The sequence below is a fragment of the Sulfurimonas sp. HSL1-2 genome (assembly GCF_039645565.1).
Lineage (GTDB): Bacteria > Campylobacterota > Campylobacteria > Campylobacterales > Sulfurimonadaceae > Thiomicrolovo > Thiomicrolovo zhangzhouensis.
The window spans coordinates 964792-1078983 of sequence record NZ_CP147914.1 but is presented as its reverse complement, the minus strand read 5'-3'; the positions used below and the strand labels follow the sequence as shown (position 1 = coordinate 1078983).

General features: G+C 56.8%; 119 protein-coding genes and 1 tRNA gene (2 of these 120 cut by a window edge). 48 read left to right on the top strand and 72 right to left on the bottom strand.

Annotated elements, in window-relative coordinates:
- The 11 genes from WCX18_RS05505 to gltB all read right to left on the bottom strand — a co-directional run.
- A protein-coding gene (locus WCX18_RS05505; RefSeq protein WP_345990426.1) for a DUF302 domain-containing protein crosses the window boundary here: on the bottom strand, window positions 1-12 show its start. It extends 1149 nt beyond the left edge of the window; the window shows 12 of its 1161 coding nt (coding positions 1-12); the start codon lies at window positions 10-12; its stop codon lies off the left edge, out of view.
- A gap of 110 nt (window positions 13-122) precedes the next feature.
- A complete protein-coding gene (locus tag WCX18_RS05500; RefSeq protein WP_345990424.1) occupies window positions 123-1364 on the bottom strand; it encodes a HAMP domain-containing sensor histidine kinase in 1242 nt (413 codons plus the stop codon).
- Window positions 1351-2004, bottom strand: a complete 654-nt coding sequence (locus WCX18_RS05495; protein ID WP_345990422.1) for a response regulator transcription factor — start codon at window positions 2002-2004, stop codon at window positions 1351-1353. The genes WCX18_RS05500 and WCX18_RS05495 overlap by 14 nt, the downstream gene beginning before the upstream one ends.
- Window positions 2005-2084: 80 nt before the next feature.
- Window positions 2085-3083, bottom strand: coding sequence for a tRNA dihydrouridine synthase DusB (gene dusB, locus WCX18_RS05490; RefSeq protein WP_345990420.1), 999 nt, complete (start codon window positions 3081-3083; stop codon window positions 2085-2087).
- A gap of 203 nt (window positions 3084-3286) precedes the next feature.
- Window positions 3287-4336, bottom strand: a complete 1050-nt coding sequence (locus WCX18_RS05485; protein ID WP_345990418.1) for a hypothetical protein — start codon at window positions 4334-4336, stop codon at window positions 3287-3289.
- Window positions 4337-4345: 9 nt separating this feature from the next.
- Window positions 4346-4702: an RNA polymerase-binding protein DksA gene (gene dksA, locus WCX18_RS05480; protein WP_345990416.1), complete on the bottom strand. Its 357-nt coding sequence runs from the start codon at window positions 4700-4702 to the stop codon at window positions 4346-4348.
- An 8-nt stretch (window positions 4703-4710) separates the two neighbouring features.
- Window positions 4711-5169 (bottom strand): 23S rRNA (pseudouridine(1915)-N(3))-methyltransferase RlmH, encoded by a 459-nt coding sequence (locus tag WCX18_RS05475; protein ID WP_345990415.1) that lies wholly within the window; start codon window positions 5167-5169, stop codon window positions 4711-4713.
- Window positions 5160-5783, bottom strand: coding sequence for a thiamine phosphate synthase (locus tag WCX18_RS05470; protein WP_345990414.1), 624 nt, complete (start codon window positions 5781-5783; stop codon window positions 5160-5162). The genes WCX18_RS05475 and WCX18_RS05470 overlap by 10 nt, the downstream gene beginning before the upstream one ends.
- On the bottom strand, window positions 5770-6633 hold the full coding sequence (gene accD / locus WCX18_RS05465; RefSeq protein ID WP_345990412.1) for an acetyl-CoA carboxylase, carboxyltransferase subunit beta: 864 nt from the start codon (window positions 6631-6633) through the stop codon (window positions 5770-5772). Before accD ends, WCX18_RS05470 begins: the two co-directional genes overlap by 14 nt.
- Window positions 6634-6754: 121 nt before the next feature.
- Window positions 6755-8137: a glutamate synthase subunit beta gene (locus WCX18_RS05460; RefSeq protein ID WP_345990410.1), complete on the bottom strand. Its 1383-nt coding sequence runs from the start codon at window positions 8135-8137 to the stop codon at window positions 6755-6757.
- Window positions 8138-8139: 2 nt separating this feature from the next.
- A complete protein-coding gene (gltB, locus tag WCX18_RS05455; RefSeq protein ID WP_345990408.1) occupies window positions 8140-12600 on the bottom strand; it encodes a glutamate synthase large subunit in 4461 nt (1486 codons plus the stop codon).
- A gap of 133 nt (window positions 12601-12733) precedes the next feature.
- Here gltB and recO point away from each other — a divergent pair, with 133 nt between their 5' ends.
- Window positions 12734-13354 (top strand): recombination protein RecO, encoded by a 621-nt coding sequence (gene recO, locus WCX18_RS05450; protein WP_345990406.1) that lies wholly within the window; start codon window positions 12734-12736, stop codon window positions 13352-13354.
- Here recO and WCX18_RS05445 read toward each other — a convergent pair.
- From WCX18_RS05445 to WCX18_RS05415, 7 genes are all read right to left on the bottom strand, one after another.
- A complete protein-coding gene (locus WCX18_RS05445) occupies window positions 13351-14016 on the bottom strand; it encodes an Hpt domain-containing protein (RefSeq protein ID WP_345990404.1) in 666 nt (221 codons plus the stop codon). The genes recO and WCX18_RS05445 overlap by 4 nt on opposite strands.
- 115 nt (window positions 14017-14131) lie before the next feature.
- A complete protein-coding gene (locus WCX18_RS05440; RefSeq protein ID WP_345990402.1) occupies window positions 14132-14536 on the bottom strand; it encodes an Rrf2 family transcriptional regulator in 405 nt (134 codons plus the stop codon).
- A complete protein-coding gene (locus tag WCX18_RS05435) occupies window positions 14536-14973 on the bottom strand; it encodes a DUF4395 family protein (protein WP_345990401.1) in 438 nt (145 codons plus the stop codon). The genes WCX18_RS05440 and WCX18_RS05435 overlap by 1 nt, the downstream gene beginning before the upstream one ends.
- A gap of 122 nt (window positions 14974-15095) precedes the next feature.
- The gene (gene trmA / locus WCX18_RS05430) at window positions 15096-16205 is read right to left on the bottom strand and encodes a tRNA (uridine(54)-C5)-methyltransferase TrmA (RefSeq protein WP_345990399.1); all 1110 of its coding nucleotides are present in this window, start codon (window positions 16203-16205) and stop codon (window positions 15096-15098) included.
- A gap of 2 nt (window positions 16206-16207) precedes the next feature.
- Entirely contained in the window at window positions 16208-16840 is a 633-nt protein-coding gene (locus WCX18_RS05425) for a hypothetical protein (RefSeq protein ID WP_345990397.1), read from the bottom strand.
- Complete coding sequence (locus WCX18_RS05420) at window positions 16837-17505, bottom strand: phosphatase PAP2 family protein (RefSeq protein WP_345990395.1); 669 nt, start codon at window positions 17503-17505, stop codon at window positions 16837-16839. The genes WCX18_RS05425 and WCX18_RS05420 overlap by 4 nt, the downstream gene beginning before the upstream one ends.
- Before the next feature lie 82 nt (window positions 17506-17587).
- Window positions 17588-18268 (bottom strand): phosphatase PAP2 family protein, encoded by a 681-nt coding sequence (locus tag WCX18_RS05415; RefSeq protein WP_345990393.1) that lies wholly within the window; start codon window positions 18266-18268, stop codon window positions 17588-17590.
- A gap of 59 nt (window positions 18269-18327) precedes the next feature.
- Between WCX18_RS05415 and WCX18_RS05410 the strand changes: the two genes are divergently transcribed.
- The 14 genes from WCX18_RS05410 to WCX18_RS05345 all read left to right on the top strand — a co-directional run bounded on the left by WCX18_RS05410 (window position 18328) and on the right by WCX18_RS05345 (window position 33359).
- On the top strand, window positions 18328-19707 hold the full coding sequence (locus tag WCX18_RS05410; RefSeq protein WP_345990391.1) for a glycosyltransferase family 39 protein: 1380 nt from the start codon (window positions 18328-18330) through the stop codon (window positions 19705-19707).
- A 54-nt stretch (window positions 19708-19761) separates the two neighbouring features.
- Complete coding sequence (locus WCX18_RS05405; RefSeq protein WP_345990389.1) at window positions 19762-20694, top strand: lysylphosphatidylglycerol synthase transmembrane domain-containing protein; 933 nt, start codon at window positions 19762-19764, stop codon at window positions 20692-20694.
- Window positions 20691-21911, top strand: coding sequence for a glycosyltransferase family 9 protein (locus WCX18_RS05400; protein WP_345990387.1), 1221 nt, complete (start codon window positions 20691-20693; stop codon window positions 21909-21911). Before WCX18_RS05405 ends, WCX18_RS05400 begins: the two co-directional genes overlap by 4 nt.
- 14 nt (window positions 21912-21925) lie before the next feature.
- On the top strand, window positions 21926-23365 hold the full coding sequence (locus WCX18_RS05395) for a glycosyltransferase family 39 protein (RefSeq protein ID WP_345990385.1): 1440 nt from the start codon (window positions 21926-21928) through the stop codon (window positions 23363-23365).
- On the top strand, window positions 23362-23979 hold the full coding sequence (locus WCX18_RS05390) for a phosphatase PAP2 family protein (RefSeq protein WP_345990382.1): 618 nt from the start codon (window positions 23362-23364) through the stop codon (window positions 23977-23979). Before WCX18_RS05395 ends, WCX18_RS05390 begins: the two co-directional genes overlap by 4 nt.
- A 14-nt stretch (window positions 23980-23993) precedes the next feature.
- Entirely contained in the window at window positions 23994-25304 is a 1311-nt protein-coding gene (gene glmU, locus WCX18_RS05385) for a bifunctional UDP-N-acetylglucosamine diphosphorylase/glucosamine-1-phosphate N-acetyltransferase GlmU (RefSeq protein ID WP_345990380.1), read from the top strand.
- The gene (coaBC, locus tag WCX18_RS05380; RefSeq protein WP_345990378.1) at window positions 25301-26569 is read left to right on the top strand and encodes a bifunctional phosphopantothenoylcysteine decarboxylase/phosphopantothenate--cysteine ligase CoaBC; all 1269 of its coding nucleotides are present in this window, start codon (window positions 25301-25303) and stop codon (window positions 26567-26569) included. The genes glmU and coaBC overlap by 4 nt, the downstream gene beginning before the upstream one ends.
- Window positions 26566-27243, top strand: a complete 678-nt coding sequence (locus tag WCX18_RS05375) for a di-trans,poly-cis-decaprenylcistransferase (protein WP_345990377.1) — start codon at window positions 26566-26568, stop codon at window positions 27241-27243. Before coaBC ends, WCX18_RS05375 begins: the two co-directional genes overlap by 4 nt.
- Entirely contained in the window at window positions 27240-28076 is an 837-nt protein-coding gene (locus WCX18_RS05370; protein ID WP_345990375.1) for a prepilin peptidase, read from the top strand. The genes WCX18_RS05375 and WCX18_RS05370 overlap by 4 nt, the downstream gene beginning before the upstream one ends.
- Complete coding sequence (locus tag WCX18_RS05365) at window positions 28069-29088, top strand: LptF/LptG family permease (protein WP_345990374.1); 1020 nt, start codon at window positions 28069-28071, stop codon at window positions 29086-29088. The genes WCX18_RS05370 and WCX18_RS05365 overlap by 8 nt, the downstream gene beginning before the upstream one ends.
- A 3-nt stretch (window positions 29089-29091) precedes the next feature.
- Window positions 29092-29817, top strand: coding sequence for a tRNA pseudouridine(38-40) synthase TruA (gene truA / locus WCX18_RS05360; protein ID WP_345990373.1), 726 nt, complete (start codon window positions 29092-29094; stop codon window positions 29815-29817).
- Between the two features lie 153 nt (window positions 29818-29970).
- Window positions 29971-31869, top strand: coding sequence for a molecular chaperone HtpG (gene htpG / locus WCX18_RS05355; protein ID WP_345990372.1), 1899 nt, complete (start codon window positions 29971-29973; stop codon window positions 31867-31869).
- Between the two features lie 182 nt (window positions 31870-32051).
- The gene (locus WCX18_RS05350) at window positions 32052-32882 is read left to right on the top strand and encodes a class I SAM-dependent methyltransferase (protein WP_345990371.1); all 831 of its coding nucleotides are present in this window, start codon (window positions 32052-32054) and stop codon (window positions 32880-32882) included.
- Window positions 32883-33128: 246 nt separating this feature from the next.
- Window positions 33129-33359 (top strand): hypothetical protein, encoded by a 231-nt coding sequence (locus tag WCX18_RS05345; protein WP_345986572.1) that lies wholly within the window; start codon window positions 33129-33131, stop codon window positions 33357-33359.
- Between the two features lie 95 nt (window positions 33360-33454).
- On the opposite strand, the gene WCX18_RS05340 is transcribed toward WCX18_RS05345, so the two are convergent.
- Window positions 33455-33841: a hypothetical protein gene (locus WCX18_RS05340; protein WP_345990370.1), complete on the bottom strand. Its 387-nt coding sequence runs from the start codon at window positions 33839-33841 to the stop codon at window positions 33455-33457.
- Window positions 33842-33882: 41 nt separating this feature from the next.
- Complete coding sequence (locus tag WCX18_RS05335; RefSeq protein WP_345990369.1) at window positions 33883-34581, bottom strand: DUF5671 domain-containing protein; 699 nt, start codon at window positions 34579-34581, stop codon at window positions 33883-33885.
- Window positions 34582-34740: 159 nt separating this feature from the next.
- Between WCX18_RS05335 and WCX18_RS05330 the strand changes: the two genes are divergently transcribed.
- Together WCX18_RS05330 and WCX18_RS05325 are read left to right on the top strand one after the other, a co-directional pair.
- A complete protein-coding gene (locus WCX18_RS05330; protein WP_345990367.1) occupies window positions 34741-35427 on the top strand; it encodes a CDGSH iron-sulfur domain-containing protein in 687 nt (228 codons plus the stop codon).
- A gap of 52 nt (window positions 35428-35479) precedes the next feature.
- Complete coding sequence (locus WCX18_RS05325) at window positions 35480-36148, top strand: hemolysin III family protein (RefSeq protein WP_345990768.1); 669 nt, start codon at window positions 35480-35482, stop codon at window positions 36146-36148.
- A gap of 17 nt (window positions 36149-36165) precedes the next feature.
- Here WCX18_RS05325 and WCX18_RS05320 read toward each other — a convergent pair whose 3' ends face one another.
- A complete protein-coding gene (locus tag WCX18_RS05320) occupies window positions 36166-36513 on the bottom strand; it encodes a TraR/DksA C4-type zinc finger protein (RefSeq protein WP_345990366.1) in 348 nt (115 codons plus the stop codon).
- Window positions 36514-36656: 143 nt separating this feature from the next.
- Window positions 36657-37112, bottom strand: a complete 456-nt coding sequence (locus WCX18_RS05315) for a MarR family transcriptional regulator (protein WP_345990364.1) — start codon at window positions 37110-37112, stop codon at window positions 36657-36659.
- A gap of 85 nt (window positions 37113-37197) precedes the next feature.
- Here WCX18_RS05315 and WCX18_RS05310 point away from each other — a divergent pair, with 85 nt between their 5' ends.
- On the top strand, window positions 37198-37500 hold the full coding sequence (locus WCX18_RS05310; RefSeq protein WP_345990362.1) for a monooxygenase: 303 nt from the start codon (window positions 37198-37200) through the stop codon (window positions 37498-37500).
- Between the two features lie 18 nt (window positions 37501-37518).
- Here WCX18_RS05310 and WCX18_RS05305 read toward each other — a convergent pair whose 3' ends face one another.
- On the bottom strand, window positions 37519-38574 hold the full coding sequence (locus tag WCX18_RS05305) for a hypothetical protein (protein WP_345990360.1): 1056 nt from the start codon (window positions 38572-38574) through the stop codon (window positions 37519-37521).
- Window positions 38575-38756: 182 nt separating this feature from the next.
- On the opposite strand from WCX18_RS05305, the gene WCX18_RS05300 reads away from it, so the two are divergent.
- Window positions 38757-39167 (top strand): DUF3617 family protein, encoded by a 411-nt coding sequence (locus WCX18_RS05300; protein WP_345990358.1) that lies wholly within the window; start codon window positions 38757-38759, stop codon window positions 39165-39167.
- A 142-nt stretch (window positions 39168-39309) separates the two neighbouring features.
- Here the strand turns inward: WCX18_RS05300 and WCX18_RS05295 are convergent, their stop codons facing one another.
- Window positions 39310-40506: an amidohydrolase family protein gene (locus tag WCX18_RS05295; protein WP_345990356.1), complete on the bottom strand. Its 1197-nt coding sequence runs from the start codon at window positions 40504-40506 to the stop codon at window positions 39310-39312.
- A 128-nt stretch (window positions 40507-40634) separates the two neighbouring features.
- On the opposite strand from WCX18_RS05295, the gene creD reads away from it, so the two are divergent.
- Window positions 40635-41981, top strand: coding sequence for a cell envelope integrity protein CreD (creD, locus tag WCX18_RS05290; protein WP_345990766.1), 1347 nt, complete (start codon window positions 40635-40637; stop codon window positions 41979-41981).
- Between the two features lie 29 nt (window positions 41982-42010).
- On the opposite strand, the gene WCX18_RS05285 is transcribed toward creD, so the two are convergent.
- Window positions 42011-42631: a hypothetical protein gene (locus WCX18_RS05285; RefSeq protein ID WP_345990354.1), complete on the bottom strand. Its 621-nt coding sequence runs from the start codon at window positions 42629-42631 to the stop codon at window positions 42011-42013.
- 185 nt (window positions 42632-42816) lie between these two features.
- Here WCX18_RS05285 and WCX18_RS05280 point away from each other — a divergent pair, with 185 nt between their 5' ends.
- From WCX18_RS05280 to WCX18_RS05270, 3 genes are all read left to right on the top strand, one after another.
- Complete coding sequence (locus WCX18_RS05280) at window positions 42817-43734, top strand: DUF3137 domain-containing protein (RefSeq protein ID WP_345990352.1); 918 nt, start codon at window positions 42817-42819, stop codon at window positions 43732-43734.
- A gap of 96 nt (window positions 43735-43830) precedes the next feature.
- Window positions 43831-44901 carry an alkene reductase gene (locus WCX18_RS05275; RefSeq protein WP_345990350.1) on the top strand — a complete coding sequence of 357 codons (1071 nt, stop codon included), beginning with the start codon at window positions 43831-43833 and terminating at the stop codon, window positions 44899-44901.
- Window positions 44902-45026: 125 nt separating this feature from the next.
- Window positions 45027-46181: a DUF2235 domain-containing protein gene (locus WCX18_RS05270; RefSeq protein WP_345990348.1), complete on the top strand. Its 1155-nt coding sequence runs from the start codon at window positions 45027-45029 to the stop codon at window positions 46179-46181.
- 7 nt (window positions 46182-46188) lie between these two features.
- Here the strand turns inward: WCX18_RS05270 and WCX18_RS05265 are convergent, their stop codons facing one another.
- On the bottom strand, window positions 46189-47136 hold the full coding sequence (locus WCX18_RS05265; RefSeq protein WP_345990346.1) for a hypothetical protein: 948 nt from the start codon (window positions 47134-47136) through the stop codon (window positions 46189-46191).
- A gap of 295 nt (window positions 47137-47431) precedes the next feature.
- On the opposite strand from WCX18_RS05265, the gene WCX18_RS05260 reads away from it, so the two are divergent.
- The 4 genes from WCX18_RS05260 (at window position 47432) to WCX18_RS05245 (ending at window position 49484) form a co-directional block, all read left to right on the top strand.
- Entirely contained in the window at window positions 47432-47566 is a 135-nt protein-coding gene (locus tag WCX18_RS05260) for a hypothetical protein (RefSeq protein WP_345990344.1), read from the top strand.
- 39 nt (window positions 47567-47605) lie between these two features.
- Window positions 47606-48256, top strand: coding sequence for a hypothetical protein (locus WCX18_RS05255; RefSeq protein ID WP_345990342.1), 651 nt, complete (start codon window positions 47606-47608; stop codon window positions 48254-48256).
- 161 nt (window positions 48257-48417) lie between these two features.
- Complete coding sequence (locus tag WCX18_RS05250; RefSeq protein WP_345990340.1) at window positions 48418-48648, top strand: DUF350 domain-containing protein; 231 nt, start codon at window positions 48418-48420, stop codon at window positions 48646-48648.
- The gene (locus WCX18_RS05245; protein ID WP_345990338.1) at window positions 48645-49484 is read left to right on the top strand and encodes a transglutaminase-like domain-containing protein; all 840 of its coding nucleotides are present in this window, start codon (window positions 48645-48647) and stop codon (window positions 49482-49484) included. Before WCX18_RS05250 ends, WCX18_RS05245 begins: the two co-directional genes overlap by 4 nt.
- 60 nt (window positions 49485-49544) lie before the next feature.
- Here WCX18_RS05245 and WCX18_RS05240 read toward each other — a convergent pair whose 3' ends face one another.
- Complete coding sequence (locus WCX18_RS05240) at window positions 49545-49886, bottom strand: zinc ribbon domain-containing protein YjdM (protein ID WP_345986555.1); 342 nt, start codon at window positions 49884-49886, stop codon at window positions 49545-49547.
- A gap of 106 nt (window positions 49887-49992) precedes the next feature.
- Between WCX18_RS05240 and WCX18_RS05235 the strand changes: the two genes are divergently transcribed.
- Both WCX18_RS05235 and WCX18_RS05230 read left to right on the top strand, forming a co-directional pair.
- A complete protein-coding gene (locus WCX18_RS05235) occupies window positions 49993-52464 on the top strand; it encodes an EAL domain-containing protein (protein ID WP_345990336.1) in 2472 nt (823 codons plus the stop codon).
- A gap of 1 nt (window position 52465) precedes the next feature.
- Entirely contained in the window at window positions 52466-53500 is a 1035-nt protein-coding gene (locus WCX18_RS05230; RefSeq protein WP_345990334.1) for a DUF2235 domain-containing protein, read from the top strand.
- Window positions 53501-53629: 129 nt separating this feature from the next.
- Here the strand turns inward: WCX18_RS05230 and acnB are convergent, their stop codons facing one another.
- Both acnB and WCX18_RS05220 read right to left on the bottom strand, forming a co-directional pair.
- Window positions 53630-56182 carry a bifunctional aconitate hydratase 2/2-methylisocitrate dehydratase gene (gene acnB / locus WCX18_RS05225; protein WP_345990332.1) on the bottom strand — a complete coding sequence of 851 codons (2553 nt, stop codon included), beginning with the start codon at window positions 56180-56182 and terminating at the stop codon, window positions 53630-53632.
- Window positions 56183-56337: 155 nt separating this feature from the next.
- Window positions 56338-58578 carry a DNA translocase FtsK 4TM domain-containing protein gene (locus WCX18_RS05220; protein WP_345990330.1) on the bottom strand — a complete coding sequence of 747 codons (2241 nt, stop codon included), beginning with the start codon at window positions 58576-58578 and terminating at the stop codon, window positions 56338-56340.
- A 118-nt stretch (window positions 58579-58696) separates the two neighbouring features.
- Between WCX18_RS05220 and WCX18_RS05215 the strand changes: the two genes are divergently transcribed.
- A tRNA-Leu gene (locus WCX18_RS05215) sits at window positions 58697-58780 on the top strand.
- A 668-nt stretch (window positions 58781-59448) separates the two neighbouring features.
- Here the strand turns inward: WCX18_RS05215 and WCX18_RS05210 are convergent.
- From WCX18_RS05210 to WCX18_RS05190, 5 genes are all read right to left on the bottom strand, one after another.
- A complete protein-coding gene (locus WCX18_RS05210) occupies window positions 59449-61365 on the bottom strand; it encodes a hypothetical protein (RefSeq protein WP_345990328.1) in 1917 nt (638 codons plus the stop codon).
- Window positions 61366-61544: 179 nt separating this feature from the next.
- Window positions 61545-62195, bottom strand: a complete 651-nt coding sequence (locus WCX18_RS05205) for a HEPN domain-containing protein (RefSeq protein ID WP_345990326.1) — start codon at window positions 62193-62195, stop codon at window positions 61545-61547.
- Between the two features lie 8 nt (window positions 62196-62203).
- A complete protein-coding gene (locus tag WCX18_RS05200) occupies window positions 62204-63394 on the bottom strand; it encodes a DUF262 domain-containing protein (protein WP_345990324.1) in 1191 nt (396 codons plus the stop codon).
- A gap of 385 nt (window positions 63395-63779) precedes the next feature.
- Window positions 63780-64466, bottom strand: a complete 687-nt coding sequence (locus WCX18_RS05195) for a hypothetical protein (protein WP_345990322.1) — start codon at window positions 64464-64466, stop codon at window positions 63780-63782.
- Complete coding sequence (locus WCX18_RS05190; protein ID WP_345990320.1) at window positions 64456-66021, bottom strand: EAL domain-containing protein; 1566 nt, start codon at window positions 66019-66021, stop codon at window positions 64456-64458. The genes WCX18_RS05195 and WCX18_RS05190 overlap by 11 nt, the downstream gene beginning before the upstream one ends.
- 264 nt (window positions 66022-66285) lie before the next feature.
- Between WCX18_RS05190 and WCX18_RS05185 the strand changes: the two genes are divergently transcribed.
- Window positions 66286-66837, top strand: coding sequence for a macro domain-containing protein (locus WCX18_RS05185; protein ID WP_345990318.1), 552 nt, complete (start codon window positions 66286-66288; stop codon window positions 66835-66837).
- Here WCX18_RS05185 and WCX18_RS05180 read toward each other — a convergent pair.
- Window positions 66834-67121, bottom strand: coding sequence for a hypothetical protein (locus tag WCX18_RS05180; protein ID WP_345990316.1), 288 nt, complete (start codon window positions 67119-67121; stop codon window positions 66834-66836). The two genes, WCX18_RS05185 and WCX18_RS05180, sit on opposite strands and share 4 nt — an antisense overlap.
- Window positions 67122-67189: 68 nt before the next feature.
- Entirely contained in the window at window positions 67190-69586 is a 2397-nt protein-coding gene (locus tag WCX18_RS05175; protein ID WP_345990314.1) for a fatty acid cis/trans isomerase, read from the bottom strand.
- Between the two features lie 69 nt (window positions 69587-69655).
- Here WCX18_RS05175 and WCX18_RS05170 point away from each other — a divergent pair, with 69 nt between their 5' ends.
- Both WCX18_RS05170 and WCX18_RS05165 read left to right on the top strand, forming a co-directional pair.
- Window positions 69656-70204 carry a DUF4136 domain-containing protein gene (locus WCX18_RS05170; protein WP_345990312.1) on the top strand — a complete coding sequence of 183 codons (549 nt, stop codon included), beginning with the start codon at window positions 69656-69658 and terminating at the stop codon, window positions 70202-70204.
- A 271-nt stretch (window positions 70205-70475) separates the two neighbouring features.
- The gene (locus WCX18_RS05165; RefSeq protein WP_345990310.1) at window positions 70476-70949 is read left to right on the top strand and encodes a CYTH domain-containing protein; all 474 of its coding nucleotides are present in this window, start codon (window positions 70476-70478) and stop codon (window positions 70947-70949) included.
- Here the strand turns inward: WCX18_RS05165 and WCX18_RS05160 are convergent.
- Both WCX18_RS05160 and WCX18_RS05155 read right to left on the bottom strand, forming a co-directional pair.
- Window positions 70933-71553, bottom strand: coding sequence for a DUF502 domain-containing protein (locus WCX18_RS05160; protein ID WP_345990308.1), 621 nt, complete (start codon window positions 71551-71553; stop codon window positions 70933-70935). The genes WCX18_RS05165 and WCX18_RS05160 overlap by 17 nt on opposite strands.
- On the bottom strand, window positions 71550-72119 hold the full coding sequence (locus WCX18_RS05155) for a YceI family protein (RefSeq protein ID WP_345990306.1): 570 nt from the start codon (window positions 72117-72119) through the stop codon (window positions 71550-71552). The genes WCX18_RS05160 and WCX18_RS05155 overlap by 4 nt, the downstream gene beginning before the upstream one ends.
- A 103-nt stretch (window positions 72120-72222) precedes the next feature.
- On the opposite strand from WCX18_RS05155, the gene WCX18_RS05150 reads away from it, so the two are divergent.
- The 3 genes from WCX18_RS05150 to WCX18_RS05140 are packed head-to-tail and all read left to right on the top strand — an operon-like array spanning window position 72223 to window position 75968.
- Window positions 72223-74184, top strand: coding sequence for a M3 family metallopeptidase (locus WCX18_RS05150; protein WP_345990304.1), 1962 nt, complete (start codon window positions 72223-72225; stop codon window positions 74182-74184).
- Entirely contained in the window at window positions 74181-75191 is a 1011-nt protein-coding gene (locus tag WCX18_RS05145) for an endonuclease/exonuclease/phosphatase family protein (protein WP_345990302.1), read from the top strand. The genes WCX18_RS05150 and WCX18_RS05145 overlap by 4 nt, the downstream gene beginning before the upstream one ends.
- Before the next feature lie 33 nt (window positions 75192-75224).
- Window positions 75225-75968 carry a CHAD domain-containing protein gene (locus WCX18_RS05140; RefSeq protein ID WP_345990300.1) on the top strand — a complete coding sequence of 248 codons (744 nt, stop codon included), beginning with the start codon at window positions 75225-75227 and terminating at the stop codon, window positions 75966-75968.
- A gap of 1 nt (window position 75969) precedes the next feature.
- Here WCX18_RS05140 and WCX18_RS05135 read toward each other — a convergent pair whose 3' ends face one another.
- The 21 genes from WCX18_RS05135 to aroQ all read right to left on the bottom strand — a co-directional run bounded on the left by WCX18_RS05135 (window position 75970) and on the right by aroQ (window position 93775).
- Window positions 75970-76212, bottom strand: a complete 243-nt coding sequence (locus tag WCX18_RS05135; protein WP_345986539.1) for a hypothetical protein — start codon at window positions 76210-76212, stop codon at window positions 75970-75972.
- Between the two features lie 56 nt (window positions 76213-76268).
- On the bottom strand, window positions 76269-77387 hold the full coding sequence (locus WCX18_RS05130) for a hypothetical protein (RefSeq protein WP_345990298.1): 1119 nt from the start codon (window positions 77385-77387) through the stop codon (window positions 76269-76271).
- The gene (locus tag WCX18_RS05125; RefSeq protein ID WP_345990296.1) at window positions 77368-78135 is read right to left on the bottom strand and encodes a tetratricopeptide repeat protein; all 768 of its coding nucleotides are present in this window, start codon (window positions 78133-78135) and stop codon (window positions 77368-77370) included. Before WCX18_RS05125 ends, WCX18_RS05130 begins: the two co-directional genes overlap by 20 nt.
- The gene (locus WCX18_RS05120; protein ID WP_345990764.1) at window positions 78128-79033 is read right to left on the bottom strand and encodes a VWA domain-containing protein; all 906 of its coding nucleotides are present in this window, start codon (window positions 79031-79033) and stop codon (window positions 78128-78130) included. The genes WCX18_RS05125 and WCX18_RS05120 overlap by 8 nt, the downstream gene beginning before the upstream one ends.
- Window positions 79033-79926 (bottom strand): VWA domain-containing protein, encoded by an 894-nt coding sequence (locus tag WCX18_RS05115; RefSeq protein WP_345990294.1) that lies wholly within the window; start codon window positions 79924-79926, stop codon window positions 79033-79035. Before WCX18_RS05115 ends, WCX18_RS05120 begins: the two co-directional genes overlap by 1 nt.
- Before the next feature lie 79 nt (window positions 79927-80005).
- Window positions 80006-80317, bottom strand: coding sequence for a hypothetical protein (locus tag WCX18_RS05110; protein ID WP_345990293.1), 312 nt, complete (start codon window positions 80315-80317; stop codon window positions 80006-80008).
- 85 nt (window positions 80318-80402) lie between these two features.
- Complete coding sequence (locus WCX18_RS05105; protein ID WP_345990291.1) at window positions 80403-80912, bottom strand: hypothetical protein; 510 nt, start codon at window positions 80910-80912, stop codon at window positions 80403-80405.
- Complete coding sequence (locus WCX18_RS05100) at window positions 80909-81670, bottom strand: hypothetical protein (protein WP_345990289.1); 762 nt, start codon at window positions 81668-81670, stop codon at window positions 80909-80911. Before WCX18_RS05100 ends, WCX18_RS05105 begins: the two co-directional genes overlap by 4 nt.
- Window positions 81667-82770: a 4Fe-4S binding protein gene (locus WCX18_RS05095; protein ID WP_345990288.1), complete on the bottom strand. Its 1104-nt coding sequence runs from the start codon at window positions 82768-82770 to the stop codon at window positions 81667-81669. The genes WCX18_RS05100 and WCX18_RS05095 overlap by 4 nt, the downstream gene beginning before the upstream one ends.
- Complete coding sequence (locus WCX18_RS05090) at window positions 82770-83387, bottom strand: molecular chaperone TorD family protein (RefSeq protein WP_345990286.1); 618 nt, start codon at window positions 83385-83387, stop codon at window positions 82770-82772. The genes WCX18_RS05095 and WCX18_RS05090 overlap by 1 nt, the downstream gene beginning before the upstream one ends.
- Window positions 83388-83464: 77 nt before the next feature.
- A complete protein-coding gene (locus WCX18_RS05085; RefSeq protein WP_345990284.1) occupies window positions 83465-86884 on the bottom strand; it encodes a molybdopterin-dependent oxidoreductase in 3420 nt (1139 codons plus the stop codon).
- A 16-nt stretch (window positions 86885-86900) separates the two neighbouring features.
- Window positions 86901-87800, bottom strand: a complete 900-nt coding sequence (nrfD, locus tag WCX18_RS05080; RefSeq protein WP_345990282.1) for an NrfD/PsrC family molybdoenzyme membrane anchor subunit — start codon at window positions 87798-87800, stop codon at window positions 86901-86903.
- Window positions 87800-88441: a 4Fe-4S dicluster domain-containing protein gene (locus WCX18_RS05075; RefSeq protein WP_345986528.1), complete on the bottom strand. Its 642-nt coding sequence runs from the start codon at window positions 88439-88441 to the stop codon at window positions 87800-87802. The genes nrfD and WCX18_RS05075 overlap by 1 nt, the downstream gene beginning before the upstream one ends.
- 326 nt (window positions 88442-88767) lie before the next feature.
- Entirely contained in the window at window positions 88768-90066 is a 1299-nt protein-coding gene (gene hisD / locus WCX18_RS05070; protein ID WP_345990280.1) for a histidinol dehydrogenase, read from the bottom strand.
- Window positions 90067-90180: 114 nt separating this feature from the next.
- On the bottom strand, window positions 90181-90597 hold the full coding sequence (locus WCX18_RS05065) for a DUF255 domain-containing protein (protein WP_345990278.1): 417 nt from the start codon (window positions 90595-90597) through the stop codon (window positions 90181-90183).
- Entirely contained in the window at window positions 90594-91109 is a 516-nt protein-coding gene (locus WCX18_RS05060; protein WP_345990276.1) for a shikimate kinase, read from the bottom strand. The genes WCX18_RS05065 and WCX18_RS05060 overlap by 4 nt, the downstream gene beginning before the upstream one ends.
- A gap of 20 nt (window positions 91110-91129) precedes the next feature.
- Window positions 91130-91444 (bottom strand): cupin domain-containing protein, encoded by a 315-nt coding sequence (locus WCX18_RS05055; protein ID WP_345990274.1) that lies wholly within the window; start codon window positions 91442-91444, stop codon window positions 91130-91132.
- Window positions 91428-91976, bottom strand: a complete 549-nt coding sequence (locus tag WCX18_RS05050) for a hypothetical protein (protein ID WP_345990273.1) — start codon at window positions 91974-91976, stop codon at window positions 91428-91430. Before WCX18_RS05050 ends, WCX18_RS05055 begins: the two co-directional genes overlap by 17 nt.
- Window positions 91976-92800 carry a MinD/ParA family protein gene (locus WCX18_RS05045; protein ID WP_345990271.1) on the bottom strand — a complete coding sequence of 275 codons (825 nt, stop codon included), beginning with the start codon at window positions 92798-92800 and terminating at the stop codon, window positions 91976-91978. The genes WCX18_RS05050 and WCX18_RS05045 overlap by 1 nt, the downstream gene beginning before the upstream one ends.
- Window positions 92800-93291, bottom strand: a complete 492-nt coding sequence (gene folK, locus WCX18_RS05040) for a 2-amino-4-hydroxy-6-hydroxymethyldihydropteridine diphosphokinase (protein ID WP_345990269.1) — start codon at window positions 93289-93291, stop codon at window positions 92800-92802. The genes WCX18_RS05045 and folK overlap by 1 nt, the downstream gene beginning before the upstream one ends.
- Window positions 93292-93295: 4 nt before the next feature.
- Entirely contained in the window at window positions 93296-93775 is a 480-nt protein-coding gene (gene aroQ / locus WCX18_RS05035) for a type II 3-dehydroquinate dehydratase (protein ID WP_345990267.1), read from the bottom strand.
- A 79-nt stretch (window positions 93776-93854) separates the two neighbouring features.
- Between aroQ and WCX18_RS05030 the strand changes: the two genes are divergently transcribed.
- From WCX18_RS05030 to WCX18_RS04980, 11 genes are all read left to right on the top strand, one after another.
- Window positions 93855-95072 (top strand): aminofutalosine deaminase family hydrolase, encoded by a 1218-nt coding sequence (locus WCX18_RS05030; protein WP_345990265.1) that lies wholly within the window; start codon window positions 93855-93857, stop codon window positions 95070-95072.
- A gap of 2 nt (window positions 95073-95074) precedes the next feature.
- Window positions 95075-95944 (top strand): signal peptide peptidase SppA, encoded by an 870-nt coding sequence (gene sppA, locus WCX18_RS05025; RefSeq protein WP_345990264.1) that lies wholly within the window; start codon window positions 95075-95077, stop codon window positions 95942-95944.
- A 62-nt stretch (window positions 95945-96006) separates the two neighbouring features.
- Window positions 96007-96423, top strand: a complete 417-nt coding sequence (locus WCX18_RS05020) for a PAS domain-containing protein (protein ID WP_345990262.1) — start codon at window positions 96007-96009, stop codon at window positions 96421-96423.
- 300 nt (window positions 96424-96723) lie between these two features.
- Window positions 96724-97251 carry a UbiX family flavin prenyltransferase gene (locus WCX18_RS05015; RefSeq protein WP_345990260.1) on the top strand — a complete coding sequence of 176 codons (528 nt, stop codon included), beginning with the start codon at window positions 96724-96726 and terminating at the stop codon, window positions 97249-97251.
- Window positions 97244-97735, top strand: a complete 492-nt coding sequence (coaD, locus tag WCX18_RS05010; protein ID WP_345986514.1) for a pantetheine-phosphate adenylyltransferase — start codon at window positions 97244-97246, stop codon at window positions 97733-97735. Before WCX18_RS05015 ends, coaD begins: the two co-directional genes overlap by 8 nt.
- Window positions 97720-98307, top strand: coding sequence for a dTMP kinase (gene tmk / locus WCX18_RS05005; protein ID WP_345990258.1), 588 nt, complete (start codon window positions 97720-97722; stop codon window positions 98305-98307). The genes coaD and tmk overlap by 16 nt, the downstream gene beginning before the upstream one ends.
- Complete coding sequence (hisS, locus tag WCX18_RS05000) at window positions 98304-99515, top strand: histidine--tRNA ligase (RefSeq protein WP_345990256.1); 1212 nt, start codon at window positions 98304-98306, stop codon at window positions 99513-99515. The genes tmk and hisS overlap by 4 nt, the downstream gene beginning before the upstream one ends.
- A gap of 16 nt (window positions 99516-99531) precedes the next feature.
- Window positions 99532-101364: a biosynthetic arginine decarboxylase gene (gene speA / locus WCX18_RS04995; protein WP_345990254.1), complete on the top strand. Its 1833-nt coding sequence runs from the start codon at window positions 99532-99534 to the stop codon at window positions 101362-101364.
- 11 nt (window positions 101365-101375) lie between these two features.
- Entirely contained in the window at window positions 101376-102074 is a 699-nt protein-coding gene (gene cysE / locus WCX18_RS04990) for a serine O-acetyltransferase (RefSeq protein WP_345990252.1), read from the top strand.
- Window positions 102071-102418 (top strand): VanZ family protein, encoded by a 348-nt coding sequence (locus WCX18_RS04985; protein WP_345990250.1) that lies wholly within the window; start codon window positions 102071-102073, stop codon window positions 102416-102418. The genes cysE and WCX18_RS04985 overlap by 4 nt, the downstream gene beginning before the upstream one ends.
- Before the next feature lie 98 nt (window positions 102419-102516).
- Window positions 102517-103683 carry a pyridoxal phosphate-dependent aminotransferase gene (locus tag WCX18_RS04980; protein ID WP_345990247.1) on the top strand — a complete coding sequence of 389 codons (1167 nt, stop codon included), beginning with the start codon at window positions 102517-102519 and terminating at the stop codon, window positions 103681-103683.
- Window positions 103684-103792: 109 nt separating this feature from the next.
- On the opposite strand, the gene lpxD (WCX18_RS04975) is transcribed toward WCX18_RS04980, so the two are convergent.
- The 8 genes from lpxD (WCX18_RS04975) to WCX18_RS04940 form a co-directional block, all read right to left on the bottom strand.
- Entirely contained in the window at window positions 103793-104743 is a 951-nt protein-coding gene (gene lpxD / locus WCX18_RS04975; RefSeq protein WP_345990245.1) for a UDP-3-O-(3-hydroxymyristoyl)glucosamine N-acyltransferase, read from the bottom strand.
- On the bottom strand, window positions 104730-105725 hold the full coding sequence (gene lpxD / locus WCX18_RS04970) for a UDP-3-O-(3-hydroxymyristoyl)glucosamine N-acyltransferase (protein ID WP_345990243.1): 996 nt from the start codon (window positions 105723-105725) through the stop codon (window positions 104730-104732). The genes lpxD (WCX18_RS04975) and lpxD (WCX18_RS04970) overlap by 14 nt, the downstream gene beginning before the upstream one ends.
- Window positions 105726-106199, bottom strand: coding sequence for an acetolactate synthase small subunit (gene ilvN, locus WCX18_RS04965; protein WP_345990240.1), 474 nt, complete (start codon window positions 106197-106199; stop codon window positions 105726-105728). It abuts the gene before it with no gap.
- Entirely contained in the window at window positions 106196-107890 is a 1695-nt protein-coding gene (locus tag WCX18_RS04960; protein ID WP_345990238.1) for an acetolactate synthase large subunit, read from the bottom strand. Before WCX18_RS04960 ends, ilvN begins: the two co-directional genes overlap by 4 nt.
- Window positions 107891-108040: 150 nt before the next feature.
- Window positions 108041-108961, bottom strand: a complete 921-nt coding sequence (locus WCX18_RS04955; RefSeq protein ID WP_345990236.1) for a phosphatase — start codon at window positions 108959-108961, stop codon at window positions 108041-108043.
- Window positions 108962-108965: 4 nt separating this feature from the next.
- Window positions 108966-110177 carry a threonine ammonia-lyase gene (ilvA, locus tag WCX18_RS04950; RefSeq protein WP_345990234.1) on the bottom strand — a complete coding sequence of 404 codons (1212 nt, stop codon included), beginning with the start codon at window positions 110175-110177 and terminating at the stop codon, window positions 108966-108968.
- A 5-nt stretch (window positions 110178-110182) separates the two neighbouring features.
- Complete coding sequence (locus WCX18_RS04945; RefSeq protein WP_345986501.1) at window positions 110183-110614, bottom strand: CoA-binding protein; 432 nt, start codon at window positions 110612-110614, stop codon at window positions 110183-110185.
- A gap of 80 nt (window positions 110615-110694) precedes the next feature.
- Window positions 110695-110982 carry a hypothetical protein gene (locus tag WCX18_RS04940; protein ID WP_345990232.1) on the bottom strand — a complete coding sequence of 96 codons (288 nt, stop codon included), beginning with the start codon at window positions 110980-110982 and terminating at the stop codon, window positions 110695-110697.
- Between the two features lie 140 nt (window positions 110983-111122).
- Between WCX18_RS04940 and WCX18_RS04935 the strand changes: the two genes are divergently transcribed.
- Complete coding sequence (locus WCX18_RS04935; RefSeq protein ID WP_345990230.1) at window positions 111123-111323, top strand: hypothetical protein; 201 nt, start codon at window positions 111123-111125, stop codon at window positions 111321-111323.
- Window positions 111324-111352: 29 nt separating this feature from the next.
- On the opposite strand, the gene WCX18_RS04930 is transcribed toward WCX18_RS04935, so the two are convergent.
- From WCX18_RS04930 to trpD, 5 genes are all read right to left on the bottom strand, one after another.
- Window positions 111353-111646 carry a hypothetical protein gene (locus WCX18_RS04930; protein WP_345990227.1) on the bottom strand — a complete coding sequence of 98 codons (294 nt, stop codon included), beginning with the start codon at window positions 111644-111646 and terminating at the stop codon, window positions 111353-111355.
- 90 nt (window positions 111647-111736) lie between these two features.
- On the bottom strand, window positions 111737-112450 hold the full coding sequence (locus WCX18_RS04925; protein ID WP_345990225.1) for a TIGR02757 family protein: 714 nt from the start codon (window positions 112448-112450) through the stop codon (window positions 111737-111739).
- Window positions 112451-112475: 25 nt separating this feature from the next.
- Window positions 112476-113198: an LPS export ABC transporter ATP-binding protein gene (gene lptB, locus WCX18_RS04920; RefSeq protein ID WP_345990223.1), complete on the bottom strand. Its 723-nt coding sequence runs from the start codon at window positions 113196-113198 to the stop codon at window positions 112476-112478.
- A complete protein-coding gene (gene tsaE, locus WCX18_RS04915; protein WP_345990221.1) occupies window positions 113191-113607 on the bottom strand; it encodes a tRNA (adenosine(37)-N6)-threonylcarbamoyltransferase complex ATPase subunit type 1 TsaE in 417 nt (138 codons plus the stop codon). The genes lptB and tsaE overlap by 8 nt, the downstream gene beginning before the upstream one ends.
- A protein-coding gene (gene trpD / locus WCX18_RS04910; RefSeq protein ID WP_345990219.1) for an anthranilate phosphoribosyltransferase crosses the window boundary here: on the bottom strand, window positions 113604-114192 show its 3' portion. It continues 398 nt past the right edge of the window; only the last 589 of its 987 coding nucleotides appear in the window; the start codon falls outside the window, past its right edge; the stop codon is at window positions 113604-113606. Before trpD ends, tsaE begins: the two co-directional genes overlap by 4 nt.

Genomic DNA, 114192 nt, shown 5'->3' with positions numbered 1-114192 from the left:
ACAGGTCAACATTACTTCTCCTTATTTCGTGCTCTCACGAATATAGGGAAAAGTTTAATACGCCGTGATGAAAAAAACATGACGGAATCGCGTTGCTTTTTTCATGATTTTTTCAGACGGGGTCACCCCCGCTCAAGCGGGCACTGCTCCTCCTGCGCATCAAAGGTGATCACGGTCGTGAAAGTGCCGTTGTGCAGACGGGTCTCGTAGCGGTAGCCGAGCTTGTCGGAGAGCCGGTCGATCATCCTCGAACCGATGTGCGAACTAAAAAGCGTCTCGTCGCTCTTGGAACCGACCTCGTTGACGATCTCGAGGCGCCGGCGCGCGGGATCGACGGTCGTACGGATCACGGAGTGGTTCTTCGTATGCATGAAGATGTTCTCGAAGACGGCCTGCATCACCTTCTGCATCGCCGCTTTGTGGATACGGAGGGTGAAATCCTGCTCGAAATTCGAGACCATGGTCAGCCCCTTCTTTTCCAGAATCGGCTGGAAGGCCTGCTGCATCGCTCTACACTGCTCCTGCATCGGGACGTCCTCCCTCGCCTCGCGCATATCCCACTCGATCTCTTTGAGAAAGATAAGTTCTTTGAGCTTGCTGCTGATCGTTGCGATATCCGCTTCGCTCTCGCCGACGAAACGCATTTTGGGGTAGGTATCATCCTCGGAAAAGAGGGACAGGCGCGCTTTTAGTACGGCGATGGGGGCTTTGATCTCGTGCGCGGCCTCTTTGAAAATATTCTGTTTCTCCCGGCAGAGCGACCGGTTCGCATGCTGCAGGTCGATGATCGCGTTTTTGAGCTCGTTCACTTCCGCCGAACCGCTGCAGACCGGGGACTCCTGCTCATCCACGGCACTCATGCGGCAGTAACGCACCAGGCAGCGCAGCGGATGGAGCAGACGCGTCAGGAAGAGCGAGAAGACCAGCACGAACAGCAGCAGGATCGCCCCGAACACGGCGGCAAGGTGCAGCGCGAGATCACGGGTCTTCTGTTCAATCCGCAGGGTATTCGAATGGACTTTCAGGTAGCGCCCGTCAGGCAGCACGGCAATAATAGACACCTCTTCTGCCGACGGCATACTGTCGCCGATGTCGAAGGTCAGATCATCGAAGAGGGCGACAAAGGGCGCGCTGTGATACGCTTCGATCAGGTGGAAATTCTGCCGTATTGATGAGGCATCATTCGCGTAGAGCCGGTGGCGCACCACATCCTCTGCAAGGACTTTCAGCGAAAGACGGAGGTTGCTTTTGAGCTCCGCATGGTAACGGTAGACGACATAACTCCCCAGCAGCGAAAAGGTGACGATGCTGCTGAGCAGGAAAAAGGAGATCACCAGCTGCTGCAGGCTCTTAGGCCTTTTCAATCACGTACCCCCGCGTTTTGACGGTCTTGATGATCCCTTCGGGCAGTTTTTTGCGGAGATTCTTCACCGTCACGTCGATCGTGTTGGAGGCGATATTCTGCGGATTGATATAGAGAGCGTCGAGCAGTTCATCCTTGGAGATGATCTGCCCCTGCTTTGAGAGCAGGTAGAAGAAGAGATCGTTCTCCTTGCGGCTGAGCATGATCTCCTCCTCCGCACACCGCACCGAGCGCCCCAGCGTGTCGCATGTGAGCCCGCTCACTTCGACGCTGGGCACTCCCTGGTTGCGGCGGGCCAGGGCGTGGATGCGCGCCAGCAGCTCCGCGTTGTCGAAGGGTTTGTCGAGGTAGTCGTCCGCGCCGAGGTTGAGGCCCGCGATCTTGTCCGCGATCGTGTCGTAGGCGCTGATGACGATCACCCCCGTCTCGCTGCTGCGTTGCTTGATCTTTTCGATCAGGGACATGCCGACGTCGACGCCGTTGATGTTGCGGTCAAGCAGGACGACACTGTACCGGTAGCGCTCTATGTAGGCTACGGCTTCGCCCAGGTCGGTAACGACGTCGATACGGAAATGGCGGGAAAGGTAACCGCCGACCAGTTCGGCCAGGACGGTATCGTCTTCGAGCATCAGAATACGCATGGCGGTTCTCCTCACGTTTGCGGTGAGTGTAGCATGCAAGTGTTAGCGGAATGTTAGGGGGAAGGACGGCAGCGCGCCGCTTATTCGTAGGCGCAGGCGATCGGGGCCGTCTCCGTCGCCTCGCCGACATAGCGGCTCTCTTTGAAGAAGCCGTCGATGAGGCTCCTGAACGCCGCGACGTCATCGATGCGGTTCACGCCGTCGCGCAGGGCGGAGGCACCGGCATACCCCTTGGAGTAGGTGTGGATATGCTTTCGAAACATCGGCACGCCGCGCGGCCCGTAGAACTCGATCATCCGGTCGTAATGCTCCATGATGATCTCGTAGCGGATCATCGGGTCGATCGTCGCGCTGCCGGTTTTGAGCTGATGGAAGATCCACGGTGCCCCGACGGCGCCGCGGCCGATCATCACGCCGTCGGCTTTCGTGTGTTCGAGCACCCACTGCGCTTTCTCATAGCTGTCGATATCCCCGTTGGCGATGACTGGGATGGAGACGGCCTGCTTGATCTCGGCAATGGCGTCGTAGTCAACCTCCGCCTTGAACTTGCCGGCACGGGTGCGGCCATGCACGGCCAGGAAGTCCGCTCCGCTCTCCTCGACCAGTTTCGCGATCTCGAGGTGGTTCTTCTCCGCGAAGCCCAGCCTGATTTTGACGGAGGTGAGCGGCTTGTTCGACGTCTGCTTTATCGTCTCGATGATGCGGCCCATCTGCGGCAGGTCCTTGAGCAGGGAGCTGCCCGACCCGTGGCTGACGACCTTGGGGACGGGGCAGCCGCAGTTGAGGTCGATGATGTCGATGTCATCCTGTGCGTTAAGGATCTCGACGGCACGGCGGACGATCTCCGTGTCGGCCCCGGCGATCTGGACCGAATAGGGATCCTCGTTGGGGCTGCGCTCGAGCATCTTGAGGGTCTTCTGCGAGCCGTAGGCCAGCGCATTGGAGCTGAGCATCTCGCTGACGGTGAGGTCCGCGCCGAACTTTTTCACGACGCTGCGAAACGGCAGGTCCGTATAGCCCGCCAGGGGCGCGAGGACATATAAAGGTTTGGAAAAATCAAGAATGTCTTTTAAAATCATGCGCGTATTTTAGCGAAAAACTGAAGAGCTGGGAGAGGAAGGTGTCAACCCTAAGCACGGTTCACCTGTGCGCGGGCTCTCCGCCGAGGAGGACTCAGCTTCAGCGTAGGTATCCGGGCTTTCGAGGAAACATCGCTACGCGAGCGGTACCCTTGCTTTGCCCGGGCACCGTGATAGATAAAAAGTAGGTCTCCTAAAGCCTCTCAGGCTTTAGGAGAGTAGTTCTGCAGCATCATGTTCGCGAAACGTTTCACGTCGTAATGCTTGTTGCACGCTTTCAGATCGGCGTAGGCTTTGAAGAGGACATACTCATTCTCAGCGGTCATGTGCAGCAGCTCTTTGGCGCGGTCAACCATTTCGAGGTCGAAGAGCGTAAAGAGGTAGCCGTCGAGCGCTTTCTCGTCATTGTCGGAGAGCAGCTCGCAGACGGCGATGCGCTGCTCGGGGAGCATATGCTCGCCCATGACGACCCCGAGGTAGAGGTAATCCAGCGAAGAGAGCCCCTCGATGCGGGTAATGAAGTCCACGACCGTCGCATTGGGGACGGAGAGGGTGTTCTCCTCCGCATTGATACGGTTGACGATGGACAGCGCCGCTTTGAAGGTCATGAAGGCGCGGTACTTCTCAAGTACATGCAGCGGCGCAAAGACGCTGAGCTGCTCGAAGGCCAGCGCATGGATCGCCGCATCGTAACGCTCCGGTTTGGAGAGGACCGATTCGGCCTCGAGTTTGCCCTCGCTGAGCTGGTTGATCTGATTCTGACGGACCAGCGGATTGTCGCTGGGCAGGTTGAAACGCTTGAGATCAGCGCTCTCGCCCTTCTCGATCGCAAGGATCGCCTGGACGATAGCGGCAAGCTTGGGATGGTCGATACCGTCAAGTTCCGCTTCGGGAAGCATACGCGTATGGTCGGTGATCTCGCCCATCAGTGCATACCGCTCCGTTTTGAACACGTGCTGGCGCGCCTCTTTCTGCAAGAAGGCATCCGCCACCGCGTCGAGCAGGTGGGCATAATCCTTCTCATACTTGCGCAGGCGCACGCTTCCGACGACGGAGTAGAAGAGCATGTGGACGAGGGTCCCGGCATACAGCAGCAGCATCGCCAGCGCCACCCAGACGGCGGCCGGGAGTGAAGGGAGCATAATGCCCATCAGCTCGATGTGGATGCTCTCTTTTGAGACGAACCCGTAGACAAACCAGCCGATCACGAAGATCAGCAGCAGTGCGGCGATACTGTAGCGTTTAATATACATGCGTCCCCCTTACTTTGCGTTGTTCTTCTCGGCAATCTCCCTGCAGTCAATGCAAAAACGCGCATGCGGCTTTACTTTGAGACGCGCAAAACTGATTGGCTCTTCGCACATTTCGCAGATACCGTAGGTGCCGGCAGTGATCTTGCTCAGCGCCAGTTCGATCTCGAGCAGTTCCGTTCCCTGCTGGGTCCCGATCGCGGTATCGACCATGTTTTCGTTACTGATGGCGGCGTAATCGCCCTCATCATTCATCTCAATCTCACTCAGACCGTTCAGTTCCGCCTCGACGCCGGAAATATTCTTCATGATCTGCGCTTTGCGGGCACGCAGGATCTCCTCGAAATATGAGAGTTCACTGTTTTGCACGGGTGTCCTTATTTGTGGTAGGGGTGGTTGTTCAGGATCGTAAATCCGCGGTAGATCTGTTCCAGCAGAACCGCCTTGGCGATCTTGTGGCTCATCGTCAGCGGCGACAGGCTGATCACCTTGTCGCAACGCCGAAGAAACGCGTCTTCGAAACCGAACGCCCCTCCGATATAAAATTGCACCGACATTTTATCACTAAGGAGCTTACTGAATTCGAAACTGTCGATTATTTTTCCATCAGGATGCAACGCAATCGAATATCCTCGGTTCAAAAAGGGTTCAAGGCTCTCCGTATAGGCCTGTTTTGCGGCCTCTTCGCCGATAGTGTGTGCTTTGGTGACGTTTTTGCCGAAAATTTCGACGTCATTGACGTTGGCAAAACGCGAGCTCATCTTTATAAGTTCTTTGTATAAAGGGTCGTAGATCGACCGCTCTTTCTTCGCAATGGAGTAGAGGGTCACTTCCATCGTAAAGCCTCCCGCACGATCGCGCTGCCCATCACCCGCATCCGCGCGTGGGCAAAGCGGTCGTCGAGCCCTACCCCGCCGATGGCTGCTACCGGGTGGACGGAGGCGGCCGCCAGCATGTCCAGGTCTTCGCCCAGGACCGCCGCGTCCGTCTTGGTCCCCGTCGCCCTGAAGGCTCCCAGCCCGATGTAATCGATCCCGAGCCCGTTGGCCGCCGCGATCTCTTCGGCGTTATGGGTAGAGAGACCGATGATACTCGCATCGCCTACTTCCTTACGCAGGGCAGCGCACGCCGCGGCCGCATCCGCCCCGAAACGGCGCAGATCGTCCTGGCCCACATGGACCCCGTCGCACAACGCATGAAGCTGCCAGCGGTCGTTGATGATCAGCACCCCGTCCCAAAGACCCCGGAGCTGTGCCAGGTTCGCTTTGACCGTCTCGGCATCGGCATCCTTGTTACGGTACTGGATCACGGCGACATCCAGGCGAAGGCAGGCGTCAACATAGGGTTCCAGGGCAAGGGTGTGGGCGTCGAGCAACGCCTGGTCGCACAGGGCATAGATGGCGTTGGAAGGGAGGGTGGAAAAAAAAGTCGCTATTTCACTGCGCGTCATGGTCAGCCGAAGCGGGCAGCATCATGCGGATCAGGTCTGCAATCGTCTCTTTAAGCTCGTTGCGGTTGACGACCATATCGATGGAGCCGTGTTCCAGCAGGAACTCCGAACGCTGGAACCCCTCCGGCAGGTCCGAACCGATCGTCTGCTTGATGACGCGCTGGCCGGCAAAACCGATGAGCGAGCCCGGTTCGGCGATGATGATGTCGCCAAGGGTCGCAAAAGACGCGCTGACCCCGCCCATCGTCGGGTCAGTGAGTACGGAGACAAAGGGGAGTTTATGTTCGCCCAGGCGCGCCAGGGCCGCGGAGGTCTTGCTCATCTGCATCAGGGAATAGGTACTCTCCTGCATACGCGCCCCGCCCGAAGCGCTGACGATGACGACGCCCTGCTTCTTTTCGATGGCGCGGTGAATGGCACGGGTGATCTTCTCCCCCTCGACGGAGCCCAGCGATCCCCCCATAAAGGCGAAATCGAAAACGCAGAGCTGCACGTTCACTCCGTTCATCTTGCACTCGCCGCTGACGACGGAGGAGCGGCGGCCCGTCTTCTTTTCCCCCTCTTCGAGGCGCTTGACGTAGCTCTTCTTGTCGACGAACTTCAGCGGGTCGATCGGGGAAAGCTCGGCATCGAACTCGACGAAGCTCCCCTCGTCGGCGAGCAGCGCAATGCGCTTGTCGACGTTGATACGCATGTGGTGCCCGCATTTGGGACAGACGTAGTTCTGGTTCTCAACCTCTTTGTAGTACATCAGGGAGTTGCATGAGGGGCATTTGACCCAGTGTGCCGGTGCCTCGCTCTTGGTAGGCTGCTGTCGGGACGTGCCGCCGAAAAGGTTGAAAAGATTCATCACGTATCCTTCGGGGTTCGGAAATAGTTTTGATTGATTGGGGGAATTGTAGCGAAAAAGTGCCCAGACTTCCCCTAAACGCTCAGGGGAAGCGGCATGAAAACGGCGCCGAAAAGCGCAATTATTTCAGCAGGCTTCTGACGATGGAACGTGCCGCTTCACGGCCGTCGTAGACGGCGTTGACGACGAGGTCTGCCCCGCGGTAGCAGTCGCCGCCGGCATAAATGCCCGCCGTGGAAGTCTGGTGGTTTTCGTCGATGACGATACCGCCCCAGGCGTTGGTCTCGATACCGTTCTCCGCCAGGAAAGAGGGAACCGACGGATCGAAACCGAGGGCGAGGATGACGACGTCGGCGTTGACCGTAAAGTCGCTGCCTTTGACCTCTTCCATGCGCTGGCGACCGCTCTCGTCTTTGGCGCCCAGGACGGTTTTCACCATCTCGACGCCGACGGCGCGGCCGTTTTCATCCACGAGGATCTGCTTCGGTGAGGCCTGGAACTGGAAGTCCACCCCCTCTTCCATCGCGTTTTTATACTCTTTCTGGCTGCCCGGCATGTTGTAGGCGTCACGGCGGTAGAGGCACTTGACGCTGCGTGCGCCCTCGCGCTTGGCCGTACGGACACAGTCCATCGCCGTATCCCCGCCCCCGATGACAACGACGTCGAGATCTTTGAACTCGAACTGTTTGTCATAGGCGCGTTTGAAGTTCTTCTTCTGGATCGCGGTGAGGTACTGCATCGCCATATAGACGTTCGGGGCCTTCTCGCCGGTGATGCGCGCGGTTTTGCCCTTCGTCGCGCCGATGCCGACAAAGATGGCGTCGTGACCGTCAACGATCTCTTCGAAGGTCACGTCTTTGCCGACTTCGCAGTTCAGGACGAGTGTCATCCCCGCCTCTTCGAGCAGCTTCACGCGGCGGTCGACGATCTTCTTGTCAAGCTTGAAGTTCGGGATCCCGTAGGTCATCAGCCCGCCGGCACGGTCGGCACGTTCGTACATCGTGACGGCGATCCCGGAGCGCAGCAGGTAGGTAGCAGCCGAAAGGCCGGCAGGGCCGGAACCGATGATCGCCACTTTCTTGTCCGTCGTAATCCCCGGGAACTGGGGTTTCAGGCCGGCCTTGAAGCCTTCCTCGTTGATAAACGCCTCGACCGCACCGATCGTAATGGCGCCGTGACCGTCATTGAGGGTACAGTCACCTTCGCACAGGCGGTCCTGCGGACAGACGCGCCCCATGACCTCCGGGAACGGCGACGGCTCGTTGGAGAGTTTGAAGGCAAACTCCAGGTCGTTTTCCGCGACGGCTTTGAGCCACTGCGGAATATAGTTGTGCAGCGGGCACTTGTTCAGACAGTAGGGGTCCCCGCACTGGACACAGCGGTCGCTCTGCGCGCCGGCCTCATTTTTGGAAAATACTTCGTAGATCTCTTTAAAGTCTTTGACACGGTCGACAACCAGGCGTTTACTGGGATCGATCCGGCCGATGGTCAAAAATTCTCTCATTTTTAGTCTCCCTTTTCCTGGTTGAGCGGCAGCTTGGTCAGGTTTTTCGGACGAACAAGCCAGAAGTTGCGGATCTCCGTACGGAAGTTCTCCAGGATCACACGCGCTTTCGAACTGCCCGTTTCGTTGATATAGTCTTTGAGGAGGCGCTTCAGGTAATGGCGGGCCTCGTCGCCGTCGTCGGTATCGATGCGGATCGCTTCGACGAGTTCACGGTTGACGTTCTCGATGAAGTTGTGGTCCTCGTCGAAGACAAAGGCGATCCCGCCCGTCATACCCGCACCGAAGTTGACACCGGTCTTGCCGAGGATAACGACGATACCGCCGGTCATGTATTCACACGGGCTGTCACCGGTCCCTTCGACGATCGCGAGCGCACCGGAGTTACGGACCGCGAAACGTTCGCCGACGGCGGCATTGACGTAGAGCTTACCGCCCGTCGCACCGTACAGACAGGTGTTACCGCCGCCGCTGAAGTTACCGCCTTCATGGGCGGACTTGATGACGATTTTTCCGCCGTGCATCCCTTTACCGATGTAGTCGTTCGCCACGCCTTCAAGGGTCAGGTTGACGCCGTTGATCAGGAAGGCACCGAACGCCTGTCCCGCCACCCCTTTGAGGCGGATGTCGATCGTACCGTCCGCGAGGCCGGCGTCGCCGTAATAACGGGCGACTTCACCGGAAACACGGGCACCGAAGCTGCGGTTGAGGTTGCAGATATCGCGGACGACGCGGACCGGGTGTTCCGGATGCTTGATCGCGCTGCGGACCTCCTCGAGGACCTCTTTTTCAAAGGCGTTGTCGTCGAACGGCTCGTTGGATGCCACCTGGCAGGTATCGACACCCGGTTCGCGGTGCAGGACGTTGCCGAAGTCGAACTTCTTCGCGAACTCGTCGTCGATCACTTTGAGCAGGTCGCTGCGGCCGATGAGCTCGTCGAGTTTCTTGTACCCCATCTGCGCCATGTATCCGCGGATATCCTCGGCCAGCAGTTTGAAGTAGTTGACGATCTGCGCCACGGTACCTTTATAGTACTCTTTGCGCAGTTTCTCGTTCTGCGTCGCGATCCCGACGGAACATTTGTTGACGTGGCAGATCCGCAGCATTTTACAGCCGACAATCGCCAGGACACCTGTACCGAAAGCATAGGATTCCGCCCCGAGCAGCGCCGCTTTGATAACGTCGAGTCCGGTCTTGAGCCCGCCGTCCGTCTGGACGTGGACCATCTTGCGCAGGTCGTTGGCTTTGAGCGCGTTGTGCGCTTCGGAGAGGCCGAGCTCCCACGGGTTACCGGCAAACTTGATCGAGGTGAGCGGTGCCGCCCCGGTACCGCCGTCGCCGCCGGAGATGATGATCTTGTCGGCATAGGCCTTGGCAACGCCCGCGGCGATTGTACCGACACCCGCCGTAGAGACGAGCTTGACGGAGATCTTCGCGTCCGGGTTGACCTGTTTGAGGTCATAGATGAGCTGCGCCAGGTCCTCGATAGAGTAGATATCGTGGTGCGGCGGCGGCGAGATCAGGGTGACACCCGGTACGGTGTGGCGCAGGCGTGCGATAAGTGCCGAAACCTTGTGGCCCGGCAGCTGACCGCCCTCGCCCGGTTTCGCCCCCTGGGCAACCTTGATCTGGATCTCTTCGGCCGAACGCAGGTAGGCCGGCGTGACGCCGAAGCGGCCCGATGCGACCTGCTTGATCTTGGAGTTGAGCACGGTTTTGAAACGCGCAGCGTCCTCCCCGCCTTCCCCGGAGTTGGACTGCCCGCCGATGGTGTTCATCGCCTCGGCGATACACTGGTGCGCCTCGGGGGAGATGGAGCCGAGGCTCATCGCCGCGGAGCTGAAGCGCTTTGTGATCGCTTCGGCCGATTCGACCTCGCTGATGTCGATAGGCGCGCGGTCGGATTTGAGTTCGAAGAAGTCGCGGATGAATTTCTGGCCGCGGGTATTGATGACGTTTTTGAGGCGTTCGAAATCCTTCGGATCGCCCGACTTGCTCAGTGCGTGGATGGCATGGATGACCTGCGGACCGAAGTCATGGTACTCCTGCCCGTTGTAGAACTTGTAGAAGCCCCCGATCTTGAGCGGGAAGATGCTGTTGAAACCGAGATCGTCATACGCCTCTTCATGCGCTTTTTTCAGGCGGGCATCGATATCTTCATAGCCCAGACCCGGTACAAGGCAGTGTGAATCGCCGAAACAGTCGTCGACAATCTCGCGGCTCAGCCCCAGGATATCGAAGAGGCCGGAGTTGCGATACGACGCAATCGTAGAGATCCCCATTTTGGACATGATTTTGAGCAGGCCGGCGTTCAGGGCGCCGTGAACGGACTTGAGCGCTTCACTGCAGGGGATATCCGAGAGCGGCTTGCTTGTCTCGACCATATTCACGGCGGTGGTGAAGAGCAGCTCCGGGAAGACTGCGCTGGCCCCGTAGGCGATCAGCGTTGCCGCACCGTGGGAGTCGATCACCTCCGAAGAGACGGCAACCAGGGAGACCAGGTGACGGACACCGGCTTCGAGCAGGGCGCTGTTGAGGCGCCCGATGGCCATCAGCATCGGAATGGTACGGTGGGTGGCATCCAGACCGCTGTCTTCAAGGATGACGATCCGTACCCCATCCTTCTTGACCGCTTTCGTGACGGTTTTCACCAGCGCCTCGAGGGCCGGTTTCAACTCGCCTTCGAAGGCCGTTGAGAAGGTTGCATTCTTATAGAACGGCTGGAAACGCGGCGAATTTTCATTACCGTAGGATTTGAGGACCTCGAGTTTCTCAAAGGTAATGATCGGCGAAATCGCCTTGAGGCGGTGCGCATGCGACGGCAGTTCGTCGAGGATGTTGTGCGTCTCACCGAAACCGGTGTTGAGGCTCATGACCACTTTCTCCCGGATCGGGTCGATCGGCGGGTTCGTGACCTGGGCGAACTTCTGCTTGAAGTAGTCGCTGAAATTGCGCTGCTTGTTGCTGAAAGCCGCCAACGGCGTGTCATCCCCCATGGAGCCGACCGCTTCCTTGCCGTCGCGGATCATCGGCTCGATCACCTGCTCGATCACCTCTTCGGTAATATTGAAGTAGCGCTGGCGGCTGACCAGGCTCTCCTTGTCAAGAACGCAGTGCGCACTGTACTGCTCTTCGACATGCTCCTGCAGGTAGACCATATGCTCGTTGAGCCACTTCATATAGGGCTGTGAGGCCTTGAGGTAGTCATTGATCTCCGCGTTCTTGAGAACCTTACCGAATTTGAGGTCAAGACCGATCATTTCGCCCGACTGCAGACGGCCGCGCTCTTTGATGTTCTCTTCAGCCAGGTCGATGACACCGTATTCGCTGGTGATGAGCAGGGTATCGTCATGGGTGATGATGTACTTGGAGGGGCGCAGGCCGTTACGGTCGAGGACACAGCCGATATAGCGCCCGTCGGTCAGCGAGAAGGCCGCCGGACCGTCCCAGGCTTCAAAGACGGTGGAGTGGTACTCGTAGAAGGCGCGCAGATCCGGGTCCATATGCGGCGCGTTCTGCCACGGTGCCGGGATGACGGCGCGGGCCGCTTTGAAGAAGTCCATGCCGTTGGCGATAAGGAATTCGAAGAAGTTGTCGGCACTCGCACTGTCGGATGCACCCGGCTGCAGAATCGGCAGCAGGCGGTCGAGCTCTTTTTTCGTATAGATCTCGCTTTTGATCGATTCGGATTTGACGCGGACGTTGAAACGGTTCGCCTCGACGGAGTTGATCTCACCGTTGTGCGCCACGGCGCGGAACGGCTGGGCCAGGCGCCATTTTGGAAGCGTATTCGTAGAGAAACGCTGATGGAACAGGGAGAAGGAGATCTTGAAATCGGGGTCCTGGAAATCCTTGTAGAACTCCTTGATGTGCGTCGGCATCACCAGGCCCTTGAAGGAGATGACGCGTGAAGACATGGAGGGGATGTAGAAATCCTCGTCGTGTTCCAGGGCGTGTTCCGTCTCTTTGCGGCTCAGGTAGAGCAGCGCATCGAAACGCTGCGTCGCCATGATGGAGTTCGGGACGATAAAGACGTGATAGATGTACGGCTTCGTATCCAGCGCCTGCTGGCCGAGCGCATTGTCGTCCACCGGAACTTCCCGCTTGAGAATGACCTTGAGGTCGTTCTGCGCACAGGTATCGCTGAGGACTTCCAGGTGCTTTTTGACGCGGGTAAAGACGGTCGCGACCGCGTACATTTCAGGGAGTTCCACCCCGTTTTCCATCGCCACTTTGCGCATGAATGCCGTCGGCATGGAGAGGAGCAGTCCGCTCCCGTCCCCGGTTTTGCCGTCTGCGGCGATCGCACCGCGGTGCATCATCCGCTCAAGTGCCGTAATGGCACGCTCGAGCGTCTCATGGGACGCCCGGTTGTCGATATTGGCAATCAGGCCGAAACCGCAGTTGTCTTTAAAAGATCGTAACAGGTCAGAATATTCCACTCGGTTCACCTTTTTAAGCATATATTAAGCACATTTCCCGTATTTAGAAAAATGCCGATTGCTAATATTATACTACAGAACGCTTTAAAGCTTTATTTTGAAAGCCGTTTTTTTATACACTAGTGACAATAAATGATACAGGAAGAAACGCAGGGTGCAAGGATTCATCATTCGACTTCAACGCGTGAAGGACGAAGATCTTATATTGGCCATTTTGACACAGGAACGCTTAGAGACCCTTTACCGGTTTTACGGGGCACGCCACGGGACGATCAATCTCGGGCATATGATCGATTTCGAGATCGAACACTCCCTCAAATCCTCGATCGGCAGGGTCTACGATGTCATCCACCTCGGCTTTCCCTGGCTGCTTGATCCGGCACGGACGCGGCTGTGGCACTACTTCATCTCGCTCTTCTATCCCCATCTGCGCGAATCCGAAGAGACCGGCGGCTTCTATTTCGCGCTGCTCAAAGATGCCGCGGAGCGCTGGGGAACGCAGAATCCCAAACGCGTCGCCGTCGAAGCCTACGCCCGCCTGCTCCGCTATGAAGGGCGAACACCGGACCGAAAACACTGTTTTTTCTGCGAGAACCGTATCCACGACCCTTCCGTCAGCCTGATCCGGGCCTTCCAGTATGCCCATACCGACTGTGCGCACCGCAGCGCCGTCGACAAACATGCCGCGGACGAACTGCTCAAAAACCAGAGCGCCCTCTTTTTGAGTGACGAAGAGATCGACACGCTCTGGACGACACTCCTTGAAGGTCTCTAGGAGGGGAAGGCTTTTTTGAGTTCTGCCAGGTAATAGTGCAGGTTCGCGACGTAGTCGTCGATGGTGTCGGGGTCCGTCCCCTCTTTGACATAGTCGTTGAAATCGGAAAGCAGCGTGGTGATGCCCCCCTCCCCCAGGTTGGACGTCGAGCCTTTGAGCTTATGAAGCACCTCTTCAAGCTGTTCGCTGTCCCGCGCGGTGACGGCAACTTCCAGGTCTGCGATCTCCGCCTCGATCTGGGCGATCAGTTCGCCGGTGAAGCCGTCAGCCTCCTCCTGCGACAATCCGAACTCCGCCATGGCCCGCGCGTTGCTGAAAGGCGGGTAGTGGCGCGGGACAAATGGGGCTGCGGGATGTTCGGATACCACCTTGATCGCCGGGGCCTTTTCAAGGGCTGCCCCGCTCTGCGTTGAAGGGGCTTCCTCACGTGCATCGGTTGTTGCATGCTCTGAACGCAACACCCTGATCCCCACATCCGGTTGGGCACCCTTCATAACCTTGGGTTTCGTTGCAGGTTTCTTTTCTGCATATTTCGCAAGCTCAACCTCATCCCGCATGGACGAAAGATGACGGCGGTTGCGCATCCGGGTCACCACGACAGAGACCAGGCCGACCATCAATCCGACACCGAGGAGGGTCAGCAAAATGGAGAGGTAGGGCATCAGCAATCCTTGAATGCCGCACTCGCGGCAATAATCAACGACTATCATAATATAAAGGGGATCGGCCTCAGCTTAAACGGAAACCATTAGAGAGCGTTACGATCGTTCTTTGTGATCAAATGGAATAGTGATAGGGCTGGTAGAGCTGGTCGATATCGGCAAGTTTCATATCGAACAGTGCCCGGATCTTCTCATTCATGCTGCCCCAAAAGGCCTCAAGGATGACACTGGAACCGACATTCCCTTCCGTCTGGCACAGGGGGCCTTCAAGTGCTTCCAGGATCTCGAGCACCGTGATTTCCGATGCGCGTCCGGCGAGCTGGTACCCGCCTGCCGCACCGCGGATACTCGTGACAAGCCCCGCCCGGCGCAGACCGGAAAGAATCTGTTCAAGGTAACCGTGGGAGATCGACGTCATCGCTGCGATCTCGCGTATCTGCATCGCACGCTGCTGGGGTGCATGCGAAAGCACATGCATCGCAGCAAGGGCGTAGACCCCTTTGGATGAGATTCCCGCCATTATTCCTCCCTGAAGATGAGCCGGTACAGGTAGTAGACCTTGCAGCCGACACAGAAGTTGAAAATCACGTCCATCAGCAGACAGACGACATAGACAGCGGCCACTGCGACCAGCATCGCCTGCAGACCGAAAGAGGCTGCCGCGATCATCAGCAGGACGAACAGGAGTCCGAAATGCCCCGCCACGCTCTTCGCCGCACCGTCAACTTTCTGTGTCGCCAGATGCATAAGACGCTTGAGTGCCGCAGCCAGCTGGTAGAGCGGACTGTACTGCTTGTTGCCGTAAAGACGTACCAACAAGTCCGCCCCGAGCGCATAGAGCCACGGCTGTGCACCCGTCACGAAAAAAAGTGCCACCATCCCCGTCGCCAGCAGGGAAACGATCCGACTGACCGTATTATCAGCCGTAGTGAAATTAATGGGACAAGCCTGCGCCATGCCAATACCTTTTCGGTGCCCGCCTGATGCCATTATGACAGGCTCCTATCATAAAAGTATCACATTCTACTGCCTGCACAGACGCAATGTCAATCATCCATACCTATATACTAAGGATTATCCTAAGCGCGTCTCAACCGCACGCCCATCTCCATATGGTGCGTATACGGGAACTGATCGAACATCGCCATCGCTTCGATACGGTGCGTGCGCGTCAGGTACTCCAGGTCGCGTTTGAGCGTCTCGGGGTTGCAGGAGATGTAGAGTATGTGCTCGTGGCGGGCCGCGAAATCGCATGAGGCCTCGTCCATACCGGCACGGGGCGGGTCGACGAAGATCGTGTCGAGGCGGTAGCTCGGCAGGTCGATTCCCGTCATCCGGTTGAATGCCCTCACCCCGTCAAGGGCCTGGACGAACTCCTCGGCGCTCATGCGCACAAAATCGATGTTATGGACGTCGTTAAGCTCCATGTTCGTTTTCGCCGCATGGATGGAGGATTTGGAGATCTCCGTCGCCAGGACACGCTCGAACCGGGAAGCGAAGGGAATGGTAAAATTCCCCGCCCCGCAGTAAAGCTCCAGCAGGTCGCCTCCGAGCCCCTCAAACTGTCTCAACGCCCATCCGATCATCTGGGCATTGACGCCGGGGTTGGGCTGGGTAAAGCTGTTCTCGATCTGCTTGAAGCGGTAGGTCCTCTCACCGATATCGACAGACTCGATGACGTGATCCTTCCCGACGACCTCTTTCTGCTTCCGGCTGCGGCCGATGATACTGATACCGAAACGTTCAGCCAGCTCTGCCGCCTGCGCCTTCCAGCTCTCGTCAAGTTTGCGGTGGTAGAGCATGGAGACGGCGATGTCCCCGTCGCGGCCGGCGAGGAAATCCATTCCGAAGAGTTTGCGTCCCATCTCGGGAGCGGCGTTGAGCGCATCGAGCAGCGGCCACATCAGGGCCTGGATAGCAGACGTGACCATCGGGCACTCTTCAAGGAGGACGACACCGTCGCGGTCGATGGAGTTCATCGCGTAATGCATGGTGTCGCCGACGTGCCACACCTTGAACTCGGCGCGGGCACGGTACCCCTCCGGTGCGGAGCGTGCGATATCGAACGTCCCCGTATAGAGCGGCGCGAACAGGGCTCTGATCTCTTCTGTTTTCTTGCTCAGCTGCCCCTCATACCCCTCTTCATACCAGCGGCAGCTGCCGCAACGGCCGAAATGCCTACACTCCATGCCTACCCCTCCAAATGATGCAGCGTGCTTGCCTCCCCTTCGCTTCTCGGTGCGTAATGGATCAGGAAATCCCCTTTGGAGTGTCCCCGCGCAAAACTGCTGTGATAAAGACGGGATTCTACCATAATCGGCAGCAGCCGCGTCCACTCCCGGGCCTTTTCGTTGTCCCATTTCAGGTACTCGATCCGGTAAAGCGCGCTGTAGATAACGGCACGCCCCATCCCGTGGTAGCAGTGGATCAGCACCGGGTAGGAGGCGTTGTCGTCAAGCACCGCGAAAAATTTTTCCAGCGTCTCCCCGGTAGGCACCTGCCGGGAGGGGATATTGATGTGACGGATCTGCATACCGTAGGTTTCGTTGATCCGTGCGATCGCCGCGGCTTCGGCGTCGATCTCCTTCTGCTGGGCCGGGTTGAGGGCATCCTGTACCCCGGGATCGAGCAGGTCGACGACGGTCTTGATATGGTGCGGGATCAGGAAATCCTCCAGCCGGTCAGGGGTGATCAGCGCCGATTTGTAGACCCGGTCCGGATCGATCGTCTCGAAGCGGTAATGACCGTAGACGTACCAGGTATAAGCGCTGCCGGCGGCTGCAAGCAGTGCAAATAATGCGAATGTCAAAGGACGTTTCTTCATGGAGTCTCCTTTGGGGGAAAGAGGATGGCGTAGAGCAGCTCCGTTACGATATACATGATGAAAAACGAGACGGCCACGTCGCTGAGGAAGTGACCGCCCGCCGCCATACGCGCCACGCCGACGACGGCGCCGTAACCGAGGACGAGCATACTCCAGAGCCTGCGGCGCCGGGCCAGCCGGGCAAAGGCCAGCAGAGCAAAGGCTCCCGAGGCGTGCCCGCAGCTGAACGAGTTGCCCACCTGCCCCGACACCGGTACGAAGGCGGGGGAGAACGTTTTGTGGCCTCCGAACACGATTGTCTCCGCCGGTCTGGCCCGCCCCCAGTGCTCCTTGAGCAGGGCGTTTACGATGAGCCCGGAGCCGATGCCGAGCACCAGCAGCACGTAGAGCAGTTTCCGGCCCGTGAAACGCATAACATTGCGGTTGAACACGGCGTTAAAGAGCCAGAGGAGTGCGGCAGCGCCGTAGAGGACCATCAGGCCGTAAGGGACGGAGTAGTAGAGTACCTGTTCCCAGAAACTTTTCGCCGCGGGAAAGCCGCCGGAAGGCACGTAAAAAAGGGATGCGACCGAGAGATCGGCCTGTGGGAAGAGGAGAAAAAAAAGAGAAATGACGGCCATAGCCGTCCATCCCCACAGGGGGATCGCTGCTGCCACTTTGATCATGGCGGCATTATAACGGCGGAAGGGGAACGCGCCCGTTACCGGGCTGCAACCGAACTATGCTCCGAAACCCGTCAGGAGCACGCTACCCTTTTGTGTTCGATACGCCGTCGCAGCCGAAGAGACGTGCGTACAGCACCCCGGAGACGATGTACATGATCATGATGGAGACGAGCACGTCGCTGAAGAAGTGGCCGCCCGCTGCGATGCGCGCCACCGATACCGCCGTGCCGTAGACGAGGACCGCGAAAGCGACACTTTTACGGTGCCGCCGGGCGAGGAAGATCAACGCCAGCGGGGCGAAGGCCCCGGAGGTGTGGCCGCTGCTGAAAGATTTTCCCCGCTGGTCGCTCATGACGAAGGCCGGGGTGAACTGGCGGTCGCTGCCGAACAGGGTCGTCTGGTCCGGGCGGGGGCGTCCCCAGTTCTGCTTGAGCACCAGGTTGACGAAGATCCCGCTGCCCAGCGCCGCAACCAGTGCAATATAGAGCAGCTTCCTGCCGTTGAAGGCCAGGAGTGCACGCCCGCTGACGCGGTTATAAAGCCACAGCAGCAGTGCCCCGACGTAGACGGCAGTGAGAACGACGCCGACAGAGTGGTAGATGAAGCGTTCCCAAAGCGTGCCGCCCTGTTCAAAGCCTGTTTCGGGGCTGTAAAAGAGGCTGCTCACGGCAATATCGACCTGCGGGAAAAGGTAAAGGAGCAGTGCAGTGACGGCCATCGCTCCCCACGCGGCCGCCGGAATGCAGAGTATCTTTTTATTCATACAGCGCATTATAGCCGTTTCACGCGCATAGAGTATAATGGCACCCAAAAAGTCCCCCGATGATCCGAACCTACCGCCAGACCGCCCTGCTCATTTTACTGTTCTCGGGCCTTTTTGCGACCGTATACAATGCCTTTCTGCCCCTGCACGGCGACGAAGCCTACTACTGGCTCTGGAGCCATCACCTGCAAGCCGGCTACTACGACCACCCCCCGATGATCGCCTTCCTTATCGCCCTCACCGACCTTGTCAGCGAAGCCGAATGGGGCGTGCGGCTGGGCAACGTCCTGGCGATGAGCGTCGCCGGGTGGGTCATCTTCCGGCTGCTCGAGGAGCTGCGCGACGCCCGGACGGGGCTCTGGGGTGTGCTTATCTTCACCTCCGTCGTCCTTGTGCATGCGGGCTATACGATCATGACGACCGACTCGCCGCTGATCCTCTTCTGGTCCCTGGCGCTCTGGTCGACCTACCGGGTCATCACCCGGGGGCTAACGATCGACTTTTTCCTGACGGGGCTCTTCATCGGGGCGATGATGCTGAGCAAATACACCTCGGTCCTCTACCTGATGGCGCTGCTGCTCTTTATGCTGCTGCGCCGTCGGGACCTTTTCGTCTCCTGGCGCACCTGGATGGCCATCGGGGTCGCCTTGGTCGTCGTCTCCCCAATGCTGTGGTGGAACTACACCCACGACTGGATCAGCTTCCTCTTCCAGCTGCACCACGGCGGGGCGAAAGAGCATATCATGTGGAACTGGGCGGGTGAACTGATCGGATCGCAGTTCGCCGTTTTTACCCCGGTCTTTGCCGGCGTGCTCTTCTACTTCCTGGGCAAAGAGAAGCTCTTCGTCCAAAACGACGCCCTCTTCTTTCTTGCCCTGATGACCGTAACCCCCCTGCTCTTTTTCCTCTATAAATCGCTGCATACGCATATCGAGCTGAACTATACCGCGCCCGCCTATATCAGCGCGACGGTGCTGACCGCCTACATCCTCTCGGTGCGCGGGATGAAACGGACCTTCTACACCGGGCTCGCCGTCGCCCTGACGCTGAGCCTCGTCGCCCGCGCGGGACTGCTCTTCTGGCTGCCCGTCGTGCAGGACAGGATGTACGGCAACAAGGAGGCCGTCGCCATGCTCGAACGCCACCGCGACGCAGACGACGCCCTCTACGCCAACCACCTGGCCATCGCGGCCCTCGTCACCTACTACACGCCGGACCATGCCCCCGTACGCATCCCGACGCCGACCCGCTACAGCCAGTACGACATGTGGGACGACAACGCCCCCTACGGCGAGGGGCTCTACCTCGCGCCCGAGGACAAAGCGGCGGTCCTCGCGGAACGCTTTGAGCATGTCGCGCTGCTCGATACCCTCACCGTCCAGCGGGGCCTGAAACGCACCAAGACCTACTACCTCTACCGGGTTTCGGGCAGCCGCTAAACGGGCCTTTACGCTTCTTTGGTTAAAATTAGCACACTTTTGCAAAGGATGTCGATGGAACACCTCAAAACCGCCGTCAAGCTCGTCGTTACCGTCGTCATTTTCTACTTTCTGCTCACCTTCATCGACGTGGGCCAGCTCATTGCGATCCTCGCCAAGTCCCACGGCGGCTACATCCTGATCGCCTTTGCGGCACAGATGGCGAGCACCTTCCTCGCCGCCTACCGCTGGCGGCTCATCATGAAGGAACTCGGGTTCAAAGAAAAAGTCTCTTTCTACGTACAGAGCTACTTCAAAGGCACCTTCTTCAACCAGGTGCTCCCCGGCAGCATCGGCGGCGACGCGACGCGGATGATCGACCTCGTCCAGAAAGGGTACGAGAAAAAAGACGCCTTCTACGGCATCTTCGTCGACCGGGTCGTCGGCCTCGTCGGGCTCCTCGTGCTGAACCTCGTCTCCAACGTGCTCTTTTACGGCACCTTCCCACAGTGGCTCTTCAACCTGATCAACCTGATCACCCTCGGCGGGATCGCGGGCTTCATCCTGATGCTCAACCTCGACAAGTTCACCTTCCTGGCCAACCTCAAGGGGCTTGACCTCTTCCACCGACTGGGCCTGCGGATGGCGCGGCTTTACCACTCCAGGCTGCTGCTGCTCAAGCATATCGGCATCTCGGTCGTCGTCCACCTCTTTACCGTGGTGGCCATCTATTTCCTCGCACTCAGCGTCGACGTCTGGACGGGGCTGGGGATCTTCCTCGTCGCCGTACCGCCGGTCTTCCTGCTCACCATCGTGCCGATCTCCCTCGCCGGCTGGGGGGTCCGCGAAGGCGCCATGGTCGGGATCCTGATGCTCGTGGGTCTTGCGAAGGCGAAGATCCTCGCCATCTCCATCCTCTACGGGATCCTGCTCATTCTCACGGCATTGCCGGGGGCGTGGTTCTGGAACCGTGCCAAACACACCACTTCACTAAAGGAAAATGCATGAATGTCGATACGATGCGTGCCATCGACCGCTATGCGGGCATCCCTCTTACCTTTCTGGGTACACTGCTGACGAAAACGGCGGGGCTCTTGCGCTCTGCCCCCTACCAGAAGCCCCGGAACGTCCTGCTCGTAGAACTCTCGGAGATGGGCAGCGCCATCCTCGTCGACCCGGCGATGCGCAAGCTGCAGTCACAGATCGACGGCGAACTCTACTTCGTCATCTTCAGCAAGAACAAGGTCTCCCTGCAGCTGCTGAACACCGTCAAAGAGGAGAACATCTTCACCATCGACGAAGGCGGCATGGTCCCGCTGGCGCTCTCGACGCTGCGCTTCTTCAAATGGTGCCGCGAAAAACAGATCGACTCCGTCATCGACCTGGAGCTCTTCTCCCGCTTTACCGCGCTGATGACCGGTTTTTCCGGGGCGACGAACCGTGTCGGTTTCCATAGTTTCCACAACGAAGGGCTCTACCGCGGCGACTTCCTGACCCACAAGGTCGCCTACAACCCGCACCAGCACATCGCCAAGAACTTCGTCGCCCTCGTCGACGCGCTCATGAGCAGCGAGCAGCAGCTCCCCTTCACGAAGCGCATCATCGACGACAGCGAGATCGCCATCGCGAAAACGGAGGTGACGGAGACGCAGAAGCGCGAAGTCCTCGAGATCATCGCCGAGAAGTACGCCGGTTTCGACCCGGAGGTGAACCCCGTCATTCTCGTCAACTCCAACGCCTCTGACCTGCTGCCGCAGCGCCGCTGGGACCGCGAGAACTATTGCGAGGTGATCAAGAAGGTCCTTGCCTACAACGACAAGGCGATCGTCCTGCTGACCGGTGCCCCCGCCGAGTTTGACGGCGCACAGGCCCTGGCCGACTGTGTCAATGACGCACGCTGTATCAACTTTGCCGGCGGCGTCAAGTTCCTGCAGCTGCCGCACCTCTACAGCGTCTGCGCCTTCATGCTGACCAACGACTCCGGCCCGGCCCACTTCGCCTCCATTACCGACATGCACACCTTCGTCATCTTCGGCCCGGAGACCCCGGCGCTCTACGGCTCCCTCGGACCGACGACCCCGATTTTTGCCGGGATGGCCTGCAGCCCCTGCGTCAGCGCCGCCAACCACCGCAAGACCCCCTGCAGCGACAACCAGTGTATCAAGGTGATCACCCCCGAGTGGGTCTTTGAGACCCTCAAGCCGAAACTGGACGCCCTCGCCTGAGACGGACGGTCCCGGTGAAGCTTCTGCGCGCACATAGCCCCCTTTGGGCCCTCATCGCCCTTTTTACCCTGCTGCGGCTGGCCGTGATCGGCCATTTCGGACTCGGCGTCGACGAGGCGCACTACGTCCTCTACGGCCTCTACCCGGCGCTGAGCTATTTCGACCACCCGCCGCTGGTGGGGTGGACGGAATGGCTCTTTACCGCGCTGCTGGGCGTCAACGAGTTCGCCGCACGTGTCCCGGCCGTCCTCATCGGCGCCGCCGCGACGGCGCTGCTCTATTTCTGGCTGCTGCGTATTTTTGATTCCGGGCGGCTCGCACTGTGGGGAGCGCTGGCCCTCAACGCCTCTTTTCTCTTCAACGCGCTCTTCATGATGCTGATGCCCGACACCCTGCTTTTTCTCTTCGCGATCCCCGTGATGATCACGGCGCTGAAGATCGAGGAGCATAACCGCCTGGGCGACTGGCTGCTACTGGGTTTTCTGCTGGGCCTCTCCGGGCTCTCCAAGTACACGGCCGTCCTTTTCGTCGCCGCCCTGCTGCTCTACTTTGCCTACCGCCGCCGCTGGGACCTCTTCCTGACACCGAAGCTTCTGCCCGCGGTGCTGCTCGCCGCGGCCGTCGTCAGTCCGGTACTGCTCTGGAACATCCAGAACGGCTGGATCAGCTTCGCCTACCAGAGCGCGCATGTCGCGGGTTCCGGCGGGATCAGCCTTAACGCCTTCGCCCAGTCGCTGGGGGCGCAATTCGGCGCCTACAGCCCATTCCTCTTCCCGCTGGCGTTCTACGGGCTCTATCGCGCACTGAAAACGCCGCAGAACGCCCCGCTTTTCCTCTCGGGCGTCTTCGGTCTCACCCTGATGGCCTTTTTCACCTATAACAGCTTCTTCGCCCGCGCACTCCCACACTGGACGGCGCTCTTTTACATGCTCTTCGTTCCCATCGGGACCGTTATGCTGCTGCAAAAGAGCCGGGGATGGCAGCGCTACGCCAAAAGTGCCGTCGCCGTCTCCGGCCTTCTCGTACTCGTTCTCTATGCCGAGCTGCGTTCACCGTTCATCCCCCTGCCCGATTACAAGTCCCTGCACCGCGACCTCTACGGATGGGACACCATCATGCGCCGGGCCGCCGGACAGATCACGGACCCGGCACGCCAGGCGGCGGCCGTCACCAACTGGTCGCTTGCATCGCGCGCACTCTACTACGGCCGTTCCTACGGGATCGACACCTACCTCGTCGACAACCGCTTCGACCAGTTCGACCTCTGGCAGCCGGAGACCCCCGAGGGCAGGGATCTGCTCTTTATCACGACGCACGATTTCAAAAAAGGGATCACCCCCGCCATGCGGTGCGATTCCACCGAGCAGGCGGCCATCTTCGATCTTAATCTGAACGGCCGCAAGGTCAACACCGTCACGCTCACCTGGTGCCGCGGTTTCAAAGGAGCCCAATGAACCCCAAAACGCTTAGTTATGCCATTTTCGGCGTCGGGACCGCCCTGATCATCCTCTTTTACGGTCCGCTGGACATCGCGGCTTCACAATGGGCGTACGCACGCCGCGATACCTGGCTCAAACCGCTCTGCGCCACTGTCAGCGAACTGGGCGTCATCACCTGGTGGCTCGTCGGCGCCCTGCTGCTCTGGTTCTACCTGCGCTACAGATCCGGCAACCGTTACTGGGCGGACCGGGTGCGCTTCTTTTTCGCCGCCGTCGCCGCCAGCGGCCTGGCCGTCATCCCCCTGAAGCTGCTCTTTGGCAAGGCGCGCCCCTGGATGCTCTATGACGAGAACCGCTACGGGTTCGAGTGGTTTGCCGCTCCCAACGCCTACGGGCTGCACGGCTTCCCCTCGGGGCATACGACGACAGCGTTTGCCGTCGCGACGGCCCTTTCACTGATCGCCCCTCGCTTCGCCCCGGCCTTCTTTGTCGGGGCCCTGATGGTGGGCCTTTCACGCATCGGCGTGCTCTTCCACTACCCCAGCGACGTCGTCGCCGGGGCGATGCTCGGAACGATCACCACCCTGCTGCTCTATAATTTCGATAAAATTACGTTCAAACGACATTAAGCAGGTTATTTTTCATGCATACACACCCTCTTTCCGTTATCATTCTCGCCGCCGGCAAAGGGAGCCGGATGAAATCGCAGACGGCCAAGGTCCTGCACCCCGTCAGCGGACGCCCGATGCTCTACCACAGCATCAAGGCCGCCAAGGCGATCAGTGACGACGTCACCATCGTCGTCGCCCACCAGAAAGAGGATGTGATCGAGGCCATCGGCGCACTCTTCGACGAGATCACCTTCGCCGTCCAGGATATCGCGCAGTTTCCCGGGACCGGCGGGGCCCTGATGGGGATCAAACCGAAACACGAGAAGGTACTCGTGCTCAACGGCGACATGCCCCTTGTCACGGCCGAGGCGCTGAAGGGCTTCCTCGAAGCCGACGCGGACATCATCATGTCGATTTTCGATCTGGAGGACCCCAGCGGTTACGGCCGCGTCGTCCTCTCCGATGCCGGGGTCGAGCGGATCGTCGAGGAAAAAGACGCCACCCCCGAAGAGCTCGCCATCACCCACGTCAACGCCGGGGTCTACTGCTTCAAGCGCGACGTCCTGGCCGAGTGCCTGCCACGCCTGAACAACCACAACGCCCAGGAGGAGTACTACCTCACCGACATTATCGAGATGGCGCGGGACGAGCACCGCAAGGTACTGCCGCTGCTGATCGACGAGGAGCACTTCAAGGGGGTCAACTCCCGGGCCGACCTCGAAGCCGCCGACGTCATCATGCAGCGCCGCATCAAGACCGCGTGGATGAAAGCGGGGGTCACGATGCAGCTCGCCGACACGATCTACATCGAGGAGGGCGTCGTTTTCAAAGGGGAGTGTACCGTCGAGAACGGCGTCCGTGTCACGGGGACGAGCAGCATCGAGAACTCCCACATCAAGGCGCATTCCGTCGTCGAAGATTCGGTCATGATCGACTCCGACTGCGGACCGATGGCGCACCTGCGTCCGGGCAGCGAACTTTACGGCACGCACATCGGCAACTTCGTCGAAACGAAAAAAGCGACCCTGCGCGGCGTCAAAGCGGGGCATCTGAGCTACCTCGGCGACGCGGAAATCGACGAAGGTACCAATATCGGCGCGGGCACCATCACCTGTAACTACGACGGCAAATCGAAATACAAAACGAAAATCGGCAAAAACGTCTTCGTCGGCTCCGACACGCAGATCGTCGCACCCTGCGAGATCGAAGACAACGTCATGATCGCCGCGGGTACGACGGTCACGGGGACGAAGATCGACTCGGGCGTCCTCGTCGTCAGCCGCACCCCGATGAAGATCGTCAAAAACTTCTACCACAAGTTCTTCGGCAAGGCTAAATCATGACCATCCCCTCCGACCTCCTCGCGGGCAAACGTATCCTTCTCGGCGTCAGCGGCTCCATCGCCGCCTACAAGGCACTGGAACTCGTGCGCCTCTACGTCAAGGCCGGTGCGGAGGTCAAGGTCGTCATGACCGATGCGGCGAAGCGGTTTGTTACGCCGCTCAGTTTCGAGACCCTCAGCCGCAACGAAGTGCTGCACAGCGCCAATGAGTCCTGGGCATCGCGCCACAACCATATCCAGAGCGCAGAGGACGCGGACCTGATGGTCATCGCCCCCGCCAGCGCCAACACGATCGCAAAGCTCGCCAACGCCATCGCGGACAATCTGCTGCTGCAGTGCGCCCTGGCCTTCCCGGGCGTCAAGCTGCTGGCCCCTTCGGCCAACACCAACATGATCAAGCACCCCATCACCCAGGCCAACCTGAAGATGCTGGGCGTCGCCAACTATGAGATCGTTCGGACGCAGACCAAGGAACTCGCCTGCCAGACGACCGGCGACGGCGCCATGGCCGAACCGCTGGAGCTTTTCTGGCAGAGCGCACGCCTGCTGCTCAAAAACGATTTCTGGAGCCACCGCCGCGTCATCGTCACCGGCGGCGGCACCGTCGAACGCCTCGACGACGTCCGCTACCTCTCCAACTTCTCCAGCGGGAAGATGGCTTCCGCCCTCGCCACGGCGCTCTACCTCCGCGGTGCGGACGTCAACCTGATCGCAACCCGTTTCGACGACGGACTTCCCGAAACGATGCACACCCTCGATGTCGAGGGGAGCGAAGAGATGGCCGAGTACCTCACCGACTCCATCCGCGTCGCGAAGAAAGGGATGATGAGCAAGCCGTCGCTCATTACCGACGAACCGATCCACCTGATCCAGAAGGCCCCCTACCTCTTTATGGCCGCCGCCGTCAGCGACTACGTCCCGGCCCACCCCCAGCAGGGGAAACTGAAAAAAGAGGCCCTCGGCGCGGCCTGGTCGCCCGAACTCGTGCAGAACCGGGACCTGATCGGTTCCGTCGACAAAGAGGGGATCAAGAGCGTGGCGTTCAAAGCGGAGTTCGACGAAAGCAGCGCCCTTGAAAACGCCAAAAAAGCGCTGGAAGCCAAAAACGTCGATGCGATCTGCCTCAACGTCCTCACGGCTTCCCAGGGCTTCGGCAGCGACGACAACGCCATCACTTTCATCTCCGGCCAGGGCGAGAAGGTCCTGCCGCGCAGCGGCAAGCTCACCCTCTCCCTGCAGCTGCTTGACGAGGCGGAGGGCCTATGAGCAACCTGCCCCGCCACGTCGCGATCATTATGGACGGCAACGGCCGCTGGGCACAGCAGCAGGAGCAACCGCGCGTCAAGGGGCACGAAAAAGGGGCGGAAGTCGTCCGCGACATCATGACCTTCGCCTCCCGCCACGACGAGATCGAGATCCTGACCCTCTATGCGTTCAGTACGGAGAACTGGAAACGCCCCAAGGCCGAAGTGGAGTTCCTGATGAAGCTGCTGTCGCGCTACCTGAAAAAGGAGCAGCATATCTACCTGGAAAACAACGTCCGTTTCCATGCCATCGGCGACCTTTCACGCTTCTCCGCCTCCCTGCAGAAGCTGATCCGCCAGACGGAGGAGAAGACCGCGCACTGCACAGGGCTGCATCACCATCTCGCCCTCAACTACGGGGCAAAGGATGAGATCATTCGTGCCGTCAAAACGCTGCAGGAAAACGAGCTCGAACTGACTGAAGAGGCGCTAAACGGTGCGCTGGACGCCCCCGAACCCGTCGACCTGCTTATCCGCACCGGCGGCGACCAGCGTCTCTCCAATTTTCTGCTGTGGCAGGCGGCCTATGCTGAGCTCTTCTTTACCCGCACGCTCTGGCCCGATTTCACGCCCAATGAGCTGCAAAGCATTATCGACCGGTTCAAGTCGGTCGAGCGCCGTTTCGGAGGATTATGATGTTCTGGACCACCCTCGCACTTGTCGCCTTGTTCGGAGCCCTCTTCGGCTCCTTTCTCAACGTCGTCATCTACCGCATCCCCCGCGGCGAGAGCGTCGTCTTCCCCGCGTCGCACTGCCCGCACTGCGGGACCAACCTGAAGCCGTGGCACAACATTCCCGTCCTCTCCTGGCTCATGCTGCGCGGCCGCTGCGCTTTCTGCGGGGTCCCCATCAGTGCGCAGTACCCGCTGATCGAGCTGCTCAGCGCCGCCATCGCCGCCTCGCTCTACCTCAAGCTCGGGCTTTCCGCTGCCATGATCGGGATCACCGGGGTCTTCCTGACCCTGCTGGCACTGCTGGTGATCGACTTCTATTACAAAATGGTCCCCGACAGCCTGAACCTGCTGGCCCTGACCCTCGCCGTGATCAGTGTCTGGTCGCCGCAGATGCTGGCAGAGAACCTGAAAAACGCCCTGCTCTTCGCCGGGGGGTTTGCGCTCCTGCGTTTTTACGTCTCCTACTACCTCTTTGTCAAGATCAAGCGCATGAGCCCCAACCTCAAACAGGCCTCATGGGTCCGGAACTACAACACGATTCCCGCCGTCGTCGAGGCGATGGGGGAAGGCGACATCATGATCGGGGCGACAATGGGCGCGCTGCTGGGGGTTCAGCTCGGCCTGGCTGCTGTCTTCCTCTCCGCCCTGCTCGCCCTGCCGGCGATGCTGCTGACACGCAACGAGACCGACGCCAGCAAGCAGCTGCCTTTTATCCCGTTCCTGGCAATGGCGACCTGGATCGTCTATATCTTCGATACGCCGATCGCGCGCTGGATGGAAACCTTCTATGCATAGACTGCGCCGCTATATCCTGAGCACCTTCGGCCTGCTCTTTTTCTCGATCTTCCTGCCGCTCTTCTCGATTGCGTCGGTGATCTTCCTGATCAAGCTCGCCAGCTATACCGCGGTCATTCAGCTCAACCTCTGGGAGATGTTCAAGCTCTACCTGTTCATCCTCCCCGAGATCCTCTTTTACACCCTGCCGATCACCTTCTTTGTCTCCGCGGCCCTCTCCCTCTTCCGCCTCTCGACCGACAACGAAATGGTCGTCGTCTTTGCCCTGGGGATTAAGCCCACCTTTATCCTCACGACGCTCATGAAGCCGGCGGCACTGCTGAGCCTGCTGCTGATGTTCGACTTTTTCGTCCTCTTTCCCCATACGACGGTCCTCTCGACGAACTTCGTCCGCTACAAGCAGAGCGAAGCGAACTTCAACCTGCAGGCCTCCGAATTCGGGCACAACTTCGGCGACTGGCTGCTCTACATCGGCAAGGCGCACAAGGACCGCAGCTACGGAGATGTCGTGCTGTTCCACAAGGAGGCGAAAGAGGAGATCCTGATCCAGGCGGAAAAAGCCGAAGTCCTCAACAACAAGGGCATTCTCCGCCTGAAGCTGACCAACGGCCAGGGGTACAGCTATACCGATGAGAAAATGACCCAGATGCAGTTCGAGGCGATGATGATCAACAACGTCATGCAGACGGAGCTGCGCCCCTACAACAGCCCCATCGAGTTCTGGCTCGACCCCGAGCGGCGCAAGAGCAAGATCCGGATGTTCATCACCGACATTCTGCTCTCTCTCTTCCCCGTCGCGGGCCTCTTTGCAGCCCTCTCCATCGGCATCGCCCACGTCCGCCATCAGAAAGGGTACGTCTACCTCTGGCTCTTCGTCTCAATGCTCTTCTACTACGCAGGGACAACGGGACTGCAGAAAGCGCTCGGATTCTATACGATCCCGGCCGTCTTCTTCAGCTGGCTCTTTGTCACCTACATCATCTACCGCAGACGTATCCGGGCGCGGTTCTGATCCATGCGCATCAAACTGACCCTAAGCTATAACGGCAGCCGCTTTTCCGGCTCCCAGAGCCAGACGGAGACGGGCAACACCGTCATGGGCGTCCTGCACCAGGCGCTCACTCGCCTCGGCATCACCGCCAAACCCATCGCTTCGGGCCGCACCGACGCCGGCGTCCACGCCTTCCGCCAGGTGGTGCATCTCGACCTGCCGCCGCACTGGAGCGACCTCGTCAAACTCCGCCGCGCCCTCGCCCACCAGCTGCCGGCATCCATCGGTATCCGACGCCTGGAAGCGGCCGAGGATGACTTCCACGCCCGTTTCAGCGCACGCCGCCGGGTCTACCGCTACATCATGAGCGACCGCGAACCGAACCCCTTCGAAGCGGAACTCGTCACCTTTACCCCGCCGCTGGACCTGGAGCGCCTCAACAGTGCCATGCGTCTTTTCGAGGGGGAGCACGATTTCGAGTACTTCAAAAAGACGGGTTCAGACGTTAAACACTACGTGCGCACCGTCTACAAGGCCTTCGCCTACCGCCGCAAGGACTACACCATCCTCTACTTCGAGGCCAACGGCTACCTCCGTTCGCAGATCCGGATGATGGCCGACGCGGTCCTGAAGGTCAACAGCGGCGAGATGAGCCTGCCGCAGCTGCAGGAGCAGATCGGCCTCACAGCCCGCCACAGTACGGACCTCGCCCCCGCCGCCGGGCTCTACCTCTCGAAGATCATCTACTGACAGGTCCGTTCTGCAGCAAAAAAACTTTTCGCTTTCACCATATAGTAAATTTAGTCATTTACACTAAACTATATTGATATTACTTGCGGCCATTAATATTTTTTTGCTAAAATCACATTTGAAAATTCGACTAACTATTGAGGAGTTTTTACGATGGCCAAACATCAGTTCCAGACCGAGATCAACCAGCTGCTCCAGCTGATGATCCACTCGCTCTATTCCAACAAAGAGATTTTTCTGCGCGAGCTTGTCTCCAACGCATCCGATGCCCTCGACAAGCTCAACATGCTGCACCTGACCGACGATGCCTATAAGGGGATCGCCTTCACGCCGCGTGTCGACCTCACGATTGATAAAGAGGCGAAGACCCTGACCGTCAGCGACACGGGGATCGGGATGAACGACGAGGACCTCGTCGCCCATCTCGGGACCATCGCCAAATCCGGTACCAAAGCCTTCCTGGAGAACCTCTCCGGCGACGCGAAAAAAGACAGTCAGCTTATCGGCCAGTTCGGGGTCGGCTTCTACGCCGCCTTCATGGTCGCCGACAAGATCGAGGTCGTCACCAAGAAAGCAGGCGAGGAGCAGGCGTATAAGTGGATCTCTGCCGGCGACGGCGAGTTCGACATCGAACCGGCGGAAAAAGAGGGGAACGGCACCAGCATTACCCTCTTCCTCAAGGACGAAGACGAGGAGTTCCTCGAGACCTACCGTATCGAAAGCATCATCAAAAAGTACTCCAACCATATCCCTTTCCCTATTTTCATGGACAAGGAGAACTTCATCCCGGCCGAGCGCGACGACGAAGGCAACGAAACGAAACCGTCCAGCACGGAGATCAAGAATGAGCAGATCAACAAGGCCTCCGCGCTCTGGACCCTTTCCAAATCCGACATCAGCGACGACGAGTACAAAGAGTTCTACAGCTCGCTGTCGCACGACTCCGGCGAACCGATCACCTGGCTGCACCACAAGGCCGAGGGGGCCATTGAGTATACGACCCTCTTCTACATCCCGTCCAAGGCGCCGATGGACCTCTACCGCGTCGACTACCAGCCGGGCGTGAAGCTCTACATCAACCGCGTCTTCATCACCGACGACGACAAAGAGCTGATGCCGACCTACCTGCGCTTCCTGCGCGGGGTCATCGACTCCAAGGACCTCCCACTCAACGTCAGCCGCGAGATCCTGCAGTCCAACCCGGTCATGAACAAGATCCAGAACGCCTCGGTCAAGAAGGTGCTCAGCGAGCTCGCCAAGCTCAAGAAGAAAGACGCCGAAAAGTACGACGCCTTCTACGCGGAGTTCGGCAACGTCATCAAAGAGGGGCTCTACAGCGACTTCGGCAACCGCGAGAAGATCCTGGAGTTGCTGAAGTTCAACACCCTCAACAGCGAAGTAAAGACGGACATCGAGTCGTATGTCACCAAGGTCGACGAGACGAAAAAAGAGATCTACTACATCACCGGCAAAATGAGCCTTCAGATGCTCAAGAACTCGCCGCAGCTCGAGCGCTTCAAGGCCAAGGGCATCGACGTGCTGATCCTCAACGAGGAGATCGACACCATCGTCTTCCCGATGGTCACGGAGTACAAAGAGTACAAATTCGTCAACGTCACCGATGCCCAGTTCGAAGAGAGCGAAGAGGAGAAAAAAGCCGATGAGGAGACCGCAAAGGCGTTCGAAGGCCTCGTCGGTGCCATGAAAGAGGCCCTGGGCGACAAGGTATCCAAGGTCGAGATCACCACGGACCTCACGGACTCGCCGGTCTGCCTCAAGATCGACAAAGAGGACCCGAACTACCAGATGGCCCAAATGATGAAACAATTCGGCGGCGGCATGGGCATGGAAGTGCCGGAGATCAAGCCGATCCTGCAGATCAACCCGAAACACGAGCTGCTCGAGAAGCTCAACGGCACGTCAGACGTCAACCTCGTCAACGACGCCGCCTTCGTCCTGCTGGATCAGGCGAAGCTCTTCGAGGGTGCCGAACTCGACGACACCGCCAGCTTCATCGCACGTATGAACCGCATCATGAGCAAGGCGCTGTAAGGCGCCCCTCATCCTTTTCCACCTTTCTTTTCCTACTCCTCTATCATCTGCTAAAATAGTGCCTACGATTTCCATACAGGAGGTGCATGATGTCTATTAAACAAACGCTTCAACCTATTCAAAATTTTCACACGGTGACAACACGCTGATTTCAACGACTGTCGCCGTATTTCGGAAACATTATGTACCAAACACTCAAACGCATCAATACGCGTCCCCAACCCTATAGTGCCTATACGGCGGAAACACTTTGGAATGACCCGCATACCTCGAAGAAGATGCTGGAATACCATCTCAATCCCGATATCAATGCCGCCTCCCGCTCGCAAGCTTTTATCGACCGATCCGTCACGTGGATAGCAAGACATTTTGGGCTTCACCGTGCCAGCCGCATCTGTGATTTCGGCTGCGGTCCCGGGCTGTACACCTCACAGTTTGCCGCGCTGAGCGGGCATGTGACCGGGCTTGACTTTTCGGTCTCTTCTCTTGCATACGCCAAAGCGCATACCCCTGAAGTCAATTATGTCCAGGGAAACTATCTCGATTTCGAAAGCAGTATGCCGTTCGACCTCATCACGATGATCATGTGCGATTTCTGCGCACTGAGCCCGGAACAGCGCGCACGGCTGCTTCAGAAATTTCGCACGCTCCTGGCCGACGGCGGCAGCGTGCTGCTTGATGTCTACTCGCTGAACGCCTATGACAAACGCACGGAGCAGGCGATTTACGAGCGCAATCAACTGAACGGGTTCTGGTCCGAACAGAACTATTTTGCTTTTGTCAATACGTTCAAGTACGACGAGGTAAACGTTGTATTGGACCGGTATCACATCTACGTAAAAGACGGGCAGCAGAAAGAGGTGTATAACTGGTTTCAACATTACAGCTATGAGACCCTGACAACGGAGGTAGAGGCAAACGGACTCGCCATCTCGGAATGTTTCGCCAATGTCGCCGGCGATCCGTTTCATGGCACATGCGATGAGTTTGCCGTCGTTTTAAAACGTGCCTGAAATGGCTTAAAGTGTAAGGCGCCGTCATGGCGCTTTACCCCCGCATCCTCCGTTTTCCTTCCACCCTCCATTATTGTTATGTCTGTCGAAACACAAGCTTCTGACTACACAGACCAGAATCAACATAGTATTTCTAATATTTACGTTTTTATGTTTTTAATTATTTATTTTTACGGCTATAATGATTCCGGAAGTTTTGGGGAATCGATCAATCACGATACAACAATCGGTAACAAGGAGAGAGAAATGGCCATTAAGCTGATCAACAAATACCAGGCGTGGTGGGACGCCAGCACAAACTCCGGATTTTTCTGGTTTACCTATTTTGACGGCGTGCGTTCGAAGAGCATCTCCGTCAACGCCGAAAGTTTCGCAATCATCACGGATCTTCTGCGCAACGAGAAGCCGGTCTACGGTGACCATACAAAAGCGCTGGTCACGACACAGTCTGAAGAGGTAGGCGAAGAGGAGAGCTGACGCCCCTTCGCCCTATGAGACTGTACCGGCACACACACGCGTCCTGATGCCCCCTAAGCTTCGCCTTCATCCAGAGCAATTCCGAAAATATTGAGCTACTTTTTATAAGGCTCCAGTGCGAAACAGTACTCCCCTGCAGTGTGGGACCAGTTCCTGTCCCTTCCGTATCGGTTTATCCACGTTTCTTTGCTCTGTTTCGTATCAAATTCGGCACACAGTTCATACGATGATGACGCCGTGGTACGGTAACGGTAGCTTTTCAGGGTTTTGGGGTCTGCAATATCCAGGTCGCTGACCACGCCTTCCTGGAGGACATTGAGGTCCGCCGGAAGCTTTTTGTACCGTTCCCAGTAGCGGTCGATGCTCATGGCGATCTCCGCCAGATCCGCGATGCGCCGTTTATCGAGTTTCTGCGCCCGTTCCTTTGCGGGGGAGTCGATCATCACCATCCCCGCGACGATTGCGCCGATTACGATGGTCATCGACAAGAATATAAGAGACTTCCCCGTCACGTCGCCGCTTCTCATTGCTCCTTCTCCTCTTTGCGGAGATCCCACAGGTAATAGCCGAAGATCGTCCCGGCGATCACGGCGACGACGAGAAACTTCAGGAAGAAGCGCAGCGTCATCTCGCCGCCCAGCAGGTTGAACACCAGGACGGCCAGGTCGCCGACGATAAAGCCCGATACGATGAACAGCGTCACATAGGTGAGCCATTTCCGTATCTTTGACCCCCGACCCAGAGGATCGCGCCGGTAGGAGCGGCTGATGAGATAACTCATATAGAGGTAGAGCGGAAAAGCGATCAGCAGCATGGAGATATCCCAGCGAATGCTACGCTCGATCCACTCCTGCATATCCATACCGCCCGTCAATGCGGGATCAGGCAGCACCAGCGTAATGATGTTGAACAGCAGGCTCCCCAGGTTATAGGCGCTCATATAGAGTGCGGCAAAGAGCAGCAGATAGAGAAAGGCTTCCATCGCCGAGAGGTAGGGCTTCGGTTTCGGCACCGGGATCGGGAAATCGACGTCGGCGAACTTGCCCAGGCCGTGTGTCACCTCCTCCTGCATCCACCCGGCTTCAAGCAGGACCTTTTCGATCTCCGTGCGCGCCAGCCCTTTTTGCAAGGCCTCCCGGATAAAGTTGAGCAGTTCTTCAGAGACAGCGGCCATATCTTTGTTCTCCTTGATGACGGGGTCTATGTCATACGATTGTATCATAGTGCGTCAGGCATCGTTCCCCATTATGCTATAAGCGATCTTTATCCCCAACAATCAATCAGCCGACTCCTCATCTTTGCCACACCTGTCGCTGCAGAATCATCCGCGAAAACACCGGGAACCTCCAAAATATGCTAAAGTGTCTGCAGAAGGCTTGGTATGACGGAAACAGAACAGAGTATCACCATCGTCAAAAACGGACCATACATCGTACGGGGCAGTGTACCGCTTTCCGTGCAGAGTATCGGCGTAAACAACGAAGGCGAAGCCGTCAAATGGATCGAAGACAAACAGTATCCGCGCCAGGCCGTTTATAGCCTCTGCCGCTGCGGCCGGTCCCAAAAGCACCCCTTCTGCGACGGCAGCCATGCAAAGAGCGGTTTCAACGGCACGGAAACGGCCGAACGTCTGCCCATACTCGAACTTTCAAAGCGCTACGACGGCCCTGACATGTACCTGACCGACGCCAAATGTTTCTGCGCCCTCGCCCGCTTCTGCGACCCGCACGGCGGGGTCTGGAACCAGGTAAAAATGTCGGACGATCCGGAAATCAGGGCGGTATTTCTGCAGGAGGTGTGGGACTGCCCGGCCGGGCGGCTCGTGGCATGGGACAAACAGACGGGCCAACCCGTCGAACCGCATTTCGAACCCTCCATCGTTCTGATAGAAGATCCGAAAATGAAGTGCAGCGGTCCTATCTGGGTGCGCGGCGGCATCCCCGTGATCGGTGCGGACGGCTTCCCCTACGAGATCAGGAACCGCGTCACGCTCTGCCGCTGCGGTGCATCGTCCAACAAACCGTTCTGCGATGCGAAGCATCTGCCGATCCGTTTCAAGACGACCTGAACTGTGTAGCATTCTCGCTGCCAATGCGGCCGACATTGCAGTATAATGGTCGATATCCCTTGAACAAGGCGCACCCATCCGTACCGATATCAACGCTTTTTCCATTGCCGAAGAGATATGGCATGCCGTCACCCACGGGGTCGGTCTGCTGCTCAGTTCCGCGGCACTGGGCATCCTGACCCTCCTGGCTGCGCAGAGCGGCAGCGGCATCCGTCTTGCCGGTGCACTGGTCTTCGGTATCGCACTGATTATCATGTACGGCATCTCAACGCTCTACCATGCCGTCACCGCCCCAGCGTTCAAACGTATTCTGCAGCAGCTGGACCACTCGGCCATCTATCTGCTCATTGCCGGAACCTATACGCCCGTCGCCCTGATCGGCGTCCAGGGAGCCTTCGGCTGGGTCATCTTCGGCGTCGAATGGGCGGCAGCTGCATTCGGCATCGCGCTCAAAGTGGCATTCTACGGCCGGTACGAGAAGCTTTCGCTCGTCATGTACGCACTGATGGGGTGGCTGATCGTGATCGCTGCAGGGCCGATGTTCGCCCATGTTGATTCGCTGACGCTCTTCTTGCTGCTTGCCGGCGGACTTACCTACACGCTGGGCATCCTCTTTTATGTCTGGGACTCCCTGCATCTCAATCATGCCATCTGGCACCTCTTTGTCCTTGGGGGCAGCATCTTCCACTTTTTCGTCGTGCTCTCGCTCATACAGGGCTGAAGCAACGGACGGAAACCCTACGCTTCGGCCTCTCGTTGCGCTTTGATGACATAACGTGCATGGGGCAGCGCTTTGAGCCGTTCGAGGGGGATCTTCTTCCCGCTCGCTTCACAGATGCCGTAGGTCCCTTCTTTGATTTTGGATAGGGCATGGTTGACCTCGTCGAGTTCATGCCGCTGCTGTTTCAGCAGGGCCGTCTCATGACGGCTCTCATTCTGCAACATCACCCCGTCTTCCATATCCACCGAATCATCCGTCGTCGTAATCGCATCGTTCTCTTCCAACAGACGCGCGATGTTCGATTCCAGCTCCGCTTTCATTGCCAGCAGTTGCGATTCAAGTGCTTCTCTCTCCACCTTTTTCATCGTTTCTTCTCCCCGTTTTTTACTATGATATTGGCCGTAATGTAAAAGAATGGTTAAGAATAAAAACAAATATTTTTCGGCCGGTTTCGCTGTCCGCTCCACCATACCGGGACGATCCGGCTTACATTGCCGTAGAGAACCCGTCAACCTCTGCGATCGTTCCCATACTCCCCGCGCTCCAGATCCTCCAGAAAATGCAGAAGCGCCTCCTGGTTTCGCATAAACGTTTCAAAGGCTGCCGTTCCGAGGTACGCAGACATTTTCGACTCCGTCCGGGCAATCACATCTAACGCTACTCCCACCAGTGCTTCACCCCGCGGCGTCAGTACGACGACCTTCTCCTTCCGGTTGTCCGGACGCGTCTGCAGTTCGATGTACCCCGACACCGCCAGTTTCCCGACATGCTTATGCGCCGCCTGGCGCGTGCTCCCAAGTGCGCCTGCCAGTGCGCTGACACTCATCGGTTCTGCCTCTGCCAAATGGGCAAATATGCCGAGCAATGCGGGTGTAAGTTCCGTAAATCCCTCACGGTCTACGGCTGCAAGGATAATACGGTTGAATATGGTGCTGGATCTCAGTGCACTGAAACAGAAAGACATTGTAAACCTAGTTGACAAAAATTGATGGGTTGATTATACTTCCGCCAACCTGTCAGCAGGCTTCAACAATCAAAAAGGAAGTACTATGAATTTTCTTCTTCAAGTCGATTTTCCCTATGAGGGACCGTTCGGAGCGGAGATGAGCGAAGCGATGCGCCCTCTCGCGGAAGACATTGCGCAGGAGGAAGGAATGGTCTGGAAGATCTGGACCGAATCCGAAAGCGAAAAAATCGCAGGGGGAATCTACCTCTTCGACAACGAAGCGGATGCCCGCCGCTATCTTGAAAAACACGAGGCGCGCCTGACCTCGTTCGGCATTCAGAACATCCGCTCCGTTATCTTCCGGACCAATGATGTTCTGAGCAAAATAGACCGCGCGCCGCTTTAAGCGCGTACGCTTTTCTGTTTACTGCGCCTGCATCGGGCGCGGCTGCGTCACCGGCTTGAGCGTCTGTTCGACGGAGACCGTCGTATTCATACGGTTGTTACGGCGGTTCGTATCCTCGAAACGCGGCATATTCAGCGACGCAGTGATTTTCATGCCGTCTTTCAATGCAAGGTTCTCGAACGTATACGTCACCTTCCCGCCCGGTTTCGCCAGGCGTTTGCGCTCATCAAGACCGGCCAGCGTCACCCCGCCCCATGATTTGCCGTCGATCGTCAGCATCAGTGTCAGGGCATCCTTTCCTTTGCGCGCATAGACCTCATCGGCGATGGTGCCCTCACCGAAATTCTGAAGCGTCACAAAGAGTTTTCCGCTTCCCTTGCGCTGTCCCATCTGCAGGATGCCGAGGTCCATCGGTTTGGGCTGAAGCTCCTCGTCGACAAACTGCTGTTTGCCGGGGTAGGAGATCTTGACCTCGAACTCCGGTGCCAGCTGCGTATCGTAGTTGTGCAGGACGATGAAGTACATCCCCTGCGTCTCCATCAGCTCCATCTGGTCGATGTCGTAGTGCGGCGGCGTCGAACGGCCGTCGGCAAGCGTGACATGGGCATTTCCGCGGCGGTAATACGCCGGAAGCTTTTTCTTTTTCTTTTTGCCGAAGATGGAGTCTGAGAGCGTTTTAAGGCTTTTGTAGACGCCCCGGATCTCGTCACCGGCAATGTACTCGACCGGATTATATTTATTCGCTTTTTGCGCCCACTCCTGAAAGGTGCTCTTTTTCATCGGCTCTTTGCCGTTAAGAAAACGCGAATCGACAAACACCCAGCGGAAAGGGGAGTTCCGTTTTTGCTGGTCGACCTGCTCATGGGTGTAGTTCGTTATCTTGATGTCGAACGTCACCCGCCCCGGTTCGGTAACCTCTATGGGGTAAAAGACCGTGTAGGGATCACTGCGCTTTCCGTTGTATAACTGGACTTTTTTATGGAAAAGCCCGCCATTTTCATTTCCGGCTGCTCCGGCCGTGTTGGCGACCGCCAGCAGCATCACGGCTATCAGCGCCCATTTCATTTTCAGCATAGGAATCCTTTAAACGTTGGTTGACAGGCGGGTACGGTGCCGTACCAAACCGTCTGTATAAAGTAACCCTAACGCAAGTAACCTTAACAACATTACACATCGTCACACCGTTCAATGTTCGGTTTGCGATTGTCACAAAAATATATTACAATGGCCCGAAAATTAATGCACAAGGATGTTATATGCGATCGGTACTTACCGCCTTAATCTGTTCCGGATTCCTCTTCAGCGCCTGTTCTTCGGAACCGGCAGGACCGGACTTCAAAGAGGGAAAATGGTCCATCACCAGTAAAACGGAGATGCAGGGGATGCCGATGCAGATTCCGGCCACGACTTTCGAGCAGTGCCTGAGCGCGCAGGACCGCGTTCCGATGCAGAAGAACGACAATGACGGCTGTAAAGTGATGGAGCAGAAGGTTGACGGCGACACCGTTTCCTGGCGTTTCGAATGCGAAAATTCCAAAGGCGACGGCTCCATCACCTATACGGGCGAAAACTTCCAGGGAAAAATGAACATGCACACCGATACGGGCATGGGTGCCATGTCCATGACAACGACGATGATCGGCAAATACCTCGGCCCCTGCGAATAACCCTCCAGACCCGTTCCCGAATCCTCGTGTGGGAACGGGTTGATCCCCCATATCTTCCGTCCGACATTAGCACCAGCCTCTCTGTGTGAACATTATCCATCCGCGTTTTGCTAACGGTACGTCGATAGGTTTTGCCGAGCACTTATTGCCGCAGTACACGCCCTTCGCCGATAACGACGCGGGGGATGGCGCCGAGCATCATCGGCTCACGGTCCCATAACAACAGCGAGGCCCATTTGCCCGGCTCGATGGTGCCGAGCTCCGCGTCCATATCGATGGCACGGGCATTTTCCCGGGTAAGAAGGTTGATCGCATCCGTCGCATCGAGACCGGCGATCATAAAGTATTGCGACGCATCACGAAGGGTGTGTGCATGGATGACGGGATGATCGCTCATGACCGCCATCGGCACCTTTGCCCCGACCAGCTCGGAGACGTTCTTATACGAGGCGTGTTTGAGCTCGGTTTTATACCCGACGCTTCCCAACGGTCCAAAGACAACCGGGATTCCCGCCGCATCGAGGGCTTCGAAGATATGGCGGTGATGAATATCCATGCAATGCTCCGCGCTGGCGCGCAATCCGTACTTTTTGACCAACTCGATCAGATAAAGTGCATCGTCCTCTTTGTGGACGTGGATCTTGACGAGTTTGTTCCCCTGCAGCAGGTCCAGCAGCGCATGTTCCGTCGCAGTGAAGGCGGCATGGTAGTCCGCCTCGATCTGCTCATGTTTGAGGGCAAGGAGCTCTCCATCAGCGCTTTCGTCCAGCTCGAGCAGGGCGATATCGCGGGCAGTACGCACTTTTTTTTCCCGGGCCAGCAGCGTATCAAAACGCTCTTCAAGGAGTGCATTGACCCCCATGCGCGTATTGGGACGCGTTCCTTTCCACTGCCGCGTCGATGTCGGGTTGTAGCCCAGCGCCATCTTGTATCCCAGGTATTTAACCAGCGCACCATCGACGTTTGACGCAAAATGGCGTATGACGGTCGTCTTCCCGCCGATGACGTTGCCGCTGCCTGGGACGATGCAGCTGTAGAGCACGCCGAAATCAATGGCATATGTCAAAGCCGGATCATCCATATAAATGCTCTGCAGCGGCTCGTTCAACGGCTGGATCTGGTCAGTCATGTCGTTACCTTCGGCCTCTGAGGAGGGTTCGCCTTCCCGGAACATCCCGATATGGGAGTGCGGATCGACAAAGGCAGGAGTGACGATCCCTTCGAAATCGTACCGCTCCGCCCTCTCCGTCACGGCTTTGATGTGGTTGCCCTCGATATGGACATAACATGCTTCCCGGCGCGTGCGGCCGTCGTAGAGAACGTTGGCTTTAATGATCACGTTGACTCCTTTGTGCGTCATATGCAAGTGGCGTGCAAGCTGCACCGGTTTCGTTGCCACAAGTTTAAGGTTGTCTTCTATAGAATCATCCTACCCCAGAGGCACAACCTACCTGTGAAGGAGAGCGCATCGAAGCCAAAGACACTCCCCCGAAGCCCGGCATCAATTTCAGCAATTCCGCAACGCTCAAGATTATTACGATCGGCGTCATAATCCTGGTACTGCTGATCCCGCTGCTGATGGTCTCTTCCGTCATTGACGAACGCGAAACGCGGCGTGACGCCGTCGTTCAGGAGATCAATCAGAAATGGGGCAGCGATCAGACCATCACCGGTCCCTACTTCACTGTCCCTTACAACACGTTGGTCAAAGGTGAAAACGGGAAAACGGAACGTGTGATCCGGTACATCCACCTGCTTCCCAAACGGCTGAAAATTTCAGGCAACATCGACTCGCATATCCGGTACCGGAGCATCTATGAAGCCGTCTTGTACAACGCCCAAATTACACTGACGGGCAACTTTTCGCTCCCCGATCTGGAAATGCTGAACATCAACACAAAAGACATCCTTTGGGAAAACGCCATTCTTTCCGTCGGAATCACCGATATGAAAGGGATACAGGATGTCATCGACGTCACGTTTGACACCAAACACTACGCGCTCGATCCCGGTCTGAAAACAACCGATCTCGCCGCATCCGGCGTCAGCAGGATCATCCCGCTCTCCCCCGCGGACACGGATAACGCTTTCAGCCTGAAACTCAACCTCAACGGAAGCGAGCAGCTGCACTTCGTCCCCGTAGGCGAGCTCACCGAGATCAACCTGAAATCCGGCTGGCCTTCTCCGAGTTTCGACGGCGCATTCCTGCCCGTGTCAAGGAAGGTGACGGACGACGGCTTCTCCGCACACTGGAAACTACTTCATTTGAACCGAAACTTCCCACAGGTTTGGCTAGGGAACGCCTACACCCTCGAAGACGCTTCTTCGGGCGTCAGCCTCCTTATCACCGCCGACGTATACCAAAGGGCTACCCGTATGTCCAAATACGCCCTGATGTTCATCGTCTTTACCTTCGCGGCATTCTTTTTCTCTGACGTCCTGAGCAAAAAACGCATCCACCCGATCCAGTACCTGCTCATCGGCCTGGCCATTGTCCTGTTCTACGTCCTATTGCTCTCTGTCTCCGAACAGCTGAACTTCGATCTGGCCTATATTCTCTCTGCCGCGTCGATCACCCTCATGATTACGGCCTACTCCCATGGCATCGTCAGGAACAGATTCTTCACACGCATCGTTTTCGGTATTCTCGTCGTGCTTTACGCCTATCTCTATATCGTGCTACAGCTTGAAGACTATGCCCTTCTGATGGGCAGCCTCGGACTTCTAGGCGTCCTGGGGACGGTCATGTACATCACCCGTAACGTCGATTGGTACAACCTCGACGATTCCGAAGCAAACGTGCTGGGCAATTGAGCTATTGCCTTTAACAGGGCGGCTGCGCCCTACTCCCCCATCGTCATCATCAAAAAACCGGTAAACGCAGCGTTGTCTTTTCCCAGCGAAGGGTCCACGCGTTTTTTCATCTCGTTGAGCACTTTTGAATAGCCTTTATAAAAGGCGTACGCCGGGCGCGGCTTGTACACCAGTCCGCCTATTTCGAAGTGTTTGAGAATGTTCTTGGTCGTCGTCGGCTTGATGAAGAACGCCTTGCGGCGGTTGTAATAGTACGGCAGCATGGAAACCAGCGACCATTTCGCCAGCTTGTAATACGACAACACCTCAACAAGCCCCTCAAAACCCTCTTCTTCGTTACCGTGCAGCAGTTCGTACAGCGCGATGGAGAGCATATCTTTCTGCTCCGGGCTCATCTGTTTGACCATGTCGCGCACGCGCGGTTTCTCGAAAAAGGAGATCATGGAGGATTTGGAGACGATCTTTGCGAAATTGTCGCACACTTCGTCAGGCTGCCCAAAGGCGTTTTCGGCAAAAAGTGTTTCGACCTGTCGGCCGATCTCCTCGCTGTGATGCCGTTTGACAACGGGGAGAAGGGCTTCATCCCTGAAACCGCCGGGGTACATCGCGAAGAATTCCGCTTCGGCCGTTTTGAGTTTGTCGAGCTTCATAGGCTCTTTCCTCCCCTTACATCTGTTCTGCCCTATTATAACCCGTCGTCTTCGGCACCGCCCGTTCGTATGGCGTCATAATAGCGATTCCGCCAAAGCAGTATGTTCCGCAGAGCGGTGCGGCGGACCTTCGATATAATCTCCTATAAAAGATCTTGTTTAGATCGGTACAAAGGAGCGGCGATTTGAAGACATTGGCAGAACTGGAACGCGTCTTCGAGCAGGAGATCCGGCCGAACATCCCCTCCGAAGGCACTGTACCTGTCAATGGCACGCTCAAAGCCGCCCTCTTTACCACCCTTTTTGCGGTGACGGCCGTCCTGCTCCTCGCGGGAAAACCCAAGATCGCCCTCCTCGTACTGCTTTTTTTCGTACTGATATACAGCATCCTTGCTACCAGGCGGAAACCGGGAAGAAGCCGACGGACCCTTAAGAGCTTTCAGCGTCTCGTCGCCGCTCCGCTGCTCCGTGCATTTGATCCCGGACTGAAGTACAACCCCTACAGGGGCATCTCCTATCGCGACATCCTCGCATCGAAACTGGTGGATGATTTTCCCGCCAAGACCTATGAAGCCAACAACCTGCTTACCTATGACAATGACGGCCTCCCGGTCAGCATGTCGCACGTCATGCTCGAGCATCACGAAAAGGGGGAAAAAGTTCCGGTACTCGGTGGCCTGTTCGTCGTGACGGCGGCCCGCCGACCGGTAGCGGGAACAACGATCGTCTCCTTCGACCTGGCGGAAAAGCACCTCGGTTTTCTCGGTCACGGGCTGCAGCCAAAGCGGATGTACCGCGGACTGGAACAAATACGTCTTGACAGCAGCGGCTTTGAAAAAGAGTATGTCGTCCACGGAAGCGATCCCATCGAGGCCAACTTTCTGCTCTCGCATACCGTGATGGAAAAGCTCGAAGCGCTTATCAAGAAATACCGCGTTTTTCCCCGCATCGCTTTCGTCGGGGACACTATCTATATCGCCGTCCTAAACGGCGGTTTTTTCCAGCCTTTTTCATGGACCTTCAACGATCTGACCTACAGCATCAATGCGCTCAATTTCGCACGCGAGGCTGTCAAGGCAATTCATCATCACCACCGTCTCTAGCTTCGCATCTTTAATACCCCGAATTGCCGCCGGTTTTTAATAGAGCTGTTACACCCGTCATGAAATAATGGCCCATCACCACACAGGAGCACTACAATGGATCTCTTTTCACCGCTGAACGTCGGGAGCATCACCCTTCAAAACCGCATTGTTATGGCGCCGTTGACCCGCTGCCGCAGTGTAGAAGATCACCGGGCCAACGCCATGATGGCCGACTACTATGCCCAGCGGGCCTCTGCCGGGCTGATCATCAGCGAAGCGACCATGGTCTCCCCGATGGGAATAGGCTACCCCGCGACACCGGGCATCTATACGCCTGAACAGACGGAGTCATGGAAACAGGTGACACAGGCCGTGCATGCAAAAGGCGGGAAGCTCTATATGCAGCTGTGGCATGTGGGCCGGATCTCCCACCCCTCATTCCTGGGCGGCGAACTTCCCCTCGCCCCTTCGCCGGTCAAACCGGCAGGAGAGACCTACACCTTCGAAGGGATGCAGGAGTTTGTCACCCCGCGCCCCCTCGAAACAACGGAGATCCCGGAGATCGTCGCCCAGTTTGTCGCCGGGGCGAAAAACGCCATTGCCGCCGGGTGTGACGGCGTCGAGATCCACGGTGCCAACGGCTACCTTATCGACCAGTTCCTGCGCGACGGCACGAACAAGCGCGAAGATGCTTACGGCGGTTCCGTCGAAAACCGCAGCCGCTTCCTGCTCGAAATCGTTGAAGGCGTCAGCGCCGCCATCGGCGCCGACCGTACTGGTGTGCGGCTCTCCCCCAGCGGGACCTTTAACGACATGAGCGATTCCGATCCCCAGACGCTTTTTACCTACGTGCTCAACCGCCTGAGTGACCATCAGCTGGCGTACGTGCATATTGTCGATGCCCTGGAAGGCGATATCCGCCACGGGGCGAACGTCGTCGAACTTGCCGCTCTGCGCGACGCCTACAAGGGAGTGCTTATTACCTGCGGCGGCTATGACAAAGCCAGAGGCAATGCCGCCATCGCCGACGGACTCGCCGACGCCGTTGCTTACGGGATGCTCTACATCGCCAACCCCGACCTGCCGGAACGCTTCAAGACCGATGCACCGCTGAACGAACCGGACCCCGACACCTTCTACACCCAGGATGAAAAGGGCTACCTGGATTACCCGACACTCGGATAACGCACCAGGGCCACGCTCCTTTTTTCCCCTCCGACGGCGCTCCATACCGTCGTCGATCTCCCGTGAAGCATTATTAAATGTAAAATATTTTATGGTGTTATAAAGAGTTTCTACAAGGAGAGGCGATGATGCGGCTTGGCGTATTTTTTGACGGGACGGGTAACAATCTCTACAACGATGACCTCATCGGCGACGGGTCGCTGAGCAACGTCGCCAAACTCTACAAAGTCTACCGTGCCAGCGGCTACACCGCCTACTATTCCCAGGGGGTCGGCACGGGAAAATACAAACAGGGGCAAACCCTCTCTCCCAAGGCCGTCGAGGCGATACGGCAGCGGAAAAAGGCCAAAAACGACTATTACGACGCCCTCCACATGGCCTTCGGGGGTGATGCCAAAAGCTTCGTCAAACGCAAACTCAAAAAGGTCCGTTCGGCTGTACGGCAAAACGGCGGTGAGACCGTCATCATCGATGTCTTCGGTTTCAGCCGGGGTTCTGCCGAGGCGCGCGACTTCATCAACCGCGTCAATGCCGTTTACAAACACGATGCAAACGTCCGCGTCGGGTTTGTCGGCCTCTTCGATACAGTGGCGACAATAGGCCTTGCCAACGATGTCAACATCGGCTTTGACCTGAATCTCTCGAACGACTCGGCCCAAAAGATCGTTCACCTGACCGCCAAAGACGAACACCGCCACAACTTCCCGCTGGAGTCACTCAAGCGTGCGGACGGTACGACGGAGCCCAATACGGAAGAGATCGCCCTGCTGGGGGTTCATGCCGATATCGGCGGCGGATACGGAGAGCTTGACGACCGCCAGGATGTTCTCGTCAAAGGGTCGGAGTTTTACCAGGTCTATCCGAAACACAAGAAAGGCCAGGCAGAGCAGCAGGTTAATGCCTTGCAGCAGGAGGCCGAGGGGAAAGGCTATAAACTGCTCTATACGCTCACCCAGCTCCCCGCCCTCTCCGACTGGGCCCTGGATGCCTGTTTCATCGAACATGCACCGGTCGCCTACGGTCTTGGCAACAGCGCCCTGCAGCTGATGTATACGAAGGCTTCTGAACAGATACCCGCCCTTGCAGGGCTGGAGCTCCTGGGGCAGACGGCTGCCGGTCACAGCCTCTACGAAGCCCCGGCATCTCCTGACAAAAGCTACATGCACTTTTCCGCCGTCGGCGACCGCTATGCGCTCTCAACGAGCGACTGGATCACCAACCTCAAAAACCCCGGCGGCAAACGACGAATCTATTTCAACGATCCGCAGCAGGCTGTCTAGCGGCCGCTTACGCCTTCTCTTTCTCGACCAGCTTCCGGTCGGTAAGGATCGCAAAGGGGATCTGGATCATATAAGCGATCATGATGGGCAGCAGCATCGAGACGCCGAACGCCTTCATGGAGAAGGTGGAGAGGACCAGCGCCAGCGTGATATAGCGCGTCACGCTGTGCCAGAAAGCCGCACGCTCCTGGGGAGAGTCCATCTTGAAGATGAACCAGGCACTCGTAAGGTCCAGGACATAAAACGCGATAACGGCAACCAGTGCAATCACGATCAGTTCGGGTTCGAAATCGTACAGATCGACGAGGTTCTGCGTGCTCTGGAGACCAAAGAGGTAGAAGAGGATGATGAACATACTGATATTGCTGATGTAGGGGCGGTAGGTCTCAATGAACTTCTCCAGCGGCTTGAACAGCACCACAAAGCGGCTCGCGATAAACGGGATGACGATGAGCAGTTCGATGACCAGCCGCGCATAGCTCTCCATATTGTTATTGTCGTCCGTATAGAGGGTATCGAAATAGCGCTCGGTGTAGACGCCGAAAAGGTGCAGCATTAAAAACGACAGCGAGATCAGCAGCAGGTTGATGAAGAGGATGAGAAAGCCCAGAGACGTGTCGCCGCCGGATTTCTTGATCCAGTACATGACCATCCCGCCGCCGCTCAGCACCGACAGCAGAAAGAGCCCTGCAGCGATGCCGTAGTCGTGGCTCAGCAGGCCGATAATGACGGCGAAGATCGGCAGCAGTACAAAGTTGAGAAAGAGGCTTTTGATAACGACCGTACGGTGGTGCCAGAGCAGCTTGACGTCCATCAGCTTCACTTTGAAGAGTGAAGGCATGATCATTGTCAATCCCGCGAAAAGACAGATATTCGAACTGAAGATAAACCCGTCGGTGTTATAGCCGTAAGTGAAACCGAGCAGCGCGCCCAGCAGTACGATCAGCAGTTGCATTTTTCCCCTTCGTCATCGCAATCATTCATTCTAATTCAAAGCGTCTTATTCTCTCCACAAATTATCAAAATAACATCACATTTTATATCTGATAGAGGCGAAACAACACATCAAATCAATCCCAGGGTGCCCTAAAAAAAATCAGAGTTTTTCACTGACTGTACCGTTTCACGCCCCCGACTTCTTTTTTATATATTGATTCTAATCTCTTATTTTAAGTATAAGGGAGCTATGATGTAAATATCTGCTCTCGTATACGCATTATCACATGAAAATACGAGCAAAAGGAGATGACATGAAACGTTGGTTCCTGGCAATTCTCGCGGTGACAGCCATCGCGATTTACGGATGCGGCGGAGGCGGAGGCGGTTCATCGTCCGGTTCCAGTGACTGGGACACCATGACCTGGGATCAGGACAACTGGGGATAACTGCCGTTTCGGCAGAACACAAACTCAAAAGGATTCATCATGAAAATCAGACAATTTGGATTGCGCCTTCTGGGTGTTTCGGCGTTGATGGTGTCAGGGAGTCTTTACGCCGGGCAGGTCAGCGGGATGACAACATTCACCCCGGGTACGACTGCGTATGCCTCCGAAGTCAATGACAACTTCAGCGAACAGACTACACAGATCAACGACAATGACACCCGTATCACGGCCAATGCAACGGCGATCCAGAACAATACTACCGCGATCGCCGAAACGGGGATGAAAGTGACGGTCCTCAACGTCAGCTGTCCTTCATCGGTCAGTGTCACGACAGCCTATACAAAAATCGCTACAATCGGTTCATTTGCTAAAGTCCAAGATGACACGAAGCTGAATATCGTCTTTAGCGGACGGCTTGCCGTCGCTACAATGACAGGTACCGGGGTGATTTTCGAACTGAGAATCGACGATGCAGCCACCACCCTCGGCCGTATCAGAGGCAGCGTCAAATCAGCTGAAATTGGTATCAGCGGTGTCCCTGTTACGATGGAAGGTTTTTTCTCAGGTTTAACTGCCGGACCACACACGGTCAGTATGTATGCAAGAGCAACATCCGGCGGGGCGACAGGTGTTCAATATGATACGGGTTGCTGGAGTACGGACAGCGTCATCATCAAAGAGGTTAAGTAGTGCCCGGCGGGCCTGGCCCGTACCTGCGGCCTCAAATGTTTTTGCACGGATGAGCGTATTGCATCACTCTGTTGCAAAAGCATCGTGGTACAGAGTTCCCTACGACGGACAAAGATGAGCTGCGATACACTACCTCAATATTTTCATTGAAGGAAGCGTCTGTGCCCGAAAGCGACTTTTTCATCTCCACCCTGATCAACCTCTCCGTCAACCTCGTCTATACGGTCGCCGTACTCGTTATCGCCGTCATTGCCCTCAAATACATCGACAGCAAACTGCTCAAATCGATCGCGCTTGAGGAGGAGATCAAAAATGGCAACATTGCCGCTGCTATCTTTGCTTCGACCATCCTGATATTCATTGCCATCATCGTCGCTTCCTCGATGACATGATCACACGGTTCAAACAGGCTTTTTTCACCCTGCTTCGGGTCCTTATCCTGCTCTATGTCCCCCTCTTCTTCATCACGGCGCTGAAACAGCGGCACGACGAAGCAGCCCTGCCGCTTCCACCGGCGCCGAAAAGCGTCACCGCCCCGGAAGAGACGCCTCCCCTCCGCCGTCCGGGGCCCAGGGCGGGTGAAATGCAGCTGCTCTCGCTTCCGGTCAAACAAAGCGCCCGGATCCCGGCATGGCTCGACCGACCGGCAAACAAGTCGCGCGGCAAAGGGTCCGGCTCTCAGAGCATCAACCAGAAGCCCGTCGCCTATTTCGCCTACGGACGCGATCTGAAAGCCTACTATGCCAACGGGTTTTTCAAACACTTCGTCCCGTTCACGGTCGATTCGAAATGGAGCGCGATGCACCATGTTTCAAGGCATATGCGCTACTTGCGCGACGAACAGCAGTTCAAGGGCTTCACCGAGATCTGGCTCAGTTCCGAAGAGGCCTATCTCAGCGGCCGCGGTGACTGCGAGGACCATGCCATTTTGCTCGCCGACTGGCTTTGCGGTATGGGTTATGATGCCCGTGTCGTTTTCGGGACGTACAAAAACGAGGGGCACGCCTGGGTCGTTGTCTTTGAAGCGGGGAATACCTACCTGCTCGAGGCGACGGACAAGCAGCCTAAACGCAGTTTTCCCTTCGCCGCCACCCTCCCGAACTACCACCCCAAAGGGATGTTCAACGACCGCTTCATCTGGTACAACTACGGCTCGCCGCTGACGACGGCATACACGGGTGGCCAATGGATCAGAACGGCACGGTTCCGCCCGGTTGAAGAACGATAGGAAGACGTAGAATGATAGGAAGGGCGGCCGGCAGAAGCACGCCGGCCGTAAAGAGGGGGATCAGACTTTTTTAACGAACTCGGATTTGAGTCCCATCGCGCCGACACCGGGGATCTTGCAGTCGATGTTGTGGTCGCTGTCAGGGTTCAGCTTGATGTTCTTGACCTTGGTACCGACCTTGATATCGGAAGAAGCGCCTTTGACCTTCAGGTCTTTGATCACCGTGACGGTATCGCCGTCTTGCAGAATGTTGCCATTGGCATCGCGAACGACAAACGCCTCTTCAGACGCTGCAGCAGCATCTTTCGACCACTCATGGGCACACTCCGGGCAGACGTAAAGATCGCCGTCCTCATAGGTGTATTCGCTGCCGCACTGGGGGCATTTCGGCAATTGTTCCATTTTCATCCTTTTCAAAATGCTAATTGTACCAGTTCAGGCAACGAGCACAAAATCATAAATTGCCGGGGTTAACACAAATAAGAGACCATTCTTGTATAATGAACCCATGAAAACAGTTTTTCATATTTTTATTTTATTTAATATCTTTCTCCATGCTCTCTATGCCGAGACGGTAGTCGATGTCACCTCCAGCGGGAAAAAATACGACCTCACCTCCTCCGTACTGCTCTGCATGGATCACCTTAACACACTGAACATCGACATGTTCCTCGAGAACAGGGTCCCGCCGATCTGCAATACGGTCGACAAGACAGAGCTGCCCTTCGGATATACCGATGACACCATCTGGCTGCGTTCCATGATCAGAAATACTTCCGTGACAGAGAATGCCTGGGTGGTGGAACTGGCCAGTCCGCTGCTCGATTACGTCGACCTCTATGTCATCGAAAACGGCCAGATCCTCGCCTACTTTCCCAGCGGGGACAGACGTCCTGTCGCTTCCCGTCCTATTTCCAGTCTGGACTTCCGTTTTCCGATCACCCTCGTACCGGGGAAGACGACCACACTGGTCTGGAAAATCCGTTCCGAATCGGCGATCGACCTTCCCATCACCCTCAACGACCCCGAGGCAATGCAGGACGCCGACCTCAGAAGCTACCTCTTCTACGGCATCTTTTACGGGATCCTCATCATCCTGTCGCTGTACAACTTCATCTTTTTCCTGATTTTCAAAAAAATCATCTACCTCTACTATGTCGGTTTCATCGTCTTCTATACGATGATGCAGCTCTCTTTCGACGGTTTCACACCCGTGCTGCTTCTGCCCGATCATCCGTGGTTCTATAACGCGGGGGTCCCTTTCTTTGTCAACCTCACCATCTGGTCTGCCGTACTGTTCGGCCAGCGCTTCCTGGAAACGGCGCTCTATACCCCCAGACTGCACTCGGTACTGAACGTCGTCATCATGATCAACCTGCTTCCGATGGGCATGAGTTTTTTCGACCTCTACTACCTCACGGTCAAACTCACCACCCTCCTGGCAGCCGTAACGCCGCTCATCCTGCTCTCGGCCGCATTTGTCGTCCTGCAATTCAACAAAAGACGGGCCCGCTTCTACCTCGGTGCCTGGAGCCTCTTCTTTGCAGGTTCCACCCTGCTGGCACTCCATAAATTCGGACTGATCCCCTCCACCTGGATCATCCTGCACTCCCAACAGATCGGCGTTCTGCTCAAAATCGTCGTCCTCTCCTACGCCCTGGGAGACCAGCTGCAGTCACTGCTCTATATCGATCAGCTGACAGGAATGGGGAACCGCCACTCGATGCAGCGGATTTTTTCCTCCGCCATGCACTACGCCAAAAAAGACAAGCTTCCCTTCGCCGTACTCCTGATCGACATCGATGATTTCAAAACCATCAACGACTCCATGACACACCGGGTCGGAGACCAGCTGCTGATGCTGCTCAGCTCCAGGCTCAAAGCCCACATTCGCCGTTACGACACCATTTTGCGTATGGGGCAGGACGAATTCCTGATTATTCTCGAACGCATCGAGTCTACGGAAACGCTGACACATGTCGCCGAGCAGATCCTTGTCCAGATCCGTAAACCCTTCAACCTCGATAACCGGATCGTGCATATTACGGCCAGCGTCGGTATCGCCCTCTATCCCAATGACGGGGAGGACTACGACACCCTCATCAAGAACAGCGACTCGGCACTGCACAAGGCCAAAGAGCTGGGAAAGAACCGCTTCTATTTTTTCAACCCCGTCCTGGACAATATGGCCCTCGAACGCCTGAAACTCCACAACGACCTCTTCGAAGCCCTGGAAAAGAACGAATTTTTTCTCCTCTTTCAGCCGAAGGTCAGCGCTGTGGACGGTACGCTTTCCGGTGTGGAAGTCCTCATCCGCTGGCGCCACCCCCAGCGCGGTATTCTCACGCCGGATATCTTCATCGGCATCGCTGAGCAGAACGGCCTGATCCTCCGTATGACACGCTGGGTGCTGGAAGAGTCCTGCAAAGCACTCAAGCAGTGGCAACGGATGGGATGGGACGGCATCTATGCCGCCGTCAACGTCACCGCCGTCGATATCAACGACCCCTATTTCATCCGGGACCTGCTGGATCTCTTTACCGAATATAATCTCACCCCCGACCTGCTGGAGCTCGAACTGACCGAACGGATCATCGTCGAAAGTTCCACCGACAACATCCAGAAGATCAAGGCGCTGTGCGATGCAGGGATCAAAATCGCCATCGACGACTTCGGGACCGGCTATTCAACGTTTACCTATCTCCAATCCTTCCAGGTCGATACCATTAAAATCGACAAAAGCTTCATCGACGAGATCGAGTTCAACCCGAAAACGGCTGTCATCGTCAAAACCATGACGGCACTGGGACACTCCCTGGGGATGAAAGTCGTGATCGAAGGCGTGGAGAACGCACGGCAGGTCGAGCTGCTCAATCAGATGCAGTGCGACATTTTCCAGGGTTTCTATTTCGACAGACCCATGACGGCCGGCGCACTGGTCGCCAAATACTTTGTGCGGGATCAAATCAAAAAGGGATAATATGGCTAAAAACATCGTAATCTTCTCCGACGGCACCGGCCAGGAGGGCGGCAAGGGGCACAACACCAACATCTACAAGCTTTTCAACATGATCGAAGACCGGACACCACGGCAGATCGCCTTTTACGACCCCGGCCTGGGGACAGGGTTACACCGGCTGACCGGCAACGTCGGGGGCTTCGGGATCTCCCGCAATATCCAGCAGTGCTACCGTTTTCTTTTCGAGCATTACGAGGCGGGCGACAAGATCTTTCTGTTCGGCTTCAGCCGGGGCGCGGCGACGGTGCGGAGCCTTTCAGGGTTTCTGCACTACTTCGGCATCCTGCCGAAATCCCGCCCGGAACTGATCGCCAAAGCCTACGGCATCTATATGATCAAGGATGAGGGCAAACGCAAGGAAAAAGCCGCCGCTTTCCTCAAAGACCATCACAACATGTGGACAAAGGTGGAATTTATCGGCTGCTACGACACCGTCGCCGCTCTAGGCCTTCCCATCAAGGGCCTCAGCGTCCTGCTCGACGGCATCCCGGGATTCCGACACCGTTTCCACAATTTCAGGCTCAGCGAAACGATCAAACACGCCTACCATGCCCTGGCCATCGACGATGAACGCAAGACCTTCCACCCGGTGCTGTGGGAGAGGCAGACCGAAGCGTGGCAGACCGTCAAACAGGTATGGTTCAGCGGGATGCATACCGACGTCGGCGGGGGGTACAAAGAGCAGGATCTCTCGGACATCCCCCTGGTCTGGCTCACCCGGCAGGCGATCGGCCACGGGCTTCTGATCTATCCGAAACACACGGTCGACCCCCATGAAGATGCCCAGGGGGTGATGCACGATTCGCGCGGCACAAGGCTGACCAGCCTCTACCGCCGCGAGCCCCGCCGTTGGGACGCAGCCACCCACGGCAAACCTGTCGTGCACGCCAGCGTGCTTGAACGCCACAAAAACGCTCCGGGCACCTATCACCCGTGGATATTGGAAATGGACTATGACGTCGAACCGTGGGAGCAGTGGCCGCTGAAAGAAGCGTAGCCTCTATTGACGGCACGTGACTATCCACACGGCTTAGAGTGCAACAACGGACGGGCGTTTTGAGTTAGTAGAAATGCGGTAGAAAAATCAGGAGAAAAAAAAGACACTCCCCGAAACGGGGAGTGCTGCTTAGAGTGCGAACTCTTCGAGCAGGTTGAAGTTGAGGTACTTGTAGATATCGGCCTCTTTGCCGGAGATCTTCTTCGGTACGATCTCGAGGTACTCCTCTTTTGTCGGGAGACGTCCGAGCATCGCACAGACGGCTGCCAGTTCCGCAGAACCGAGATAGACCTGCGCGCCTTTCCCCATACGGTTGTCGAAGTTACGCGTCGAGGTAGAGAAGACGATGGCGTTGTCCGCAACACGCGCCTGGTTACCCATACAGAGTGAACAACCCGGGATTTCCGTACGTGCGCCTGCAGCACCGTACATCGCGTAGTAGCCCTCTTCCTGGAGCTGCTTTTCGTCCATACGGGTCGGCGGGACAACCCACAGACGCGTCGGCACCTGGCCTTCACCCTTCAGGACTTCGCCCAGGGCGCGGTAGTGACCGATGTTGGTCATACAGGAACCGACGAAGACTTCGTCAATGTTGTGCGGGCGGTTTTCGTCTGCAAGAACCTCGGAGAGGGTTGCAACGTCATCCGGATCGTTCGGGCACGCGAGAATAGGCTCCGTAATCTCGTTAAGGTCGATCTCGTAAACCGCTGCGTACTCGGCGTCTTTGTCCGCTTCCATCAGTTCCGGGTTTTTGAGCCACTCTTCCATCTTCGCTTTGCGGCGTGCCAGGGTGCGCGCATCCTGGTAGCCCGCATCGATCATCCCCTGGAGCAGAACGATGTTGGATTTGATGTACTCGATGACCGGTTCTTTGTTCAGGTGAACCGTACACGCCGCCGCAGAACGCTCTGCAGAAGCATCGGAGAGCTCGAACGCCTGCTCGACTTTCAGGTCCGGCAGACCTTCGATCTCGAGGATACGGCCGGCAAAGATGTTCTTCTTGCCTTTCTTCTCAACCGTCAGGTCACCCGCTTTGATCGCCACGTACGGGATCACGTTGACGAGGTCACGCAGCGTGACGCCCGGCTGGAGTTCGCCTTTGAAGCGGACCAGTACGGATTCCGGCATCGTCAGCGGCATGGAACCGGTAACGCCCGCGAATGCAACGATACCCGAACCGCCCGGGAAGGAGATACCGATCGGGAAACGCGTGTGCGAGTCCGCACCCGTACCGACCGTGTCCGGCAGACACATACGGTTGAGCCAGGAGTGGATAACGCCGTCGCCCGGGCGCAGTGCAACACCGGAACGGTTGGAGATGAAGTCCGGCAGCGTGTGGTACATCTTGATGTCGGAAGGCTTCGGATAGGCCGCCGTGTGACAGAAAGACTGCAGAACGAAGTCCGCGTTGAAGCCCAGGGCTGCAAGCTCTTTGATCTCGTCGCGTGTCATCGGACCTGTCGTATCCTGGGAACCGACCGTCGTCATGACCGGCTCGACGTACATGCCCGGGCGGACACCTTCGAGGCCGCAGGCTTTACCGACCATCTTCTGTGCCAGCGTATAGCCTTTGCCCGTATCGGCAGGCTGTTCCGGTTTGAGGAAGAGATCGATATCGCCCTGTCCCAGTACTTCACGCGCTTTCTTGGTCAGACCGCGGCCGATGATCAGCGGGATACGGCCGCCGGCGCGGACCTCGTCCGTGATCGTGTTCGGGCGCAGGTCGAACGTCGCGATCACTTCGCCGTTCTTCTCTGCTTTGCCTTCGAACGGGTAGATATCGATGACATCGCCTGTTTCCATCTGCGTGACGTCCATCTCAAGCGGAAGGGCACCGGAGTCTTCGGAAGTTGCGAAGAAAATCGGTGCGATGATGCCGCCGATAACGACACCGCCGGTGCGCTTGTTCGGAACGCCCGGAATATCTTCACCCATGTGCCACTGCACGGAGTTGATACCGGACTTGCGTGAAGAACCCGTACCGACAACGTCACCGACGTATGCGACCGGGTGGCCTTTTTCTTTCAGGGCGTTGATCGTACCGATCGGGTCATCCATCTTTGCCGTCAGCATGGAGTTGGCGTGCAGCGGGATGTCGGAGCGTGTAAACGCTTCGGATGCCGGGGAGAGGTCGTCCGTATTCGTTTCGCCCGGGACCTTGAAGACCGTGACGGTCATTTTTTCAGGAAGGTCGGCTTTGGACGTGAACCACTCTGCATTTGCCCATGATTCAAGGACCTTTGTCGCGGCAGCGTTGCCCGCTTTGTGGAGCTCTTCGACATCGTTGAACGCGTCATAGACGAGCAGGGTATGGCTCAGTGCCTTGACGGCGGCTTCGACAACGGCGGCATTGGAAGATGTGAGGGCATCAATGATCGGCTTGACGTTGTAACCGCCGAGCATCATCCCGAGCATTTCGACCGCAGCTTCCGGTGCGATGCCGGAGACGCTTACTTTTTCCTGTGCCACGTCGTTGAGGAATGCCGCTTTGACATACGCTGCATCGTCAACACCCGGAGAGACACGGTTTTTCAGAAGATCGATATTTTCGGCCATATCGCCTTCGCCGGCCTTGATCATTTCGATCAGGTCAGCCGTCTGCGCTGCAGACAAAGGAAGTGGAGGTACGCCCAGAGCTTCACGCTCTGCTACATGCGCTTTGTATTCGTCCATAAAAGCCATCGTTATATCCTGTAAAGAAGATTTCGAGAGATTATAGCGAAGGAAAGAATCAAGTAGATTTCATATGTTACAAAAGGAAACATAATTCTGAAATTTTGTTTCCAAACTGTTTAGTTTCGAAACACTTTTCTCAGCGCGGATATGGGCAGGCATCCTCAAGCGAGAATATCGCGGTTTCCTTTTGCGTTCGGAGGTGACAGCAGACCGCGCTGCTCCATCTGTTCGATGATACGCGCGGCACGGTTGTAGCCGATCTGGAGTTTGCGCTGCAGGTAGCTGATGGACGTTTTCCGGTCGGCCAGGACGATCTCCTTGGCCTCTTCGTAAAGTTCGTCCATATCCTCGATGCTCCCCTCGTCCGAACCGCTGCTCCCGTTGCTGCCGCTTTCGGCCAGGAAGGAGTCGTCATACTGCGGTTCGCGCTGGGATTTGAGGAACTCGACGATGTGATCGATCTCCTCCTCGGTACTCCACGGCGCATGCAGACGGATCAGCCCGGTGGCACCCGGAGGGGTAAAGAGCATATCGCCCCGCCCCAGCAGCGACTCCGCACCCTGGGCATCGAGAATGATCTTGCTGTCGACACGCTGGCCGACACGGTAACTGATGCGCGAAGGCAGGTTGGCCTTGATGAGGCCCGTCACGACATCGACTGAAGGGCGCTGGGTCGCCACGATCAGGTGGATCCCCGAGGCCCGGGCCATCTGCGCCAGGCGGGCGATGGAGTACTCCACGTCCTTGCCCGAGGTCATCATCAGGTCGGCGAGTTCGTCGATGATGACGACGATGTAGGGGAAGGGCTGGCCGCCTTCGCGCTTCATCTTCTCGTTATAGTTCTCGATGTTCTTCGTACGCGATTCGCTCATCAGCTGGTAGCGCCGCTCCATCTCCCCGACCATGTTGTTCAGCGCCGCGATCGCCTGCTTGGCCTTGGTGATAACCGGGGTGAGCAGGTGCGGGATGTCGTTATAGATGGAGAACTCCAGCATTTTCGGGTCGATCATCAGCAGCCGCAGCTGGTCGGGGGAGTTTTTGTACAGCAGGCTGAGGATCATCGCGTTGATCCCTACCGATTTACCCGACCCCGTCGTTCCGGCGATCAGGAGGTGGGGGAGTTTTTTCAGGTCCGTGATGAAGGGCTTGCCGACGATATCCTTGCCCAGCGCGATCGTCAGCGGGGACTTGGCCTCCTGGAACAGCTTGCTTTCGAAGATCTCGCGCAGGTAGATCGTCTCGACGGTATGGTTCGGGATCTCGATACCGACGACGTCCTTGCCCGGAATCGGCGCCTGGATACGGATCGTCTCGGCACGCAGCGCCATTGCGAGGTCGTCCTGGAGGTTCATAATCTTCGATACTTTGATGTGCGCGGCCGGTTTGAACTCAAAGGTCGAAACGACCGGGCCCGCGTAGGTGCGGATAACGTCCCCGTCGATCTTGAACTGGGCCAGTTTCTCGATCAGGTCGCGGATCTTGTCATCGAGCTCGCGTTCGTCGATACTGTTGCCCTGCTTCGGCGGCTTTTGAAAAAAGTCGAGGGAGGGCAGCTTGAAGTTCTTGGGCTTCTCCGACTTACCCTTCTCGATCTGTTCGAGCAGCTTCTTGTTCTCATCGAGCTCCTCGACGATCACGGCGCTCTTTTTCTGCCGGACCCCCTCTGCCATCGCGAGAATCGTTCCCGCTTTCGCTGCCGGCGTGCTCACCGGCAGGTCCTCTTCATCATCCCCCTCATCGGGCAATGCTTCTTTAGGGCCTTTCGAGACGAGCCGGATAGGAGCCTCTTCCGAATCCAGCGGCATCTTCATCCGTTCGTAGGCCGGGGTATCGAAAGGGTCGTCGTCGAACAGGCCCGGCTGCTCGGCCGCGACCGTCCGTTTCCCGGCTGCCGGGGTGTAAGAGGAGTATTCTGGCTCCTCGTCATCATCCTCCTCTTCCGCTTTGCGGAACGAAAAAGGGAGTTTCGGTTTCGGCATCGAGGGGAACTTTTCGGCATCGATCAGAATCACGGCGGCAATCGTCACCGTCATCAGCCAGAAGACCCAGAGCCCGAACGTCCCGATATAGGGCTCGAGGAAATCGACGAAACCGGCACCGAGCGCACCGCGCAGCGGCCCCTCGGTCACGAGGGCCTGCAGGATCAGCAGGGAGAAAAAGAGGAGAATCCCCGCCAGGACCTTCTCGGTACGTTCAACATCGATCTCACTGTTCCGGTAATAACGATAGAGCGGGTACAACAGGGCGAAGAGGTAGGCAAATGCCACGTAACCGAAAAGTGCCCGGTTCGCCTTGGCGATAATCTCCCCGATCGTCCCGATGACGGCCGCATCCGCGATGATCGTCGAGATCCCCGCATATACCAAAATGGCCAAAACAGTGATGAAAAATGCCTGCCGCAAAAACAATCCTCTTTTCAAGTAGTGTTAGGGATTATAACAAAAACTGCTTTGCCCGCCCATTGGGATGGCTCCGGGCCTATTTTAAGGATGCATCCATTACAATTCGGCTCTGCAAAATGCCGCTGTGGTGGAATGGTAGACACGACGGATTCAAAATCCGTTACCTTCGGGTGTGCCGGTTCAAGTCCGGCCAGCGGTACCACCTCTTTAGCCCTTGTACAGGGACTTTCCGAGACTCATAGTTATAAGTTGTAATCAACTTAGGTGATAAATACTCATCAAGAGCAAATATATAGATGAAATCCTTATAGATGATTTGGAAAACATCAAACCCCTTTCGATAGATCAATCTTCCATCGTTTATGGCTTTAGTAAGGTGCTTGAGCTGTGCACGTTTTGGCAATCCAAGACGTTCTTTCATTCTCCTTTTAGCATGTTTTGTTATTCTCATCTCGATTCCTAATCATCGTCATCATCATAAAAGTCGTCCTCATCATCTTGACACCCACAGTCATCGTACGCATTTTGTACGATTATGCCGTCATCTTCTCCATCATCATATAGATACGTAGTGACCAGGCAATGCCGGCACTGGTAATGATAATATGCCATGTTTTAATCCTTTTCTATCAAAAGAGCCCAACTGGGCTCTTTGTGTTGTTGTGATAAACGACCTATTTTTTTGAAGGGCAGTTACCCCTACCACCGCCAGATGGGTTACCAGTAGTACTTGGTCCCTTCGGAGGCGTGCATCCACTTGATTTGGACATGCCAGATCCTTTCACGTTTATTTCGATTCAAAGATGAACCGATGCGAAAATTTTATTGGGGAGGGATAAACGGCGGTGGATAGTAAGTCGTACAATTTTTTCAGTAGTAGTTGATTGAAGCGTAGATGTAGACTTTGCAAGGTTTATGGTGTGCGTTTCTTTTTTTGAGTTCTTGTTCGAGCTTCCTGTTCTTCAGTAGCTTTGCTACTTTTTCACCTACACACAACAGCTCAGGGCGGTATTCATTATCTTTTAAGCGCCTGGTTTTATTCATGAATTCTACAATCATGGGAACGGCATTCTGGTGCTTTTTTTGAAGAATCTCATGAAAAGCCTTCTGGGTTAAGTGGATCAAATAGTCTCTTTCCATTCCCATATCGTCACATCCTGTGCATTGTTCAAACCAATAGTCAACTTCTTCTTTTTTCAACAAACGGGGATGGAAAGGGCTAGTTGCAAGATTTATGATTGCTATGGCAGCATAGGTCCGTTCAAAATCTGATTGAGCGATTGCAAAAGCATGATAGTATGCTTTCATTGCAAGATGTAGATTTGGGAATACGAATTCATTGGTTAGAAAATTATTCCCTTCAAAACATTCTCCAAGGTTTACTACACTGTGAAAATTTTCCAGTGATTTAAGCTGGAGATCTATGAAGGCTCCATCTTGACTACCCTGAATCGCAAATAGTACTTCCAGCAGCCTTTTTTCATCAGCTTTTTCGCTTTCGATACGCGCTTTTTTTTCAGACAATCTTTGTGCGGCCTGCAGATTTACATTGGCAATTTCCGGCCCAAATAATAAAAGTTCATCGACTGAATAATGAAAGTTATCTTGGCCGACTTCCTTGCTGATGTAGGAAATAATTCGATCGAGCATTTCCTTTTTATTTTCATTTTCAAAAAAGCATGCCACATAATCTTTGTAATACAGTGCGTAAGGGTTTAGGTTTTCTATTGAATCACCATAGTAGTATTCACTAGTTAGGTTATGAACTTTCGAGAATAACCCGCAAAGTTGCAATATCCTGTTTTGCTCAATATCAGGACTCTTCATATCGGATTCAAAGTAGTTGCTCAGATATTTGTAGGCAGATTGAATCACACGTACCGATGTCAATATGGATGAAAGTTGTTTTGACATTGGCTCTTGCCATCTATCGTGAACGTAGGAAACGAATTTCTCTTTTTCTGGAGCCTCTAGATTCTCTTCAAGTCGACCTAATAGGTTGTTGGGATTTGGAAACTCTCTTTTCAAATCATCCAGAGTCAGTGTTTTAACATCTTTGACAAACGTACAGGCATCTTCAAACTGCTCCTCCAGGGATTTGTCTGTATGACGTATGAAAAGACCTTGATAATTTAACTTCTCACTTGCGTACTTGTGAATGCTTGACATATCTGGAATTACAAATTTATCGTGCCAACTTTTCAAGACGTTTCGACGTTGATCCATCTCTTTAAAGTCGGACGCGAAGTTTTCTGAACTTGTCTCCTGTCGGCTATTCTCGAGTGGCATTGCAGCATAAAAATCTTCATTGGTTCCGCCGTATAAGTCTATCCACCAATTCAGGACCATATTGAGAGGAAAAATTATTTTCTTATTCTTGATCTTTGGCAAATACCAGAACTCTCCACCCGGTAGGCCTTTATCGATTCTGTCAGCATATTGGGAAAAATAACGACCCAGCAGATATGCAAAATAGGGCACAACAAAATGCTTTAACAGTAGCCAGTCATATTTTTTTTCGAGGGATTGATTATAGGTTGAATAGAGTTCCCTCTGCACATACTCATAGTCCTCCAGAAATTCATAAACAATGTCTTTTAAAACTGGATGCGCATTGAAATAGTATATTTCCTGGAGAAGGTTTTGGAGCACTTCATCATATTTTTCTTTGAGATTGTCTCTTGCAATAAAGCGTCGTTTTTGTGGGGTCTGTTTGATAGCCAGTCTGTTTAAATCCAAATCTAGATATTGAGCTGCTTTAATCAATATTTGTTCAAGGTTTAACATAAAAAAAAGCCTTCAATCCTCTCTAAAACACTGCATTCTATCAAACAAAACATCCAAAACGGCGCATATCCGACACTCTGGTTTTTGAAAAGGTATTGTAAGGCCCTCATAGACTATGTTTCTTGGGTTGTGACTCCTGGACTAATAATCCAGTTACTCTTTTGAAGTGACCCCTTGAACTATATTAATTCACTTTTTATATTCATGATTTTTTTATCAAGATCTTTCAATCCTTCTAGTAAATCTTTTACTCTTTTATACTCGTCTTCTGGATTCAGTTGTGTTGTCGCTCTTTTTGTTTTGTGCGCAATTTCACCTCGTAAACTACCGAAGTTGTCTAAGGTAGTCATCCAGGTATTATCAAGTCCGGCAATGTCAATTCCTGTAGGTAGGATAAGTGATTTAAAGTTGTTTTCTTTAACACCATGGTTGTCTTTTACAATTTGAACAAATTGCTTTTGTGCTAAATCAATTACTTCTTCTATAGAGTCATTTGGCTTCTTGCGAGATCTTGCTAACTGGATTATTTCTTCATTTGAGCATTCATCATTAACACTCCAGCTAGAATGATATGATGCTAAAAATGCGATGAGCAAGTTGGATGCTTTACCATTTCGTTTCCATTCTCGTATGGCATCTGTGACAATCTCTTTGGAGACATCTTCGAGATATGACTCGATTTCAGCATGAACCAATAAGCGGTATCCTCGTGTACGATCCAATTGTCTGTCTGTATAGTTCCCAGTAGCAGAAAAACTTCCTGGAAGCATATGAGTTTTTAACTCAATGAGTCTCGAACGCAACTCTTTAAATCTCTTTGATATAGGCATACAACGTCCTATATAATACGGTGTTCTACTAATTTGGGAACATGTAAACTTGAACCTAGTATTTCATTTAACTTTGTGTTCCACAAAGATATGCGAGTGTGTGTTGCTGTTAGACTCTTGGTTGTGCTTTCGATAGATGCTTTAAAGTCTGGATTTATACACAGCTCCTTGAAAGCTTCTTCAATCGCTAATTCTTTTCCATCGCTCAATTCGCGGACTGTCGACTCAGAAAAGGATAGGATTAAGACATCGAAAATAGAGCGGTTGAATCTACTTTCATAGGTGTCACCAATCCACTTCTTATAGGCATTATTCGCAAAAATCCTCTTGATGGACAAGTGAGCTTCTTCAAACTCAGCCATTTGCTGAAATGTATTCTCTTCTAGTTCCCCCCACTCTTGATTCATAGTCGAGCAACAGTAGTCTAAAAAAGACTTTAATGTGCCGGAATACATGGACAGATAGTTTTTAAAAGAAAAATACCTTAGTAATAGCTCCGCATCGCGCATTCTGAAGTCTGGCTTCTTCAGCTTTAGAATGTCTTGTAACGCCGCACTTCCTGATGATGCTTCATCCAAAAATGATATAAATGGCCCTGGATGTAACGCTTGTCTCAACTCCTGTGGAGACAATGGTACACTTCCAGTATTTAGTCTCAGAAAGACATGATATAAAAAGTTCTCATTTGGCCAATTTTTGATGACCACAGTTCTTATTGGCTGATTTTCAAATGCTGAAAGGTCATCAAATAGGTCCAGGTCTTCGCGTAAAGCTACTAAGCTTTTACCTTTCAAATCATTTCTAATGTCGAGCGAAGATAACTTCAACTGGACGTACACGTTATCATCTCTTTCAGCTGCAAACTGGCGAATGCTCAATAGCCTTTGTTTACCGTCTAAGACAATATACGAACCTCTTCTATCTATCGACTCAGCCAAGACAATCTGAGGTACAGGTAGTCCAAGAATTAATGATTCAATGAAACGACTTTTTCGTTTTTTATCCCATGCATCGCGTCTTTGAAAATCTGGGTTTAATTGGATATTGCCCTTATTAATTTGATTGATGATTGTTTCTGTTGTCCAGTCAGTTGCACTAACAACGGCTTGAGAAAAAAAACTTTGATCAAGCTCCGTTATGTCTTCTTCAGATTCAGATTGATTGTCATACTCAATGAAAGCATCTTCTTCATTAATCAAAGCAGTTCTCCAAATGACTTTAAATTTGAAAATACTTTATCATAGACTGAGTTAAGTCTACTTCTTATGAGTTTCTTGACGGGGGTAGGGTAATGGATATAAAGATATTAATGCCAAAACCGGGCCAAATCTACCTGACACCTGGTACAAAATCCATAAATCAGCAGCAAGTGAGTCACACTTTGAAAAAGTGTAGTGATATCGTATTTTTAGGAACTGTTGAAAGTAAAAGTGGCACGCCCGAAGGGATTCGAACCCCTGACACCTGGTACCGAAAACCAATATCACTATGTTTATTTTTTGTGCCCGGTGTGCGCCTAGAAATGTCTTTTTATGACTACTGTGAAAGTTAGAAAAGCTTGCTATTTGCCTATTTCAGGCACTTTTAGTCTTCTTCAAGTCCGGCCAGCGGTACCACCCTCTTCAACTTTTTTTCAAACCTTTTTTCTTCGAGCTGATCCATGACGGTCGCGAACGGTTCATTTTCAAGGTAGCGGACTGCAACGGCATCGAACGTCAGCCCGAAAATTCTGCTGCGGTGCTTGAACGTATGGTTGGCGGCACCGTTTTGCATATTCATCAGAAGCGATTCGACTTCAGCCTCGTCGATCCGGTGCATAAAGAGCAGGAAATCCCCTTCGGTATAGCGGGCAATTTCAAAATGTACCCGCTGCATTTTCAGGAACTCGATCACATAGCTGCAGACCAGCATCAGGACCCGGTTGCCGATGATGCTGTCGTATTCAGCGACGATTGTTTTGTAATCCGGGATACGGAGGCTGACCAGGTAGCCCTCATCGCTGAAGCCCTGGCGTGCATTGAGCTTCTGTTTGTAGAGCCAGAGACGGTTTTTCGCCGGCGTGACATCGTCGGAAAAGAGGTGCGTGCGCAGCAGATCGATCTCACGGTGCACCATATCACCATCCGCTTTTTCCGCAGCCATGTTCAGGCTTTTTTGCTCCTCTTCCGCAAACGTTTCCTGGTATTTCGAAGGAAGGACAACCGCTTCGTTGATGAGCCGCCGCATCGTCCGCTCCGTCACCTCCGAGAGGTGCTTGTCGTCATGATGCATAGGCCGCCTCCGTATAACCGAAGGTCTGCAGGACATCGTCCCACTGCTGGGGCTTGTGCAGATGGTGCCCCTGGAAATAGTCGACGCCGATGCTTTGCGCCATACGCAGCACGCCCGTGTCACTGATATACTCCGCCACGGTCTCGATCCCCAGTTCATGGCAGATATTGACCATGTTCCCGAGGATGATACGGTGTTTGCGGTCGTGGATCTTCGAGATCAGCGATCCGTCGAGCTTGACGTAGTCGATCTCGAGGTTCAGCAGGTTGTCATAGTTGGAGTAGCCGCTGCCGAAATCGTCGATGGCAATCTTCACGCCGCGCTTTTTCAGCCTGAAGATGAACTCGTTGACGGTCTCCAGGTCCCGGATCTGGTCGCTCTCGAGGATTTCAACCGTCAGCCTCCGGCCGACGCCCTCTTTGGCAAGCCGCTCCAGCAGGGACTCTCTCAGCAGCACGTTGTTGATATCGACATAGGAGAGGTTGAGCGTCACCGAGACGTCATAGTGCGCCAGAACGTCAAAAACCTTATCGATCATCTGGAGCATCAGCTGGGTATAGAGGCGGTACTCTTTGGACTTTTCCAGGAAAGCCGCCGGCGAAAGCACCCGTCCCTGACGGTCCACCAGCCGCATCAGGCTCTCGAATTTTGCCGGTTTCGTCAGCGCATCGTTGCGGAAGATTCCCTGAAAATAGGGGGTCACCATCCTGCGCTCAATGTTCTCCTGAAGCAGTTCGTAGGTTTTGTTGGAAAAATGGGCATTGCGCTCGGCGGAGCCGCTGTCATAGAAGATATAGCTGTTGTGCAGCCGTTTGGCCTCCTGCAGGGCTTTTTCCGCGTACATCAGGCTCACGGCGCCGTCCGCCTTGCTCGCACCGATCGAAACGTTGATATGAATGCTGTTCCCGGGTACAACACTGAAAGCGTACTCCGACACAGAGGCGTGGAGTTTTTCGGCAATAAAATCGAGCAGCCGGTGCGAGAAGTCATTTTTGACAAAAAGGCAGAGCCGGTCGGCATAAAGATGGTAGAGTTCGAAATCGAACGCTGCGAAACCGAGGGTGCGGAAATGCCCGTCATTTTTGAGCCGGCCGAGCGCCGAAGCCACCAGCACTTCAAGCTCTGCCACCATCTGTTCCGCCTTCTCGTACCCATAAAGGATGCGGATGTCATCAAAAGCGACGATGTCGATCAGCAGCACGACGGCTTTGCCGCCGTATGCCGAGATCCGCTTCTGACAATCGTGCATGGAATGGACCTCATGCGATACGTCTGTACCTTGGCCTGCAGCAGAGTTTTTCTTCACCGGGTGTTCGGCAGTGTGGGGGAGCGCGCTCATCGCCTTCTCCTGTTTCAGTCGGTCGACTTCATCTCTGATGTCGACCAGTTTGCGAAGCGCCTCGTCCTTGTCGTCGGCGGCGACCCTCCGCTTGACCGGCTTGCCCTCCTCGTCGCGGTAGGTAACGTAGTAACCCGTTACCGTACCGTCGGACTTGCGGTAGAGTTCGCTGATCCCTTTGTAGTGTTTATCTTGAATTGTCCGAATCGGCATCATGCCCTCCGTCCGGTCGTTCATCCTTTTGGTGGCCCCGCAGGCCGCTTTGACACCGTCGTCACGGCGACGACGGTTTCACACAATTTTTCATGCTAGCATAATTACTACGATCATGTCAAGGAAATTGTAGTAATTTGTTAAAGTTACTACAAAATTGCAGCAACGGCGGTCCGCACCGCTCAGGCCTATCCCTGTTATTTATATTCAACAGGATCAACATGTAGGCGCTACCCTGCCCCGCCGCGATGATGCTACAATGTGTTTATGGCATACCGTATCACGATAAAAGAGGGAAACCTTCTGGACGCACCGGCATCGGACTTCATCGTCAACCCCTCCAATACGATCCTGGCATTGGGCTCGGGGGTTTCGGGGGCGTTTGCTGCGGCCTGCGGGCCTGCGCTGCAGGAGGAGATGAACCGGAAAAGAGATAGCAGCGCCCCCCTCTCCAAAGGCGATGTCGTCCTCACCGGAGCGGGAGGCTGTACAGCGTTCCGTCACGTGCTGCATGCCGCGGTCATGGACTACCGTCCGAATGCGGCCGAAACCGTGCCGAGCCTCGATGACATCCGAACGATACTCGTAAACATAGAGCTTTTCCTTGCAGACGAAGCAGCTGCGTCCTCTGGACCGGTTACTCTTACCCTGCCGCTGATGGGCACGGGCGTGGGCGGACTGGACAAACGTCATGTGCTGGAGATCTATCGCGGTTTTTTCAGGAGGGAAGTCGATTTTGACTGTGAAGTGTTCTTGTATGGTCATTCCGAAGCCGACTGCTTACTGATGCAGCGCGTCTTCGGCGAGGAGCGTGCCTAGGCGCCGCCGCCGGTATCGGCACTCAGGTCTTCGGTGTGTTTGTCGTGATGCGGCATCCCCTCGTTGGAGGCTTTCGCTTCCTGGAGCCCCTTGATCACCTCATCGATGTTTTCGTAAGGAATATGGACTTTCCAGTCGCTGGATGCACCTTCCAATGCGATGGAAATACTGACCACCGGACTGCTGTGTTTGCCGTAGGGCTCCTCGATGTGCGCGATACTGATCGTACCGTTTTGCGTATGCGCCAGTTTTAGCGTTTTGAGTTCAACCATCGATTTTGACATCCGATTCTCCTTAAGTATGAAGTGGCTTGAAACCATTGTAGCACATTTCAGTGCCGGAGAGCGCCTTTCTACTCTCCGGCCGCCGCAGCACCATGCGGCAAAGAGAGGTAGTAGTAGCGGTTCAGGTCAAACAGCCCCGCGTCGATGGGGTGCATCGCCTCGAAACGTTTCTGGAACCAGTCGTACGCTTCCCAGAAGCGGGGGTTGTCCCGCGTAATCCCGAAATGGAAAAAGCGGCGGCGGTATTCCGGCGTGTCCTCGTAATGCTGCAACATATCGAAGAAAGCCGGCGCCTCGTCAACGTCCAGCTCCAGCAGCATGTTCGGATAGGACCCGACGAAGTCGAAAATAAAGTTTGCCTGGTCTTTGGAGGGATCGAGCTGGCTCTGCTCGTCGAACAGAAAAGCAACGTTATCGTGCCAGCGGTTGATAATGACCGAGAAGACAATATCCTCCTCCCCTTCGGGCATACGGACACGGACATAGGCCAGATTCGACTGCTGCCCGTTGACCGTACGGATAAACGCCGTACCTGGTTTTTCGACGGCGCGGAAGGCCTGGATGTAATCTTCACGGGTCCGATAATGCTCCGGCAGGCCCGGATGGGCTTCGCCCGCCCGGAAATAGTTCAGCGCGTCGAACCCGATCCCGGTCGTTGCGGGCAGTTCGTGATCGACAAGGTGTTCGATGAACTCCCGTTTGGGATCATCAGTCTGGTAGACAATGGCTGAAGGCATGCGCGCCGGGCGGTAGAACAGCTTTTCCTCCACCAGGATATTGAGGTTTTTGTTCCAGGCATCGAAGAGCTTCCCGCGGACATCTACCGGCATAAAGTCGATGTAGTTGCTCTCCCCTTCCACCCGGAGCCGGTCCATATAGCGCCGCACGTTGGTCTGGTGCCCGACGTTGCCGAAGACGTCAAATCCGGCCACCAGTGCATAATAGATGCGTTCGAAAAGCGGGTAGTCGATGACCCAGAGGGTTTTGGGCAGATCCCCGAGCACACCCTTGTGTACCGAGGCACTGTCGAAGTGGCGGTAGACCGTCAGCAACGGTGCATCATCGGCCTCGGTACCCTTCCAGATAGCGTCATACCCCAGCCCGTCCGTATAGATGAGCGAATAAAAATCCGCTCGCGCTTTGTAGTAATCGACGGCCCGCTCGATGTACCGGTCGCTGAAGAAGCGGTAAGCCGGGAAATCGCTGCCCCGTTCGTCCGGCACGGAGAGCTCCTTCTCGTTGAAACGCAGCAGGTTCGGGTACTGAAGGCTCAGATCATATTTGGGGTCGAGGAACATGACCCAGAAGTGATCGTTGATGACGTTCAGCGCCACCTGCCCCTTGCAGACCGGACCGCGGATAAACGTCCGTACGATATATTCGCTGTTGTCCAGCAAGAAGCCGTAGCGTACCGAAGCGGGGATCTGGGCATAGGTCACAAAGGGGTTGGCCGATGCCTTTGCACCGTACCCCATCACATGCGGGGTCTCGAGCCACGGCGTGTCGATGAAGCTCCTTATGACCTTCGTCAACTGATGTTCGTCAAGGGTAAAAACCATATGCGTCTTGTGCACCAGCGTCGAGGTAATCCGGCGGAAACGGTAATAAAACGGCGCTTTGCCCGGATCGTCGTAGGATCTGAGTGTCGGGATGATCTCGACCGGAGCAGGCGCGGCCGTTTTGGAACGGACCAGTTCATAAAAGGTGCCCTCAGGCGTGCCGAACCGGATGTGGGCCAGGTAGAGATGCTCGTAAAGATAACGTGCCGTGAGGGCATGCTTGGCATCGGGCAGGTTCAAAAAACGCTCCCACGCCTCCAGGAGTGCCGTGTCCGGCCGAACCGGACGCTCCGTCGCCGCCTGCTCTTCGCTGCCCGGTCCCCGGGCACCCTGCTGTATCCACTGCGACAGCGTCGTATACTCGGCGGTTGTCAACGGCGGGAACCCGTAAGGCATCCCGCGGTCCGGGTACTCATCCAGGTACTCTTCGAGTTCGTCATGGTCCTTTGGGCAGGTTAGTTCGTCATTCTCCGGCCGGTATTCGCCGGCCATATGGGGCAGCCGGCGCTTGGCCTCGAGCAGACTGATCAGCGTCGAATCATTGAAACGGCCCGATGCGCTGCTGGCCGTGACGGAAAAGAATCCGTAGTCTTCATGCCACTGCTCGGCGGAATCCGCATCGACAAAGAGGCGGGTCGGGTGGACGGCAGTGAGCCGTTCGGAGTCATAGACCGCCGTTTTCGACGCGCCGCGTTCCAGCCCCTCGTAGGCACTCAGTTTCAGCTGGCAGGGAGCGTTGTAGCACGAATGGCAGACCACACAGCGGCGGTCGAGAATGGGACGGACCTCTTTGGTGTAGTCGATGGCGCGCTCGGATACGGCGACGGCGACAGGGGGGAAGGGTTTCGGTGCACAGCCGGCCAACATAAGCAAGAGGATGGTCAAAGCATAAAGTAAAGGTTTCATTGGGTGTAGTGTACCGTAACCCGTTTGCATTGCCCTGCTACAATGCTAAAAAGCACGAAAGGAGTCACCATGCTTACGCGGCTGTTTTCCGTAGGGCTTCTGATACTGCTTGCCGGGTGTTCCGGCATGCAGGTGCAGCGCGACTACGATCCGGAATTTGATTTCAAACCCCTTGAACGTTTCGCCGTCGTCTATCCGCTCAAAGACGGTATCGAAACCCTGACGCAGAGCCGGATCGCCAGTGCGATTACCGCCGATATGACCAAGAAAGGGTATCTCTCCGCCGACAAAGAGCATGCCGATTTCGTCATCGTCTTCCATACCGACGTCACCACCAGAAAACAGGTGACGACCGATTTTCAGATGGTCGGATTCTTCCCCTACTACGGGTACGGGTACGGCGCCGCAATGACCGTGCCGGTGCAGCGTGAATACGATTACGACGAGGCCAAGATCATCATCGATATGCTCAACCCTGTCGGGAACAGGATCTTCTGGCGCGCGGTCGCGACCGACCGGCTGAAACACTTCGATACGCCCCAGGAGCGGACGGCGTACATCAACAAGGTGGTTGCCGAGAGCCTCGACGCCTTTCCCGCGAGGGGACTGGAACCCTGAGCAGGCAGGCTGCAGGGAGTCGTGAAAAAAAACTGATCTTTTTGTTCAATTCATTTGAATGGAAAAAGAGCCACTTTTTTCGCTAGCATACACCCCTTTATTTTCGAAGGAGTGAACAATGATCGAACTGCTTGGCATTTTCTACCCGAGCGTCGCTGTAATCGGCTACGGTATGTATTTTTACCACAACACCGGCGACCGCAAGCACTAAGAACTTTTCTGCCGGGAGGCTCCCGGCCTTTTTCCCCTTTTTTCTGCGCTACAATACCCCATGGCAATCGAAATCGAACGCAAATTTCTTATCGACCCCGCCCGGCTTCCGGAGCTGCCCGCACCGCTGGTCATCAAGCAGGGATACATTCCGTCCGAAGGTGTCACGGTCCGTATCCGTACGACAAACGGCAAAGCCTATCTGACCCTCAAAGGCAAAAGGCATGAGCTCGTGCGCAGCGAATTCGAATACCCCATCCCCTACGAAGACGCCCTCTCCATGCTCGAAGAGCTCTGCGCACCGCCGCTGATCGAAAAAAACCGCTATGAGATCATGTATGAGGGGCATCTATGGGAGGTGGATATCTTCGAAGGGGAGAATGCGGGGCTCTTCCTGGCCGAAATCGAGCTGCAGACTCCCGAGGAGACGTTCGCGCTTCCGCCCTGGGTGACCCGCGAGGTCACCGAGGACAAACGCTACTACAACTCCAACCTGCGCACCCTGCCCTACGCCCGTTTCAAGGACGAGGCGTAGCCCCCGCGGCGTGGATCTTCTCCGTCACCTCGTCGCGCTTGGTGAAATCCGCCCCCATACTGATAATGAAAGAGGAGGCCTCCTCCAGCGTCAGTGACACCGGGACGGTGAGCTCATCCTTGACCAGGACCGTATAGCCGCTGGTCGGGTTCGGCGACGTCGGGACGAAGAGGACGCAGATGCCGTTGTGGCGGTTGAGGACATAGGCCGGGACCCAGACGCCCTCTTTGGGGTATTCGACGAGCACGACCTCTTTCTTGCCCGAATCATCCTTGCCGGTCAGCATATTGGAGATCTTGCGCGACACGGAGTAGATCGTGTTGACCGCGGGGATCTTCTCGAACATCCGGTCGATCGCCGAAAGCAGGACGGAGCGGCCGTAGCGTTCGATGGTCCATCCCAGCAGGATCAGCGCCCCCAGCACCCCGAACATCAGCAGCACTGTCGTGTCGGCCGAATCGGTCAGGGTGTTGAGCCGCAGATAGGCGCTGAGGCCGATGTTCTTGAGAAAATTGACAACAAGAAGGACCACCACCAGCGGAAAAAAGGAGAGCGCTCCCACAAAAAGGAAGCGGATCATCTTCTTGACGGCGGCGGCGATCATTTCGTACAGCTCTCCTCGACCTTCATGACAAAGCCGATGTTGACATCCTGCCAGGTTTTGCCGGCATGCAGATCATAGCAGGCGCGGTTGATGGACGCAAGCGCATCAAGGGCTTTGAAGTCACCGAGGTCGATCACGCCCTTTGCGCTGAAAACACCTTTCTCAAGGGTATAGGCCATCGGGACGTTGAGCCCTTTGCCGTTCATGATCACCTCGACCAGCACGATCTTGGCCGCTTCGTCCACGGCGAGGACCTGCGCTTCAAGCATCTGGCCGTCCATCTGGTTGAAGAAGAACTGCACCAGCTTCGCGTCGCGCCCGGCATTGCCCGACTCGACGTTGTTCGTCTGGATCATCACCTTGGCACCCTTGAGCAGTTCCGTCAGCGACGCCGCTTTGTCCGCCCCTTTGTAGACGACGGAGCGGAATGTCCCGTTGACCCCTGCCTTCATCGGTGTTTTGAACGCCGTCCAGTTGACGCTGACGTCGCCCTCTTGCACATAGCTGCAGTCTGCCATGGCGACGGCGGCGGCAACAAGAACCGATAATGCAATCTTTTTCATCATTACTCTCCTGGTGAACCAAAGTTTTGCGGCTATTATAACTGCCATTGTTTAATCACGTATCAGCATCTTGAGGTAATATTTCAGCAAAGCAACAAGGACCCGTATGAGCAAAGCACCTTTTCTACCCTTTGAAGTCAACCTCGAGACGTTTATCGACGATCTCAAGCGCACCCTGGACGACGGACGTGCCCAGATCCAGGCCCTCCTTGCCATCGAAGCGAAGACCTATGCCAACTTTGTCAAACCCTTCGAGATGCTTGACGAACGGCTCGACCACTTCTTTACGCCGATGTCGCACCTGCACGCCGTCAACAACAGCGACGAGACCCAGGAGGTCTACACCGCGGCCCTCCCCCTGCTCACCGAGTACGGCACCGAAGTCGGGCAGAACCTCGATATCTATACGGCGTTCAAAAGCATCAAGGCCTCCGAGTATGACCTCCTCACCCCCGAACAGCAGCGCGTCATCGATCTCAACATCCAGGGGTTCGAACTGAGCGGCGCCCACCTCGACGAAGCCAGCAAAAAGCGCCTCGCGGAGATCAGCCTCCGCCGCAGCGAGCTTTCGAACCGTTTCTCCCAGAACCTCCTGGACGCGACGAACGCCTTCGAGTACATCATCACCGATCCCGCGGACGTGGAGGGGATGCCCAAAAGCGACATCGAGAGCGCGGCGTTTGAAACCGAAGAGGGAAAAACCGCCTGGAAGTTCACCCTGCAGATGCCCTCGTACATCGCCTACATGACCTACGGCCCCAACCGCGAGATCCGCGAAGCGCTCTACAAGGGCTACACGACCCGCGCCCCCGAGAATGCCGAGATCATCGAAGAGACCCTCGCCCTGCGCAAAGAGGCGGCACGCCTGATCGGCTTCGAGACCTACGCCGAACGCTCCCTCGCCACGAAGATGGCCAAAGACCCCGACACCGTACTGGCCTTCCTCAACGAACTGGCCGACGCCTCCATGGCCCAGGGACAGCGCGAACTGGCCGAACTGCGGGAGTTTGCGGGTGCGCAGGAGCTGCAGAGCTATGACAGCGCCTTCTACGGCGAGCAGCTCAAAAAAGCGCGCTACGACATCGACGAAGAGGAGTACCGCCCCTACTTCGAGCAGAACTCCGTCGTCGAGGGGCTTTTCGAGTTCCTGCACCGCCTCTTCGGCGTCAGCATCCGCCCCGCCGAGGACGTCGCGCTCTGGCACGACACGGCGACGGCCCACGACCTCTACGTCGACGACCAGCTGCGCGCCCGTCTCTACCTCGACCTCGAAGCGCGCCCGAGCAAACGCGGCGGAGCCTGGATGCACAACTGGCAGAGCCACTGCCTCGACGAACACGGGCAGGAGCAGCTGGCAAGCGCCTTTATCGTCTGTAACTTCCCGCCTTCAAGCGCTACGACTCCTTCCCTGCTACGCCACGACGACGTCGTCACCCTCTTCCATGAAACGGGCCACGCCATCCACCACCTGCTCAGTACCGTCAACGAAAACGGGGTCAGCGGGGTCAACGGGGTCGAATGGGACGCCGTGGAGTTCCCGTCGCAGTTCCTGGAGAATTTCGCCTACGAGCCGCAGGTACTGAAGCTCTTCGCCAAACACCATGAGAGCGGCGAAGTCATCAGTGACCTTATGATCGACAAACTGGTCCGCGCCAAGAACTTCCAGTCGGCAATGGGTATGCTCCGCCAGCTCGAATTCGCCATTTTCGACTTCACCCTCCACATGGAGGAGACACCGGACGTCCAGGCGGTCCTCGACGCCGTGCGCGAACGGACCGCCCTGCTGACGCCCCCGTCGTACAACAAGTTCCAAAACGGCTTTTCGCACATCTTCGCCGGCGGGTATGCGGCAGGCTACTACAGCTACAAATGGGCCGAGGTCCTCAGCGCCGACGCCTTCTTCGCCATCGTCGACCAGGGGGTCTTCGATACCGCCCTGGGCCGCAGCTACCTTGACATCGTTCTGGGGCGCGGCGGCTCGGAGAGCATGCGCGTCCTCTTCTACAAGCTGATGGACCGCGAACCCGAAACGCAGAGCCTGCTGCGCCTGAGCGGCATTGAGGCGTGATCAAACTCCTCGCGGCGCTGCTGCTGCCGCTGGTGCTGTTTGCAGGAGAGACCGTGCGCATCGCAACTTATAACATTGAAAACCTCTTCGACCTCGAACGCAGCGGGCATGAATACGCCGAGTACATCCCGAACACCCCCTGGCAGTGGAACGAAAAGAACTACCGCAAAAAACTGAGAAACATCGCCCGCGTCATCGCCGAAATGAAACCCGACGTCATCGGATTGCAGGAGGTTGAATCAGACCGGGCCCTGCGCGATTTGCAGGTGGAGATCAAACGTGCGGGGCTCTACCTCCCCCACCGCGCCATTGCCGACGCCAAACCGAGTGTCGTCAAAACGGCCCTGCTCTCGCGCTTTCCCGTCAAGGTCAAACGTGAAATCGCCGTCGCCAACGGCAACCGTATCCGCAACATTCTCGAAGTCCGCCTCGATACCGGCGGCGAACCGCTCTACATCTTCGTCAATCACTGGAAAAGCAAGTCGGGACCGGAGAGTTTGCGCATGCTCTCGGCCAAAGCACTTAAAAGCCGTCTGGATGCGCTGGGGAGCGTATCGTATGTCCTGCTGGGTGATTTCAATTCGGACTACGACGAAAAGCACCTTTTCCTGCGCAAACGCAAGCACAACGACACCGACGGCATCACGGGGATCAACGACGTGCTGTTAACAATGCGCGGTGAAAAAGGCGTCACCCTCGACGATCTGCGCAGCTGCCCGGCGTGTGCCTACGACCTCTGGTACGATCTTCCCGGCCTGCAGCGCTGGAGCCACAGTTTCTACGGGCAGCAAGAGGCGCTCGACCACATCATCATCTCCCCCGCACTGGCGGACGGGAAAGGGAACGAATACGTTAAGGGAAGTTTTGCACGCTTCCGTCCCGACTACCTCCTGAGCAAGAAGGGGGCTCCCTACCGCTGGCAGCGCAGCCGTACCTACCCCAAGCACCATACCGGGAAGGGCTACTCCGACCACCTTCCGATCTACGCCGATTTCATCTTGAAGTGAGGATGTAACAAAGCTGCACTATAATGGTCCATCATGGAAAGCGCGCTTTTGAAATCCTACCTGGTACAACAGCTCGAAACGGCCAAGCAGCAGCTCCCGCTTATCGGGCCGGACGCCGATATCGAAGCCCTGCACCGTTTCCGTGTCGCCCTCCGGCGGTTCCGTTCCGTCCTGGCGGCATACAGCCGGCATCTCTACGCCCCCGACACCATCGCCAAGTCGATGCTCAAAGTCACCAACCCGCTGCGCGAAACCGATGTCTTTCTCGACGCTCTCTCCCCCGAAAGCTACCCGCAACTGCATGGGGCACTGACACGCTACCGGACCAAACAGTACAAAAAAAGGTGGCCGCCCGAGACGGCGGCGCGGTTCGGCCAGACGATCGACCTGCTGATCGCCGATGTCGAAGCCCTGAAACTCGACCAGCGTAAAAAGCGGCTTGTCGTCCGGGGCGAAGCCCTGTATGAAAAGGCCAAACGTGCACGCCAGGCCCTCGGGAAAGAGTCTAATGAAAAAGAGATCCATGAGATCCGGCTGCGGTACAAACAGGCACGTTACGTCCTGGAGTTCCTCCATGAAGCCGGGCTGATCGAGGCCAAACGCAAGATCAGGAATGCCAAAAAGCACCTGGAACATTTCGGTGCCATCCAGGATGCGGCCAACCAGCTCGACTGGCTCCACCACTTCTGCGAAAAGCACCCTTCGGACGAATGCCATACGCTTTACGAGACACGCAGGCAGGCACTCCGTGATCTGAAAAAGGCTTTTGAGCTCTAGCTCAGCAGGGCTCCCAGCCGCTGATGTCGTCGGGAATGCCGAGGTCGAAGGTATCGAGGGGATAGGCCATCTCGGGGTGGATGATGTAGAAACCGCTCTCGTGGACAAACCCCTCGATCGCGTCGATCATATCGCTGTAGTCGCCCATGCTTTCGTCGTTGAAAAGGACATGGTAACGTCCGCCGCCGTCGCGGGCAACATGGAACACGCCCGCCGCAGTTTTGAAACGGAGTATCTTTGTCAAATGCACTCTCTGTTTTTCCACACTATTGCAACCGACGTTCTATTAAAAGCACGGCCTCAGAGCTGCCGCTTGTACGCGGAGAGGTCGACCTTCTCCCCCGCCTTCAGCTTCGCCTCGATCGTATCGATCATCTCCCGGTACCCCTCGGCATCCACCATGGCCAGGTAGGCGGCGAAGCGTTTCGGATCACTGCAGCGTCTGAGCTTCTCCGGGAGTGAGGCGGCTTCCGTCTCCACCCGCACGGGCAGCAGGAAGCGCCCGATAACGACACCCGCCAGCAGCGCCAGCAGCAGGTGCAGCCACGACGCGTTCCACTGCATTGACGCTTCGCCGGACGGCGCAGCCTCCGCTTCGTCCGCATCGGCGGCAGCGGCGGAACGGACGGCTACGGTATGGGGCTCGGTGGTCAGTGTCACCGTCCGTTGCTGCTCCGTGTCGTAATAGGAGAGCTCCAGGGCCGGTACTGTGAAATTGCGGTCCGAAACGATGGCGAACTGCTGACCGATACTCCCCTCGTAGCCGTTGTCGCCGAGACGGAGCGTTTTTTCGTCCCCGTCGGTAAACTGCCGGGCACCCGGGATATTCAGCGCAAATGGTGCCATCGTGTCGAGGTTTCCGTAGCCGTCCAGTCTTACGGCCACCTGTACCGGCGTAAAGGCATCGACCGTTTCGCGGTCAACTACGAGCGAAAGGGTCAAATGCCCGGCATAAGGCGTCTGCTGCGGTGCCACCGCCACGTCGATCACGGGCAGCGAGACGGTACGGGCCGTGTAGTCGAGCTTTTCGACGTTGTCCCGCCCCATCACCGCGTTTTCGATGGAAGCCTTTGTCGTATGCTCCATCGTAGCATGAAACGCCAGGGAGAGTGTTCCGGCTGTTTTCGGGAAAACGGTGAAACGGTAACGGTTTACCCGATGCCCATCGACGATCTGCTCATCGCTGTTCTGCGGTTCGATGCGGTACGCCTCCGTCTCCTTCACCGGATCGAAAGCGATGATGTAGGCATAGGCTTCCGAATCAAAGCGGCAGGTATACTCGACGGCAAAGGCTTCGTGTTGCGCTACACGCGTTTTCGTCGCCGCGGCGCTCCAGGTGTAGGTTGTCTCCACGGCCCAGGAGAGCAGCGGAAGCAGTATGCCCATCCAGAGCACTCCTCTACCAGGGATTCGTTTCATGTACGCTCCTTTGATTGATCAGTTCATACTGTTTTGAGCTCAGGCGGCTGTTGCCTTTGTTCGAAAACTCCAGCTGCTCCTCGCGCTCCACCTTTTTCCCCTGACTTCCGGCACCGGAGCGGCGTTCGGCACTGCTTTGCTGGTTGCTGCCACCGCCCTCTTTCTTGGGAGCGCCTTCGCTGCGTTCGGTCTCCTGGTCCTGGGCGCGCTTCTTGCCCTCCTGCCGTCCGGTGAGCATATGGTCCTGCTCCTCCGCCGCGAGAATGTGCATCATGTTCGCGAGCGCTTCCTCATCGTAGTGCAGCGCCAGGGAACGGGCAAAGGCCTCGCGCGCTTTCGCGAACTCCTTGAGACGGACAAGGGCATTGCCCCGGTTGAACCATACCGACGCGCCGAAGCTGCCTTCGTGCTGCTTCAGCGCGCTGTAGTACTGCAGTGCGCGTTCATACTCGCCTGTGCGGTACCAGGCATTGCCCGCATCATACAGTGCCGCCGCACCCTCCATCTGTGCATAGAGCGCGGCACTGCGGTTGTAGTCGGCCGCATGATAGGCCTCTGCCGCCCGGTACGGCAGCGTCGCGTTCCACAGTAGCAGCAGCAGTACCGACAACAGCGCCGCAAAGAAACCAAGCAGGAGCGGGAGCAGCGCCCGGTGCCCTTTGCTGGCGGAGATCACGCGCCATCCCTGCGCCAGGAGGGATGCAGTGACGGCGGGGGTGGAAGTGATATGACTAAGACGGTTACGCACGACGCCCTCCGATACGGGAGATGAGATCCGTCATGCCCAGCATGGCGAACAGCAGTGCCAGCGCAAGCGGAGCGAAAAAATACTCCCGGTAGAGGATAATCTTCCGTTTCTCGCGGATATCCTCCATCCCCTGGGCCTGAATGGCCGCCTCAAGCGCCCCGGCATCCGCCCCGTCGATCACAACGCCGCCGGTCGCGTCGGCGATCGCCTCGATCGCACTGTTGCGCGCCGTCACGACGATACCGCCCTCCTCGTTGCGCAGCAGTTTTCCGTCTTCGGCTTTGAGCGTTCCCCCCGACGACGTCGCCAGCATGACGACGTTGACGATCAGCCCCGCTGCGCGCGCCTTCGCCGCCTCCTGGGAGTATCCCAGACTATCGCCGCCATCCGTCAGAAGCACGACGATGGGATGCTCGGAACGCGACAGTTTGCGTGCCAGTTTCAACGCACCGCCTATTTCCGTCCCCCGGGTCATGACCATCGACGTGTCCAGACCCGAAAAGAGATGCAGCAGCAGTTCGTCGTCGCGGGTCAGCGGCGACAGGATCACCGGGTTCGTCGTAAACGCCAGGACGCCGAAGCGGTTCGTATCGTCGGCTGCCACCACCGACGAGAGCAGCTGCTTCGCCGCCTCCAGGCGGCTCGGGGCGATATCGGTCGCCTGCATGGAACGGGAGATGTCGATGGCAAAGATGACGTCGCTGCCGCGCTGCTCGATCGACACCGGCTCCTGCATCGCCACCGGGCGGGCCAGTGCGAGAATGCCGAAGACGATCGCCGACACCAGGAAGATGCTCCGCACGCTCCAGACGAGACCACCGCCGCGCTGACGGCGGTAGACGAGGTAGAGTCCGAAGAAGAGCAGCAGCCAGAGCCACAGCGGGGCCATAAACGTCATCACAGTGCCTCCCTGCGCCAGAGGTAGAAGATCAGCAATACGCCCGCGGCCAACGGCCAGGTGTAATAGTACTCTTTCCGCAGGATCCGTTCCGACTTGATTCTGGAGCGCTCCAGGGCATCGATCGCTTCATAGACCGCAGCCAGGGATTCCGGGTCATAGGCGGCGAAGAAGGCGCCGCCGCTCTCGTCGGCGATCCGGCGTAGCATCGCTTCGTCGAACTCCCCCTTCTGTCCCATCCCGACCGTATAGATGCGGATACCGTGTTTGACGGCCAGCTCCGTCGCCGCTTTGGGCGACACCCGCCCGCTGTTGTGTTCCCCGTCGGTCAGCAGGACAAGTACCTTGGAGGTCGCCTTGGAATCTTCAAGCGCCCTGACGCCCATGGCAATCCCCTCGCCGATGGCCGTGTTCTGCCCCGCCATGCCGTAGACAAGGTAATCCATCATCTCCGCGACAACGGTTTTTTCATAGGTTACCGGCGAGGCGATAAAGGCGAAATCGCCGAAGAGGACGACCCCGGCGTTATCGCCGATTCGGTCAACGATAAAGTGCTTGGCGATCTTTCTGGCAATATCGAAACGGCTCTCCCGGCTTTTGGGGTCAAAACCCGATGCCCCCATCGACCCGCTGGCATCGAGCGCCAGCACGACGTCGACCCCCTGGCGGTTCAGCGGGTCATCCTGATCGATCGTGACGGGAGAGGCGATTGCTATGACGAGCAGCAGCACCGCCAGGTAGCGCAGCAGCCAAAGCCATTTGAACCATCCCCGCCGTACGGCAAAGAGTTCGAGATGGACGAAATAGCGCGGGCTCAGGCGTTCGCGGCAGCGGTAAAGGCAGTACCACAGCGGGGGCAGCAGCAAAAACAGCCAGGGAAATTCAAAACTCATGGGTTACTCGGACAAGAAAAGGGGTTCGGCGCCGTCCGACACGCCGGGAGCGGCACGGCAAAGCGGAGGCCGCGCATCGTTACCGCTGGAGAATATCGACGATTTCCAGGGTTTTTTCAGCGACCCGTGCCACCTTGCCATCGATACGGACGGTCAGCAGACCGTCACGGTCACGCGGAGCGATAATCACGGCTTCCTGTTCAAACACGGTACGGTCGATCCGTTGCCCTCTCTGGAGCTTTTTCTGCCAGCCCGGAGGCAGCGGCTTGCCGCTGCGCGCTTTTTTCTGCAGCCCCGGGGGCAGATCGCCGTGTTTGTCGTTTTTCGCCTGGACCGGGAAGACACAGAGTGCTCCGATACATGCAAGGGCAAGAAGACCTTTACTGATCATAAATACTCCTTTCGGTGCAAGGCACCGTTTATGCGCATATACTATACCATAACCTTATAGTAACTCATACTGCGGACGCGTAGCGTCACACCATCATCGGTTCGTCGGTCGGTTCGATCTCCTCGAAGTCCGCGACGATCTGGTCAAACATCTTTTTCGTTTTCTCCGCTTTGGCAATGTGCTCGTTGAAGATCGGCGCCGTCGCCGGGAAGGTCTCTGAGAGCTCACGGTAGATAAGGATACGCCCGTTGATGTGGTTGTTGATCTCGTCAAAGGCGCCGCGCAGCCACGCCTTGGAGTTCGTATGGCGGAACAGCGCCTTGATCATCTTCTTGCGCTCTTTGATCGGCAGCGATTCGTCCAGGGCCTGGGAGATGCGTTTGATATCGATACGCGAGAGATAGACGCCGCTGAGTGCCGGTGCCAACAGCTTGTTTTCCAGTTCATCGACAAAAGCCGGGACGGGCTCGTCATCGACGACATCACCGGCATCGCGCTCGTTTTCGACGGGGTTGCCGCTTTCATCGGTCGAACATTTTTCGCGGACGAACTTGTCGAACTCCGCTTTGAGATCGTCGAGATCATGTGGGTTCATCTGGTTTCCTTTGTCAAATAATTATAAACGGTCTCGGTCATAATGTCCAGCAGACTCTCATAGCCGCTGTAAGAGCGGTCCAGTTCGACGCAGCGCCGGCGCAGTGCCGACGGCTGCCGGGGCTGTTTGAGGTCGACATTGAGCGCCGGGAGTGCGGTGACCATCGAGAGATCCTGTATCCCGGAAAGGTCGATCAGCATGTCATAGCCGGAAAGATCGACGCGCATCCCCTCCGCGAGGCGGTTGATGTCGAGTTCGGCACCGAGGCGTTCCTGCAGTGCCATCAGATCCTCGATCCACGGATCGAACATCGCGACGCTCATGTTTTCCAAGATCAGCGCCAATGCCCCCGCCAAAGGGGTGGCACCGATCAGGGCGATACGCTTCACACCGCTTTTTTCCGCCATCTCTTTCAGGGCAAACGGCAGGAGAAGCTCGCCGTGCATCTGCCCGTTTTCAGCGACGACGGTATCGCAAATCCCCGTACGTTCACACAACGGTGAAGCGGTATCGGCGATTTCAAGCACCTGGTCCTGGTACTCCGTTGCGATGACCGCCCCGTTGACGTGCGACTGCTTCATGTTCGAGAGCGTAAAATAGAAGTCGTCGGGACGGATGTTCATCGGGATCATCATCGCATCGTCCCCGCTCGCCTTGAACCGTTTGTTCAGGGTGACCGCAAAACGGTTCTGCTGCGCCTCTTCCGCAATAAAACCATACAGCTTCGTTACCTGTGTTATCTGATTCGCTTCGTTCACTCATCATCTCCTATGCCCCAGAGGGTGCGCGCTTCCTCCTCCTCGATCCGGCAGCGGTGGCAAACCCGCTCCCCGGCGAGGGAGGTAAAGGGGTTCCCGCACTCGTCGCAGTTGCGCACGGAGAAGGTCACGAGGCGCTGCTGCGTCGGTTCGAAAAGCTCTTTCATATTGAACGACGGCGACAGCGTCAGGGCGTCCGGTTCGCAGACGTCATGGCAGAGGTGGCAGCGCACGCACATCATCGCGTCGAAATCGATCTTGGCACCCTTGATGTCGCTGGTGAGCGCCCCCGTCGGGCAGACACGGTAGCACATCTGGCACGCTGTACATTTGTCTCCGTCCATCAGCTTCTGGGAGGCCAGCGTCAGTTCGGAAGCATCGACGACGTGGTACTCAGAGGGCTTTTCAGCCCGTTTCATTGCGGTAAAGAGCAGTTTGCGCTTGTCCGGCAGCGTCTTGGTTCGCAGCTGGGCGATCGCCGCCGAATCGAGCTGGTGGCGGATCAGCTCATCCGTCGCCGTCTCCACCTCGCGCTCGAATTTTGCTTTGCCCTCGGCCAGTGTCTTGAGATTGAACGCCCGCAGGAAGCCGCGGCGGTCGCCCTCCTCCCCGGGTGTTTCTGCTGCATAGGCGACATCCTCGAAAACGATCTCCGCGCTGCTCATCATCGCCTCGAGCAGGTAGGAGGCTTCTTCGGCACGCACCTCGAACTGGGGGCGGCAGGTTGAGGCGATCTCACACCCCTCACAGTGGCCCGTATCGAGACGGATGCCCCCCTTGAGCGAGGCGAGCGAGAAGAGGTGATCCACGCTCAGCGCCGCGATACAGGGAACGTTTTTGCGGCAGGAGACGAGGTTGTCCGTGTCGCCCGCGAAGGCGAAGAAGAACTCCGTCGCGCTGAAATCGTCGACGCGGATCGCTTCGGTCGGGCAGGCGCCCGCGCAGCCGCCGCAGCCGACGCAGGCCGCCTGGTTGACGGCCGGGACGTTCTCCGTCGCCACGAGCGCTTCGGTCGGGCACGCCGTGATACAGCTGTTACAGGTGCTGAAGGTGCTCAGCTGCCGTACGCAGCGGCCCGGATTGAGGGTAATACCGGCCATCAGGCTCCCGCTGTCTCGCTGAGGTACTGGTAGTCGCTGAGGAGAAACTCCAGCGTCATGTCCGCCGCGTCATAATAGAGCGGTGTGCGGGACTCGTGCTTCATATTGAGCAGGTACATCGGCGCCCAGCGCACAAGGTGCTTCTCGAGGAAGGTGCGTTCCACCTCCATCAGTTCGTCCACCGCTTCGCCGTCGTTGTCGTTCATCGCCTTGATCTGTGCTTCGCAGAGATGGTGCATGAACTCCAGTTCGACCCCGATATGATCGGCCGAAACGACCCGCGCCGCTTCGAAATCGACCATAAAATCGTAGGCGGAATAGATGTCGGTCACCGGGTTGGCGCCCCCCGTCTCGATCATCTGGTCCTCGCGGGTATAGAAGGTCTCGTAGGGGATCAGGTGAAGCAGCGAGACGTTGGTGAAATCGGGGTTCAGATGCTTCTCGATCAGTTCACTGCTTTGAAGAGTCATGCGTGCTTCCCAGATCTTGTAGTTCGGCATCATCTCCAAAATGGCGTCATCGTTGTTGATAATGTCAATAAGTTCCGTATCGGCTTCCTGCATCAACACTCTTGAAAGAAGTGCGTAGATATTGCTGCGTGCTTGTGTCTGTTCCATTAATTACCTAACTGTAGAAAATGTGGTGAGATTGTAACCGCGCAGGCTGAAGGCCTGCTTGGTGGGGAGAATTAAACTCAAACGTCTTTGATATCGACGCGGTACGCTTTTTCGTTGAGCGGCACCCACGGACGCTTGATGTGCGGCGGGCGGCGGAACTCGGAATTGGCGTCCAGACCGCGCGTGAGTTCGTCACGCCATGCCTGGTAGGTTTTAAAGTTGTTCTCGTAGTTGACAACGATATCACCGATTTTGTCACCCGGCTGTGCAGGCTCCAGGATAACTTTCTGGTGCCAGCAGTGCATACCGGAGATCGGGTCCGGGTGCGTCGGAGCGACGGCATTCTGCCAGGAACCGGAAAGACCGTCCCACCAGATGTTGTCGCTGTCTTTGTTGTACGCCGCGAAACGCTTGGTGTGGAACGGATGGATACCCTCGACATATTTGAGTTTACCCGTTTTACCGTCCATCTGCATCTCTGCCGTCGGGACACCGAAGCTGTTCATGCCGGCCGTGCCGTCATAATCAGCGACTTTGATCGCACCGGCAGCCGTACCCGCACCTTCCGGTGAGGCCTGCAGGAATGCCGGATCGTTCAGGTCGCCGGAACCGACGGTGATGTCTTCGACTTTACCGTCGGAAACACCGTTCGGGATCGTGACGGAGTTTTTCAGCTTCCAGCGGCCGCCGTGGTGTGAACAGGCGAGAACGCCCGGCATCTGACCTTCGGTCGGCACCGCCATCGCAACGAAGTAACCGCTCTCCAGACCGGAGACGGTATCCGTAATACGGACACGGATCGCGTCACCGCGCTTGAAGCCCATGCGCTTCGCATCCTGCGTGTTGATCCAGATCGGGTCGTGGTTCTGGGAGATCTCCATCAGGTGTTTGGAGTTCGCAGAACGCGTGTGAATGTTGTACGGCAGACGGAAGACCGTGTTGAGCGCAAACTCGTTGTCCGCTTTCATGTACATGTGGTTGACATGGGACACGATATGCGGCATCGCTGCTTTCTCTTCGTCGTTACGCGGGTAGAACGGTACCGCGTACTCCGGCCATTTCCACTCGTCTGCAAGCCACTCGGAGAAGAAGTCCAGCTTCTTGTCGAGCGTTTCGAAACCGTCCATGCGCTTGCCGTCGATCTCGATACCGATCGGCTGTTTGCCGTCTTTGTACTTCCAGGCGTCGCCGTGGGCTTCCGCGTAAAGGACACCGGTTTCTTCGTCTTTCTCGACATGGTGCTTGTTGAACTTGTGACCGTGAGCGATCAGGTTGTCACCCTCTTCTTTGATCTCGCGCTCCTGAGCGTGGTAGATGTTGCTCTCTTCGAGCCATGCACCGTGGTCACGCATGAAGTTATAGACCGGGAACTCGCTGTTTTTGTAGCGTGCATCGGTTGTGGCCGTCTTGTACAGGTTCGGCAGGTTGTCGCCGAACGCCGCGTCGTACCACTCGGCGATCGTAACCGCCTGGCCCGGGTTGCGCTTGGATTCCCACATCTTCTTGATGCCGAGGCTTCCGTCAGGGTCAACGTATTTGAAGCCCATTTCGAACCAGAATTCGTTCTCTTCCCAGACTTCGCCCAGACCCGCTTTGATGTGCGCTTCGAGGGTTGCACGGTTCGGGTTCTTCGGCTTCCAGCCCGCTTTTTCAAGCGCAACGCGCATGACCGGCTGGCGGAAAGAGGTCCAGCGTGCCGGCATTGTCGCTTCGGAGTGCTGGTCGTGGCGTTCGCCCGCCAGACCGACCGGCAGGACGTAGTCGACGTGCCAGTTCGTTTCGGACCATGTCGGTGACAGGTTGAACGTCAGTTCCATCTTGCTTTCGTCCTTGAGGACTTCCAGCCAGCGGAAACCGTCCGGGTTGATCCAGACCGGGTTGTACATACGCGGGATCCAGACCGCCAGTTTCTGCGGAACGTTCAGGCCGCGTTTCTTCCATTTTTCCTGCCACTCGACGTCGCTGAGGAGGTGCGGCAGAAGGTAGGACATCTCGTACGTAGAGAGCGGCCACTCCGGCGGCCACGTCAGTTCGTTCCAGACGTCGACTTTCGGGACGTTTGAACCGCTGCGGCCCTGGCCGACAGTCGCGGAACCGCCTTTACCGGCAACGGAAATAACGTGCCAGTGGTGGAAGAACGTACCGCCGACGGTACCGATCGCACCGCGCAGTGCGATGGCGAGGTAACCTGTACGACCGGACATCCAGCCGCCGCGGTTACCGGAAGCAGCCGCACGCCAGAAGTAGGAGCTGATCGCATCGCCTGCCCAGATGAACATCTCGTAGAGTTTCTCGAGTTTGTATGCCGGAACATGCGTCTCTTTGACGGCATATTCAAGGGTATACGGCGCATACATCTCTTTCATGACTTCCAGGAAGCTTTCGAAGCTCTTGTCAGCAGGCACCTTGGAAATATAGCCCTTGTCGACCATGAACTGCAGGTAGTTGCGGTTCTTCATCAGGGTTTCCCAGTTGAACCACTTCTTGACAAATTTCTTGTCAACCTGGCCTTCCTGGAGAATACGGTTGGCAAGGTAGAGGTAGACAACCGGCTCTGTACCAGGCCATGCCGCGATCCAGAGGTCCGCCATACCGGCAGAGTTTGACATACGCGGGTCCATAACGACCAGGCGTGCGCCTTTTTTACGTGCGTCAGCGATGAAACCGGCGGACTGCTGGAAGTAGTGACCGGCATCCGCTGCGTGCGAGGAGTTCAGGAAAACGAGCTTTGCGTTCGCCCAGTCCGGACTCGTACGGTCATCGTTCGCCCACTGGATCGTCGGTGTACGACCGCCGGAAGAACAGATGTTGGTGTGGGAGTTGAACGCGTCCTGCTTGAACGTCGTCCAGACCTGACCCGTGAAGCCGTTCTCGTTCGGGCGGCCGACGTGGAACATCAGGGACTTGCGGGAGAGCTCGTCGCCTGTTTTGAGCGTATCGTTCATCTTTTTACCGATGGTGCTCATCGCCTCGTCCCAGGTCGTACGGATCCATTTACCTTCACCGCGCTTGGAACCCGGTGCACGCTTGATCGGGAACGCCAGGCGGTCCGGATCGTACATCTGTGACTGTGTCGCGTAACCTTTGGCACAGTTACGGCCGCGGGAGCCCGGGTGCAGCGGGTTACCCATGTATTTTTTGACCGTGAAGGACTTCTTGTCGATCCACGCCGTCAGACCACAGGAGGCCTCACAGTTGGAACATGCCGTCGGGACGATCGCGAAATCATTGACATAGATACCGTCCGGGTTCTCTGGGCTCTGGACGCCTTTGCGGGCGATACCGCCGCGCTTCCAGTCGTCGCCGTCGAGCTCTTTGAAATCATCCCACTGCTCGAGCGGCGGGTAGAAGGAGAGCGAGTCCGGAGTGTTCGTAAATTTGCTTTCTTCAACGGAATCCGCGATAGCGTCCGTTGTGAAAACCCCTTTGGCTACAGCGGCGCCGGCAACCGTAAATGCCGCGCCTTTGAGAAATGTTCTTCTGCTTTCTTTATACATTCTTCGATTCCTTCGTTTAGCTCATTGGCAGGAGTTGCGGAATGACAAGCCAGACGTGCTTGACGATCCAGAGTCCCACGATCGCAGAGAGTGCTGCAACTTTCAGCAGGCCTGCAGAACGGTTTGTTACGCTCAGGATGACAAGGACGAACGGTGCGATGAAGGCCAGAACCTGACCGACCCAGAACATCGTCGTATACTCGCCGTGGCCTTTGACCGCTTCAAGTGTTGCCGCAACCTCTTCTGCTTTGATCGGGCCGAAAACCAGCTCGGACATATAGAGGATGAATGCTGCCAGCGCGGAGAGTCCGAGGACAACCGCGAGGTCGCGCTTCGCTTCGTACGGCAGATTGCCGCCCATCAGCAGGAGCGTCGCGGAACCCGTCAGGGTCGCCGCCAGGATCATCTGCGCCGCTTCCGTCGGCATCTGCCAGAGTTCGCGTGCCGTCGCTTCCGCCATGATAGCCGCAGTGTAAAGTGTCACCGGTACTGCCAGGATGACCGCCCACACCAGGAGCTTGTCAAAGAGCGCGTTGTCCTTTTTGATGAAGGTCGCGAACGCCATACCGAACAGCACGAGGACGAGGATTGTGACGATCCATGCACCGACGGTAATCGCCGACGTCCAGTGCGGGTGGAAGAAGATGTGCCAGAAGCGGAACATCTGGTGCAGGTCAATGACCGTAAAGAACAGGAAAATATGGATGAAGACGATGGAGACCACCGTCACCGGGAAACGCAGGCTTCCAGCCGCTTCCGGGTAGCGCTTCAACAGGTAGAAGAGCATGAAAATGACACCGGTACCGATGCTTTTCGCCCACATGTTCATTGTAATGATCCATCCCCAGACGATACCCGGGAGCCCGACGTCGAGTGTGACGACGGCATTTGTCGCAGCTACAGCTTCATGTACCATTAGTGGTGTCCTCCTACCGGCATGTGTGTCGTCAGCTTGTTAAAGAGCTGGTGACCTTCGACTCTGAACGATGCCAGAGGATTGAGGGTGACGTTGCCGCCGCCGACATAGTAGTGGTGCGGATCCGTGCCTTTTTCCGGTTTGCGGACCTGCACATCGCCCTGATGGTTCTGGATGTACTTGCTGATGTTGGACGTCGGATCGTCCAGGTCGCCGAAGATGTTCGCTTCAACCGGACAGGCAACAACACACGCCGGCATAAGGCTCGAAGCGATACGGTGGGCACAGTACGTACATTTATCCGCCGTCTGTGTCTCCGGATCAATGTAGATCGCACCGTACGGACACGCCATGACACAACCCGCACAACCGATACAGCGCTCTTTGTCGATGTTCACGATACCGTTGTCGATGTAGTGCAGCGCGCTGACCGGACAGATGCGCTCACAAGGCGCATTGTGACAGTGGTTACAGCGCAGCGGAGTAAACGTCCGTTTTGTCTCCGGGAACGTACCCACGTCCACATATTTAACACGAAGACGCCATGTCGAAAGCGGAACTTGGTTTTCCACTTTACAGGCGATCTCACAACCCTTACATCCCATACACAGATGCAGATCAACCAGGAAGCCTAATTGCATGTGTTCTCCTTACACCAGTTTTAAGCGGCACAGACGCTTTTGTATCCTCCGTTTCGGAACGGAAAATGCAAAAGCGTCAGTACGATTATCATGCCTTATAATATTTAAAACCCCCGCAAATAGGGGGATTACAAGGCATTTACGCTACATGGATGCTATCGGATTTAACTTTAACTGAAACTAAATTTGTGGCACACACTTATCAAAAATGGACTGATATGTGTAAAAAATGCGGAGTTGGTAAAATTATTTTTAATAATATAAAAAAGAATTGAAGAAGATGTTCAACTAAAGTGAACATCTTTGCTGGATAAGCAGCGGTTATCTTACTCGGCGTTTTCCATGCGGACGCGGACGGACTGTTCATGTGCCGTCAGCCCTTCCGTATGCGCAATCAGGGCGCACGCCTCGCCGATTTCGTTGATGGCCCCGCGCGAGAATGCGATGACGGAGGACTTCTTCATGAAGTTCTCCACGCCCAGCGGCGAGTAGAAACGGGCCGTGCCGCCGGTCGGCAGCGTGTGGTTCGGCCCGGCGACGTAATCCCCTATCGCCTCGGGGGTATAGTGGCCCAGGAAGATGGCGCCGGCGTGCTTGATGGAAGCGAGCAGTTCAAAGGGGTTGTCCGTCGCCACCTCGAGGTGTTCCGGTGCGACCTCGTTCATCAGCGATACCGCCTCGGCCATGTCACGCGCGACGATGATGGCTCCCCGTTCGACAATGGACTTGCGGGCGATCTGTTCGCGCGGCAGCTTCTGCAGCCAGGCTTCGATCTCGAGGTTCACCTGCTCTGCCAGTTCGGCCGAGGGGGTGATCAGGATGGAGCTCGCCATCTCGTCATGTTCCGCCTGCGACAGCAGGTCGATCGCGATGTGGTGCGCATTCGCGCTCGCATCGGCCAGGACACCGATCTCGCTCGGACCGGCGATCATATCGATGTTGACGTCGCCGAAGACGAGTTTCTTCGCCGTCGCGACGAAGATGTTGCCCGGTCCCGTGATGACGTCCACCTTGGGAATCGTCTCCGTCCCGTAGGCCATCGCCGCGATCGCGGAGGCACCGCCGACCTTGTAGACCTGCGTCACGCCGCAGAGGTGGCAGGCCGCCAGCAGCAGGGCATTGGGTTCGTTCTCCGGTGTCGGCGTACAGACGACGATCTCCTCGACGCCCGCGACCTGCGCCGGGATGACGTTCATCAGCAGCGAACTCGGATAGGCCGCTTTCCCGCCGGGGATATAGAGGCCCGCGCGGTCGACCGGCGTCACCTTCTGCCCCAGAATCGTCCCGTTGCTTTCGGTATCGAACCAGGATTTGGGCAACTGCTTCTCATGGTAGGACTTGATGCGGTCGTAGGCGAGGTGCAGCGCCGATTTCAGTTTGGGCTCCAGCCCTGCGTAGGCCCGCGCCATCACGTCCGTATCGATTTTGAGCTCTTCGTCCTTGACGGGCGTCCACTGGTCGAATTTCGCGATGTGGCGCTTCAGCGCCGTGTTCTGCTCGCTGCGGATCTCCTTGATGATCCCGCCGACGATAGCGGTGACATGCTCGATATCCATTTTCCCGCGTTCAAGCAGGTTCGAGAAAATCGTGTCGAAGTCGGCGGCGGTCGTCGATGTAAATACCATAATGTGTCTCTTTTCTATACTTCTTTGGCGCAATTATAGCCTGTTTGTTTCTTGAATGTCACCCGGCAGGCGCTTGTCGCGGCGGTTCTACGGGTTTTTTTATCACTCCGGCCGCTACTGCCTTCGCTGTTCTTCGTATGCCTGCAGAACAATATCCGTGGCCTTCAGAAAATCGGCGGCACCGACGGCACCCGGAATCGCCGGGAACATCGCTTCGCCGCTGCCTTCAAGGAACCAGAGTGCCGGTGTCCCGGGGCTCCAGAGCTCCTGCGGGACGTAATCGCCGTCGTCCGTATAAGCGATCACGTTGACGAACTTACCGTTGAGGCGTTCAATCACCTCGGCGTTTTGAAAGGTCGTCGCCTCCAGGTGGCGGCACCATTTGCAGCTGTGACGGGAGAAGACGAAGAAGAGCGGTCTGTCCAGTGCCTTCGCCTTCGCAAGGGCAGTGTCAAAGTCTTTTTCCCACTGGATTCCCGCCCCGGATAACAGTGTGGTCGTCAGCACCAGCAGGGAAAAGAGCCTTTTCATTTTTTGAGCACCTTCTTGATGATCTCTTTCGCGATCTTCTCGGGGCTTTTGCCGGCGACATCGATAACGATATCGGCCGCTTTCATATAGTGTTTTTCCCGCTCGTCGTAGAGGGTGCGGGCGCGGGCCTCATCCTGGAAAAGGGGACGTTTTTTCAGCTTCTTTTCCGCATTGGGGTGGGCAAGGATACGGCGGTGGATCGTGTCGAAATCCGCGTGCAGCAGGACGACGGTGCCGATCTTGTGCAGGTTCTTGACCTTGAAAAAACCGCCGCCCGTGGAGATGAGCGTATGCCGTACGTCCGATTCGAGCCAGTCGGCGACCTGCTGTTCGATCTTGCGGAAATGCGCTTCGCCCTCCTCTTCAAAGATCTTCTTGATCTTCCGGTTCTCCATACTCTCGATCACATCGTCAGTATCCAAGGCCACCATGGGGTGCTGTTTGACGATCTCGCGGGCGATACTGCCCTTGCCGACTCCCATGAATCCGATTAAAATAATATTCTTTGCCATCTGCGTTCCTTCCGGTTATCCTAACTAACCGCTGATATATCTTTGATAAAAACCGCCAGCCAAAGGGCGTCATCCGAGGTCGAGAGCACCCGGTGCCGGCAATGCGCCGGCAGGTGCAGCGTATCGCCGCGCAAGAGCGTCACACGGCGCGCCCCGATCTCCAGCTCCGCTCTGCCCTCGAGCAGAACGGCCCACTCATCCTCATCCTGGTCGTACCATTCCGTCCGCGCACGGTTCGAAGCGATCCGCTCGATCCGGACCGCGTCATTGCGCAGCAGGATATCCAGCCGCTCTTCGCCCTCCTCCGGGAGGGTGAACTCATAGAGATTCGTCATGCAGCACCATGCGCACCGTCGTCTGCAGCAGCAATCCGACGGCGATGTCGAACCGTGCTTCGAGGAGGTGTTTTCCTCCCGGGATCTGCGCGGCCTGCACCATACGGCTGCCTCCGGAAAAAAGCGTCCCCGTCGATGCAAAAAGTTCCCTGTCAATCGTAGTGAGCGGGTGCTCCAGCAACGGATCGATCTCCAGCGCGCCCAGGCTCTTTTCATTGACCAGGTTGACAAGCGGCTCGGGGACGACCAGATAACGGGGCGCTTCCGCATACTGCAGCAGCACATTTCCGGTCTCTTCCGTCGCGCGGCCTCGCCGGACGATGCTCTTGAGCGTCACCGTCGCCGGGGCGCCCGTCAATGCCCCGAGCGCCTCCGCCCACTGCCGTGCCGTTGCCTCCAGCGCGCTGCGGAGCGCACTGACTTCCGGTGCCGCTCCCTCGCCACGTTTGACCGGCTGTTCGGCCTTCGGCGCCGTTCCAAAGAGCTCCATCAGCGCATCGACCTCGGCCTGGTTCAGGATACCGCGCGCCATCAGAACTGCTCCAGCAGGCGTTTGAAGAGCCCGGCAATACCGCTTTCGCTCGCCTGCACCGTGACGCTGCGGTCGATGTCGGCCATGATGTTCTGCGCAATCGCCTGCAACTCCCGGGTCGGCCGGGCGGTCGGGAATTCGCGGACAAAGCTCGAACGCCGTTTGACGGCATAGGCGACCTTGTCATCCCGGGTCATCTCCCCGAGCAGCTCGAGGCGGAGGTCCGGCCCGATATGCGTTTTGGCGACCGTGCTGATCTTCGCAAAGATATTGTGGGCCTCTTTGGGGCTGTGCACCTGGTTGAGGATCATCTTGATATCCTTGCGGCGGCGCGCGGTCACTTTGATCGTGGCATAGGCGTCCGTGATGGCGGCGGGATCGGGTACCGTCACGACGATGACGTCGTCGGCCGACTGCAAAAAGAGCTGGGTATGTTCGCCGATGCCCGCCCCGGTGTCGATGAGCATGATATCGATGTCGTCGAGCACGCCCGTCTCGCCGATGAGCCGTTCAAACATCCCCGCATCGCAGTAGCGGAAGATCTCCTCCCCGCTCTCTCCGGGGATCAGCAGCAGGTTCTCCGCGACGGGAATGACGACATCGCGCAGCGCCGCCTCCCCCTTGAGCACGTGCAGGATATTCTTCCCGGCCGTCACGTTGAACATGACATCCAGGTTCGCCAGGCCGATATCGGCGTCGAACACCGCCACCTTCAGGCCGCTGATGGAGAGCAGCAGCGCCAGGTTGGAGGTGATCGTACTTTTGCCGACGCCCCCTTTGCCGCTGGTTACGGCAATGAAGCGGGTCCGCTTGGCCCGGCGCATCAACGCGTCCTCCCGGGCAGCAGGGAGAGCGGTATGACGACGCTGTCGCGCTCCCGCCAGTGCGGATGGGGCACGGTCAGGTCGGGGTAGTCGAGCGTCCTGCGGTCATAGAAAAGTATGTCGAGGTCCAGGGTCCGCGGGGCATTGGAAAAGGTGCGTACCCGCCGGAAACGGCGTTCGATACGCAGAAGGTGGTGCATCAGTGCGCGCGGCGGGAGCGTCGTCTCGACGAGGAGCACCCCGTTGATAAAATCGGGCTGGTCCGTGTAACCGAACGGGGGGTTCTGAAGCAGCGGCGATGCGGAAAGTACATTGATAAAGGGGTCCCGGCGAAGGAAGACGAGCAGCCGTTCGAAGCGCCTGACGACGTCTCCCACGTTGCCGCCGATCCCGATCACCGCTCTGTGCGGCAGCCTGCGCATGGGGAAAAGCCCGGGAAAGTTCCCTGTACGGATCAGGGCCAGGCCCGAGGGGAGCCGCCGCTCGACCATTGGCTTAGGCCTGCTGCGCTGCCTGCTGCGCCGCCTGTTGTGCCACACGGATTTCGTTGAAGATCTGCAGCATGCCGACCATGGCGAGGTGGTAACCGAACGGCCCGAAGCCGACGATGGAGGAGGTACATACCGGTGCGATCATGTTCTTCTGTCTGAACTCTTCGCGGCGTGCGATATTGCTGATATGCACTTCGATCGTCGGCAGGCTGACGGCGGAGATGGCATCGCGGATCGCGACGGAAGTATGGGTGTAGGCCGCGGCATTGAGGATGATACCGTTCGCGTCGCCGTAACACTCCTGAATGCGGTCAACGATCTCGCCCTCGAGGTTGCTCTGGAAAAACTCGACTTCCACCCCGTTCTGCTCTGCGAACTCTTTCATCTGCTGGTGGATCTGTTCAAGTTTCATCGGCCCGTAAATCTGCTGTTCACGGACGCCGAGCATATTGAGGTTCGGTCCCTGAATGACTGCAATTTTCATTAATCTTCCTTATCTCGTTTTAAAATCGAGTGGGTATTATACGCCTGACTATATTAAAGCGTACTTCTAGGGGCAACCGATGACGATCCTCATTCCCTCCGCAATCCTGACACCGACCGGCATCACGACCGAACACGCCGTCGCCTTCGAAGAGACCATCGTCGCCGTCGCGCCCGCCGATGAACTAAAGGCGCGTTTCCCGGACGCCGAAATCCTCGAAGCGGAAAAGCCGACGCTTCTGATGCCGGGACTGATCAACGCCCACGTCCACCTTGAGTTCAGCGCCAACAAAACGACCCTGAAATACGGCAACTTCCTCACCTGGCTCTACAGCGTGATCGAGGAGCGCGATACGCTCATCAATGCCTGCGGACGGGAGTGTCTCGATCGCACCATCGCCATGATGCTCGACAACGGCATTACCGCTTTCGGGGCCATCAGTTCCCACGGCCTGGACCTCGAAGCCGCAGCCGCGGCCCCGCAGAAGGTCGTCTTCTTCAACGAAGTGATCGGTTCGCAAGCCGCGATGGCCGACGCGCTGTACACGGACTTTCTGCAGCGCCTCGACAACTCCAAGACCGTCGAACGCCCCGGCTTCTTCCCCGCCGTCGCCATCCACTCCCCCTACTCCGTCCACCCCGCCCTTATCAAGCGTGCCCTTCGCGTCGCACGTGACGAGCATCTGGTCACGACGGCCCACTACCTTGAAAGCCCGGCCGAACGGGAGTGGCTCGACCGCAACGAAGGGGAGTTCAAACCCTTCTTTCAGGAGCTGCTCAAACAGGAGTATGCCGTCAATGACGCCGCAGGTTTCCTCGAACTCTTTGCCGAGACGCCGACGCTGATGACCCATGTCGTCCAGGCACAGCCGCAGGAGCTCGAAGCCCTCTCGCAGGGGGGCCATACCGTTATCCACTGCCCCGTCTCCAACCGGCTGCTGGGCAACGGGGCCATCGACCTTGACGCCCTCGAGGCGCATGAACTCCCCTGGCTGACGGGCACCGACGGGCTCAGCTCGAACTACGCCCTCGACCTCTTCGAGGAGATGAAAATCGCGCTCTTCCTGCATTCGGAGACCCCGCTGCTCCCCCTGGCCCGGCGCCTGCTCAACAGCGTCACCGTCGACGCCGCCAGGGCCCTGCGCCTCAACTGCGGCGAAATCGCCGAGGGCAAGGCCGCCGACATGCTCTGGGTTGAACTCGACCACACCCCCAGCGACGATACGCCGCTGCACCTGCTGCTGCAGCGCTACCCGCTCCGCCAGATCTTCATCGACGGTATCTCACGCAAAGGCTGACCATGCATTTTCTCAAAACGCTGTTCGCTCCCCTGGGCGCATTGATCGACTACATCCAGAACCACTTCAAAGCGCTGCTGTTTTTGCTGCTGCTCTTCATCATCTTCTTCCCGATGCCCGACGACGGCTTCGAGACGGTCAACCTCCAACGGATCGAACTGAGCGGTCCGATCTTTGACACGACCGACGTCGTACGCGAGCTGGATGAAGCCTGTGCCAACCCGCAGATCAAAGGGGTCCTGCTCGTCGCCGACTCCCCCGGCGGTGCGGTGGCCCCCTCCGTCGAGGTCGCCTACGCGCTCAAGCGGCTGCATGACGCCAAGCCCGTTGTCGTCTACGCCAAGGGGGTTCTCGCCAGCGGCAGCTACTACGCCTCGATCTGGGCGGATGAAATCGTCGCCAACCCCGGCGCCATGGTCGGTTCCATCGGTGTAATCATGCAGGGCGCGAACCTGGAGGGGCTGATGGAGAAGCTCGGCATCGGGACCCAGGTCGTCAAAGCGGGCAAGTACAAGCAGGCCGGCACGCCGGACCGCCAGTGGACGCCCTACGAACGGGCCGAAATCGACAAAGTCATCCAGGACACCTATGCGATGTTCGTACGCGATGTCGCCGAAGCGCGCGGCCTGGACCCCGCCAAAAGCGCCGAGTTCGCCGATGCCCACATCTTCACGGCCCGGCAGGCCGAGGCCGTCGGCCTCATTGACAGCGTCGGCGTCGAATATGATGCACAGCGGCTGCTCGAAAACCGCACCGGGGTCACCGAGCCCGTCTGGAATGCGGAGAGTGAAATGGAGCGTTTTTTCCGTACCCTCGGGGCGGAAGGAGTAAGCATGCTGCAACTTTATTTCCCGCATATGGTTCTCAAATAAAGAGCACGCTATAATGTGAAAAACTGATGGACGGACTGCGCCATCATTCAAAGAGACACTATATGATCAAACGACCGAAACCTATCGATGAAGAAGTACTTTTCGACGGCAGAAGCCTGATCTCCGAGACCGATCTCAAAGGGGTTATCACCTTCGTCAACCGTAAATTTGTAGAGATGACAGGCTATTCCAAAGAGGAGGCCGTGGGGCAGCCTCACAGCATTCTGCGCCATCCCGATATGCCCAAAGCGGCGTTCGAGGGGATGTGGAAACTGATCAAAGAGGGCAAGACCTGGGAAGGGTATGTCAAAAACCTCCGCAAAGATGGAAAGTACTACTGGGTCGTCGTGACGATCGTGCCGAAAAAAGATGAGGCGGGCAATATCATCGGATACATCGCTTCGCGTAAGATGCCGGACCGCGACAAGCTCAAAACCGTCATCAAGCAGTACCACGACCTGATCGCCAAAGAGAAGTAGGCGCCGCTTCGCTAACAAACGTTATCGCAACGCTGCGGAGCACTTTCGCCTTTCTGCCCCTGTATTGCGGGCACTTTAAGGATAACGCCAAGTTTGCTCTGCTAGAGTGGAGGCAGGGTAAATGTTTTACCTTGGTTTCAACCACGTCGCGGACCGCGCCGGTCCGCATGTTAAAGTTTCGTTCAGAGACGGAAGGAGACTTCGGTCCTTCTTCCCTCTTTCTTCCCCATATTTCCGACACCCTACGCAACCTAAGTCCCCACGTGGTAAAATAGCACCCATTTCAATTTGCGAGCGTGCATGAAGATCATCATAGCCATCAGCGGTGCAAGCGGGGCCTCCCTGGGACTCAAAACCCTCCGTGCCCTTCCGGACCATGTCCAGAAGCACCTTATCGTCTCCGAAAACGCCAGAACGGTGTTCCGCCACGAGCAGGATGTCACGCTCCACGATGCGGATGACATCGCCGCACCTTTGGCCTCCGGTTCCTTCGGCGCGGACGCGATGATGATCATCCCCTGCAGCATGAATACCCTGGCCAAGGTGGCCGTCGGCATTGCGGACAACCTCACCACGCGGGCAGCTGCGGTGATGATCAAAGAGCACAAGACCCTGCTGCTCGCCCCGCGGGAGATGCCCTTCTCGGCCATTGCCCTGGAGAACATGCACAAACTGGCCACCCTGGGCGTTTTTATCGCCCCGCCGGTCCTGGCCTACTATTCGCAGCAGGAGAGCCTCGATGCCATGGAGGACTTCATGATCGGCAAATGGTTCGACCTGGTCGGGATCGAAAACAATCTTTACAAGCGCTGGGGGAGCGATGATTAAAACAGCACTCTATCCGGGGACCTTCGACCCCATCACCAACGGGCACTACGACATCATCGCACGGGCGCTCAAACTCTTCGACCGCGTCATCGTCGCCGTGGCCGAGTCGCACACCAAAAAGCCGATGTTCACCCTCGACGAGCGCGTCAGCATGGCCAATGCCGCCGTCGGGGGGCTGCAGCACGTGGAAGTGATCGGTTTTGACAACCTCACCATCGACCTGGCCCGCGAATACGGTGCAGACATCCTCATCCGCGGCCTGCGCGCCGTCAGCGATTTCGAATACGAATTGCAGTTGGGCTACCTGAACCATTCGCTCGACGCGAACGTCGAAACGGTCTACCTGATGCCCAGCCTGCGCAACGCTTTCGTCAGTTCGTCCATCGTGCGCAACCTGCTCACCTTCAACGGCAAGACGGAGCATCTTCTGCCCGCCGAGGTCGAAGCCATCATCCGGGGAATGGACTCATGTACCTTGTCCTAGAGGGGATCGATACCGCCGGCAAATCGACCCAGATGCAGGCCCTGCGGGCGCTCTTCCCCGACGCCTGCTTCACCAAGGAGCCCGGCGGCACCGCTGCCGGAGAACGGATCAGGGAGCTGATCCTGGAGACGGGTGTGCGCTCCGAACGCGCAGAGATGCTGCTCTTCCTGGCCGACCGCAGCGAGCATATCGAGGAGGTTATCCTCCCGCACCGCTCCGAGCTGATCATCTCGGACCGTTCCGTCATTTCGGGGATGGCCTACGCCATGGTCAAGCAGGCCTTCGAGCCCGACGAACTGCTGCGCCTGAACCGCTTCGCCACGGGCGGAGTCCTGCCCGATTTCGCCGTGATCCTGAAGCTGGAGGAGACGGAGCTGATGCGCCGCCTCGCCCGGAAGGCCCACGACACCATCGAGTCCCGGGGCACCGAGTACCTGCTGGCCATACAGGACGAGCTCGAACGGGCTGCCCGGCTGCTGGGCATCCCGACCCTCGTCATCGATGCCGGTCTGGACGTCGACACGATCACCGAACAGATTCAAGAAATTATCATCACCAAAGGAGAGTCATGATTCGTTCCCTGCGTGGTATGAATGACATTCTGCCGCCGGACAACGTGCGGTTTGAATACTTTTTACAAACAGCGACGGCCATCGCCCGCCGCTACGGCTTCAGCTATGTCGAAACGCCGCTGCTCGAGGAGACGGCGCTCTTCAAACGCTCCGTCGGCGAGTCCAGCGATATCGTCGGCAAGGAGATGTACCAGTTCATCGACAAGGGCGACAACGACGTCTGCCTCCGTCCCGAGGGGACCGCCGGGGTGGTCCGCGCTTTTGTGCAGAACAAGCTCGACCGCGCCGGGGGGATCCAGCGCTACTTCTACCACGGGCCGATGTTCCGGTACGAACGCCCCCAGAAGGGACGCCTGCGCGAATTCCACCAGTTCGGGTGCGAAAGCTTCGGCGTCGATTCGGTTTACGAAGACGTCACGATCATTACGATGGTCGCCGACATTCTCGCCGCGCTGGGGATCTCCTTCCGCCTCAAGATCAACTCCCTCGGCGACCAGCACTGTATGCCGCAGTACCGCGAAAAGCTCGTCGGTTTTCTCGACAAGCACGAGGAACATATCTGCGAGGATTGCGCACGCCGCAAGGCGACCAACCCCATCCGTGTACTCGACTGTAAGAACGAACAGTGCCAGATCCTCTACAAAGAGGCCCCGAAGCTGATGGACAACCTCTGCGAAGCGTGTGACAGCGACTTCGCAACGCTCAAACAGCTGCTCGACGAAGGCGGGATCGCCTACGAAGTCGACACCCACCTGGTGCGCGGCCTGGACTACTACTCCAAGACCGCCTTCGAATTCGTCAGCGACGAGATCGGCGCGCAGAGCGCCGTGGCCGGCGGGGGGCGCTACGACCGCCTCGTCGAGTTCCTGGACGGCCGCGCGACCCCGGCCGTCGGCTTCGCCATCGGAATCGAACGTCTGCTCGAACTGGTCAAAATGCCCGAGGCGGTCCGCGACGGTTATTACATGGGGGCAATGGATGCGGAGTCCCTCCCCCCGATCATGCAACTGGCCCGGGCGAAACGCACTGACAACACTGTCGTCGTCGAATACGCGCCCAAAGGCCTCAAGGCCCACCTCAAAGGGGCCGACCGTATCAATGCGCGCTACTGTGTCGTCATCGGCGAGAACGAACGTGCGGCGGGGAACGTCTGGATCAAAGATCTCGACACCAAAACCGAATCGGTAATTGCGGCCGATCAACTCTAATTCAGGAAGCAAAAACATGCAACAGCCCTACGGACTCGATATCTGGGGTGACCACAACTTCATCATCCGCGACGGCAGAGCCCACATCAACTACAAGAGCTCACCCGCGCTGATCGATATTATCAAGCAAATCCGTTCGGAAGAGATTAGCGGACCCGTAATTCTCCGGTTCCCCCACCTCATTTCCAAACAGATCGATGCCCTCTACGGCCACTTTAACCGCGCCATCGAGGAAAACCACTATCATGGGCGCTTCAAAGCCGTCTATCCGCTGAAAGTCAACCAGTACCCGGAGGTCGTCAAGTCCATCGTGGAAGCGGGCAAGGATCACCAATACGGCCTGGAGGCCGGTTCCAAGGCGGAACTGATCCTCGCCATGGCCAATACGCCGACTGGCTCACCGATTACCGTTAACGGCTTCAAAGACGTCGAGATGATCACCATGGGCTTCCTCGCGGCCCAGATGGGCCATAACATCACCCTGACCATCGAAGGGATCGGCGAACTCGAATCGATCATTGAAGTCGCCGAAAGCACCCCCTACCGCGTCCCGAACATCGGCATCCGGATCCGCCTGCACAGCGGCGGCAGCGGGATCTGGGCCAAAAGCGGCGGGATGCAGGCGAAGTTCGGCCTTACCTCGACCGAGCTGCTCGAAGCCTTCGAACTGCTCAAGCGCTATGACCTGCTCGACCGTTTTACGATGCTGCACTTCCATATCGGTTCGCAGATGGACGAGATCGCCCCGCTCAAACGTGCCCTGCGCGAAGCGGGGAATATCTACGCCGAGCTCAAACGGATGGGGGCCGATACGCTGCGCGCCATCAACATCGGCGGCGGCCTCTCCGTCGAATATGCCCAGCACCCCTCACAGCGGGTCCGCAACTACAGTCTCAAAGAGTTCGCCAACGACGTTGTCTTCCTGCTCGGCGGGATCATGAATGACAAGGGGGTCGAACATCCCAACATCGTCACCGAATCGGGCCGCTTCATTACCGCGTCGCACGCCGTCCTCGTCACACCGGTACTGGAGCTCTTCTCCCACGACTACCAGGAGCGCTCCCTCAAGCTCAAAGAGGTGAATCCGCCCCTGATCGAGGAGCTGCTCGAACTCAACAACATGCTCACCTCCGGCAACAGTATCGAGTACCTGCACGATGCGCTTGACCACCTCGAATCCCTGCTCAAGCTGTTCGAGCTGGGTTATATCGACCTGCAGGACCGTTCCAACGCGGAGACCCTGGTGCACCTCATTATCAAGAAGGCCCTCTACCTCAAACAGAGCAACCAGCTCCCCGAGATCGAACGGCTGCAAGAGAGGCTGCAGGAGCGCTACCTCGTCAACAGCTCCTTCTTCCAGAGCATGCCGGATTACTGGGGCCTCAAACAGCACTTCCCCGTGATGCCGCTGGACCGTCTGGAACAGCCGGCCATCCGGGCGGCATCCCTGTGGGATATCACCTGCGACAGCGACGGGGAGATCGGTTTCGATCCCAAAGCGCCGCTCTACCTGCACGACGTGGACCTCGACGTCGAAGAGTACTTCCTGGGCTTTTTCAACGTCGGTGCCTACCAGGAGACCCTCGGCATGCATCACAACCTTTTCAGCCACCCCAGCGAGGCGACGGTGCTGATCGACGATGACGGCTACCGCTTCACGAACCTCGACGAAGCCGAGGACATCCTCGAGATCCTCGACAACCTCGAGTACGATCCGGCCACCGTATTAAAACAACTTGAAACGCGGATTGCCGAATCCGAATTTAGGACAAAGGAAGGAAACCGTGATACACTTTCCACACTCAAACACTTCCTGGCGCAAAACGGCTATTTGCGTACGACAAAATAAAGGGGTTACCGGTGGGCCTATTTGCTGAAATCAAAGAAGATTTTGTCAACGTCTACCATAACGACCCTGCCATCCGAAGCCGCTTCGAACTCTTTTTCAACTACCCCGGTATCTGGGCGGTCACCTGGTACCGGATCGCCAACCGTTTCTACCGCAACGGTTTCCGCCGCACCGCACGCTTCATCATGGCGATCAACCAGATCCTGACCAATATCGACATCCACCCGGGAGCCACGATCGGGCGCCGCTTCTTTATCGACCACGGCATCGGGGTCGTCATCGGCGAGACCTGTATCATCGAAGATGACGTCCTCGTCTACCAGGGTGTGACGCTTGGCGGCGTCAGCCTGACCCCGGGCAAACGCCACCCGACGATCAAGAACCATGCCGTTATCGGCGCGGGCGCCAAAGTGCTCGGCGATATCATCATCGGTGAAAATGCCAAGATCGGCTCCAACTCGGTCGTCGTCAAACCGGTCCCGGACAACTCCACCGCCGTCGGTATCCCGGCACGCATCATCGAAAAAGGGCGCGACAAGGACCCGCTCAGCCACAACAAGCTTCCCGACATCGACAAGGAGCTCTTCGAATACCTCCTGAAGCGTGTGGCCGTCCTTGAACACATCCTCATGCAGGATAATGCCGAAATCCTCGAGCAGGATCTCGAACTGGAGAATATCTACGACTCCTTCCTCAAAGCGATGAAATGACCGCCGCGAGGCTTCTCTTCGCCGCCGCACTCCTCGCCATTTCGATCCTCGCCTTTATCCCCAGCTACGAACCGCTGCCGAAACTCGCTTCCTTCAGCGATATCCTCAACCATTTTGCCGCCTTTTTCACCCTCTATATGCTCCACCTTTTTGCCTACCCCGCACTTTCCTGGCGAATTCGTAGCGCCGCCCTGCTCGGCTACGGGCTCCTCATCGAGATCGTTCAGGCCTTCCTGCCGAACCGTCACGCATCGTTTTCGGATATTGCCGTCGATGCCGCTGCGGTGGCCGCCGCGATGCTGCTTCACCGTGTTGCCTGCCGTTTGAGAACACGCTGCACCTAAATTTTCTCCCGACGCTCCTTTTCAACACTGCCCTTATGCTTATAGTGGTATAATTTCAGGATTTAACACTAGGGATATTTCCCGCCTAAAGGCCTAGAATGCAACTGACCGATAGAGTAAACGTTCTCTCCGAATCGATCACGATCGCCGTCACCGCACTCGCGCAGGAGTTGCGCGCGCAGGGTAAAGACGTGCTGAGTTTCTCCGCCGGCGAACCGGACTTCGGTACGCCCCGTGTCATTAAAGATGCCGCAATCGCCGCTATCGAAAGCGACAAAACCCGCTATACGGCCGTTGACGGCATCCCCGAACTGAAACGTGCCGTCATCGAGAAACTGAAGCGCGACAACGGCCTGCATTACGAGATGAACCAGGTCATCGTCAACAACGGCGCCAAGCATTCGCTCTTTAACCTCTTTTCGGCAACGGTCCAGGAGGGTGACGAGGTCATCATCCCCGCACCTTACTGGGTCACCTACCCGGAACTGGTCAAATACTGCGGCGGTACCCCCGTCGAGATCATGACCGACGATGCCAGTGGCTTCAAGATCACGCCGCAGCAGCTGCGTAATGCCATCACGCCGAAAACGAAGATGCTGATTCTTACCACGCCGTCGAACCCGACAGGCGCCGTCTACTCCAAAGCGGAGCTCGAAGGGCTGGCAGAAGTCCTCAAAGGCACCGACATCATCGTCGCGAGCGATGAGATGTACGAAAAACTCGTCTACAAAGGGGAGTTTACTTCCGCCGCATCGATCAGCGACGACATGTTCAAGCGTACCGTCACCATCAACGGGCTGAGCAAATCCGTCGCGATGACGGGGTGGCGTTTCGGTTACATGGCTTCCGCGGATGCCAAAATGATCAAAGCGACCAAAGACCTGCAGAGCCAGAGCACGTCCAACATCAATTCCATCACCCAGTACGCCGCCATCAAGGGCCTCGACGGCTCCGCGGATGATGAGATCGAGATGATGCGCCAGGCCTTCATGGCACGCCGCGACGAAGCGGTCGAACGCTTCAACGCCATCGACGGCCTCTCCGTGCTCTCGCCGGACGGTGCCTTCTACCTCTTTGTCAACATCAAAGAGATCACCGAAGACTCCATGACCTTCTGTAAACGCCTGCTCGCAGAAAAAGAGGTCGCGGTCGTCCCGGGTCTCGGCTTCGGGATGGACGGCTACTTCCGCTTCAGTTTTGCCACCGATATCGAAAACATCCGCGAAGGCATCGCGCGGATCGCCGACTTCGTCAAAACCTACTGATTCTTACGGGGATGGCGCTTTGCGCCGCCCTCATCTATTCCACACCGCCAATTTACATAAAAAGAAGAAGAGATTGTACTGCACCGCCGTGCAGAAAAGAGGCCTTGATTCAGGCTTTGAGCAGACGCGCGAGCTTGCCCTGGAGTTTCAGCCAGAGCTTGTGTTCCATCAGCGGGAACCCGCCGTAGACACCGGCTTTGTCGACGTTCTTCGTCACCCCGCCGCGCGCGGCGATCGTCGTAAACGGTGCAATGGAAAGGTGGCCGGCCGTCGCGCTCTGGCCGCCCATGACGACGTTGCGTCCCAGGCGGGAGGAGCCGGCAAGCCCCACCTGCGAGACCAGGACGCTGTATTCGCCGATGACGCAGTTGTGCCCGACCTGCACCAGGTTGTCGATCCGCGCCCCTTTTTTGATCACGGTGCTCTTGAAGACGGCACGGTCAATGGTCGTGTTGGAGCCGATCTCGACATCATCTTCGATGACGGCATTCCCGTTTTGATAGATCTTGACGTGCTCGCCCAGTTTCGTCGTTGCAAAGCCGAAGCCGTCGCTGCCGATCACCGTCCCTGCATGGATGATACAGTCGCTGCCGATCCTGCAGTCACGGTAGACCGTGACATTGGGGTAGAGGATCGTATTGTCGCCGACGGTGACGTTGTTTCCGATAAAGACACCGGGCATAATGTGGCAGTTTTGGCCGATAGTACTCCCCTTGGCGACAAAGGCACCCGCTTCGATCACCGTCCCTGCACCTACGGCGGCTTCGGGCAGATCGTGTTCAAGGCGCTGGGGCGCGAAAAAGGCGGAGGCTTTCGCCAATGCAATATAGGGCTCGTCGACGATCAGGGGGATGGAGTGTGCCGGCAACTGCTGCGCCATGGACGCTGTCACCAGTACGGCCGCGGCATTCGTAGCGGAGAGCTGTGAAGCGTATTTCGGGTTTTCCAGAAAACTCACTTCATTCTGTCCCGCATCCTGCAGCGCATTGAGGCCCGCAATCTCACGATCCTCACCGTTGTACGTAATGCCCAGTTTTTGGCAGATTTCACTCAACTTCATGGGTTTTGACTCGCTTTTTTGTGCTGATCCCCTCTTTGGCCAGCTTCGACAGCCGGCTTTGCAGCCGGCTCCAGAGGCGGTGTTCCATCAACGGGTAGCCGCTGAAAATTTTGCCGCTCTCCTTGATGGATTTCGTCACGCCGGAACGTGCCGTAAACGTTGTAAACGGGGCAATCTCCAGGTGATCCGAGAATGCCGTCTGGCCGCTGACGACACAGTTGCGACCCAGACGCGTCGAACCGCCGACACCGACCTGTGCGACGAAGATACAGTGTTCCCCGATATCGCAGTTGTGCCCCACATGCACATTGTTGTCGATCTTCGCACCGCGACGGATGAAGGTGGAGTTGAAGAGTGCCCGGTCGATCGAACAGTTCGCGCCGATTTCGACGTCGTCCTCGATGACGACATTGCCGTTTTGATAGATCTTGACGTGCTCTCCCTGCGCCGTATGCGCATAACCAAATCCGTCCGCACCGATGGTCGTCCCGCCGTGGATGCGGCAGCGTGCCCCGATTCGGCAGTCACGGTAGATCGTCACATTGGGAAAAATAACCGTATCGTCGCCGATCACGGCGCCCGAACCGACATAGGCACCGGCCATGACCGTGACACCATTACCGATCACGGCCCCCTTCTCGATATTGGCGCGCGGATCGATAAAGCTCTTTTCCCCGATAAGCGGTTCGGCGGCATCATGGTCGATCAGCGGCGGGGTAAAAAGGGATGTCGCCTTTGCCATACTGAGCGAGACGTCCTCGCACACGAGCGCGATGCAGTGCTCCGGAACGGCATCTACGGCATTCGCTTTGACCAGAACCGCTGCGGCCTTTGTCGTTTCCAGGGAGTTGAGGTAACGGTTATCTGAAAGGTAGGAGAGTTCGTCCGCCGACGCATCCGCCAGCGTATTCATGGCACGGATCTCGCGCTCTTCACCCGGCAGCGGCGTACCGAGTGTTTCCGCGATGAGAGAGAGTCGCACCTAGCGCTCCAGTGCCACGGTACCGCTGCGGACAATCTCTTTGGGGTTGAAACGCTTGACGGCCTCGAGGTAGTGCGAAACGCGCTTGGGCTCATCGGCGACCATCGCAATGAGCATGTCGTTGCCGACGTTGACGATCTTGCCGTTATAGGCTTTGCTCAGTGTCTCGATGTCGGAAAGGTTCTCGGTGATCGGGAACTTGACCATCGCCATCTCCTTCTCGACGAGATCGGCATGCTCGTAAACCCGCAGGACCGGGATGAGCTTGTGCAGCTGCTTGATGATCTGTTCGATCACCCGGACAGAGCCGGAGGTCGCGATTGTGAGGCGCGAATATTTCGATTCCGGGATCGGTGCAACGGTCAGCGACTCGATATTGTAGCCACGGGCCGAAAAGAGGTCTGTGATCCGCGAGAGCGCGCTCGCCTCGTTCTGTAAGATGACCGAAACGACTCTTCTTTCATTCTCCATCATTTATCCTTGTATTCCAACATCATATTGAACAGCGAACCGCCGGCCGGGACCATCGGCAGTACGTTTTCGAAACGCGAGACGTTGACGTTGATCATCGCAACGACGTTCTTTTCGACGGCGTCTTTGAGCGCGGCGTCGAACTCCTCTTTCGTCTCGACGTTGTAGCCGACCCCGCCGAAGCTCTCGACGAGCCCGACCCAGTTGGGCTGCATGGAGAGGTCCGTTTCCGAGTAGCGCTTGTCATAGAACAGTGTCTGCCACTGGCGGACCATCCCCAGGAAGTGGTTATTCAAAATAACGTTGATGACCGGCAGTTTGTACTCGACCGACGTCATCAGCTCCTGGATGTTCATCAGGATCGAGCCGTCGCCCGTGACGTTGATGCTGACACGCTCCATATCACCGCGCTTGACCCCCATCGCCGCCGGGAAGCCGAAGCCCATCGTCCCCAGACCGCCGGAGCTGATGAACTGGCGCGGACGCGAGAAGGGATAGAATTGGGCCGTCCACATCTGGTGCTGGCCGACGTCGGTACTGATGTTCGCCTTTTCGCCCAGCAGCTGACCGATGCGCTCGATGACCCACTGCGGCTTGATGACACCGGGTTCCTCTTCGTATCCCAGCGGATGCAGCTTGTTGAAGTGTTCGATCGTCTCCAGCCACGGGGCGTAGCGTTCCGCATCGATCTTCCCTTTTGCCAGGGCGCTCATCTCCTCGACGACGTACTTGACATCACCGACGATCGGGTACTCCGCATTGACCAGCTTGGAGATGCTCGCGGGGTCGATATCGACATGGATAACGTCGGCGTTTTTCGCGAACTCGCTCAGTTTCCCGGTAACGCGGTCATCGAAACGTGCGCCCAGCCCGATAATGAGGTCGGTCTCGCTCATCGCCATATTCGCGGCATAGGAGCCGTGCATGCCCAGCATGGAGATCACCAGCGGGTTGTCTGCGCCCATCGTGCCGCGGGCCATGAAGGTTTCAACTGCCGGTATCCCCGTCAGTTTCGCGAACGCGCGGACTTCGTCTGCAGCATTGGCATTGATAACCCCGCCGCCCAGGTAAAGCAGCGGACGTTTGGCCGCGGCGATCGCATCGATCGCTTTCTTGATCTGGCGGGCATTGCCCTTGGTAGTCGGTTTGTAGGTCTCCATCTCCACCGGACGGCTGTAGTCAAACTCGGCGATCTGGGCCGTAACATCCTTGGGGATATCGACGTGGACCGGGCCGGGGCGCCCCGTCGCGGCGAGGTAAAATGCCTCTTTCAGGACACGCGGCAGGTCAGCCGCGTCGGTAACCAGGTAGTTATGCTTCGTACAGGAGCGGCTGATCCCGACGGAATCGATCTCCTGGAAGGCATCCGTCCCGATCAGGGACATCGGGACCTGCCCGCTGATAACGACGAGGGGGATGGAGTCCATATACGCATCGGCGATTCCCGTCACGGCGTTGGTGAAGCCCGGACCGGAGGTGACCATCGCCACGCCGACCTTGCCGGTGACCTTCGCATACCCTTCTGCCGCATGCACGGCCGCCTGCTCGTGCCGGGTCAGGATGTGTTGGAAATCATTTTGTTTGTATATCTCGTCATAGACGTTCATGATGGCACCACCAGGGTAGCCGAATACGGTATCGACCCCTTCGTGTTTCAGTGCCTCAATGACCATCTGTGCGCCACTCATCTGCATGGCTTTCTCCTCGTAAAAACGTCCCGTAGATAGCACAGTGTTCTATCGGTTCCGAGACTCTATCTAAATCAGATAAAAATGGGGTAATTATAGTCGATTAATCGTTAAACAGGGGTAAGTTTTTCGCTTAAAACAGGGGGAATCTGGGATTTAGCCGCGCGCCTCTTCGCAAAAGGCGATCGCAACCCCTTCGCGGACCCCGTCGTCGATCACGACCGCATTATTGTAGTCGAGCACTTCATAGAAAAGTTCGACGATGACGATCCCGGCCACGATCAGCGCTTCGCGTCCGACACCGACATAAAGCGTACGCGTCATTTCATCCAGTGCCAGCAGCTCCTGCAGCGCCTTCTCGCAATCGGGCCTGCTGAGTCTGTAGCCGTTGATCTTGGCCGGATCGTAGCTGTCATAGGTCATCCCCTGCAGGAATGCGGCAATCGTCGTCGGGGTCCCGGCCGTCATCACGAAGGTGAGCGGACGCCCTTTGGTGATGATGTAGGTATCGACGAAGATGTACACCTCCCGCAGCAGTTGCAGCTGCACAAAGGTTCTGATCTCCTCGGGGGCTTCGCACTGCTGGGCCACGGTGACGATGCCGATGGGAAAACTCTTGGAAACCGTCTCCCCGTTTTGGTAGAAGATCACCTCGGTCGAACCGCCGCCGATATCGATCATACAGAGCGACTCCGAGGGGATGCCGAGCTGCGCCAGACGTGCACGGGCAGCCTTCAATGCATAAAAAGCCTCCCGGTCGCCGTCGATAATCTCAAACCGGACCCCGGTCTCATCCGCAATCCGTTCAAGCACTTCATCGCTGTTCTTCGCCATACGCATGGCTGCGGTCGTCACGGCGCGGTAGGGTGTCTTTTCGAGGTCGAACAGCGCATCCGTTTCCTTGAGCGCGTCGATCACCCGCGCGACCGCCCCCTCGTCGATGCGTCCCGTCTCGTGCATCCGGTCGGCGGTCTTGACGATCCGTTCGCTTTGGCGGCCGAAGGTGCCCGTCGCGCAGTCATACTCGATGGCGCGGCAGGTATTCGAGCCCAGATCGATCGCAACGACGTTGGCCATAAAGTCAGTGCCCTTCCTGGCTCAGGTAACCGTGACGGTGCAGGAGATCGCGGATCTGGTTCTGGTGTGCCTCGCCTTTCGTCTCCAGGTGGATCGTCACGTTGGCATCCCCGTAGTCAAGGTCCGTCGAGGTGCGGTCGTAGGCGATGTGGACGATGTTCGCGTTGAGCGATTTGAGCAGTTCCGTCAGCTGCATCAAAGAGCCCGGACGGTCGACCAGGGTGACCGTCAGCTTCATTTTCCGGAAGGATTTGAGCAGACCCTTCTCGATAATAACGGAGAGCAGCGTGACGTCCACATTCCCGCCGGAAAGCACCACGGCCACTTTTTTGCCGACGAGGTGCGGCAGCTTTTTGTGCAGCAGTGCCGCAACACCGACCGCCCCCGCCCCTTCGACCGAGAGCTTCTGTTTCTCCAGCAGGAAGAGGATCGCGTTGGCAATCTCCTCGTCATCGACACCGATAAAGCGGTCGACGCTCTCCAGGATGTACTCCAGCGTTTTCGGCGACGTGTCGCGCACAGCGATCCCGTCGGCGATGGTGCGCACGGAGGTCGTATCGATCGGCCGTTTTGCTTCAAAGGACTGGCGCATCGCGGGGGCACCGGTCGCACTGACGCCGATGACCTCGATGGAGGGGTCAAGATGCTTGACAGCCGCTGCGACACCGCTGATGAGCCCGCCGCCCCCGACAGGGACGACCACCGCATCGGGGCGTTCACCTGCTGCCAACAGCTCCATGCCTATTGTTCCCTGCCCCGCAATGACTTCGTCATCTTCGAACGGGTGGACGAACTCCAGTCCGTGCTCCGTGCCGTACGCAACGGCATGGGCATAGGCTTCATCATAGTTGTTGCCGTGCAGGATAACTTCCGCCCCGTAATAGCGCACACCGTCCACCTTCGTGAGCGGTGTCGATTCCGGCATCACGATCACGGCCCGGATCCCGAACTGCGCCGCGGAGTAGGCGACCCCTTGGGCATGGTTGCCCGCGCTCGCTGCGACAACGCCGCGTGCGCGTTCCGTGTCGCTCAGTGATGCGATCTTGTTGTAGGCCCCGCGGATCTTGAACGCACCGGTAATCTGGAGGTTCTCCTTCTTGAGGTAGACCTCGCAGCCGCTCATTTCGCTGAGATACGGTGCAAAGGCGTAGGGGGTTTTCGTCACGACGCCGCCGATGCGTTCGGCGGCCTGTTCGATCTTGCTGAAGGGGAACAACGGCGTTATCCCAGAAGATGGCGGTGTTCGACCATCGTACAGTGGTTCTGGACAACTTTCATACCCGCCTGCTCCGCTTTTTCGGCTGCAGCGTTGTTGACGATCCCCTTCTGCGCCCAGAAAAACTTCACGTCGCCGCGCGCGATGCAGGCATCTGCGACGGCATCCAGGGCCGCCGGTTTGCGGAAGATATCGACCATATCGACCGGGAAGGGGATCTCGGCCAGGGAGCGGTAGACCTTTTCGCCGAGGATCTCATCCTCTTTCGGGTAGACCGGGACGATCTTGAAGCCCGCCTCTTTGAGGTATTTCGCTACACGGTGGCTGTCCTTGCTCTCGTCCGGGGAGAGGCCCAGAACGGCGATCGTCTTGGTCGCTTCAAACATCGCCTTGATCTCATCGCTGTTGGCATTGACCGTCGGAAATTCGCACTCCATATCGTTCCTTTTTTTCGGGAATTATAGCACTTTCTCCCGCCCCCTTCGGTAAAGGGGTGCTCCCCTGCCGCAGTACAGCGTCACTCCGTCGTTTTCGGCGCCGGTTCATCCCCTTTTTTCTTTTTGGCGAACCCCGCCCCTTTTTTTGTTTTGGCCTGCAGCGCCAGCGCTTCCACCACGGGTGTGTACGCCATCCCATTTTTCTTCATCTCGGCAAAACAGGCGGCGATGACGGCGATCGTATTGGGCACTTCGCCCTTCTTCTTGTACGACTGCAGGTTCTTTTCGCTCACTTTGATCAACTTGCTGAATTTCGGCAGCGTGATCTCCGCATCCAGAAGAAGTTTTTTGAACTCGATAAAGGTCATTACGCACCCTCCCGGTTCCTTATTTTGTATTATTTTATTTCTTTTCTCCTTATATCATTGACATAAATCTATTAAACATGTACTATGGTAATAATTTATTACTATTTTGCAGTAATAAAAACCACCTACAGGGAGAAAGAATGGCAAAAGTCCTGAAGAAAAAAGCGGTAGCAAAAGTGGCGAAAAAGGCGATAAAAAAGGCCGTTGCGAACAACGTACTGAAGAAAAAAGCCGCAAAAAAAGTGGCGAAGAAAGTGACGAAGATCGTCCTGAAAGAGAAACCTTCAAAGGTCAAAGTCGCGAAAAAAGCGGCGAAAAAAGCGGTCAAAAAAGCGGCCTGACCCCCCTCTGCCGCAGCGCTGCGGCGGCATCAATCCAACAGCTCTTCCAATTTGTTCACAAGATCGCCGACACACTGTTCCAGACGCCCCTGCGTATATTTGAGCGTGAACTGATACCCCATCCCGCCGGGCCCCGCATCGCTGACATTGCAGCTGATCAGGACGACAGCATCGCTGTACGCGGCATCGAACTGCCACACAATCGCATTGGCATCCGCGAGTATATGGCGTTTGTCCGCCAATCCGCTGACCAGCTGGTTGTTGACGGACTGGTTTTTCATCGCCACGACCGAGATGGCGTAGAGATACTGTTTTTCCAACATGGGACTCTCCGTTTGGTGTTCTACCTGCGCATAGTAGCGTTTTTTTATTTCAGACGCACTCCTGTGCTAAATCCGGCTATCGTCCCAGTGTCAGAGTACTTTTTCCTGACCGAGCCTGTAGAGGGCGAAATCGTACTTGACCGGATCGGCAGGGTCGAAGGTTTTGAGGGTCCGGGTCAGCTCCACGACAGATTGAAGGTCATAGGTTTTCCGTTGCAGCAGCCCCAGGCGGCGGGAGACGTTGAAAGTGTGGGTATCCAGAGGCATCAGCAGGTCGGCCTTGTCGACGCCTTCCCAGAGCCCGAAATCGATAGCATCGCTGCGCACCATCCAGCGCAGGAACATCAGCCACCGTTTCATCGGTGCTCCGCCCCTGTACTTCGTCACTTCGCTGCCGACAAGGAACCGGTAGCCGCGGCTTTCATAATCGTTCAGCTCCCGCATGGCCGAGATCAAAGCATTCAGACCGTCGATCACGGAACGGTTCCTCCCGTACGCTTCCGTAAAGAGTGCTTCCATATCCGCATCGAGCCTCAGACGCCGCAGGGTGATAAAGAACTCGGTAATATCCTTACGGTTCTGGAAACGGTAGTAATAGCCCTCGAAAGCGCTCCGAATCACGGCTTCGTCCGCATCGAGCAGGGAAAAATCGAGGCGGTCGAGGAAACGGACGATCAGGTCGGCGCGCCCGTAGGCGAAAAGCGCACATGCGAGTGCGCTGTAGGGCTCCCTGTAGCGCTGTGCGACAAGGATGGGGTCAGGCCGCTCGTAGGAAATCTCCAGCGCATGGTTGCGCTGCCGCATCTCCCTATCCAGCAGCGCCTTCAGATCAGAATTTGAACGACTCGCCAAGGTAGTGCCGCCGGACATCCTCGTTGACCATGATCTCGGCGCTCGAACCCGACGCGAGCAGCGTGCCGCTCTTGATGACGTAGGCGCGGTCGCAGACGTCGAGGGTCTCGCGGACGTTGTGGTCGGTGATCAGTACGCCGATGTCATGTTTGACCAGCTGTTCGACGACTTTCTGGATATCGAGGACGGCGAGCGGGTCGACCCCGGCAAAAGGTTCGTCCAGCAGTAAGAAGCGCGGACGGGCCACCAGGGCGCGGGCGATCTCGGCGCGGCGGCGCTCCCCGCCCGAGAGGCTGATCCCCTTGCGGTAGCGGATCGGTTCGATGTTGAAGATATCGAGCATCTCCTCGATGCGGTCGAGCTGCTCTTTTTTGTTGCTGATGACCGCCTGCGCCGCGACCATCAGGTTCTCTTCAACCGTGAGGTCCTTGAAGATGGAAGCTTCCTGCGGCAGGTAGCCTATTCCCGACCGGGCGCGGGCATGCATCGGGTAGCCGGAAATATTCTTCTCGTCGATGAAGACCTCGCCCCCCGTCGCTTCGACGAGACCGCAGATCATGTAGAAGGTCGTCGTTTTGCCGGCGCCGTTGGGGCCGAGCAGGCCGACGACCTCCCCGGTATTGACCTCCAGGGAGACCCCACGGACGATTTCGGTCTGTTTGATCGTTTTGACCAACTCCTGGGCACTCAGTTTATGCATGGTACACCTTGTAACAGCGTGCGTCGGGCGCACATTTTTCGATTTCAATCACAATGGCGGGGATCTCCGCCATCTTCAGCATCTCTATGAGGGTCTCGTCCCCCCACTCGATGAAATGATACCCCGGTTTTTCCAGCTCTTCAAGCAGCCCCAGGGCGAGGAAATGCTCGATACCGTGGTTATAGATGTCATAGTGGAACATCTGGTCGCCGTAGCACTGCTGCAGCGAAAAGGTCGGCGACGTCACCGGCTCGTCGATGTCGAGATGGCGCGCCGCGGCCTGGGTCAGCGTCGTCTTGCCACTGGCAAGGTCGCCCTGCAGTATGACGACCCCGCCCCGCGGCAGCGCGTCCATCATGGCACCGACCACCCGGTCCAGATCCTCCCGGCCGCATTTGAGCTGTCTCACAGTTTCGCGGAGACCTCGATGATCTGCGCCAGCTTGGCTTTCGCCCGGCCGCTCTGCAGCCCCTCGTCGGCCATCTCAAGCCCCTCCTGGATATCCCGCGCCTTCCCGTCGACGATGAAGGCGTTGGCCGCATTGATGCGGACAATATCGCGCTGCGCGTCGGTGGCGCGGTTATCGAAGATGTTCCGCAGGATCGCGGCATTCGCTTCCCCGTCGCCGCCGACGATCGCTTCGAGAGGCTGGCGCGCGATGCCGTAGCGAGCCGGATCGATCTCATACTCGGTCATGCCGCCGGCATCGACGCGGGCCGCGTAGGTGATGTCGGAGATACTGATCTCGTCCATCCGCTCTTTCGAACTGACGACGATCGCCGACTTCACCTCGTTGATCATCAGCGCCTCCGCGATCTTCGGCACGAAGCTTTTATCGAAGACGCCGAGCATGATCTTCCCGACGCCGGCGGGGTTCGTCAGGGGGCCCAGGACGTTAAAGATCGTTTTTTCCGGGATGCTTTTGCGCACCGGCATGATGAACTTCATGGCCGGGTGGTGGTTCTGGGCGAACATAAAGGTGAAGCCCGTCTCC

Coding starts and splice junctions, on each gene's coding strand:
- WCX18_RS05065 (WP_345990278.1), bottom strand. CDS start 90,597: ATGAAAAGGCTCTTTTCCCTGCTGGTGCTGACGACCACACTGTTATCC.
- WCX18_RS05335 (WP_345990369.1), bottom strand. CDS start 34,581: ATGATACAATCGTATGACATAGACCCCGTCATCAAGGAGAACAAAGAT.
- WCX18_RS05240 (WP_345986555.1), bottom strand. CDS start 49,886: ATGGAACAATTGCCGAAATGCCCCCAGTGCGGCAGCGAATACACCTAT.
- lpxD (WP_345990245.1), bottom strand. CDS start 104,743: ATGAAGTTGAGTGAAATCTGCCAAAAACTGGGCATTACGTACAACGGT.
- hisD (WP_345990280.1), bottom strand. CDS start 90,066: ATGGTATTTACATCGACGACCGCCGCCGACTTCGACACGATTTTCTCG.
- coaD (WP_345986514.1), top strand. CDS start 97,244: ATGATTAAAACAGCACTCTATCCGGGGACCTTCGACCCCATCACCAAC.
- WCX18_RS05470 (WP_345990414.1), bottom strand. CDS start 5,783: ATGACGCGCAGTGAAATAGCGACTTTTTTTTCCACCCTCCCTTCCAAC.
- WCX18_RS05175 (WP_345990314.1), bottom strand. CDS start 69,586: ATGAAACCTTTACTTTATGCTTTGACCATCCTCTTGCTTATGTTGGCC.
- WCX18_RS05340 (WP_345990370.1), bottom strand. CDS start 33,841: ATGACCATCGTAATCGGCGCAATCGTCGCGGGGATGGTGATGATCGAC.
- sppA (WP_345990264.1), top strand. CDS start 95,075: ATGCATTTTCTCAAAACGCTGTTCGCTCCCCTGGGCGCATTGATCGAC.
- WCX18_RS04955 (WP_345990236.1), bottom strand. CDS start 108,961: ATGGCCAACGTCGTTGCGATCGATCTGGGCTCGAATACCTGCCGCGCC.
- WCX18_RS05350 (WP_345990371.1), top strand. CDS start 32,052: ATGTACCAAACACTCAAACGCATCAATACGCGTCCCCAACCCTATAGT.
- WCX18_RS05400 (WP_345990387.1), top strand. CDS start 20,691: ATGAATGTCGATACGATGCGTGCCATCGACCGCTATGCGGGCATCCCT.
- WCX18_RS04980 (WP_345990247.1), top strand. CDS start 102,517: ATGCAACTGACCGATAGAGTAAACGTTCTCTCCGAATCGATCACGATC.
- WCX18_RS05085 (WP_345990284.1), bottom strand. CDS start 86,884: ATGTATAAAGAAAGCAGAAGAACATTTCTCAAAGGCGCGGCATTTACG.
- WCX18_RS04940 (WP_345990232.1), bottom strand. CDS start 110,982: ATGACCTTTATCGAGTTCAAAAAACTTCTTCTGGATGCGGAGATCACG.
- WCX18_RS05245 (WP_345990338.1), top strand. CDS start 48,645: ATGATCACACGGTTCAAACAGGCTTTTTTCACCCTGCTTCGGGTCCTT.
- WCX18_RS05030 (WP_345990265.1), top strand. CDS start 93,855: ATGACGATCCTCATTCCCTCCGCAATCCTGACACCGACCGGCATCACG.
- WCX18_RS05300 (WP_345990358.1), top strand. CDS start 38,757: ATGCGATCGGTACTTACCGCCTTAATCTGTTCCGGATTCCTCTTCAGC.
- WCX18_RS05435 (WP_345990401.1), bottom strand. CDS start 14,973: ATGGCGCAGGCTTGTCCCATTAATTTCACTACGGCTGATAATACGGTC.
- WCX18_RS05260 (WP_345990344.1), top strand. CDS start 47,432: ATGAAACGTTGGTTCCTGGCAATTCTCGCGGTGACAGCCATCGCGATT.
- WCX18_RS04945 (WP_345986501.1), bottom strand. CDS start 110,614: ATGGAGTGCGAATTTCCGACGGTCAATGCCAACAGCGATGAGATCAAG.
- ilvN (WP_345990240.1), bottom strand. CDS start 106,199: ATGATGGAGAATGAAAGAAGAGTCGTTTCGGTCATCTTACAGAACGAG.
- acnB (WP_345990332.1), bottom strand. CDS start 56,182: ATGGCTTTTATGGACGAATACAAAGCGCATGTAGCAGAGCGTGAAGCT.
- dusB (WP_345990420.1), bottom strand. CDS start 3,083: ATGATTTTAAAAGACATTCTTGATTTTTCCAAACCTTTATATGTCCTC.
- lptB (WP_345990223.1), bottom strand. CDS start 113,198: ATGCATAAACTGAGTGCCCAGGAGTTGGTCAAAACGATCAAACAGACC.
- WCX18_RS05230 (WP_345990334.1), top strand. CDS start 52,466: ATGGCTAAAAACATCGTAATCTTCTCCGACGGCACCGGCCAGGAGGGC.
- WCX18_RS05375 (WP_345990377.1), top strand. CDS start 26,566: ATGAGCAACCTGCCCCGCCACGTCGCGATCATTATGGACGGCAACGGC.
- glmU (WP_345990380.1), top strand. CDS start 23,994: ATGCATACACACCCTCTTTCCGTTATCATTCTCGCCGCCGGCAAAGGG.
- WCX18_RS05195 (WP_345990322.1), bottom strand. CDS start 64,466: ATGCATCATGACGACAAGCACCTCTCGGAGGTGACGGAGCGGACGATG.
- WCX18_RS05120 (WP_345990764.1), bottom strand. CDS start 79,033: ATGACGTTTATGGCCCCGCTGTGGCTCTGGCTGCTGCTCTTCTTCGGA.
- WCX18_RS05310 (WP_345990362.1), top strand. CDS start 37,198: ATGAATTTTCTTCTTCAAGTCGATTTTCCCTATGAGGGACCGTTCGGA.
- WCX18_RS05090 (WP_345990286.1), bottom strand. CDS start 83,387: ATGGAACAGACACAAGCACGCAGCAATATCTACGCACTTCTTTCAAGA.
- WCX18_RS05075 (WP_345986528.1), bottom strand. CDS start 88,441: ATGCAATTAGGCTTCCTGGTTGATCTGCATCTGTGTATGGGATGTAAG.
- WCX18_RS05190 (WP_345990320.1), bottom strand. CDS start 66,021: ATGATGCCGATTCGGACAATTCAAGATAAACACTACAAAGGGATCAGC.
- WCX18_RS05285 (WP_345990354.1), bottom strand. CDS start 42,631: ATGAAGCTCGACAAACTCAAAACGGCCGAAGCGGAATTCTTCGCGATG.
- aroQ (WP_345990267.1), bottom strand. CDS start 93,775: ATGAAAATTGCAGTCATTCAGGGACCGAACCTCAATATGCTCGGCGTC.
- WCX18_RS05415 (WP_345990393.1), bottom strand. CDS start 18,268: ATGAATAAAAAGATACTCTGCATTCCGGCGGCCGCGTGGGGAGCGATG.
- WCX18_RS05020 (WP_345990262.1), top strand. CDS start 96,007: ATGATCAAACGACCGAAACCTATCGATGAAGAAGTACTTTTCGACGGC.
- WCX18_RS05015 (WP_345990260.1), top strand. CDS start 96,724: ATGAAGATCATCATAGCCATCAGCGGTGCAAGCGGGGCCTCCCTGGGA.
- gltB (WP_345990408.1), bottom strand. CDS start 12,600: ATGCTTAAAAAGGTGAACCGAGTGGAATATTCTGACCTGTTACGATCT.
- WCX18_RS05460 (WP_345990410.1), bottom strand. CDS start 8,137: ATGAGAGAATTTTTGACCATCGGCCGGATCGATCCCAGTAAACGCCTG.
- WCX18_RS05150 (WP_345990304.1), top strand. CDS start 72,223: ATGAGCAAAGCACCTTTTCTACCCTTTGAAGTCAACCTCGAGACGTTT.
- WCX18_RS05210 (WP_345990328.1), bottom strand. CDS start 61,365: ATGTTAAACCTTGAACAAATATTGATTAAAGCAGCTCAATATCTAGAT.
- truA (WP_345990373.1), top strand. CDS start 29,092: ATGCGCATCAAACTGACCCTAAGCTATAACGGCAGCCGCTTTTCCGGC.
- WCX18_RS04930 (WP_345990227.1), bottom strand. CDS start 111,646: ATGTTGGAAAAACAGTATCTCTACGCCATCTCGGTCGTGGCGATGAAA.
- coaBC (WP_345990378.1), top strand. CDS start 25,301: ATGACCATCCCCTCCGACCTCCTCGCGGGCAAACGTATCCTTCTCGGC.
- WCX18_RS05170 (WP_345990312.1), top strand. CDS start 69,656: ATGCTTACGCGGCTGTTTTCCGTAGGGCTTCTGATACTGCTTGCCGGG.
- WCX18_RS05140 (WP_345990300.1), top strand. CDS start 75,225: ATGGAAAGCGCGCTTTTGAAATCCTACCTGGTACAACAGCTCGAAACG.
- WCX18_RS05370 (WP_345990375.1), top strand. CDS start 27,240: ATGATGTTCTGGACCACCCTCGCACTTGTCGCCTTGTTCGGAGCCCTC.
- WCX18_RS05050 (WP_345990273.1), bottom strand. CDS start 91,976: ATGGCGCGCGGTATCCTGAACCAGGCCGAGGTCGATGCGCTGATGGAG.
- WCX18_RS05485 (WP_345990418.1), bottom strand. CDS start 4,336: ATGTATATTAAACGCTACAGTATCGCCGCACTGCTGCTGATCTTCGTG.
- WCX18_RS05160 (WP_345990308.1), bottom strand. CDS start 71,553: ATGATCGCCGCCGCCGTCAAGAAGATGATCCGCTTCCTTTTTGTGGGA.
- WCX18_RS05345 (WP_345986572.1), top strand. CDS start 33,129: ATGGCCATTAAGCTGATCAACAAATACCAGGCGTGGTGGGACGCCAGC.
- WCX18_RS05315 (WP_345990364.1), bottom strand. CDS start 37,112: ATGTCTTTCTGTTTCAGTGCACTGAGATCCAGCACCATATTCAACCGT.
- WCX18_RS05270 (WP_345990348.1), top strand. CDS start 45,027: ATGATGCGGCTTGGCGTATTTTTTGACGGGACGGGTAACAATCTCTAC.
- trmA (WP_345990399.1), bottom strand. CDS start 16,205: ATGGAGTGTAGGCATTTCGGCCGTTGCGGCAGCTGCCGCTGGTATGAA.
- WCX18_RS05130 (WP_345990298.1), bottom strand. CDS start 77,387: ATGAAACGAATCCCTGGTAGAGGAGTGCTCTGGATGGGCATACTGCTT.
- WCX18_RS05420 (WP_345990395.1), bottom strand. CDS start 17,505: ATGATCAAAGTGGCAGCAGCGATCCCCCTGTGGGGATGGACGGCTATG.
- WCX18_RS05205 (WP_345990326.1), bottom strand. CDS start 62,195: ATGCCTATATCAAAGAGATTTAAAGAGTTGCGTTCGAGACTCATTGAG.
- hisS (WP_345990256.1), top strand. CDS start 98,304: ATGATTCGTTCCCTGCGTGGTATGAATGACATTCTGCCGCCGGACAAC.
- nrfD (WP_345990282.1), bottom strand. CDS start 87,800: ATGGTACATGAAGCTGTAGCTGCGACAAATGCCGTCGTCACACTCGAC.
- htpG (WP_345990372.1), top strand. CDS start 29,971: ATGGCCAAACATCAGTTCCAGACCGAGATCAACCAGCTGCTCCAGCTG.
- WCX18_RS05045 (WP_345990271.1), bottom strand. CDS start 92,800: ATGCGCCGGGCCAAGCGGACCCGCTTCATTGCCGTAACCAGCGGCAAA.
- WCX18_RS05095 (WP_345990288.1), bottom strand. CDS start 82,770: ATGGCCGGTATTACCCTCAATCCGGGCCGCTGCGTACGGCAGCTGAGC.
- WCX18_RS05425 (WP_345990397.1), bottom strand. CDS start 16,840: ATGAAGAAACGTCCTTTGACATTCGCATTATTTGCACTGCTTGCAGCC.
- WCX18_RS05255 (WP_345990342.1), top strand. CDS start 47,606: ATGAAAATCAGACAATTTGGATTGCGCCTTCTGGGTGTTTCGGCGTTG.
- WCX18_RS05320 (WP_345990366.1), bottom strand. CDS start 36,513: ATGAAAAAGGTGGAGAGAGAAGCACTTGAATCGCAACTGCTGGCAATG.
- WCX18_RS05155 (WP_345990306.1), bottom strand. CDS start 72,119: ATGATGAAAAAGATTGCATTATCGGTTCTTGTTGCCGCCGCCGTCGCC.
- WCX18_RS05305 (WP_345990360.1), bottom strand. CDS start 38,574: ATGCTGAAAATGAAATGGGCGCTGATAGCCGTGATGCTGCTGGCGGTC.
- WCX18_RS05390 (WP_345990382.1), top strand. CDS start 23,362: ATGAACCCCAAAACGCTTAGTTATGCCATTTTCGGCGTCGGGACCGCC.
- WCX18_RS05060 (WP_345990276.1), bottom strand. CDS start 91,109: ATGGCAAAGAATATTATTTTAATCGGATTCATGGGAGTCGGCAAGGGC.
- WCX18_RS05330 (WP_345990367.1), top strand. CDS start 34,741: ATGACGGAAACAGAACAGAGTATCACCATCGTCAAAAACGGACCATAC.
- tmk (WP_345990258.1), top strand. CDS start 97,720: ATGTACCTTGTCCTAGAGGGGATCGATACCGCCGGCAAATCGACCCAG.
- WCX18_RS05410 (WP_345990391.1), top strand. CDS start 18,328: ATGATCCGAACCTACCGCCAGACCGCCCTGCTCATTTTACTGTTCTCG.
- folK (WP_345990269.1), bottom strand. CDS start 93,291: ATGGTCGAGCGGCGGCTCCCCTCGGGCCTGGCCCTGATCCGTACAGGG.
- speA (WP_345990254.1), top strand. CDS start 99,532: ATGCAACAGCCCTACGGACTCGATATCTGGGGTGACCACAACTTCATC.
- WCX18_RS04925 (WP_345990225.1), bottom strand. CDS start 112,450: ATGCGGCAGCGCAACCATGCGCTGGAGATTTCCTACGAGCGGCCTGAC.
- WCX18_RS05235 (WP_345990336.1), top strand. CDS start 49,993: ATGAAAACAGTTTTTCATATTTTTATTTTATTTAATATCTTTCTCCAT.
- WCX18_RS05475 (WP_345990415.1), bottom strand. CDS start 5,169: ATGGAAGTGACCCTCTACTCCATTGCGAAGAAAGAGCGGTCGATCTAC.
- WCX18_RS05105 (WP_345990291.1), bottom strand. CDS start 80,912: ATGAACCCACATGATCTCGACGATCTCAAAGCGGAGTTCGACAAGTTC.
- WCX18_RS05440 (WP_345990402.1), bottom strand. CDS start 14,536: ATGGCGGGAATCTCATCCAAAGGGGTCTACGCCCTTGCTGCGATGCAT.
- WCX18_RS04985 (WP_345990250.1), top strand. CDS start 102,071: ATGACCGCCGCGAGGCTTCTCTTCGCCGCCGCACTCCTCGCCATTTCG.
- WCX18_RS05165 (WP_345990310.1), top strand. CDS start 70,476: ATGGCAATCGAAATCGAACGCAAATTTCTTATCGACCCCGCCCGGCTT.
- WCX18_RS04935 (WP_345990230.1), top strand. CDS start 111,123: ATGGCAAAAGTCCTGAAGAAAAAAGCGGTAGCAAAAGTGGCGAAAAAG.
- WCX18_RS05110 (WP_345990293.1), bottom strand. CDS start 80,317: ATGATCAGTAAAGGTCTTCTTGCCCTTGCATGTATCGGAGCACTCTGT.
- WCX18_RS05265 (WP_345990346.1), bottom strand. CDS start 47,136: ATGCAACTGCTGATCGTACTGCTGGGCGCGCTGCTCGGTTTCACTTAC.
- WCX18_RS05405 (WP_345990389.1), top strand. CDS start 19,762: ATGGAACACCTCAAAACCGCCGTCAAGCTCGTCGTTACCGTCGTCATT.
- WCX18_RS05115 (WP_345990294.1), bottom strand. CDS start 79,926: ATGAGTTTTGAATTTCCCTGGCTGTTTTTGCTGCTGCCCCCGCTGTGG.
- WCX18_RS05495 (WP_345990422.1), bottom strand. CDS start 2,004: ATGCGTATTCTGATGCTCGAAGACGATACCGTCCTGGCCGAACTGGTC.
- accD (WP_345990412.1), bottom strand. CDS start 6,633: ATGAATCTTTTCAACCTTTTCGGCGGCACGTCCCGACAGCAGCCTACC.
- WCX18_RS05445 (WP_345990404.1), bottom strand. CDS start 14,016: ATGCCCTACCTCTCCATTTTGCTGACCCTCCTCGGTGTCGGATTGATG.
- WCX18_RS05180 (WP_345990316.1), bottom strand. CDS start 67,121: ATGTCAAAATCGATGGTTGAACTCAAAACGCTAAAACTGGCGCATACG.
- WCX18_RS05055 (WP_345990274.1), bottom strand. CDS start 91,444: ATGACGAATCTCTATGAGTTCACCCTCCCGGAGGAGGGCGAAGAGCGG.
- WCX18_RS05365 (WP_345990374.1), top strand. CDS start 28,069: ATGCATAGACTGCGCCGCTATATCCTGAGCACCTTCGGCCTGCTCTTT.
- WCX18_RS04960 (WP_345990238.1), bottom strand. CDS start 107,890: ATGCAGATGAGTGGCGCACAGATGGTCATTGAGGCACTGAAACACGAA.
- WCX18_RS05275 (WP_345990350.1), top strand. CDS start 43,831: ATGGATCTCTTTTCACCGCTGAACGTCGGGAGCATCACCCTTCAAAAC.
- WCX18_RS05185 (WP_345990318.1), top strand. CDS start 66,286: ATGGCATACCGTATCACGATAAAAGAGGGAAACCTTCTGGACGCACCG.